101 protein-coding genes and 5 pseudogenes (1 of these 106 running past the window's edge) are annotated in these 113,831 nt (G+C 65.1%); 51 read left to right on the top strand and 55 right to left on the bottom strand.

The window, feature by feature from the left end:
- Window positions 1-1,506, top strand: partial view of an esterase EstP gene (estP, locus tag NJF35_RS15755; RefSeq protein ID WP_225786419.1) — the 3' portion only. 384 nt of this gene lie to the left of the window's left edge; the window shows 1,506 of its 1,890 coding nt (coding positions 385-1,890); the start codon falls outside the window, past its left edge; the stop codon is at window positions 1,504-1,506.
- Between the two features lie 78 nt (window positions 1,507-1,584).
- Here estP and trpE read toward each other — a convergent pair whose 3' ends face one another.
- The 9 genes from trpE to NJF35_RS15710 form a co-directional block, all read right to left on the bottom strand.
- The gene (trpE, locus tag NJF35_RS15750; protein ID WP_225786420.1) at window positions 1,585-3,066 is read right to left on the bottom strand and encodes an anthranilate synthase component I; all 1,482 of its coding nucleotides are present in this window, start codon (window positions 3,064-3,066) and stop codon (window positions 1,585-1,587) included.
- Between the two features lie 70 nt (window positions 3,067-3,136).
- Complete coding sequence (locus tag NJF35_RS15745; RefSeq protein WP_225786421.1) at window positions 3,137-3,955, bottom strand: phosphoglycolate phosphatase; 819 nt, start codon at window positions 3,953-3,955, stop codon at window positions 3,137-3,139.
- Window positions 3,952-4,626: a ribulose-phosphate 3-epimerase gene (gene rpe, locus NJF35_RS15740; protein WP_225786422.1), complete on the bottom strand. Its 675-nt coding sequence runs from the start codon at window positions 4,624-4,626 to the stop codon at window positions 3,952-3,954. Before rpe ends, NJF35_RS15745 begins: the two co-directional genes overlap by 4 nt.
- 181 nt (window positions 4,627-4,807) lie before the next feature.
- Window positions 4,808-5,635, bottom strand: coding sequence for an ABC transporter permease (locus tag NJF35_RS15735; protein ID WP_225786423.1), 828 nt, complete (start codon window positions 5,633-5,635; stop codon window positions 4,808-4,810).
- 11 nt (window positions 5,636-5,646) lie between these two features.
- Window positions 5,647-6,894 carry an ABC transporter permease gene (locus NJF35_RS15730; RefSeq protein WP_253091245.1) on the bottom strand — a complete coding sequence of 416 codons (1,248 nt, stop codon included), beginning with the start codon at window positions 6,892-6,894 and terminating at the stop codon, window positions 5,647-5,649.
- Between the two features lie 67 nt (window positions 6,895-6,961).
- Window positions 6,962-7,996, bottom strand: a complete 1,035-nt coding sequence (locus NJF35_RS15725; RefSeq protein ID WP_225786425.1) for an ABC transporter substrate-binding protein — start codon at window positions 7,994-7,996, stop codon at window positions 6,962-6,964.
- 40 nt (window positions 7,997-8,036) lie between these two features.
- Window positions 8,037-9,161, bottom strand: coding sequence for an ABC transporter ATP-binding protein (locus NJF35_RS15720; protein ID WP_225786426.1), 1,125 nt, complete (start codon window positions 9,159-9,161; stop codon window positions 8,037-8,039).
- Between the two features lie 281 nt (window positions 9,162-9,442).
- A complete protein-coding gene (locus NJF35_RS15715) occupies window positions 9,443-10,072 on the bottom strand; it encodes a response regulator transcription factor (RefSeq protein WP_225786427.1) in 630 nt (209 codons plus the stop codon).
- Between the two features lie 10 nt (window positions 10,073-10,082).
- Window positions 10,083-12,470, bottom strand: a complete 2,388-nt coding sequence (locus NJF35_RS15710; RefSeq protein ID WP_253091244.1) for a PAS domain S-box protein — start codon at window positions 12,468-12,470, stop codon at window positions 10,083-10,085.
- A 94-nt stretch (window positions 12,471-12,564) separates the two neighbouring features.
- Here NJF35_RS15710 and NJF35_RS15705 point away from each other — a divergent pair, with 94 nt between their 5' ends.
- Window positions 12,565-13,563, top strand: coding sequence for an alpha/beta hydrolase family protein (locus NJF35_RS15705; protein ID WP_253091243.1), 999 nt, complete (start codon window positions 12,565-12,567; stop codon window positions 13,561-13,563).
- A gap of 159 nt (window positions 13,564-13,722) precedes the next feature.
- Here NJF35_RS15705 and NJF35_RS15700 read toward each other — a convergent pair whose 3' ends face one another.
- The 3 genes from NJF35_RS15700 to NJF35_RS15690 are packed head-to-tail and all read right to left on the bottom strand — an operon-like array spanning window position 13,723 to window position 16,176.
- Entirely contained in the window at window positions 13,723-14,487 is a 765-nt protein-coding gene (locus tag NJF35_RS15700) for a TerB family tellurite resistance protein (RefSeq protein WP_225786430.1), read from the bottom strand.
- Window position 14,488: 1 nt separating this feature from the next.
- Complete coding sequence (gene murU / locus NJF35_RS15695; RefSeq protein ID WP_253091242.1) at window positions 14,489-15,160, bottom strand: N-acetylmuramate alpha-1-phosphate uridylyltransferase MurU; 672 nt, start codon at window positions 15,158-15,160, stop codon at window positions 14,489-14,491.
- Window positions 15,157-16,176, bottom strand: coding sequence for an aminoglycoside phosphotransferase family protein (locus tag NJF35_RS15690; RefSeq protein ID WP_253091241.1), 1,020 nt, complete (start codon window positions 16,174-16,176; stop codon window positions 15,157-15,159). The genes murU and NJF35_RS15690 overlap by 4 nt, the downstream gene beginning before the upstream one ends.
- A gap of 130 nt (window positions 16,177-16,306) precedes the next feature.
- Between NJF35_RS15690 and NJF35_RS15685 the strand changes: the two genes are divergently transcribed.
- From NJF35_RS15685 to NJF35_RS15635, 11 genes are all read left to right on the top strand, one after another.
- Window positions 16,307-19,135 carry an LPS-assembly protein LptD gene (locus NJF35_RS15685; protein WP_253091240.1) on the top strand — a complete coding sequence of 943 codons (2,829 nt, stop codon included), beginning with the start codon at window positions 16,307-16,309 and terminating at the stop codon, window positions 19,133-19,135.
- Window positions 19,116-20,432, top strand: coding sequence for a peptidylprolyl isomerase SurA (surA, locus tag NJF35_RS15680; protein ID WP_225786434.1), 1,317 nt, complete (start codon window positions 19,116-19,118; stop codon window positions 20,430-20,432). Before NJF35_RS15685 ends, surA begins: the two co-directional genes overlap by 20 nt.
- Entirely contained in the window at window positions 20,429-21,418 is a 990-nt protein-coding gene (pdxA, locus tag NJF35_RS15675) for a 4-hydroxythreonine-4-phosphate dehydrogenase PdxA (protein WP_253091239.1), read from the top strand. The genes surA and pdxA overlap by 4 nt, the downstream gene beginning before the upstream one ends.
- Entirely contained in the window at window positions 21,415-22,224 is an 810-nt protein-coding gene (gene rsmA, locus NJF35_RS15670) for a 16S rRNA (adenine(1518)-N(6)/adenine(1519)-N(6))-dimethyltransferase RsmA (RefSeq protein ID WP_253080182.1), read from the top strand. Before pdxA ends, rsmA begins: the two co-directional genes overlap by 4 nt.
- Window positions 22,225-22,437: 213 nt before the next feature.
- The gene (gene apaG / locus NJF35_RS15665; protein WP_225786437.1) at window positions 22,438-22,818 is read left to right on the top strand and encodes a Co2+/Mg2+ efflux protein ApaG; all 381 of its coding nucleotides are present in this window, start codon (window positions 22,438-22,440) and stop codon (window positions 22,816-22,818) included.
- Window positions 22,818-23,684, top strand: a complete 867-nt coding sequence (locus NJF35_RS15660) for a symmetrical bis(5'-nucleosyl)-tetraphosphatase (RefSeq protein ID WP_225786438.1) — start codon at window positions 22,818-22,820, stop codon at window positions 23,682-23,684. Before apaG ends, NJF35_RS15660 begins: the two co-directional genes overlap by 1 nt.
- 13 nt (window positions 23,685-23,697) lie before the next feature.
- Window positions 23,698-24,027 carry a thiosulfate sulfurtransferase GlpE gene (glpE, locus tag NJF35_RS15655; RefSeq protein ID WP_225786439.1) on the top strand — a complete coding sequence of 110 codons (330 nt, stop codon included), beginning with the start codon at window positions 23,698-23,700 and terminating at the stop codon, window positions 24,025-24,027.
- Between the two features lie 284 nt (window positions 24,028-24,311).
- The gene (locus NJF35_RS15650; protein ID WP_225786440.1) at window positions 24,312-26,234 is read left to right on the top strand and encodes a PrkA family serine protein kinase; all 1,923 of its coding nucleotides are present in this window, start codon (window positions 24,312-24,314) and stop codon (window positions 26,232-26,234) included.
- Between the two features lie 141 nt (window positions 26,235-26,375).
- The gene (locus NJF35_RS15645) at window positions 26,376-27,647 is read left to right on the top strand and encodes a YeaH/YhbH family protein (RefSeq protein ID WP_225786441.1); all 1,272 of its coding nucleotides are present in this window, start codon (window positions 26,376-26,378) and stop codon (window positions 27,645-27,647) included.
- The gene (locus NJF35_RS15640; RefSeq protein WP_253091238.1) at window positions 27,644-29,212 is read left to right on the top strand and encodes a SpoVR family protein; all 1,569 of its coding nucleotides are present in this window, start codon (window positions 27,644-27,646) and stop codon (window positions 29,210-29,212) included. Before NJF35_RS15645 ends, NJF35_RS15640 begins: the two co-directional genes overlap by 4 nt.
- A gap of 58 nt (window positions 29,213-29,270) precedes the next feature.
- Complete coding sequence (locus NJF35_RS15635) at window positions 29,271-30,425, top strand: multifunctional CCA addition/repair protein (RefSeq protein WP_253080183.1); 1,155 nt, start codon at window positions 29,271-29,273, stop codon at window positions 30,423-30,425.
- Between the two features lie 141 nt (window positions 30,426-30,566).
- Here the strand turns inward: NJF35_RS15635 and folK are convergent, their stop codons facing one another.
- Complete coding sequence (gene folK / locus NJF35_RS15630; protein WP_225786444.1) at window positions 30,567-31,076, bottom strand: 2-amino-4-hydroxy-6-hydroxymethyldihydropteridine diphosphokinase; 510 nt, start codon at window positions 31,074-31,076, stop codon at window positions 30,567-30,569.
- A complete protein-coding gene (gene folB / locus NJF35_RS15625; RefSeq protein WP_225786445.1) occupies window positions 31,067-31,423 on the bottom strand; it encodes a dihydroneopterin aldolase in 357 nt (118 codons plus the stop codon). The genes folK and folB overlap by 10 nt, the downstream gene beginning before the upstream one ends.
- A gap of 74 nt (window positions 31,424-31,497) precedes the next feature.
- Here folB and plsY point away from each other — a divergent pair, with 74 nt between their 5' ends.
- Window positions 31,498-32,067, top strand: coding sequence for a glycerol-3-phosphate 1-O-acyltransferase PlsY (gene plsY, locus NJF35_RS15620; protein ID WP_225786446.1), 570 nt, complete (start codon window positions 31,498-31,500; stop codon window positions 32,065-32,067).
- A 26-nt stretch (window positions 32,068-32,093) separates the two neighbouring features.
- On the opposite strand, the gene tsaD is transcribed toward plsY, so the two are convergent.
- A complete protein-coding gene (tsaD, locus tag NJF35_RS15615; protein ID WP_225786447.1) occupies window positions 32,094-33,119 on the bottom strand; it encodes a tRNA (adenosine(37)-N6)-threonylcarbamoyltransferase complex transferase subunit TsaD in 1,026 nt (341 codons plus the stop codon).
- 204 nt (window positions 33,120-33,323) lie between these two features.
- Between tsaD and rpsU the strand changes: the two genes are divergently transcribed.
- The 6 genes from rpsU (at window position 33,324) to NJF35_RS15585 (ending at window position 40,478) form a co-directional block, all read left to right on the top strand.
- Entirely contained in the window at window positions 33,324-33,539 is a 216-nt protein-coding gene (gene rpsU, locus NJF35_RS15610) for a 30S ribosomal protein S21 (RefSeq protein ID WP_003255575.1), read from the top strand.
- A 285-nt stretch (window positions 33,540-33,824) separates the two neighbouring features.
- On the top strand, window positions 33,825-35,810 hold the full coding sequence (gene dnaG, locus NJF35_RS15605) for a DNA primase (protein ID WP_253091237.1): 1,986 nt from the start codon (window positions 33,825-33,827) through the stop codon (window positions 35,808-35,810).
- 67 nt (window positions 35,811-35,877) lie between these two features.
- Window positions 35,878-37,731, top strand: coding sequence for an RNA polymerase sigma factor RpoD (rpoD, locus tag NJF35_RS15600; protein WP_253091236.1), 1,854 nt, complete (start codon window positions 35,878-35,880; stop codon window positions 37,729-37,731).
- A 412-nt stretch (window positions 37,732-38,143) separates the two neighbouring features.
- Entirely contained in the window at window positions 38,144-39,079 is a 936-nt protein-coding gene (locus tag NJF35_RS15595) for an aspartyl/asparaginyl beta-hydroxylase domain-containing protein (protein WP_225789828.1), read from the top strand.
- Window positions 39,080-39,306: 227 nt separating this feature from the next.
- On the top strand, window positions 39,307-39,468 hold the full coding sequence (locus NJF35_RS15590) for a hypothetical protein (RefSeq protein WP_225789827.1): 162 nt from the start codon (window positions 39,307-39,309) through the stop codon (window positions 39,466-39,468).
- Between the two features lie 116 nt (window positions 39,469-39,584).
- Window positions 39,585-40,478 (top strand): DMT family transporter, encoded by an 894-nt coding sequence (locus tag NJF35_RS15585; RefSeq protein ID WP_225789826.1) that lies wholly within the window; start codon window positions 39,585-39,587, stop codon window positions 40,476-40,478.
- A 103-nt stretch (window positions 40,479-40,581) separates the two neighbouring features.
- On the opposite strand, the gene NJF35_RS15580 is transcribed toward NJF35_RS15585, so the two are convergent.
- The 19 genes from NJF35_RS15580 to NJF35_RS15490 all read right to left on the bottom strand — a co-directional run bounded on the left by NJF35_RS15580 (window position 40,582) and on the right by NJF35_RS15490 (window position 58,143).
- Entirely contained in the window at window positions 40,582-41,811 is a 1,230-nt protein-coding gene (locus NJF35_RS15580; protein ID WP_253080889.1) for a hypothetical protein, read from the bottom strand.
- Window positions 41,812-42,296: 485 nt separating this feature from the next.
- Entirely contained in the window at window positions 42,297-43,256 is a 960-nt protein-coding gene (locus tag NJF35_RS15575) for a PDR/VanB family oxidoreductase (protein ID WP_225789824.1), read from the bottom strand.
- A 3-nt stretch (window positions 43,257-43,259) separates the two neighbouring features.
- On the bottom strand, window positions 43,260-43,697 hold the full coding sequence (locus NJF35_RS15570; protein ID WP_225789823.1) for a Rid family hydrolase: 438 nt from the start codon (window positions 43,695-43,697) through the stop codon (window positions 43,260-43,262).
- Entirely contained in the window at window positions 43,694-44,725 is a 1,032-nt protein-coding gene (locus tag NJF35_RS15565; RefSeq protein WP_253091235.1) for an aromatic ring-hydroxylating oxygenase subunit alpha, read from the bottom strand. Before NJF35_RS15565 ends, NJF35_RS15570 begins: the two co-directional genes overlap by 4 nt.
- Window positions 44,726-44,745: 20 nt before the next feature.
- Window positions 44,746-44,973 carry a recombinase-like helix-turn-helix domain-containing protein gene (locus NJF35_RS15560; protein ID WP_225789821.1) on the bottom strand — a complete coding sequence of 76 codons (228 nt, stop codon included), beginning with the start codon at window positions 44,971-44,973 and terminating at the stop codon, window positions 44,746-44,748.
- A gap of 1 nt (window position 44,974) precedes the next feature.
- Window positions 44,975-45,292, bottom strand: coding sequence for a hypothetical protein (locus tag NJF35_RS15555; RefSeq protein WP_225789820.1), 318 nt, complete (start codon window positions 45,290-45,292; stop codon window positions 44,975-44,977).
- Window positions 45,289-46,266, bottom strand: a complete 978-nt coding sequence (locus NJF35_RS15550; RefSeq protein WP_225789819.1) for a VOC family protein — start codon at window positions 46,264-46,266, stop codon at window positions 45,289-45,291. The genes NJF35_RS15555 and NJF35_RS15550 overlap by 4 nt, the downstream gene beginning before the upstream one ends.
- Entirely contained in the window at window positions 46,263-47,753 is a 1,491-nt protein-coding gene (locus NJF35_RS15545; protein ID WP_253080892.1) for an aldehyde dehydrogenase, read from the bottom strand. The genes NJF35_RS15550 and NJF35_RS15545 overlap by 4 nt, the downstream gene beginning before the upstream one ends.
- Window positions 47,754-47,763: 10 nt before the next feature.
- Window positions 47,764-48,567: an aspartate dehydrogenase gene (locus tag NJF35_RS15540; RefSeq protein WP_225789817.1), complete on the bottom strand. Its 804-nt coding sequence runs from the start codon at window positions 48,565-48,567 to the stop codon at window positions 47,764-47,766.
- A 10-nt stretch (window positions 48,568-48,577) separates the two neighbouring features.
- Window positions 48,578-50,260: a thiamine pyrophosphate-binding protein gene (locus tag NJF35_RS15535; protein WP_225789816.1), complete on the bottom strand. Its 1,683-nt coding sequence runs from the start codon at window positions 50,258-50,260 to the stop codon at window positions 48,578-48,580.
- Window positions 50,253-51,050: an SDR family oxidoreductase gene (locus NJF35_RS15530; protein ID WP_225789815.1), complete on the bottom strand. Its 798-nt coding sequence runs from the start codon at window positions 51,048-51,050 to the stop codon at window positions 50,253-50,255. The genes NJF35_RS15535 and NJF35_RS15530 overlap by 8 nt, the downstream gene beginning before the upstream one ends.
- Window position 51,051: 1 nt before the next feature.
- The gene (locus NJF35_RS15525) at window positions 51,052-51,879 is read right to left on the bottom strand and encodes an IclR family transcriptional regulator (RefSeq protein ID WP_225789814.1); all 828 of its coding nucleotides are present in this window, start codon (window positions 51,877-51,879) and stop codon (window positions 51,052-51,054) included.
- Window positions 51,876-52,745, bottom strand: coding sequence for an alpha/beta fold hydrolase (locus tag NJF35_RS15520; protein WP_225789813.1), 870 nt, complete (start codon window positions 52,743-52,745; stop codon window positions 51,876-51,878). The genes NJF35_RS15525 and NJF35_RS15520 overlap by 4 nt, the downstream gene beginning before the upstream one ends.
- A 3-nt stretch (window positions 52,746-52,748) precedes the next feature.
- The gene (locus NJF35_RS15515) at window positions 52,749-53,288 is read right to left on the bottom strand and encodes a cupin domain-containing protein (RefSeq protein ID WP_225789812.1); all 540 of its coding nucleotides are present in this window, start codon (window positions 53,286-53,288) and stop codon (window positions 52,749-52,751) included.
- Window positions 53,289-53,302: 14 nt separating this feature from the next.
- A complete protein-coding gene (locus NJF35_RS15510; protein ID WP_225789811.1) occupies window positions 53,303-54,070 on the bottom strand; it encodes an SDR family oxidoreductase in 768 nt (255 codons plus the stop codon).
- Window positions 54,067-54,843 carry an ABC transporter permease gene (locus tag NJF35_RS15505; RefSeq protein ID WP_225789810.1) on the bottom strand — a complete coding sequence of 259 codons (777 nt, stop codon included), beginning with the start codon at window positions 54,841-54,843 and terminating at the stop codon, window positions 54,067-54,069. The genes NJF35_RS15510 and NJF35_RS15505 overlap by 4 nt, the downstream gene beginning before the upstream one ends.
- A 28-nt stretch (window positions 54,844-54,871) precedes the next feature.
- Entirely contained in the window at window positions 54,872-55,873 is a 1,002-nt protein-coding gene (locus tag NJF35_RS15500; protein ID WP_225789809.1) for an ABC transporter substrate-binding protein, read from the bottom strand.
- 41 nt (window positions 55,874-55,914) lie between these two features.
- A complete protein-coding gene (locus tag NJF35_RS15495; RefSeq protein WP_225789852.1) occupies window positions 55,915-56,751 on the bottom strand; it encodes an ABC transporter ATP-binding protein in 837 nt (278 codons plus the stop codon).
- Between the two features lie 516 nt (window positions 56,752-57,267).
- Window positions 57,268-58,143, bottom strand: coding sequence for a DMT family transporter (locus NJF35_RS15490; protein ID WP_225789808.1), 876 nt, complete (start codon window positions 58,141-58,143; stop codon window positions 57,268-57,270).
- Between the two features lie 212 nt (window positions 58,144-58,355).
- Between NJF35_RS15490 and aceK the strand changes: the two genes are divergently transcribed.
- The gene (gene aceK / locus NJF35_RS15485; protein ID WP_225789807.1) at window positions 58,356-60,071 is read left to right on the top strand and encodes a bifunctional isocitrate dehydrogenase kinase/phosphatase; all 1,716 of its coding nucleotides are present in this window, start codon (window positions 58,356-58,358) and stop codon (window positions 60,069-60,071) included.
- 25 nt (window positions 60,072-60,096) lie between these two features.
- On the opposite strand, the gene NJF35_RS15480 is transcribed toward aceK, so the two are convergent.
- Window positions 60,097-60,966 carry a DUF6279 family lipoprotein gene (locus tag NJF35_RS15480; protein ID WP_225789806.1) on the bottom strand — a complete coding sequence of 290 codons (870 nt, stop codon included), beginning with the start codon at window positions 60,964-60,966 and terminating at the stop codon, window positions 60,097-60,099.
- Window positions 60,967-61,088: 122 nt separating this feature from the next.
- On the opposite strand from NJF35_RS15480, the gene NJF35_RS15475 reads away from it, so the two are divergent.
- Window positions 61,089-61,925 carry a S1 RNA-binding domain-containing protein gene (locus NJF35_RS15475; protein ID WP_225789805.1) on the top strand — a complete coding sequence of 279 codons (837 nt, stop codon included), beginning with the start codon at window positions 61,089-61,091 and terminating at the stop codon, window positions 61,923-61,925.
- Between the two features lie 5 nt (window positions 61,926-61,930).
- On the opposite strand, the pseudogene NJF35_RS15470 reads toward NJF35_RS15475, so the two are convergent.
- Window positions 61,931-62,311, bottom strand: a pseudogene (locus NJF35_RS15470) (hypothetical protein).
- 364 nt (window positions 62,312-62,675) lie between these two features.
- Between NJF35_RS15470 and NJF35_RS15465 the strand changes: the two are divergent.
- Both NJF35_RS15465 and def read left to right on the top strand, forming a co-directional pair.
- Window positions 62,676-63,650 carry a YihY/virulence factor BrkB family protein gene (locus NJF35_RS15465; protein WP_225789803.1) on the top strand — a complete coding sequence of 325 codons (975 nt, stop codon included), beginning with the start codon at window positions 62,676-62,678 and terminating at the stop codon, window positions 63,648-63,650.
- Entirely contained in the window at window positions 63,647-64,183 is a 537-nt protein-coding gene (def, locus tag NJF35_RS15460; RefSeq protein ID WP_225789802.1) for a peptide deformylase, read from the top strand. The genes NJF35_RS15465 and def overlap by 4 nt, the downstream gene beginning before the upstream one ends.
- Here def and NJF35_RS15455 read toward each other — a convergent pair.
- Complete coding sequence (locus tag NJF35_RS15455; protein WP_225789801.1) at window positions 64,138-64,587, bottom strand: GNAT family N-acetyltransferase; 450 nt, start codon at window positions 64,585-64,587, stop codon at window positions 64,138-64,140. The genes def and NJF35_RS15455 overlap by 46 nt on opposite strands.
- Before the next feature lie 275 nt (window positions 64,588-64,862).
- Here NJF35_RS15455 and NJF35_RS15450 point away from each other — a divergent pair, with 275 nt between their 5' ends.
- From NJF35_RS15450 to NJF35_RS15415, 8 genes are all read left to right on the top strand, one after another.
- Window positions 64,863-65,126 carry a DUF2790 domain-containing protein gene (locus NJF35_RS15450; RefSeq protein WP_225789800.1) on the top strand — a complete coding sequence of 88 codons (264 nt, stop codon included), beginning with the start codon at window positions 64,863-64,865 and terminating at the stop codon, window positions 65,124-65,126.
- A gap of 238 nt (window positions 65,127-65,364) precedes the next feature.
- The gene (locus NJF35_RS15445; protein ID WP_225789799.1) at window positions 65,365-66,321 is read left to right on the top strand and encodes a threonine dehydratase; all 957 of its coding nucleotides are present in this window, start codon (window positions 65,365-65,367) and stop codon (window positions 66,319-66,321) included.
- Window positions 66,322-66,431: 110 nt separating this feature from the next.
- The gene (locus tag NJF35_RS15440; RefSeq protein ID WP_253080905.1) at window positions 66,432-67,076 is read left to right on the top strand and encodes a LysE family translocator; all 645 of its coding nucleotides are present in this window, start codon (window positions 66,432-66,434) and stop codon (window positions 67,074-67,076) included.
- Window positions 67,077-67,137: 61 nt separating this feature from the next.
- Window positions 67,138-67,626, top strand: coding sequence for a GyrI-like domain-containing protein (locus NJF35_RS15435; protein WP_253080906.1), 489 nt, complete (start codon window positions 67,138-67,140; stop codon window positions 67,624-67,626).
- Between the two features lie 199 nt (window positions 67,627-67,825).
- Window positions 67,826-68,251, top strand: coding sequence for a YybH family protein (locus tag NJF35_RS15430; protein WP_253080907.1), 426 nt, complete (start codon window positions 67,826-67,828; stop codon window positions 68,249-68,251).
- A 50-nt stretch (window positions 68,252-68,301) separates the two neighbouring features.
- Window positions 68,302-68,646 (top strand): YciI family protein, encoded by a 345-nt coding sequence (locus tag NJF35_RS15425; RefSeq protein WP_225789795.1) that lies wholly within the window; start codon window positions 68,302-68,304, stop codon window positions 68,644-68,646.
- Between the two features lie 18 nt (window positions 68,647-68,664).
- The gene (locus NJF35_RS15420) at window positions 68,665-69,156 is read left to right on the top strand and encodes an SRPBCC family protein (RefSeq protein WP_225789794.1); all 492 of its coding nucleotides are present in this window, start codon (window positions 68,665-68,667) and stop codon (window positions 69,154-69,156) included.
- Entirely contained in the window at window positions 69,156-70,400 is a 1,245-nt protein-coding gene (locus NJF35_RS15415) for an RNA polymerase sigma factor (protein WP_253080908.1), read from the top strand. The genes NJF35_RS15420 and NJF35_RS15415 overlap by 1 nt, the downstream gene beginning before the upstream one ends.
- 18 nt (window positions 70,401-70,418) lie before the next feature.
- Here the strand turns inward: NJF35_RS15415 and NJF35_RS15410 are convergent, their stop codons facing one another.
- Together NJF35_RS15410 and NJF35_RS15405 are read right to left on the bottom strand one after the other, a co-directional pair.
- The gene (locus tag NJF35_RS15410) at window positions 70,419-70,889 is read right to left on the bottom strand and encodes a MaoC family dehydratase (protein WP_225789792.1); all 471 of its coding nucleotides are present in this window, start codon (window positions 70,887-70,889) and stop codon (window positions 70,419-70,421) included.
- A 42-nt stretch (window positions 70,890-70,931) separates the two neighbouring features.
- Window positions 70,932-71,876: an alpha/beta hydrolase gene (locus tag NJF35_RS15405; protein ID WP_225789791.1), complete on the bottom strand. Its 945-nt coding sequence runs from the start codon at window positions 71,874-71,876 to the stop codon at window positions 70,932-70,934.
- 199 nt (window positions 71,877-72,075) lie between these two features.
- Here NJF35_RS15405 and fadD2 point away from each other — a divergent pair, with 199 nt between their 5' ends.
- Window positions 72,076-73,764: a long-chain-fatty-acid--CoA ligase FadD2 gene (gene fadD2 / locus NJF35_RS15400; protein WP_225789790.1), complete on the top strand. Its 1,689-nt coding sequence runs from the start codon at window positions 72,076-72,078 to the stop codon at window positions 73,762-73,764.
- Between the two features lie 326 nt (window positions 73,765-74,090).
- Complete coding sequence (gene fadD1 / locus NJF35_RS15395) at window positions 74,091-75,788, top strand: long-chain-fatty-acid--CoA ligase FadD1 (RefSeq protein WP_225789789.1); 1,698 nt, start codon at window positions 74,091-74,093, stop codon at window positions 75,786-75,788.
- A gap of 38 nt (window positions 75,789-75,826) precedes the next feature.
- On the opposite strand, the gene NJF35_RS15390 is transcribed toward fadD1, so the two are convergent.
- Together NJF35_RS15390 and NJF35_RS15385 are read right to left on the bottom strand one after the other, a co-directional pair.
- Entirely contained in the window at window positions 75,827-77,134 is a 1,308-nt protein-coding gene (locus tag NJF35_RS15390; RefSeq protein WP_225789788.1) for an NAD(P)/FAD-dependent oxidoreductase, read from the bottom strand.
- Between the two features lie 31 nt (window positions 77,135-77,165).
- Window positions 77,166-78,530, bottom strand: coding sequence for a glutamine synthetase family protein (locus tag NJF35_RS15385; protein ID WP_225789787.1), 1,365 nt, complete (start codon window positions 78,528-78,530; stop codon window positions 77,166-77,168).
- Window positions 78,531-79,080: 550 nt separating this feature from the next.
- Between NJF35_RS15385 and hrpA the strand changes: the two genes are divergently transcribed.
- Window positions 79,081-82,989, top strand: a complete 3,909-nt coding sequence (gene hrpA / locus NJF35_RS15380; protein ID WP_253080910.1) for an ATP-dependent RNA helicase HrpA — start codon at window positions 79,081-79,083, stop codon at window positions 82,987-82,989.
- Between the two features lie 209 nt (window positions 82,990-83,198).
- A complete protein-coding gene (locus tag NJF35_RS15375; RefSeq protein ID WP_225789785.1) occupies window positions 83,199-84,320 on the top strand; it encodes a beta-ketoacyl-ACP synthase III in 1,122 nt (373 codons plus the stop codon).
- Window positions 84,321-84,453: 133 nt separating this feature from the next.
- Here NJF35_RS15375 and NJF35_RS15370 read toward each other — a convergent pair whose 3' ends face one another.
- Window positions 84,454-85,698, bottom strand: a complete 1,245-nt coding sequence (locus NJF35_RS15370; RefSeq protein WP_225789784.1) for a putative porin — start codon at window positions 85,696-85,698, stop codon at window positions 84,454-84,456.
- 243 nt (window positions 85,699-85,941) lie between these two features.
- Between NJF35_RS15370 and NJF35_RS15365 the strand changes: the two genes are divergently transcribed.
- Entirely contained in the window at window positions 85,942-87,072 is a 1,131-nt protein-coding gene (locus NJF35_RS15365) for a GNAT family N-acetyltransferase (RefSeq protein ID WP_225789783.1), read from the top strand.
- Between the two features lie 31 nt (window positions 87,073-87,103).
- On the opposite strand, the gene NJF35_RS15360 is transcribed toward NJF35_RS15365, so the two are convergent.
- From NJF35_RS15360 to NJF35_RS15345, 4 genes are all read right to left on the bottom strand, one after another.
- Window positions 87,104-88,936, bottom strand: a complete 1,833-nt coding sequence (locus NJF35_RS15360; RefSeq protein ID WP_253080911.1) for an ABC transporter ATP-binding protein — start codon at window positions 88,934-88,936, stop codon at window positions 87,104-87,106.
- 62 nt (window positions 88,937-88,998) lie between these two features.
- Window positions 88,999-89,556, bottom strand: a complete 558-nt coding sequence (locus tag NJF35_RS15355; RefSeq protein WP_225789781.1) for a peptidylprolyl isomerase — start codon at window positions 89,554-89,556, stop codon at window positions 88,999-89,001.
- The gene (locus NJF35_RS15350) at window positions 89,550-90,362 is read right to left on the bottom strand and encodes an alpha/beta fold hydrolase (protein ID WP_225789780.1); all 813 of its coding nucleotides are present in this window, start codon (window positions 90,360-90,362) and stop codon (window positions 89,550-89,552) included. Before NJF35_RS15350 ends, NJF35_RS15355 begins: the two co-directional genes overlap by 7 nt.
- 13 nt (window positions 90,363-90,375) lie before the next feature.
- A complete protein-coding gene (locus tag NJF35_RS15345; protein ID WP_225789779.1) occupies window positions 90,376-91,299 on the bottom strand; it encodes a LysR family transcriptional regulator in 924 nt (307 codons plus the stop codon).
- 47 nt (window positions 91,300-91,346) lie between these two features.
- Here NJF35_RS15345 and NJF35_RS15340 point away from each other — a divergent pair, with 47 nt between their 5' ends.
- The 5 genes and pseudogenes from NJF35_RS15340 to NJF35_RS15320 all read left to right on the top strand — a co-directional run bounded on the left by NJF35_RS15340 (window position 91,347) and on the right by NJF35_RS15320 (window position 93,913).
- On the top strand, window positions 91,347-91,661 hold the full coding sequence (locus tag NJF35_RS15340; protein ID WP_225789778.1) for a 3-phosphoglycerate kinase: 315 nt from the start codon (window positions 91,347-91,349) through the stop codon (window positions 91,659-91,661).
- Window positions 91,662-91,771: 110 nt separating this feature from the next.
- Window positions 91,772-92,371: an FMN-dependent NADH-azoreductase gene (locus NJF35_RS15335; RefSeq protein WP_225789777.1), complete on the top strand. Its 600-nt coding sequence runs from the start codon at window positions 91,772-91,774 to the stop codon at window positions 92,369-92,371.
- A 228-nt stretch (window positions 92,372-92,599) separates the two neighbouring features.
- Entirely contained in the window at window positions 92,600-93,475 is an 876-nt protein-coding gene (locus NJF35_RS15330; RefSeq protein WP_225789776.1) for a carboxylate/amino acid/amine transporter, read from the top strand.
- 34 nt (window positions 93,476-93,509) lie between these two features.
- A pseudogene (locus NJF35_RS15325) lies at window positions 93,510-93,704 on the top strand (helix-turn-helix domain-containing protein); the annotation flags it as partial.
- Entirely contained in the window at window positions 93,701-93,913 is a 213-nt protein-coding gene (locus NJF35_RS15320; RefSeq protein ID WP_225789775.1) for a hypothetical protein, read from the top strand. The pseudogene NJF35_RS15325 and the gene NJF35_RS15320, both read left to right, overlap by 4 nt.
- A 49-nt stretch (window positions 93,914-93,962) precedes the next feature.
- Here NJF35_RS15320 and NJF35_RS15315 read toward each other — a convergent pair whose 3' ends face one another.
- Window positions 93,963-95,264, bottom strand: coding sequence for a mechanosensitive ion channel family protein (locus NJF35_RS15315; RefSeq protein WP_225789774.1), 1,302 nt, complete (start codon window positions 95,262-95,264; stop codon window positions 93,963-93,965).
- Between the two features lie 143 nt (window positions 95,265-95,407).
- Between NJF35_RS15315 and NJF35_RS15310 the strand changes: the two genes are divergently transcribed.
- On the top strand, window positions 95,408-96,730 hold the full coding sequence (locus tag NJF35_RS15310; protein ID WP_253091234.1) for a DEAD/DEAH box helicase: 1,323 nt from the start codon (window positions 95,408-95,410) through the stop codon (window positions 96,728-96,730).
- 141 nt (window positions 96,731-96,871) lie between these two features.
- Here the strand turns inward: NJF35_RS15310 and NJF35_RS15305 are convergent, their stop codons facing one another.
- The 3 genes and pseudogenes from NJF35_RS15305 to NJF35_RS15295 form a co-directional block, all read right to left on the bottom strand.
- Complete coding sequence (locus NJF35_RS15305) at window positions 96,872-97,144, bottom strand: hypothetical protein (RefSeq protein WP_225789772.1); 273 nt, start codon at window positions 97,142-97,144, stop codon at window positions 96,872-96,874.
- Between the two features lie 230 nt (window positions 97,145-97,374).
- Entirely contained in the window at window positions 97,375-97,668 is a 294-nt protein-coding gene (locus tag NJF35_RS15300; RefSeq protein ID WP_253091233.1) for an addiction module antidote protein, read from the bottom strand.
- Window positions 97,661-98,001 (bottom strand): annotated as a pseudogene (locus NJF35_RS15295) (type II toxin-antitoxin system RelE/ParE family toxin). The gene NJF35_RS15300 and the pseudogene NJF35_RS15295 overlap by 8 nt, the downstream one beginning before the upstream one ends.
- Before the next feature lie 72 nt (window positions 98,002-98,073).
- Between NJF35_RS15295 and NJF35_RS15290 the strand changes: the two are divergent.
- From NJF35_RS15290 to NJF35_RS24730, 3 genes are all read left to right on the top strand, one after another.
- Window positions 98,074-98,466: a transcriptional regulator gene (locus NJF35_RS15290; protein WP_225789770.1), complete on the top strand. Its 393-nt coding sequence runs from the start codon at window positions 98,074-98,076 to the stop codon at window positions 98,464-98,466.
- Window positions 98,467-98,572: 106 nt separating this feature from the next.
- Window positions 98,573-99,499 carry a DMT family transporter gene (locus tag NJF35_RS15285; RefSeq protein WP_253091232.1) on the top strand — a complete coding sequence of 309 codons (927 nt, stop codon included), beginning with the start codon at window positions 98,573-98,575 and terminating at the stop codon, window positions 99,497-99,499.
- A gap of 242 nt (window positions 99,500-99,741) precedes the next feature.
- The gene (locus NJF35_RS24730) at window positions 99,742-99,870 is read left to right on the top strand and encodes a PA1414 family protein (RefSeq protein WP_256543834.1); all 129 of its coding nucleotides are present in this window, start codon (window positions 99,742-99,744) and stop codon (window positions 99,868-99,870) included.
- A 137-nt stretch (window positions 99,871-100,007) separates the two neighbouring features.
- Here NJF35_RS24730 and NJF35_RS15280 read toward each other — a convergent pair whose 3' ends face one another.
- Window positions 100,008-101,387, bottom strand: a complete 1,380-nt coding sequence (locus NJF35_RS15280; RefSeq protein WP_225789768.1) for a sodium:solute symporter — start codon at window positions 101,385-101,387, stop codon at window positions 100,008-100,010.
- A 165-nt stretch (window positions 101,388-101,552) separates the two neighbouring features.
- Complete coding sequence (speB, locus tag NJF35_RS15275; RefSeq protein ID WP_225789767.1) at window positions 101,553-102,503, bottom strand: agmatinase; 951 nt, start codon at window positions 102,501-102,503, stop codon at window positions 101,553-101,555.
- Window positions 102,504-102,728: 225 nt separating this feature from the next.
- Between speB and NJF35_RS15270 the strand changes: the two genes are divergently transcribed.
- The 4 genes and pseudogenes from NJF35_RS15270 (at window position 102,729) to NJF35_RS15260 (ending at window position 106,011) form a co-directional block, all read left to right on the top strand.
- A complete protein-coding gene (locus NJF35_RS15270; RefSeq protein WP_225789766.1) occupies window positions 102,729-103,622 on the top strand; it encodes a LysR family transcriptional regulator in 894 nt (297 codons plus the stop codon).
- A 136-nt stretch (window positions 103,623-103,758) separates the two neighbouring features.
- A pseudogene (locus NJF35_RS24900) lies at window positions 103,759-104,061 on the top strand (PAS domain-containing protein); the annotation flags it as partial.
- Between the two features lie 282 nt (window positions 104,062-104,343).
- A pseudogene (locus NJF35_RS24895) lies at window positions 104,344-105,324 on the top strand (methyl-accepting chemotaxis protein); the annotation flags it as partial.
- A 75-nt stretch (window positions 105,325-105,399) separates the two neighbouring features.
- The gene (locus NJF35_RS15260; RefSeq protein WP_225789764.1) at window positions 105,400-106,011 is read left to right on the top strand and encodes a tRNA-uridine aminocarboxypropyltransferase; all 612 of its coding nucleotides are present in this window, start codon (window positions 105,400-105,402) and stop codon (window positions 106,009-106,011) included.
- 21 nt (window positions 106,012-106,032) lie between these two features.
- Here the strand turns inward: NJF35_RS15260 and NJF35_RS15255 are convergent, their stop codons facing one another.
- The 3 genes from NJF35_RS15255 to NJF35_RS15245 all read right to left on the bottom strand — a co-directional run bounded on the left by NJF35_RS15255 (window position 106,033) and on the right by NJF35_RS15245 (window position 110,976).
- Window positions 106,033-107,388, bottom strand: a complete 1,356-nt coding sequence (locus tag NJF35_RS15255) for an HlyD family type I secretion periplasmic adaptor subunit (RefSeq protein WP_253091231.1) — start codon at window positions 107,386-107,388, stop codon at window positions 106,033-106,035.
- Window positions 107,389-107,399: 11 nt separating this feature from the next.
- Entirely contained in the window at window positions 107,400-109,535 is a 2,136-nt protein-coding gene (locus NJF35_RS15250; RefSeq protein WP_225789850.1) for a type I secretion system permease/ATPase, read from the bottom strand.
- Between the two features lie 67 nt (window positions 109,536-109,602).
- On the bottom strand, window positions 109,603-110,976 hold the full coding sequence (locus tag NJF35_RS15245) for a TolC family outer membrane protein (protein ID WP_253080915.1): 1,374 nt from the start codon (window positions 110,974-110,976) through the stop codon (window positions 109,603-109,605).
- Between the two features lie 482 nt (window positions 110,977-111,458).
- On the opposite strand from NJF35_RS15245, the gene NJF35_RS15240 reads away from it, so the two are divergent.
- On the top strand, window positions 111,459-113,831 hold a 2,373-nt coding region (locus NJF35_RS15240; RefSeq protein WP_253091230.1), incomplete at its 3' end, for a retention module-containing protein.

Below are 113,831 nucleotides of genomic sequence, written 5' to 3'. Positions count from 1 at the left end.
GGCGCCGTACTGCGCGAGCGCCCCGGCTACCTGGCCAGCGGCCTGGGCGCCGACCCGAACGCGCTCTACTACCTGACCGGTGGTGGCAACGATTTCCTCCAGGGCCTGGTCAACAGCCCCGCCGATGCCGCAGCCGCTGGCGCGCGCCTGGCGGCCAGCGCCCAGGCGCTGCAGCAGGGCGGCGCCCGCTACATCATGGTCTGGCTACTGCCCGACCTGGGCCAGACGCCGAACTTCAGCGGTACACCGCAGCAAGGCCCGCTCTCCCAGTTGTCCGGCGTATTCAACCAGTCCTTGGTGGAACAACTGGGCCACGTCGACGCCGAGATCATCCCGCTGAACATCCCCGTCCTGCTCCAGGAGGCCCTCGCCAGCCCGGCGCAGTTCGGCCTTGCGGCCGACCAGGACCTGGTCGGCACCTGCTACAGCGGCGGCAGTTGCGTGGAGAACCCGGTTTACGGCATCAATGGCCCCACACCGGACCCGAGCCGGCTGCTGTTCAACGACTCGGTGCACCCGACCATCGCCGGCCAGCGGCTGATCGCCGACTACGCCTACTCGATCATCGCCGCTCCCTGGGAGCTGACCTTGCTTCCAGAAATGGCCCACGCCAGCCTGCGCGCCCACCAGGACGAACTGCGCAACCAGTGGCAGACACCCTGGCAAGCCGTCGGCCAATGGCAGGCCATTCTCGCCACTGGCGCCCAGGACCTGGACTTCGACGACCAGCGCAGCGCCGCCAGTGGCGACGGGCGCGGCTACAACCTGACCCTCGGCGGCAGCTACCGGCTCGACGAGGCCTGGCGCATCGGCCTGGCCGCAGGCGTCTATCGGCAGAAACTGGAGGCCGGCGAACAGGACTCGGACTACAAGCTCGACAGTTACCTGGCCACGCTGTTCGCCCAGTTCCGCCAGCAGCGCTGGTGGGCGGACGCCGCCTTGACCGCGGGGCACCTGGATTACCACGACCTCGAGCGCACCTTCGCCCTGGGCGTGGGCGAGCGCAGCGAGAAAGGCGACACGGACGGCGAAACCTGGGCACTGTCGGGTCGCCTGGGTTACAACCTAGCGACAGAGGGCAGCGACTGGCAGTTGTCACCGTTCGTCAGCGCCGACTATGCCCGGGTCAAGGTGGATGGCTATGACGAGAAGAGCGGGCGCTCCACTGCGCTGGGCTTCGACGATCAGGACCGTACCTCGCGACGCCTGGGAGTGGGGCTGCAGGGCAGCTACCTATTCGCCCCGGGCACCCGGCTGTTCGCCGAGGTCGCCCGCGAGCATGAGTTCGAGGATGACCGCCAGGACCTGACGATGCGTCTGGCCACCCTGCCAGCCAATGATTTCACACTCACCGGCTATACCCCTCACAGCAACCTGACCCGTGCCAGCCTGGGGCTTACCCATGAACTGACGCCGGGGCTGCACGTGCGTGGCAACTACAACTGGCGCAAGAGCGATGAGCTGACCCAGCAGGGAGTGAGCCTGGCCCTGAGCCTGGACTTTTGAAGCCCCTGGGGTCGCTTTGCGTCCCCAACCGATACAAAAACGGCGCCCACCAGGGGCGCCGTTTCTTCATGCCAGCCATCAGGCCTTGGGCGTCTGCTCCGCCAGGCCCACCGCACGGAACATGGCGCGGCGCTTGTTGATGGTCTCTTCCCACTCCAGCGCCGGCACCGAGTCGGCGACGATACCGCCACCGGCCTGGACATGCAGCTCGCCATCCTTGATCACCGCAGTACGGATAGCAATGGCCGTGTCCATGTTGCCGTTCCAGGCGAAGTAGCCCACCGCCCCCCCATAGACACCGCGCTTGACCGGCTCCAGCTCGTCGATGATCTCCATCGCGCGGATCTTCGGCGCCCCCGACAGGGTGCCAGCCGGCAGGATGGCACGCAGCGCATCCATGGCAGTCAGGCCCTGGCGCAACTGCCCGGTGACGTTGGAGACGATGTGCATCACGTTGGAATAGCGCTCGATCACCATCTTCTCGGTCAGGCGTACGCTGCCCGTCGAGGACACCCGGCCCACGTCGTTGCGCCCCAGGTCGATGAGCATCAGGTGCTCGGCGATTTCCTTCTCGTCGGACAGCAGGTCGTCCTCCAGTGCCCGGTCGGCCTCCTCGGTGACGCCACGCGGGCGGGTGCCGGCGATCGGGCGCACGGTCACCAGGTTGTCTTCGACCCGCACCAGCACCTCGGGCGAACTGCCGACCACATGGAAATCGCCGAAGTTGAAGAAGTACATGTACGGCGTCGGGTTGAAGCAGCGCAGCGCCCGGTACAGGTCGATGGGCGCGGCCTTGAAGTCGATGGACATGCGCTGGGACGGCACCACCTGCATGCAATCCCCGGCCAGGATGTACTCCTTGATGCGGGCCACCGCGTTCTCGTAGTCCTCGCGGGTGTAGCTGGAGCGGAATTCCGGCTCGGCGGCGAGCGGGCCGCTCAGGTCCAGGCCGCGGCGCGGGGTGATCGGCTGGCGCAGCGTGTCCAGCAGGCCCTCGAGCCGTGCCTGCCCCTCTTCGTAGGCCTGCTCCTGAGCCGGGTCGACCAGCACGATCGCGTGCATCTTGCCCGCCAAGTTGTCGAACACCACCACGGCATCGGAGACCATCAACAGGATGTCCGGCACACCCAGCGGATCCGGGTTCGGGCAGGCGCCCAGGCGCTTTTCCACATAACGGACGCAGTCATAGCCGAAGTAGCCGACCAGGCCGCCATTGAAGCGCGGCAAACCCGGAATGTCGGCGACCTTGTAGCGATCCTTGAAGGCCTCGACGAACGCCAGCGGGTCCTCGACGTCATGGCTTTCCACTTCTTCGCCGTCCTGCAAGATGCTCACGTGGTAGCCATGTACCCGCAGCACAGTGCGCGAGGGCAAGCCGATCATCGAGTAGCGCCCCCACTTCTCGCCGCCCTGTACGGACTCGAGCAGGTAGGAGTTGGGTTGGTCGGCGAGCTTCAGGTAGATCGACAGCGGCGTGTCGAAGTCGGCCAGGGTTTCACAGGCCAGGGGAATGCGGTTGTAGCCGGCAGCGGCCAGGCGCAGGAATTCTTCGCGGGTCATGGGTAGCCTCGTGGCAAGCAGCAATGGGGTCGGGCAAGCGGACGGGCCGGCAAGCGCCGGCGGGCGGAAGTCAGGCGCGCCAGCGCCAACGGGCCAGGGCCTTGATGACTTTCATCCAGAATTTGCCGGTAACCGCCACGGTGGACTCTCTGTCTTGTGAGGCTTGAAGGTCCGCCAACGTTATCCCAGTGGCCGGGACTAAGCAACCGGGCAGCAGGGCGCGCAGGTCGTCGATGACCAGGCTGGGGGATTCCTCATCGATGGGCCGCCCATGGTTGTAGCCATAGGTCAGGCCGACGCATTGCACACCCGCCGCCCTGGCCGCCAGCACATCGCTGCGCGAATCGCCGACGAACAGCGACTCGGCGGGGGCGACGCCGGCCATCTTCATGACGAACAGCAAGGCCGCCGGGTCAGGCTTCTTCTGCGCCAGGGTGTCGCCGCCAATGATCCAGCGGAAGTAACGACCGATCTTCATCTGATCGAGCAGCGGGCCGACGAAACGCTCAGGCTTGTTGGTGATCAGCGCCATCTCCACGCCTTGCTTGCGCAGCCAGCGCAGGGTGTCGCGCACCCCGGGGTAGATCACCGTCAGGTCGTGGCTTTCGGCGTAGGCCTCCATGAACAGGGCCAGGCCCTGCTCGGCCAGTGCATCGTCGACGCCTGCGTGATCCAGGCCGCCGGCCAGGGCGCGGCGCACGAGGACCTGGGCACCATTGCCGACCCATTGGCGCACGGCCTCCAGGCCAGCGGGCGGGCGCCCCATCTGGAGCAGCATGCGATCCACGGCGGCAGCCAGGTCGGGGACCGAATCGATCAGGGTGCCATCCAGATCGAACATCACCAGCCTGGGCAGCGTCCCTGGGAACAGCTGCTCGAAGCCGCTCATGGGTGGGCCTGGGCCAGTTCGGCGCGCATGCTGGCGATGACGTCCTGGTAATCCGGCGCATTGAAGATCGCCGAGCCCGCCACGAAGGTGTCGGCACCTGCGGCCGCGATCTCGCGGATATTGCCGACGTTGACGCCGCCATCGATCTCCAGGCGGATGTCACGGCCGCTGGCATCGATCAAGGCGCGCGCCTCGCGCAGCTTGTCGAGGGTGCCGGGGATGAACTTCTGGCCACCGAAGCCTGGGTTGACGCTCATCAGCAGGACCATGTCGACCTTGTCCATCACGTACTTCAGCACGTCCAGGCCGGTGGCCGGGTTGAACACCAGGCCAGCCTTGCAGCCACCGTCGCGGATCAGTTGCAGGGAGCGGTCGATGTGCTGGGAGGCTTCCGGATGGAACGTGATGTAGGTGGCGCCGGCTTCGATGAAGTCGCCGATGATGCGGTCGACCGGGCTGACCATCAGGTGCACGTCGATCGGCGCGGTCACGCCATACTTGCGCAGGGCGCTGCAGACCATCGGGCCGATGGTCAGGTTGGGTACGTAGTGGTTGTCCATCACATCGAAGTGGACGATGTCGGCGCCAGCGGCGAGCACCTTGTCGACGTCCTCGCCCAGGCGGGCGAAATCGGCGGAGAGGATGGAGGGGGCAATAGCGTAGGGCTGCATGGCGCACCTGTTGGCAGAATCACGGTGGCGCGCATTGTAACCCAGGCGAGCGAATCGGGGCTGATTGGCGTCAAGCGGTGCCGATGGCGACACAAAATCATTCGGTTGGCAGCGCTTTGTCATCTTTGGGGCTGCCTTGCAGCCCCAAATACCCCTTGAAAGGGCCGGCACAACCTGCCAATCAGGTCGGCTGCTGGGTTCGCATCTTCTCGCTCCGCCCGCGCAACCACTCCAGGGTCAGCAGCAGAACCACCGAAAAGGCGATCAGCAAGGTCGCCGCCGCGGCAATGGTCGGGCTCAGGTTCTCGCGGATGCCGCTGAACATCTGTCGTGGCAACGTCGCCTGCTCGGGCCCGGCGAGGAACAGGGTCACCACCACCTCGTCGAACGACGTGGCGAAGGCGAACAACGCCCCGGAGATCACCCCGGGCGCGATCAGCGGCAAGGTCACCCGGCGGAAGGCCAACAGCGGCGAGGCTCCCAGGCTGGCCGCCGCCCGCACCAGGTTGTAGTTGAAGCCCTGCAAGGTCGCCGACACGGTGATGATGACGAACGGCACGCCCAGTACCGCATGCACCAGGATCAGCGAGATGAAGCTGTTGCCCAGGCCCAGCGGGGCGAAGAACAGATAGCTGGCCACGCCGATGATCACCACTGGCACCACCATCGGCGAAATCACCAGGGCCATCACCAGCGACTTGCCAGGAAAGTCGCTGCGGGTCAGGCCGATGGCGGCCAGGGTGCCGAACACCATGGCCAGCACGGTGGCCGCCGGGGCGACGATGATGCTGTTCTTCAACGAACGCATCCATTCAGCGGACGAAAAGAAGTCCTCGTACCACTGCAGCGAAAAACCCTGCAGCGGGTAGACCAGGAAACTGCCGCTGTTGAATGACAACGGCACGATCACCAGCACCGGCAATACCAGGAACAGCAGGATCAGGCCGCAGAGGATTCGCAGGCTGTAGAACCAGACCCGCTCCACGGGCGACATGTAAGGGCTCAGCATGGCAAGGCTCCTCAGCTCAGGCGCAGGCGGCTGGCGCCGACCAGCCAGCTATAGATCAGGTACAGCAACACGGTGGCCAGCAGCAGCAACCCGCCCAGCGCGGTGGCCATGCCCCAGTTGATGCTGGTGTTGGTGTAGAAGGCGACGAAGTAGCTGACCATCTGGTCGTTGGGGCTGCCGAGCAGCGCCGGGGTGATGTAGTAGCCGATGGAGATGATGAACACCAGCAGGCAACCGGCGCCGACACCGGCATAGGTCTGCGGGAAGTACACCCGCCAGAAACTGGCGAACGGATGGCAACCCAGGGAGATCGCCGCGCGCATGTAGCTGGGCGAGATGCCCTTCATCACGCTGTACAGCGGCAAGATCATGAACGGCAGGAGGATATGGACCATCGAGATGTACACGCCGGTGCGGTTGAACACCAACTCCAGCGGCTCATCGATGATGCCCACCGCCATCAGCGCACTGTTGATCAGGCCGCCCGACTGCAACAGCACGATCCAGGCCGCCACCCGCACCAGGATCGAGGTCCAGAACGGCAGCAGCACCAGGATCATCAGCAGGTTGCTCTGCCGGGTCGGCAGGTTGGCCAGCAGGTAGGCCAGCGGATAGGCCAGCAGCAGGCAGATCACGGTGATCACCACGCCCATCCACAGGGTGCGGGCGAAGATGTCCAGGTAGATCGCCTGGTCGGGCGTGGCCTTGGCCAGCTCGCCCAGGTCGTCGATGCGGTGGTCCAGTGCGGCCAGCAGGTAGAACGGCGTGACCGTGCTGGTGTTGCGGCGGATCGCCTGCCAATAGGCCGGATCGCCCCAACGCTCGTCGAGCGTCTGCAAGGCATCCTTGTAGGCGCTCGGCTCAGTCTTGAACGGCAGCGCCCTGGCGGTCTTGGCCAGCAGGCTGCGGTAGCCGGCCAGTTCCATGTTCAGGCGCTTGGAAAGGTCGCCCAAGGTCTGGTTGCGACGCGATTCGGCCAGGTCCTGACTGAGCGCCTTGTACACGTCTTCGCCCGGCAGGCCCTTGCCGTCCCACTGCGACACGGCCTCGACGGTACGTGGCAGGCCGGCGACCACCTCCGGGTTGCCGACGCTCTTGTACAGCAGTGCCGCGATCGGCACCAGGAACACCAGCAACAGGAACAGCGCCAGCGGCGCGATCAACGCCTGCGCTTTCCAGCGGTTGACCCGCTCGGCTTGCTTGAGACGCTGCTTGAGGCTTTTACCTGCGCCTTCGTTCAGGGGCACTGCAATGGCCATGGCGAACTCCGAAAAATCTGGGGAACGAGGAGCGCCGGGCCGTTCCCCGGCGCTCCTTCGGTGCGGCTTACTTCCTCGCCGCCCAAGCGTTGAAGCGTTGTTCCAGCTGCTCGCTGTTGTCGGCCCAGAAGGCCACGTCGATCTGCACCTGGTTGGCGATGTTCTCAGGCGTGGTCGGCATGTCCTTCTTCACCTCGTCCGAGAGCAGGCTGACCGCCTTGGCGTTGGCCGGGCCATAGGCGATGTTCTCGGAGTAGATCTTCTGCTGCTCGGGCTGCACGCTGAAGGCGATGAACTTCTTCGCTTCGTCGGTATCCTTGGCGCCCCTCGGAATGGCCCAGGCGTCGAAGTCGTAGATACCGCCGTTCCACACCACCTTGAGGTTGCTCTCCTTCTGCACCGCGGCGATGCGGCCGTTGTAGGCCGAGCTCATGACCACGTCACCCGAGGCCAGGTACTGGGGCGGCTGGGCACCGGCCTCCCACCACTGGATGCTCGGCTTGATCTCGTCGAGCTTCTTGAAGGCACGGTCCTGGCCTTCCTTGGTGGCCAGCACCTTGTACACATCCTTCGGCGCCACACCGTCGGCCATCAGGGCGAACTCCAGGGTGTACTTGGCCCCCTTGCGCAGGCCGCGCTTGCCCGGGAACTGCTTGGTGTCCCAGAAATCAGCCCAGCTGGTGGGCGCGGTCTTGAGCTTGTCGGCGTTGTAGGCCAGCACGGTGGACCAGACGAAGAAGCCCACGCCACAGGGTTGGATGGCGCCAGGCACGTAGTCGGCCTCATCGCCGAACAGGGCTGGGTCGAGCTCCTCGAACATGCCCTCGTCGCAACCACGGGCCAGCTCTGGCGACTCCACCTCCACCAGGTTCCAGGACACGCTCTTGGTGTCGACCATGGCCTTGACCTTGGCCATTTCGCCGTTGTACTCACCGGCGATGATCTTGCCCTTGCCCGCCTTCTCCCATGGCTCGTAGAACGCCTTGACCTGGGCGGCCTTGTTCGCACCGCCGAAAGACACCACGGTCAGGTCGGCGGCCAGGGCCTGGCCGGCGGCGAACAGGCCAAGGGCCAGGGCGGTCAGTTTCAACTGCTTGCGCATTATTATTCTCTCCACAGTACAGGGTTGGTGAAGCAAACCATCAGTGGGCTTCGGCAATCGGATCGAGCGCGCGGGCGTGCTCCACCTCCCAGCCAAGCGGTACCACATCGCCCACGGCCAGGGCCGGGTCAAGCTCGGCAATCGGCTGCTTCACGAAGAAGTCGGCCTTGCCGCAGACTTCCAGGCGCACCCGCACGTGGTCGCCCAGGTAGATGAACTCGGCCACCCGGCCGGAGAAACGGTTGACGCAGCGCTCGCTGTGGCCGTTGAGGCGCACCCGCTCCGGGCGGATCGACAGGGTCACCGGCTCGCCCGCCGCCCCCACGTTCACCGCCAGCGCCTCGACCCGCTCGCCGCGGGGCAGCTGCACCTGACAGCGGTCGCCATCGTGCGACAGCAAGGTGCCGTTGAGGCGGTTGTTCTCGCCGATGAAGTTGGCGACGAAGGTGTTGCGCGGCTCTTCATAGAGGGTGCGCGGGTCGGCGATCTGCTGGATCTCGCCCTGGTGGAACACCGCCACCCGGTCGGACATGGTCAGCGCCTCGCCCTGGTCGTGGGTCACGTAGACCACGGTCACGCCCAGGCGCTGGTGGATGTGCTTGATCTCCATCTGCATGTGCTCGCGCAACTGCTTGTCGAGCGCGCCGAGCGGCTCGTCCATCAGCACCAGCTGCGGCTCGAACACCAGGGCGCGGGCCAGGGCCACCCGCTGCTGCTGGCCACCGGAGAGCTGGCCCGGGTAGCGCTTGGCGAAGGCATCGAGCTGGACCATGGCCAGTACCCGCTTGACCCGCTCGCTGATGTCGGTCTTGCTCAGGTTGCGCACGCTCAAGGGGAAGGCCAGGTTCTCTTCCACGGTCATGTGCGGGAACAGCGCGTAGTTCTGGAACACCATGCCGATGTCGCGTTTGTGCGGCGGCACGTTGTTGATCGAACGCCCGGCCAGCTGGATCTCGCCGGCGGTGGGGGTCTCGAAGCCGGCCAGCATCATCAGGCTGGTGGTCTTGCCCGAGCCGGACGGGCCGAGCAAGGTGAGGAACTCGCCCTTGCGGATGTCCAGGTTGAGGTCCTTGACGATCAGCGATTCGCCGTCGTAGCTCTTCTGTACACCCCGGAAAGCTACCAGCGTCTCGCCACCGGCAGCGTTCGAATTCACCTCGCTCATGCCTGCACCTTCTTCTTGGAATGACTGCGTGAGCCAAGACTAGAGAAGCGGCAAGCCCCCGGAAATCGGGGGTGCTGAGAGAATGCCATCATCCGGATGGAAGATTTGCTGTAGGGATTGCCCTACAAGCGTGACGGTTTCAGACATTCCAGCGGCCCGCCCCCATAGGGCTTGCGCCAACCGAAGGTGCTCTGCGCCGCAGCCCAGCCCCAATCGAAGGCCGGGCTTGCTCGCACAGGCCGGGAGCCCCCCGGGCTCACCCCATGTCGCAAACGGGACACTCACACCAGCTTGTGCTCCATGGCGTACTTCACCAGTTCCGCCAGTGAGTTGACCTTGAGCTTCTGCATCAGGCGCGCCTTGTGGGTGCTGATGGTCTTGCTGGAGAGCGCCAGTTGCTGGGCGATGTCGTTGACGTTGGCGCCCTGGGCCAGGCGCTCGAACACCGAGAACTCACGCTCCGAGAGCAGGGTATGCAGGGGTCGGGTCTCGGTCAGGCCGACCTCGAAGACCATGCGGTCGGCCAGTGCCGGGTCGATGTAGCGCCCACCGCCTGCCACGCGGCGGATGGCCGTCAGCAGCAGGGCCGGATCACTGTCCTTGGTGGCGTAGCCAGCGGCGCCAGCCTTCAGGGCACGAGCGGCCATCTGCGCCTCGTCGTGCATCGACAGCACCAGGATTGCCGGCGGATTGCCCTGCGCCCGGATCCGCGCAATCGCCTCCAGGCCGTTCACCCCCGGCATGGAGATATCCAGCAACACCACCTCGCAGGGCGTATGGCGCAGGGTCTCGAGCAATTGCTCACCGTTGCCGGCCTCCCCCACCACCTGCATGTCCTTGGCCAGGCCGATCAACTGCTTGATGCCCTCGCGGACGATGGTGTGGTCTTCGGCCACCAGCACTCGAATCACGGTCGCTCTCCTAATCCAATGGTATGGCCACGCTCAGGCTGCTGCCCTCGCCCGGCTCGCTGTCCAGGGTCATGCTGCCGCCCAGCATCAGCACCCGCTCGCGTACGCCCACCAGGCCGAACGACGCCGGCCGGGACTGGTCGGTGCGAAACCCCACGCCATCATCGATGACGGTCATCCGCAGCGAGCCGTTTTCGCGCGCCAGCTCGATCTGCACGGTATGCGCCTGGGCATGGCGCATGACGTTGGTCAGCGCCTCCTGCAGGATGCGAAACAGCCCGGTGGCCTTGGCATCGCTCAATGGTGGCAGATTCTCCGGCACCTGTACCAGGCAGGGGATCTGCGTGCGTGCCTCGAAACGCCGGGCCTGCCATTCGACGGCCGAGGCAATGCCCGCATCGAGAATCGGCGGACGCAAGGCGCTCGCCACATCGCGCACCAGCTGGAACAACTGGGCGATCAGGCGTTTCATGCTGGCCAGGCGTTCGTTCAGGCCTGGGTCGAGTTCGGCGTAGGCCAGTTCGCACATGGAGACTTCGAGCTTGAGCACCGTGAGCATCTGCCCCAGTTCGTCATGCACCTCCCGGGCGATACGCGCCTTCTCTTCCTCGCGCACGCTTTCCAGGTGCGCCGACAGCTCGCGCAACTGTTCCTGCGAGCGCGCCAGAGCATGCTCGACCCGCTTGCTCTGGGTAATGTCCCAGACAATGCCATCCCACACCACTCGGCCATCGGGCAGGCGTCGGGTACTGGCCTTGATGTCGGCCCAGCGCTCCTCGCCCTGGCGCGTGAGGATGCGCCCTTGCCAGGACCAGTCCTGGTCGCTGGCCAGGGCCAAGTCCTGGACGCGATGGTAGTCGACGCGGTCCTGCGGGTGGACCAGATTGCGCAACCCCATGTCGGGGTGCTGGATGTCGGCGGGCGCGTAGCCGACCAACGCCTCGCTGCCTTCGCTGATGTAGGGGAACTCCAGGTCGCCCTCGGCGGGGTCGCGCTCCAGGCGGAACACCAGCCCCGGCACGTTGCCGGCGATCCCCTTGAGCCGCGCCTCGCTCTCGCGCAGAGCAGCCAGGGCGCGGCGGCGCTCGGTGACATCGGTGATGAACACCACCAGGTATTCGGCATCACGAAAGCGCAGGAAACTCAGCGACAGGTCCACCGGCAGCAGGTTGCCATCGGCACGCAGGCAATGGGTCTCGAACTGTTCGACGCCACCCTCGCCGGTGCGCACGCGCCTCCACAGCTCCAGCCAGCGGTCCATGTGCAAGGCCGGCTCGAAGTCGATCAGCGGCCGCTCCAGCAGCTCGCCCTCGCCACAGCCGAGCATGCGTTCGGCGGCATGGTTGGCGTAGCGGATATGGCTGTCCCAGTTGACCCAGAGGATACCCACGGTGCTCTGGTCGATGGAGAACTGGCTCAGGCGCAGCGCCTCTTCGCGCATCTGCCGTTCGGCCAGGTTTTCCCGTGCCGCCAGCAGATTGCGCTCCAGCTGACGCTGCTGGCGGCGCTGCCAGACCAGCGTGGCCATGGCACAGAGCAACAACAGACCGAACAGTAGGGCGAGGTTCTGCCAAAAACCAGTGGTCTCGCTCAGGCGCGGGTACTTGGGTTGCAGCCAGCGCTGGTGCAGCTGCTCCAACTCCTTGGCCGGCATGGCCTGCAGGCCGCGTTCCAGGACATCGGCCAGCAAGGGCCAGTCGCGCCGCGAGCCGACCCGCAGCAACTGTGGCAGGCCAATGTCGCCGACCACCGCCAGGTCACCGAACTCTCCCTCCCGGGACAGCCGGCTGAGCTGGGCTTCGTCGAGCACTGCGTAGCTTGCCTGCGCCCCCAACACCAGCTGCAAGGCCTCGCGCTCATCGGGAACGCCTTGCAGGTTCAGGTTGCCATAGTTGCTTCGCAGGTAATCGGCCAGGGCACTGGGCATGCGCACCGCGACCCGGTCATTGGCACCCAGTTTCTCCAACTCGACCGCCACCGCGCCGGTGCGGGCACCGACCACCAGCTGTGGTATGCGCATGTAGGGGTCGCTGAACAGCCACAGGCGCAGGCTGGCCGGCGTTTGCATCAGCCCTGGCGCGAAATCGATCTCGCCGGCCTGCAAGGCATGCTCGAGGGCCGCCTGATCGCTGAAGTTGCGCCAGGTGAGGTCCAGCCGGAGTGCCCTCGCCAGCCAGTTCACCAACTCGACGTTGGCGCCATACAACTGCTGCAGGCGGCGATCGAACTGGGCATAGGGCGCCTGCAGCACCACACCGACCCGCAGGCTGCGGTGGTCGTCCAGCCATTGCTGCTGGGCCGGCTCCAGCACCACCGACGGCGCAGGCTCAGGCCTGGCCAAGGCGATCAAGGGCAGCCACAAACAGCCGATAACCAACAGGCGACGCACTCGCTTCATCTATACGCTCGTCTTGGCAAGGACGGCCATCTGCTTGGTCGTCACGGACAAATACTATTAGGCTGCCGGTATCATTCTGGCCTTGGGTTGATTCATGTTCACACTTTATCGCACGACGCTGGCCCTGTTCTGCCTGGCTTCGATCCTACCGCTCGGCGCACAGGCCGCCGAGGCCGAGCAACCACAAGCTGCCGCCAAGACAGCAACCGCCCCCGCGCCACGCCCGCCCCTGGCCGAACGCAGCGAAGAAGACGCCCAGGCGCTCGAGCGCCTGGTGCCCAAAGCCGAACAGCAGACCTTGCAGGCCGGCGGCGAGAGCTTCCTGGCCTTGTGGAAACCGGCCAACGACAGTGACCCGAAGGGGGCGGTAATCATCGTCCCGGGTGCGGGAGAAAATGCTGACTGGCCCAAGGTGGTCGGCCCGCTGCGCCACAAGTTTCCCGATGTCGGCTGGCATAGCCTGAGCGTCAGCCTTCCCGACCTGGTCGTCGACAGCCCGCAGGCACGCGCCGAGCGCACGCCGGAAGCAGAGCCGACAGACAACCAGGGCGAGACCGCGCCAGCCCAGGACACCCCGGCCGACGCCAACGCCAACGTCGCCCAAGCCACCGCTGCCGAGGCCGACAGTGCACAAGGCACTGACGCCAGTGAAGCCGGGGAGCAAGGCGACCAAGCCGATGCCGAGCGCATCTTCGCCCGCCTCGACGCAGCGCTGGCCTATGCCCAGCGGCACAACCCTCGCAGCATCGTCCTGCTCGGCCATGGCAGCGGCGCCTACTGGGCAGCGCGCTACCTGGGTGAGCGGCAACCGCCCCAGGTACAGAAGCTGGTGATGATCGCGGCGCAGACGCCAGCACGGGTGGAGCACGACCTGCAGAGCCTGGCGCCGACCCTCAAGCTGCCCACCGCCGACCTCTACTACGCCACGCGCCCCCGCGACCGCCAGGCCGCCGAGCTGCGCCTGCAGGCCAGCAAGCGGCAGAAGGACAGCCAGTACCGGCAACTGTCGCTGATCGCCATGCCGGGTAACGCGGCGGCGGAGCAAGAGCAACTGTTCCGCCGGGTTCGAGGGTGGTTGATGCCGCAGGAGTGATTGCCGTTTCGAGTCGACCAGCAGGCTCATGGCGCTTGTCCCGTCAATAAGCCGCAAGCAGGTCCTGTGTAAAGGCGCCTACTTGCGGCTTTTCAGTCGTATGGAGTGGAGCTATCTACCCGGCTCATCTTGCAGCTTGCCGCTAAAGCTTGCAGCTGCTCAAAGCCCCCGCCGCTTGCGCACCAGGGCATAGGCTTGGTGCAACTCACGAGTACGCTCGGTCGCCTCACGCACCCGCGCTTCGCTCGCGCCACTACCGACCAGCTTGTCCGGGTGATGCCGGCTGAGCAGACGGCGGTAGGCCTGCTTCACCGCGTCGACATCGGTGTCGACCTCGACGCCAAGCAGGCGCAAGGCCGCCGCATAGGTCATCGCGCCACCTTCCGGTGCGCCCCTACGGGGTTCGTATTCAAGGGACAGGGCCTGCACCTGGGGTCGCGTCAGGCCCATCGCCCGCCCCCACTCCAGCAACAGCTCACGCTCGCGCAGGCCTGCCTTGCCGTCGGCCCAGACCATCCGCCAACAGGCGCGCACCGTCCCTTCCGCGGCATGGGGCTGCTGGCTGATCCGTTGCAGGTGACGCGCCAGAGAATCCTTGCCCGACTTGCCACGGTTGAAGGCGGCAATCGCCCGGAGCCGCGCAGGCTCGGCCATGTGCAGGCGCGCCATCTCTTGACGCGCCTGCTGGATATGCCCTTCGCCAACCCGGCCATCGCTCTTGGCCAAGCGCCCGAGCAACACGAACAGCAGTTCTTCGTCCCGCAGCGCCGGGCGCCCGCCCAGGCGCTCTCGCACATCCTCCCAGCCCTGCAGGCGCAGGCGACGGTCCATGGCCTGGCCTAGCAGGGCACCCAGCAGGGCACCTGGGATGCTGGCCAGGGCAAAGCCGGCGCCGGCGCCTATCACCGTGCTCGGCCACCACATGTCAGTCGCACCCGACGATCAGGCGCTCGGCCTCGGCCAGGCGCTCCAGGGTCCCGACATCGACCCAGCGGCCACGGTAGTGCTCGCCGCTCACCCGCCCCTCGCCGATGGCCTTGCGCAGCAGTGGCGCCAGCTTGAAGGCACCGGGCTGGCAGCCTTCGAACAGTGCCGGGGCGAGCACCGAGATGCCGCTGAACGTCAGGGTATCGGCGGCCTCGTCACCGTCGAGGACTCGCTCGCCTTCCAGGCGGAAGTCACCGCGCCCGTGATGCCCGGGGTTGTCCACCAGCACCAGGTGCGCGAGCCCCTCCAGCGGAGTGCGCAGGCGGGTGAAGTCGTAGTCGGTCCAGATATCGCCATTGACCAGCAGGAACGGCGCCGTGCCCAGCAACGGCAGCGCCTTGAAGATCCCGCCACCGGTCTCGAGCGGCTCGCCCTCGGGCGAATAACGGATGCTCAGGCCGAAGCGTGAACCATCGCCCAGGTGGTCCTCGATCTGCTGGCCGAGCCAGGCATGGTTGATCACCACCTCGGTGAAACCTGCCCTGGCCAGTGCGCGCAGGTGGTACTCGATCAAGGGCTGGCCAGCGACAGGCACCAGTGGCTTGGGGGTGTGCAGGGTCAGGGGGCGCATGCGCTCGCCCTTGCCCGCCGCCAGGATCATCGCCTTCATGGGCGCGCCCCGGTCTGCAGCTCAGCGATCAGTTGGCCCAACTCGGCCAGCTCGGGCCGACGACCGATGACCTCTACGATGTAGGCGAAGAAGCGTGGCACGTCGGCAAGGTAGCGGGGCTTGCCATCACGGTGGCAGATACGGGCGAAGATGCCGATCACCTTGAGGTGGCGCTGCACGCCCATCAGATCGCTGGCGCAGTGGAATGCCTCGAAGTCGTCCTGCACCGGGATACCCGCCTCGCGCGCCTTCTGCCAGTAGTCGCGCAGCCAGCCCTCGACACGGGTTTGGGGCCAACTGACGAAGGCATCCTTGAACAGGCAGGTGATGTCATAGGTCACCGGGCCGTAGACCGCGTCCTGGAAGTCCAGCACGCCTGGGTTGGGCTCGCTGCGCATCAGGTTGCGCGGCATATAGTCGCGGTGCACCAACACCTTGGGCTGGGCCAGGGCGCTGTCGATCAGCAGTTGGCTGACCCGCTCCCAGGCCGCCTGCTGGGCCTCGGAAAGCGCCAGGCCCAGGGCATGGCCGACGTACCACTGCGGGAACAGCTCCAGTTCGCGACGCAGCAAGGCAACATCGTAGCTCGGCAGCGGTGCTGTCATCGGCAGGCGCTGGAATGCCAGCAAGGCGTCGATGGCATCGGCGAACAGTGCATTGGCGTTGTCGGCGTCGATGATATCCAGGTAGGTCTGGCGGCCAAGATCCCCCAGCAGCAGGAAGCCACGCTCCAGGTCCTGGGCATGGATGATCGGCACGTGCACACCGGCGCTGGCCAGCAGGTGGTCGATATCGACGAAGGGGCGGCAGTTCTCCTGAGGTGGAGGCGCGTCCATGATCACGAAGCTATGATCGCCGCCCTGCCAGCGGAAATAGCGACGGAAACTCGCATCGCTACTGGCAGCGGTCAAGGTGCCTTCGGGCACTTCGCCCCAGGCGTTGTCATGGAAAAGAGGGTGGAGCTGCTCATCGAGCCAGGCGGTCAGTTGCTGCAGGCGTACATCGTGATCGGGCATTACAAGGGTCTCCGACGGCCCTAGCCGTCAAGCGGGTCATGCTTTATTATCCAGCATCTTTTCCAGACCATCGAGAGGCGTGCGGCCCCACACGCGGGCAGATGGCACGAAGGAAGCCCGGACTAATAAGATGGCATTGAAATCCCCCGCGTTTCGTAGAAAGTTCCCGCTGCTGGTGACTGGCGGCTTGCTGGCCCTGCAACCTCTGGCCACCCCCTATGTGGTGGCAGCCGAGCAGTTCGACTGCCAAGTGTCCGCCTCCGGTGGCTGGGACTGCAAGCCCAAGACCGCTGCCAGCAACCTGCCACCGCGTCCGGTGCACGAAGGCGCCGCCCCCAGCTCCAGCAGCGAGGGTACCGAGGCGCAGGTCGCCGAGGCCAGCGCCGAACCCAAGCCGGTCCTGGTCACCGAGAGCAAGGGCCGTGGCCTGAAGTCGCGCAGCGAAGACTACAGCCACCTGGACTGGGTCCCGCGCGAGAAGCTCACCCCTGCCCAGTTGGCCGAGACCGGCCCGTACTGCGCCGGTGCGTACATCGAGCCGGAACGCCCGGGCATGAACGACACCACGCCCAAGGACGAGTCGCCGACCTACCTGAACGCCAAGGTGTCCCGCTACCAGCAGGAACAGCAGATCGCCACGCTCGCCGGCGACGTGGTCATGCGCCAGGGCAGCATGCAGGTCGAGGCCGACGAGGCCAACCTGTACCAGGCCGAAAACCGGGGCGAGCTCAAGGGTAACGTCAAGCTGCGCGACAACGGCTCGCTGGTCGTTGGCGACCAGGCAGAAATCCAGCTGGACACCGGCGAAGCCCAGGTCGACAACGCCGAGTACGTGATGCACAAATCGCGCATCCGCGGTAATGCCCTGTACGCCAAGCGTGGCGAGAATGCCATCATTCGCCTCAAGGACGGCACCTACACCACCTGTGAGCCGAACAGCAACGCCTGGCAGCTCAAGGGCAACAACATCACCCTGAACCCGGCCACCGGCTTCGGTACCGCGACCAACGTCACCCTGCGGGTCAAGGATTTCCCGGTGTTCTATACACCGTACATCTATTTCCCGATCGACGACCGTCGCCAGTCCGGCTTCCTGCCACCGTCGTTCAGCACCAGCAGCGACACCGGCTTCATGCTGGTCACACCGTACTACTTCAACCTGGCGCCGAACTACGACGCCACGTTGTACCCACGCTACATGACCAAGCGTGGCCTGCTGATGGAAGGCGAGTTCCGCTACCTGACCAAGTCCAGCGAAGGCCAGTTCGGCGGCGCGTACCTGAACGACCAGGACGATGACCGCAAGGACCAGACCGACTACAAGGACCAGCGCTGGATGGTCAACTGGCAGCATAAGGGCGGCCTGGATTCGCGGTTGATGACCGAGGTGGACTACACCGACATCAGCGATCCGTTCTACTTCCAGGACCTGGAGTCGGATCAGATTGGGGTCGAGAGTAAGGATGTCGTCGACCAGCAGGGTGCCCTGACCTACCGTGGCGACAGTTATACCGCACGGCTGAACGTGCATGCCTACGAGATGGCGACCATTTCCCGCATCACGCCGTACGACAAACTGCCGCAGATTACCTTCAATGGCATGCTGCCTTATCATCCGGGCGGGTTCGACTTCAGCTATCAGACCGAAGCAGTTCGCTTCGATCGTGACCTGAAGGACGACTTCGTCCGCGACGAGGATGGCAACCCGGACTTTTCCGCCGGCGCAGCAGGACGGCGACTGGATGAAAACGTCTTCGGCCTAGCACGTGCCAACGGCACCCGCCTGAACGTGGCCCCGGCAATCAGCCTGCCCATGGAGGCCAGCTACGGCTTCATCAAGCCGAAGCTTAAGTACGTATACACTCACTACGACCTGGATCTGGACAGCAAAGGCAAAAATGACATTGCAACGCTTGCAGTCAGAGACCCTGCACAACTTGACCTGCGCGGTGATTTCTCCAGTAACCAGAACCGCAGCGTTCCAGTCTTCAGCGTCGACAGTGGCCTGTATTTCGACCGCAACACTCAATGGTTCGGCAAGAACTATCGCCAAACCCTGGAGCCCCGGCTGTTCTACCTCTATGTACCGTATGAGGACCAGAAGGACATCCCGGTCTTCGACACCAGCGAGAGCTACTTCAGCTACTCCTCACTGTTCCGCGACAACCGCTTCAGTGGTTCCGACCGCATCGGCGACGAGAACAAACTGTCGCTGGGCGTGACCAGTCGTTGGATCGAGGAAAACGGTTTCGAACGTCAACGCATCAGCATCGGCCAGGCGCTTTACTTCAAGGACCGCAAGGTACAGATGCCAGGCATCGACTGGCGTACCCGCGACGACTCGCAATCGGACGTGTCACCTTACGCCCTGGAGTACCAGTACGCCTTCAACCGCGACTGGCGCTTCAACTCCGACTACAACTGGGACCCGGACAGCCGCAGCCCTCGCTCGGGCAGCGCCATGTTCCACTACCAGCCTGAGGACAATCCGAACAAGATCGTCAACCTGGGCTACCGCTACCGCAACGACCTGGTCCGCTACGACTCGCTGACCGGACGTTGGCAGGTGGGCGGCGGCGACTACGGCACTCCAGGCAGCCCGAACTACATCAAGGACTACTACAAGATCGAGCAACACGACTTCTCGGTCATCTGGCCAATCGTGCCGCAGTGGAGCGTGATCGGTCGCTGGCAGCACGATTACAACCGCAACCGTACCCTGGAAGCCATGGGTGGCTTCGAGTACGACAACTGCTGCTGGAAACTGCGCTTGATCAACCGCTACTGGCTCGACTACGACGACTTCAGCCAGGCCGTTCCGCAGAATGAAAAAGGCGACCACGGCGTCTTCCTGCAAATCGTGCTCAAAGGCCTCGGTGGCGTAGTGGGCAACAAGGTCGAGTCGTTCCTCGACGAAGGCATTCAAGGTTACCGTACACGTGAAGAGCAAGCTTATTGATCGACTGCGCCCGCTGATGCTGGGCGCTGTATTGCTGAGTGGCGCGGTGCATGCCGCGGTGCAACCCCTGGACCGGGTCGTGGCTATCGTCGACAACGACGTAGTCATGCAGAGCCAGCTGGACCAGCGTATCCGTGAAGTGCAGCAGACCATCGCCAAGCGCGGCGGTGGCACGCCACCGCCCGGAGCCCTGGAGCAGCAGGTCCTGGAGCGCCTGATCGTCGAGAACCTGCAACTGCAGATCGGCGAACGCTCGGGCATCCGCATCACCGACGAGGAACTCAACCAGGCCATCGCCACCATTGCCCAGCGCAACGGCATGACCCTGGAGCAGTTCCGCGCCGCCCTGGCCCAGGACGGCCTGTCGTTCGACGACGCCCGCGACCAGGTCAAGCGCGAGATGATCATCAGCCGCGTGCGCCAGCGCCGCGTGGCCGAGCGCATCCAGGTCTCGGAGCAGGAAGTGAAGAACTTCCTCAACTCCGACCTGGGCAAGATGCAGTTGTCCGAGGAATACCGCCTGGCCAACATCCTCATCCCCACCCCGGAAAGCGCCAATTCCAGCGCCATCCAGGCGGCTGCCCAGCAGGCTGGCGAGGTCTACCAGCAGCTCAAGCAGGGCGCCGACTTCGGCCAGATGGCCATCGCCCGCTCGGCCAGCGAGAACGCCCTGGAAGGCGGCGAGATGGGCTGGCGCAAGGCCGGCCAGTTGCCGCCAGACTTCGCCGGCCTGCTCAGCAGCATGGCCGTGGGTGACATCACCCAGCCGATCCGCATCCCCAACGGCTTCATCATCCTCAAGCTCGAGGAGAAGCGTGGCGGTGGCAACGTCCTGCGTGACGAGGTGCATGTCCGTCACATCCTGATCAAGCCCAGTGAGATCCGTAGCGAAGCGGCTACCCAACAGCTGGCCGAACGCCTGTACGAGCGCATCAGGAACGGCGAAGACTTCGCCGAGCTGGCGAAGAGCTTCTCGGAAGACCCGGGTTCGGCGCTCAACGGCGGCGACCTCAACTGGGTCGACCCCAACAGCCTGGTGCCGGAGTTCCGCGAAGTGATGACCAGCGCCCCCCAGGGCGAGGTGTCCCGTCCGTTCCGCAGCCAATACGGCTGGCATGTGCTCGAAGTACTGGGCCGCCGCGCCACCGACAGCACCGAACAGGCCCGCGAGCAGCAGGCCATGAACGTCCTGCGCAACCGCAAGTACGACGAAGAGCTGCAGACCTGGCTGCGCCAGATCCGCGACGAAGCCTACGTTGAAATCAAGCTGCCTGGCGCCGACCAGGCCGCCCAGTGAAGCCCCTGCGCTTCGCCGTCACGCCCGGCGAGCCGGCCGGCATAGGTCCCGACCTGTGCCTGCTGCTCGCCGCCGAGGCCCAGCCCCACCCCCTGATCGCCATCACCAGCCGTGACCTGCTCGCCGAGCGGGCCACGCAACTGGGGCTGGCCGTCAACCTGCTGCCCGTCTCGGTAGACGCCTGGCCCGACCAGCCGGCTCCCGCCGGCAGCCTGTACGTCTGGGATACGCCGCTGGCCGCAAAGGTGGTGCCGGGGCAACTGGACAAGGCCAACGCTGCCTTCGTCCTGGAAACCCTGACCCGGGCCGGCCTAAGCTGCCTCGACGGGCATTTCGCCGGCATGATCACCGCCCCCGTGCACAAGGGCGTGATCAACGAAAGCGGCATCGCCTTCTCCGGCCACACCGAGTTCCTTGCCGACCTGACCCACACCGCCCAAGTGGTGATGATGCTCGCCACCCACGGCTTGCGCGTGGCCCTGGTGACCACCCACCTGCCCCTGCGCGAGATCGCCGACGCCATCAGCGCCGAGCGCCTGGAGCGTGTCACGCGCATCCTGCATGCCGACCTGCGCGACAAGTTCGGCATCGCCAATCCGCGCATCCTGGTCTGCGGCCTCAACCCGCATGCCGGTGAGGGCGGCCATCTGGGCCGCGAAGAAATCGACATCATCGAGCCCACACTGCAGCGCCTGCGCAACGAAGGCATGGACCTGCGCGGCCCGCTGCCGGCCGATACCCTGTTCACCCCCAAATACCTGGAGCACTGCGACGCAGTGCTGGCGATGTACCACGACCAGGGCCTGCCCGTACTCAAGTACAAAGGCTTCGGCGCCGCCGTCAACGTAACCCTGGGCCTGCCGATCATCCGCACGTCGGTCGATCACGGCACCGCCCTGGACCTGGCCGGCACCGGCAAGGTCGACACCGGCAGCCTGCGCGTCGCCCTGGAAACCGCCTACCAGATGGCCGAGAACCGACCATGAACGAGCAATACCAACACCGGGCGCGCAAGCGCTTCGGCCAGAACTTCCTGCATGACGCCGGGATCATCGACCGCATCCTGCGGGCGATCAACGCCAAGGCCGGCGAGCACCTGCTGGAGATCGGCCCAGGCCAGGGCGCCCTCACCGAGGGCCTGCTGGGCAGCGGCGCACAGCTGGACGTCGTGGAGCTGGACAAGGACTTGGTGCCGATCCTCCAGCACAAGTTCGCAGGCAACCCCAACTTCCGCCTGCACCAGGGCGACGCCCTGAAGTTCGACTTCAACCAGTTGGGCGTGCCGCCACGCAGCCTCAAGGTCGTGGGCAACCTGCCCTACAACATCTCCACGCCGCTGATCTTCCACTTGCTGGAGCATGCCGGGCTGATCCGCGACATGCATTTCATGCTGCAGAAGGAAGTGGTCGAGCGCCTGGCTGCGGGCCCCGGCGGTGGAGACTGGGGCCGCCTGTCGATCATGGTGCAGTACCACTGCCGGGTCGAGCACCTGTTCAATGTCGGCCCGGGCGCCTTCAACCCGCCGCCGAAGGTGGATTCGGCCATCGTGCGCCTGGTCCCCCACGAGACCCTGCCCCATCCGGCCAAGGACCCGCGCCTGCTCGAGCGTATCGTCCGCGAAGCCTTCAACCAGCGCCGCAAGACGCTGCGCAATACCCTCAAGGGGCTGCTCGACAGCCAGGCCATCGAAGCGGCGGGCGTCGATGGCAGCCTGCGACCGGAGCAACTCGACTTGGCCGCCTTCGTGCGCCTGGCTGACCAGTTGGCAGAGCAGCAGGGCAGCGCCTTGTAATCATGGGGCTGCGTTGCAGCCCATCGCCGGCAAGCCCCACAGGGGCCCTGCACGGCACATGACGCGTCAACACCGCTGCCACCTGTGAGAGCGGGCTTGCCTGCAAATGGGCCCCGGCGGTCACCGACCGCCCGCACAACTGGCCTACACCCCCGCCAATGGCCTAGACTGCACCCATTGCCGTATTTGCGTCCGTTCGTCCAAGGCCTTTGCATGTCCGACCCCCGCTACCAGATCGACGTCAGCGTCGTCACCCGCTATCTCACAGAACAATCCGACCCCGACAACGACCGTTTCGCCTTCGCCTACACCATCACGGTGCAGAACAACGGCTCGGTCAAAGCCCGATTGATGTCACGCCATTGGCTGATCACCAACGGCGACGGCGAGGTCGAGGAAGTACGCGGCGCCGGCGTGGTCGGCCAGCAGCCACTCATCGAGCCGGGCCAGAGCCACACCTACAGCAGCGGCGCGGTGATCACCACCCGCGTCGGCACCATGCAGGGCAGCTACCAGATGCTCGCCGAGGACGGTCAGCACTTCGATGCCCTCATCGCCCCCTTCCGCCTGGCCGTACCGGGAGCCTTGCACTGATGGCGGTGTATGCGGTCGGCGACCTGCAAGGCTGCCTGCAGCCACTGAAGTGCCTGCTCGAACGGGTACGCTTCGACCCAACGGTCGATCGTCTCTGGCTGGTCGGCGACCTGGTCAACCGTGGCCCCGAGTCGCTGGAAACCTTGCGCTTTCTCTATGGCATCCGCGATTCGCTGGTCTGCGTGCTCGGCAACCATGACCTGCACCTGCTGGCCGCCTGGCACAACGTCGAACGCCTGAAGAAAAGCGATACCCTGCGCGAAATCATCGAGGCACCGGACGCCGACCAATTGTTCGACTGGCTGCGCCGGCAGAAACTGCTGCACTACGACGAGCCCCGAGGCATCGCCATGGTTCATGCCGGCATCCCGCCCCAGTGGACCTTGGGCAAGGCGCTGGAGCTGGCCGCCGAGGTGGAGGAAGTCCTGCGCGACGACAGCCGCCTGAAACTGTACCTGGATGGCATGTACGGCAACGAGCCGAACAAGTGGAGCAAGAGCCTGACCGGCATAGAACGCCTGCGGGTCATCACCAACTACTTCACCCGCATGCGCTTCTGCACCGCCGAAGGCAAGCTCGACCTCAAGAGCAAGGAAGGCCCAGGCAGCGCGCCCAAGGGCTACAAGCCCTGGTTCGCCCACAAGGATCGCCGTTCACGCCACGTGAAGATCATCTTCGGCCATTGGGCCGCCCTCGAGGGGCGTGTCGACGTGCCCGACGTCATCGGCCTGGACACCGGCTGCGTGTGGGGCGGCGCGATGACCCTGTACAACGTCGACAGCGGCGAATTCCACCGCTGCGACTGCGCCGACGACGGCACCCCGCGCCCGCCGGCACAACCGGCTAGAATCAATGACCAGTCCTGAAGGAAACCGTCCCATGAGCGAATTCAAGCGCATCCCTCCCGAGCAGGCCCAGGCCCTGCGTGAGCAAGGTGCGGTGGTCGTCGACATCCGCGACCCGCAGTCTTTCGCCGCCGGGCACATCGCCGGCGCCACACATCTGGATAACCATTCGGTCGCCGAGTTCATTCGCAATGCCGACCTCGATGCACCGACCCTGGTGGTCTGCTACCACGGCAATTCCAGCCAGAGCGCCGCCGCCTATCTGGTCGGCCAGGGCTTCTCCGATGTCTACAGCCTCGATGGCGGCTTCGAGCTGTGGCGCAGCACCTACCCGGCCGAAACGGCCCAGGGCACTGCCGAATAATTTTTTTATTTTTCCTGCAGCCCGCGCCCCATGCGGGCTCGGGCATCAGCTGACGAACGGTCGTGGGCATCTTCTCGACCTCGTGCCCTTGACCTTGCGTATAACCAACTATCCTTAAGCCCAGGCCATCCAAAAAAGGGGAGAGCCGGTACACCGGCGTGCGGGTCATCGGTAGCGTTTCTACGGGTGTTCTGGGGGGTATACAGCAATCGGCCAGCCCGGTTGCATGCCAGCATCAGCTGACTGATCCGGCGTCGGCTCCACGTATCGAGCGAGGTGACGTCATGAGCATTTTTAGCCACTTCCAACAACGTTTCGAGTCAACCCGCCAGGAAGAACTCTCGCTGCAGGAGTACCTCGAGCTGTGCAAAGAGGATCGCAGCGCCTACGCTTCGGCGGCCGAACGGCTGTTGCTGGCCATCGGCGAACCGGAGCTGGTCGATACCTCAACGAACTCCAGGCTGTCGAGAATCTTCTCCAACAAGGTGATCCGTCGCTATCCGGCCTTTGCCGACTTCCATGGCATGGAAGAGTGCATCGACCAGATCGTGTCCTACTTCCGCCACGCCGCACAGGGCCTGGAGGAGAAGAAACAGATCCTGTACCTGCTGGGCCCGGTGGGTGGCGGTAAATCGTCCCTGGCCGAGAAGCTCAAGCAACTGATGGAAAAGGTGCCCTTCTATGCCATCAAGGGCTCGCCGGTGTTCGAATCCCCCCTGGGCCTGTTCAATGCGGCCGAAGACGGCGCCATTCTCGAGGAAGAGTTCGGCATCCCACGGCGCTACCTGAATACCATCATGTCGCCTTGGGCCACCAAGCGCCTGCAGGAGTTCGGCGGTGACATCTCCAAGTTCCGGGTGGTCAAGCTCTACCCTTCCATCCTTAACCAGATCGCCATCGCCAAGACCGAACCAGGCGACGAGAACAACCAGGACATCTCCGCGCTGGTGGGCAAGGTGGATATCCGCAAGCTCGAGGAATTCCCGCAGAACGACGCCGACGCCTACAGCTATTCGGGCGCCCTGTGCCGGGCCAACCAGGGCCTGATGGAATTCGTCGAGATGTTCAAGGCGCCGATCAAGGTCCTGCACCCGCTGCTGACCGCCACGCAAGAGGGCAACTACAACAGCACCGAAGGCCTGGGCGCGATCCCCTACTCCGGGATCCTGCTGGCCCACTCCAACGAGTCGGAGTGGCACACCTTCCGGAACAACAAGAACAACGAGGCATTCATCGACCGGATCTACATCGTCAAGGTGCCGTACTGCCTGCGCGTCAGCGACGAGGTCAAGATCTACGACAAACTGCTGGTCAACAGCTCGCTGGCCAAGGCCCACTGCGCACCGGACACCCTCAAGATGCTCGCCCAGTTCACCGTGCTGTCGCGCCTCAAGGAGCCGGAGAACTCCAACATCTACTCGAAGATGCGCGTGTACGACGGCGAGAACCTCAAGGACACCGATCCGAAGGCCAAGTCGATCCAGGAATACCGCGATGCCGCGGGCGTCGACGAAGGCATGAACGGCCTGTCGACCCGTTTCGCCTTCAAGATCCTCTCCAAGGTCTTCAACTTCGACCCCCACGAAGTGGCAGCCAACCCGGTGCACTTGCTCTACGTGCTGGAACAGCAGATCGAACAGGAGCAGTTCCCTGCCGAAGTGCGTGAGCGCTACCTGCGCTATCTCAAGGAATACCTGGCACCGCGCTACATCGAGTTCATCGGCAAGGAGATCCAGACCGCCTACCTGGAGTCCTACAGCGAATACGGCCAGAACATCTTCGACCGCTACGTGCTGTACGCCGACTTCTGGATCCAGGACCAGGAATACCGCGACCCGGAAACCGGCGAGATCCTCAACCGCATCGCCCTCAACGAGGAGCTGGAGAAGATCGAGAAACCAGCCGGCATCAGCAACCCGAAGGATTTCCGCAACGAGATCGTCAACTTCGTGCTGCGTGCCCGTGCCAACAACAATGGCAAGAACCCGAGCTGGCTGAGCTATGAGAAGCTGCGGGTGGTGATCGAGAAGAAAATGTTCTCCAACACCGAGGACCTGCTGCCGGTCATCAGCTTCAACGCCAAGGCCAGCAAGGAGGACCAACAGAAACACAACGACTTCGTCACCCGGATGGTGGAGCGTGGCTACACCGACAAACAGGTACGCCTGCTGTCGGAATGGTATCTGCGGGTCAGGAAATCGCAATAAAGCGGCAAGCTACAAGCCGCGGGCTGCAAGCTGTCCAGCGCCGAACCTGCTACAGGCGCGACAGCTTGCGGCAGCGGGGGCTGCTTTGTCTTGCAGCTTGTCGCTTGAAGCTCGCAGCTGCTTCCAGCTACCGGAGGGCCCATGAGCTACGTAATCGACCGACGCCTGAACGGCAAGAACAAGAGCACGGTCAACCGCCAGCGTTTCCTGCGGCGTTACCGTGAGCACATCAAGAAAGCCGTCGAAGAGGCCGTAAGCCGCCGTTCCATCATGGACATGGAGCATGGCGAGCAGATCAGCATCCCGGCGCGGGATATCGACGAGCCGGTGCTGCACCATGGTCGTGGCGGCAAGCAGACCATCGTCCACCCGGGCAACAAGGAATTCACCGCCGGCGAACACATCCCGCGCCCCCAGGGTGGCGGAGGTGGCGGCGGGCGTGGCAAGGCCGGCAACTCCGGCGAAGGCATGGACGACTTCGTCTTCCAGATCACCCAGGAGGAATTCCTCGAGTTCATGTTCGAGGACCTGGAGCTGCCCAACCTGGTCAAGCGCCACCTGACCGGCGCCGACACCTTCAAGACCGTGCGCGCAGGCATCGCCAACGAAGGCAACCCGTCGCGCATCAACATCGTGCGCACCCTGCGCTCGGCCCATGCCCGGCGCATCGCCCTGACCGGCAGCAGCCGCGCCCTGTTGCGCGAGGCCCAGGCCGAGCTGGCCCGCCTGAAGGTCGAGGAGCCCGACAACTTCACCGATATCCAGGCAACCGAAGCGGAAATCGAACGCCTCAAGGCGCGCATCAACCGCCTGCCCTTTCTCGACACCTTCGACCTCAAGTACAACCTGCTGGTCAAGCAGCCCAACCCCAGCTCCAAGGCGGTGATGTTCTGCCTGATGGACGTCTCCGGCTCCATGACCCAGGCCACCAAGGACATCGCCAAGCGCTTCTTCATCCTGCTCTACCTGTTCCTCAAGCGAAACTACGATCGCATCGAGGTGGTATTCATCCGCCACCACACCAGCGCCCGCGAGGTCGACGAGGAAGAATTCTTCTACTCCCGGGAGACCGGCGGCACCATCGTTTCCAGCGCGCTCAAGCTGATGCAGGAAATCATGGCCGACCGCTACCCGGCCAATGAATGGAACATCTATGCCGCCCAGGCCTCGGACGGCGATAACTGGAACGATGACTCGCCGATCTGCCGCGACATCCTCGCCAACCAGATCATGCCGCATGTGCAGTACTACACTTATGTCGAGATCACCCCTCGCGAGCATCAGGCGCTATGGTACGAATACGAGCGCATCGGCGAGGCCTATCCCGACACGTTCGCCCAGCAGCAGTTGGTATCGGCCGGCGACATCTACCCGGTCTTCCGTGAACTCTTCCAGCGCAGGTTAGCCACATGACCGCCAGAGCACAGAGACGCCAACCCATTTCCACCGGCTCGGAGTGGACGTTCGAGCTGATCCAGGCCTACGACCGGGAAATCAGCCGCCTGGCCGAGCGTTACGCCCTGGACACCTACCCCAACCAGATCGAGGTGATCACCGCCGAGCAGATGATGGACGCCTATGCCTCCGTCGGCATGCCCCTCGGTTATCACCATTGGTCCTATGGCAAGCAGTTCCTCAGCACGGAAAAGTCCTATAGCCGCGGCCAGATGGGCCTGGCGTACGAGATCGTGATCAACTCCGACCCCTGCATCGCCTACCTCATGGAAGAGAACACCATGTGCATGCAGGCGCTGGTGATCGCCCATGCCTGCTATGGCCACAACAGTTTCTTCAAGGGCAACTACCTGTTCCGCACCTGGACCGACGCCAGCTCGATCATCGATTACCTGGTCTTCGCCAAGCAGTACATCGCCCAATGCGAGGAGCGCCACGGCATCGATGCCGTCGAGGACCTGATCGACTCCTGCCATGCCCTGATGAACTACGGGGTCGACCGCTACAAGCGCCCCTACCCGATCTCGGCCGAGGAAGAGCGCCGTCGGCAGAAAGAGCGTGAGGAACATCTGCAACGGCAGATCAATGACCTGTGGCGCACCATTCCCAAGGGTGCGGAAAAGGGCGGCGAACGGGATGACGTACGCTTCCCCGCCGAACCACAGGAAAACATCCTCTACTTCATCGAAAAGCACGCCCCGCTGCTCGAACCCTGGCAACGTGAAGTGGTGCGCATCGTGCGCAAGATCGCCCAGTACTTCTACCCACAGCGCCAGACCCAGGTGATGAACGAAGGCTGGGCCACGTTCTGGCACTACACCCTGATGAACGACCTGTACGACGAAGGGCTGGTGACCGAAGGGTTCATCATGGAGTTCCTGCAGTCACACACCAGCGTGGTGTTCCAGCCAGGCTTCGACAGCCCCTACTACAGCGGTATCAACCCTTATGCCCTGGGTTTTGCCATGTACACCGACATCCGTCGCATGTGCGAGAACCCCACCGAGGAAGATCGCCGCTGGTTCCCCGACATTGCCGGCAGCGATTGGCTTTCTACCCTCAAGTTCGCCATGAGCAGCTTCAAGGACGAGAGCTTCATCCTGCAATACCTGTCACCCAAGGTGATCCGCGACCTCAAGCTGTTCAGCATCCTCGACGACGACCAACGCGACGACCTGCTGGTTCCGGCGATCCACGACGAGGCCGGCTACCGGCTGATCCGCGAACAACTGGCCGCCCAGTACAACCTGGGCAACCGCGAGCCCAACGTGCAGATCTGGAGCATCGACCGTCGCGGCGACCGCTCCCTGACCCTGCGCCATCAACAGCACAACCGCAAGCCGCTGGGCGACTCCACCGAGGAAGTGCTCAAGCACCTGCATCGCCTCTGGGGCTTCGACATCCACCTGGAAACCGTTCAGGGCGACCAGGTGATGAAGACCCACCACATGCCGCCGCGTGGCGAACAAGGCGAAGCGAGCGAATACGGCCGCATGGACCTGGCCGTGGTGCATCACCTCTAGCAGGCGCACCTCCATTGCTGTCGACAGGGTATCCTGTGGGCAGTAATGGAGGTTTCTCATGCAGATCTACAAAGTCGGTGGCGCGGTGCGCGACCGCTTGCTCGGGCGCCCGGTCAGCGATATCGACTGGCTGGTGGTCGGCGCCACGGTCGAACAGATGCAGGCCCAGGGATTTCGCCCGGTCGGTGCTGATTTCCCGGTATTCATCCATCCCAGGACCGGCGAGGAGTACGCCCTGGCGCGCACCGAACGCAAGAGCGGACGTGGCTATGGCGGATTCACCTTCCATGCCAGCCCCGAGGTGACTCTCGAAGAGGACCTGATCCGCCGCGACCTGACCATCAACGCCATGGCCGAGGACGAGCAGGGCACGCTGTGCGACCCCTACCATGGTAAGGAAGACCTGGAACGGCGCATATTACGCCACGTTTCCCCGGCGTTCGCCGAAGATCCCTTGCGCGTTTTGCGGGTGGCCCGCTTTGCCGCGCGCTATGCCTCGCTGGGTTTTCGCGTGGCCGAGGAAACCCTCGAGCTGATGCGCCAGATCAGCGCCTCGGGCGAGCTGCAGGCGCTGACCGCCGAGCGTAGCTGGAAGGAAATCGAGCGAGCGCTGATGGAAGACCAGCCACAGGTGTTCATCCAGGTATTGCGTGCGTGTGGCGCCCTGGCGGAACTGATGCCCGAGGTCGATACGCTGTTCGAACAGCCAACCGGGCTCGACAGCGGCAGCCATACCCTCGCGGTCCTGCAACAGGCCGCTCGGCACCGGCAACCGCTGAATGTACGCTGGGCTTGCCTGTTGCACGCTCTGGGCCTGGCGCAGATCAAAGCGATGAATCAGCGCTTCAAGGCCCCCCGGGAATGCCAGGAACTGGCGCAGTTGGTTGGCAAGTGCCACACCTCTTTCCAACGAGCCCTTGAATTACCCGCTGGGGCGCTGTTGGAACTGCTGCACACGTTCGACGTATACCGCCGCCCGCAACGCTTCGAGGACTTCATCGCGGCCTGCGAGATGGATGCAGGTGCACGCCTGGGGCTGGAAAGCGGGGATTATCCACAGGCCGGTTACCTGCGTGGCGCCGCGGCGGTGGCCAAGGAGGTCGATGTGAAGTGCCTGGTGGAGCGAGGCCTGACCGGGCAAGCGCTGGGCGAGGCGCTCAAGGGAGAGCGACTGAAGGCGCTGGAAGCCTACAAACGACAATACGAAGCGTAGAAACCCTAGGCACTCATGCTTGCCCATGCACGGGCAAGCCCGCTGCCACAGGGCCCTGCACGCCTTGTGGGACGTGCCTCGATGCCAGCCTGCATTGGGCCGCTCAATGCCTTGACTGACCAGCACCGAGGCTCTCCCGCCTCACATCCGGGTCAGCTGCAACCCACGCCACTCGAACGACACCGGCGCCAGCACCTGCTCGATATCCGCCTCCTGCCACAGTTGCGCCATGCGCTTGCCCACGCCCGGATGCACCAGCTCCGGCGCCAGCAACGACAAGGGCCAGAGCACGAACGCATTCTTCAGGATTTCCGCCCGCGGCAGCACCAGGCCATTGAAGGTGCCCAGCAAGTCATCGAACATCAGCACATCGATGTCCAGCGGCAACCCCTTGCGCTCAGGGGCATAACGGCCATTGTCCGCCTCGATGAACTTCAGCCGGCGATCCAGCTCGAGCAGCGGCAGATCGGTCTGCCCGGTCACCACCAGGTTGAAGAAAGGCCCGCTCTTGATGCCCACCGCCTGGCTCTCGAACACCGGCGAACAACGCATGTCGCGCAGAAAGCCGGCCAGGGCGTCGAGCCCGGCGCACAGGTGCGCCTCGCGCTCGATGTTGCTGCCCAGCCCCAGGTATACCGTGCTCAGAGACATCCGCGCTCGATCTCCACGCCAACGCCGCCACGGGCCGCTGGTACGGCGCCCGGTTTGGTCAGTTTCAGACGCATCCAGGGAATGCCGAACGTCTCCATCAGCTCCGCCACCAGGCGCTCGGCAAAGGTTTCGACCAATTCGAAGCGGGCCTGCTCGGCGAACGCCTGGACACGCGCCGAAACGCTGGCGTAATCCAGCGCCAGGCGCAGATCGTCACCGGCGGCGGCCGGACGGTTGTCCCAGGCGAAACTCAGGTCCAGGCGCAGGCACTGGCGAATATCCCGCTCCCAGTCATAGGCACCGATGACGGTATCGACTTCCAGGCCTTCGATGAACACTCTGTCCAAGCACTTCTCTCCACAGCACGACAAGGGCGACTGGCGCCGTTAGAATCAGGGCATCCCCGCCCGGAATAGTTAGCATGTTTTGGTTATTGGCGCTGCTCGCCTACCTGCTTGGCTCTCTGTCCTTCGCCATCGTCCTCAGCCGCCTCAGCGGCAGCCCCGACCCGCGCTCCAGTGGCTCGGGCAACGCCGGCGCCACCAACATGCTGCGCCTGGCGGGCCGCAAGCTGGCGATCCTGACCCTCCTGGGCGACCTGTGCAAGGGCCTGTTGCCCGTGCTGCTGGCCCAACTGCTCGGGCTCGGCCTGCAGGAGCAGGCCTGGATCGGCCTCTGTGCGGTGGTCGGCCATATGTTCCCCCTGTACTTCCGCTTCCAGGGTGGCAAAGGCGTGGCGACGGCCGCCGGCATGCTCATGGGCCTGTACCTGCCGGCCGCGCTGCTGGCCATCGTCGCCTGGCTGCTGACCTTCTACCTCACCCGCACCAGCTCCCTGGCGGCGCTGATCGCCACACCGCTGACCCTGCCATTGCTGGCCTGGCGCGAGCCCGAGGCACTGCTGCCGATGGCCGCGCTCACCCTGCTGATCGTCTGGCGCCACCGCAGCAATCTACGCGACCTGTTCGCCGGGCGCGAACGACATTTCTGAATCGCCAGCCTGAACGGCATTCACCTTCATACCGCCGGTAGCTGCTCCATCGGCCAGCGTGCCTGCACGCTGATCGCCAGGTCCTGGCGCTGCCCGGCGAGCAGGCGCTGGCAGCCGGCATAGGCGATCATGGCGCCGTTGTCGGTGCAGAACCGGGGCCGGGCGTAATACACATTGCCCTTGATGCTGGACAGCATGGCCTCCAGCGAGGCCCGCAGGGCCTTGTTGGCGCTCACCCCCCCGGCGATCACCAGGCGCTTGAGCCCGGTCTGCTTGAGGGCACGCTTGCACTTGATGGTCAAAGTCTCCACCACCGCCTGCTGGAATGCCAGGGACAGGTCGCACCGGGTCTGCTCGCTGTCGTCCCCGGCATCGCGGCATTGCTGCCAGGTATTCAGGGCGAACGTCTTGAGGCCGCTGAAGCTGAACTCCAGGCCAGGCCGATCGGTCATCGGCCGGGGGAAGACGAAGCGCCCGGGTACACCGCGCTCGGCCAGGCGGGCGATTTCAGGCCCGCCGGGATAATTCAGGCCAATCAGCTTGGCGGTCTTGTCGAAGGCCTCACCCGCCGCGTCGTCCAGGCTCTCGCCAAGCAACTGGTACTGGCCGACGCCATCGACCCGCACCAACTGGGTATGGCCACCGGAGACCAGCAGGGCGACGAACGGAAACTCAGGGGGCTGTTCTTCGAGCATGGGCGCCAGCAGGTGGCCCTCCATGTGGTGCACGCCGATCGCCGGAATGTCCCAGGCGAACGCCAGTGCCTGGGCGCACGAGGCACCGACCAGCAGGGCCCCCACCAGGCCGGGGCCGGCGGTATAGGCGATCGCATCGATCTCGGTGGCGACGCAGCCGGCTTCGCCCAGCACCTGGCGGATCAGCGGCAGCATGCGCTTGACGTGGTCACGCGAAGCCAGCTCCGGTACCACCCCGCCATAGATGCGGTGCAGGTCGATCTGGCTGAACAGGGCATCGGCCAGCAGGCCGCGCTCGCTGTCGTATAATGCGACGCCAGTTTCGTCGCAGGATGTTTCCAATCCCAGTACTAGCATGGGTCTGTGCCTTGTCGAGGCTGAATTCGAAGGCGCGCATGATAGTCCCCGTACCCGATGCCGACCAGCGGTTTTCGATCAGAGGCTTTGCATTCCGGCCGTCTAAGGGTTAACATCCGCAGCCCTTGAAAACCGACGTTCTCCAGCACACCCTTGTTTTGCCAGGAGCGCGTCCACCCCGGTAATGAATGAAGGTAGCCCTGGATGCCAGCCGTCAAAGTTAAAGAGAACGAACCCTTCGACGTAGCTCTGCGTCGTTTCAAGCGCTCCTGCGAAAAAGCCGGTGTACTGGCTGAAGTTCGTAGCCGCGAGTTTTACGAGAAGCCGACTGCCGAGCGCAAGCGCAAGGCCGCTGCCGCTGTCAAGCGTCACGCCAAGAAGGTCCAGCGCGAACAGCGCCGCGCCGTTCGTCTGTACTGATACAGGCGTTCTACGCAAAGCTTCTGCCCCGCCCGGCCTTGTGCCGGGCTGATGGCAGCGGTAGCTTCAAACCTTTGGCGCCAAGCCTGAGGTGCCCCTTGCAGCAGCTTGCGGGCAATCCGCCTGAACACGTCAGAGCTGGTCAATGGCCAGTCGTGCACGTCGTGACTGACGAGCCCTCCGTGGCTGACGAGCACATTTTTCCTCGCACCCTCCAATAGCACCACTCGCCCCGAACCCGCGCGTAGCGATTAGACTTGCCAGTTGCCAGATGACGAGACTGCCATGGCCGGGCTGATTCCCCAGAGCTTCATCGACGACCTTCTCAACCGCACCGACATCGTCGACGTGGTGAGTTCGCGCGTCCAGCTGAAGAAGACCGGCAAGAACCTCTCTGCCTGCTGCCCGTTCCACAAGGAAAAGACCCCGTCCTTCACCGTCAGCCCCGACAAGCAGTTCTACTACTGCTTCGGCTGTGGCGCCGGTGGCAACGCGCTCGGCTTCATCATGGACCACGACAACCTGGACTTCCCCCAGGCCGTCGAAGAGCTGGCCAGGGCCGCAGGCATGGAAGTCCCGCGGGAGGAGGGCCGGCGCGGGCAGAAACCTCGCCAGCCCACCGACTCGCCGCTCTACCCGCTGCTCGAAGCCGCCGCCGAGTTCTACCGCCAGGCCCTGCGCAGCCACCCGACCCGCAAGGCGGCGGTGGGCTACCTCAAGGGCCGCGGGCTGTCCGGCGAGATCGCCCGCGATTTCGGCCTGGGTTTCGCCCCGCCGGGCTGGGACAACCTGCTCAAGCACCTGGGCGCCGACACCCTGCAGCAGAAGGTCATGATCGACGCAGGCCTGCTGATCGAGAACGCCGAGACCGGCAAGCGCTACGACCGCTTCCGCGACCGGGTGATGTTCCCGATCCGCGACAGCCGTGGCCGGGTCATCGCCTTCGGCGGACGAGTCCTGGGCGACGACAAGCCCAAGTACCTGAACTCCCCGGAAACCCCGGTGTTCCACAAGGGCCAGGAGCTCTACGGCCTGTTCGAGGCGCGCAAGCACAACCGCAACCTCGACGAGATCATCGTCGTCGAGGGCTACATGGACGTCATCGCCCTGGCCCAGCAGGGCCTGCGCAATGCGGTGGCGACCCTGGGCACGGCCACCAGCGAGGAGCACCTCAAGCGCCTGTTCCGCGTAGTCCCCAGCGTGCTGTTCTGCTTCGACGGCGACCAGGCCGGCCGCAAGGCCGCCTGGCGCGCCCTGGAGTCGACGTTGGCGAGCCTGCAGGACGGCCGCCGCGCGCGCTTCCTGTTCCTGCCCGAAGGCGAAGACCCGGACAGCCTGGTCCGCGCCGAGGGCACCGACGCTTTCCTGGCGCGCATCAATCAGCACGCCCAGCCCCTGGCCGACTATTTCTTCGAGCAACTGGGCAACGAGGCCGATCCACGCTCGCTGGAAGGCAAGGCGCACATGGCGACCCTGGCCGCGCCGTTGATCGAAAAGATCCCCGGCGCCAACCTTCGTCAGCTGATGCGCAATCGCCTGAAGGAAATCACCGGACTGGCCCCCCAGCAGGTGGAACAACTGGCACAGAGCGCGCCCGCGACCAGCACGCCAGACTACGACCCTGGCTACGACTACGACGCCATGGCCAGCTACACGCCCGACTATGGCGATACGCACCAGCCCGACTACGCCCCCGTCCACCAGGAACAGCGCCCTTGGACGCAAAACAAAGGCGGCGGCAAGAAGCAATGGGACGGCAAGCCCTGGGACAAGAAAGGCGGCAAGCCCTGGCAGCGCGACGGCCAGCGCGGCGAAGCGCCACCCCGCGTGCCGGCCCCGGTGGAGCCGCCGACGCTGTCGGCCTTGCGCACCCTGCTGCACCACCCCTTGCTGGCCGGCAAGGTCGAGGACGCCAGCCACTTCGCCGACGAAGAGCATCTCTACAGCCAACTGCTGGTGGCCCTGATCGAGGCCGCACAGAAGAATCCTGGGCTAAGCTCAATGCAGTTGATCGCACGCTGGCACGGCACTGAACAAGGCCGCCTGCTGCGCGCCCTGGCGGAAAAGGAATGGTTGATCGATGCCGACAACCTTGAACAACAGTTTTTCGACACTATAACTAGCTTGTCCGCCCGCCAACGCGAGCGCAGCCTGGAACATCTGCTCAGGAAAGCACGTCAAAGTGAGTTGAGCGCCGAGGAAAAATCTCAGCTGCTCGCACTGCTGAGCCGCAATGTTCCCGCACAAACCCCGACCTCATCTGGCGCGTGAGGTCCATGCTCGGGTATAATCCTCGGCTTGTTTTTTGCCCGCCAAGACCTTCAGTGGATAGGGTGTTATGTCCGGAAAAGCGCAACAGCAGTCTCGTATCAAAGAGTTGATCACCCGCGGTCGTGAGCAGGGCTACCTGACTTACGCGGAGGTCAACGACCACCTGCCTGAGGATATTTCAGATCCTGAACAGGTGGAAGACATCATCCGCATGATCAACGACATGGGGATCAACGTATTCGAGAGTGCTCCGGATGCGGATGCCCTGCTGTTGGCGGAAGCCGACACCGACGAAGCCGCAGCCGAAGAAGCCGCCGCCGCGTTGGCGGCGGTTGAAACCGATATCGGCCGCACGACCGACCCGGTGCGCATGTACATGCGTGAGATGGGTACCGTCGAGCTGCTGACCCGCGAAGGCGAGATCGAAATCGCCAAGCGCATCGAGGAAGGCATTCGTGAAGTGATGGGCGCCATCGCCCACTTCCCGGGTACCGTCGACTACATCCTCGGCGAATACGACCGCGTCACCACCGAAGGTGGCCGCCTGTCCGACGTCCTCAGCGGCTACATCGACCCCGATGACAGCATCGCCACGCCTTCCGAGGAAACCCCTCAGCTCGGCGCCAAGGCCGCGGCCGCCAAGGAAGAGGAAGAAGAGGACGAAGAAAGCGAAGAAAACGCTGACGACAGCGAGGACGAAGGCGAAAGCGGCCCGGATCCGGAAGTCGCTCGCCAGCGTTTCGGCGCGGTGTCCGACCAGCTGGACGTCACCGTCAAGGCGCTGAAGAAGCACGGTCGCGGCAGCGATGAAGGGATCGCCGCCCTGCAGGCCCTGGCCGACCTGTTCATGCCGATCAAGCTGGTGCCTAAGCAGTTCGACGTCCTGGTCGAGCGCGTACGCAGCGCCCTGGAGCGTCTGCGCGCCCAGGAGCGGGCCATCATGCAGCTGTGCGTACGTGATGCGCGCATGCCACGTGCCGACTTCCTGCGCCTGTTCCCAAGCAACGAAACCGACCAGACCTGGAGCGGCGACCTGTCCAAGCGCAACACCAAGTGGGCTGCCGCCCTGGGTGAGAAGAACGCTGCCATCGTCGCCTGCCAGCAGAAACTGATCGACCTCGAGAACGAGACCGGCCTGACCGTCGCCGAGATCAAGGAAATCAACCGCCGCATGTCCATTGGCGAGGCCAAGGCCCGCCGTGCCAAGAAGGAAATGGTCGAGGCGAACCTGCGTCTGGTGATTTCCATCGCCAAGAAGTACACCAACCGCGGCCTGCAGTTCCTCGACCTGATCCAGGAAGGCAACATCGGCCTGATGAAGGCGGTGGACAAGTTCGAATACCGTCGCGGCTACAAGTTCTCGACCTATGCCACCTGGTGGATTCGCCAGGCGATCACCCGCTCGATCGCCGACCAGGCGCGCACCATCCGTATTCCGGTGCACATGATCGAGACGATCAACAAGCTCAACCGTATTTCCCGGCAGATGCTGCAGGAGATGGGTCGCGAACCGACGCCGGAAGAGCTCGGCGAGCGCATGGAGATGCCAGAGGACAAGATCCGCAAGGTGCTGAAGATCGCCAAGGAACCGATCTCCATGGAGACCCCGATCGGTGACGACGAAGATTCGCACCTGGGCGACTTCATCGAGGACTCGACCATGCAGTCCCCGATCGACGTAGCCACGGTCGAAAGCCTGAAGGAAGCCACCCGCGACGTGCTCTCGGGCCTGACCGCACGCGAAGCCAAGGTGCTGCGCATGCGTTTCGGCATCGACATGAACACCGACCACACCCTCGAAGAAGTGGGCAAGCAGTTCGACGTGACCCGCGAGCGGATCCGTCAGATCGAAGCCAAGGCGCTGCGCAAGCTGCGCCACCCGACTCGCAGCGAACACCTGCGATCGTTCCTCGACGAGTGATGACGAACCCCGGCCCAGGCCCAATGTCAGTCAGTTAAGCGGCGCTTTGTCATTTTTTGGGCTACCTTGCAGCCCATCGCCGGCAAGCCGGCTCCCACAGGGACCGCGGCGGCCCCACATGATGCGGTTTGCACGGACAATGTGGGAGCCGGCTTGCCGGCGATGGGGCGCGAAGCGGCCCCAAATGACAACTGAAAGTCTTAACTGACCGGCATTGGGCGCAGGGCCTGCTTTTTCTTGTAGCTTGCCGCTTGAAAGCCCCGCCACTGATCCGGCGCAATGCCCGGCAGCCTCGTTTGTTGCAAAATGCTCAACACTGCGCTCCGGCCTCGGTTGTTTTTACCGGGGCCGGATGGGTTTATGATGTCCGGCTATCCGGGGATGGCCAGATTTCCCCTGCAAGGAGTGTTGCATGACCTTTTCCTTTGTCGCCAAGGCAGGTGTCCTGCTGGTGTTCTTCGGCAGCGTCCTGTTCGTGCACCTGCGCGGCAAGGCGCGACTGCCCGTGCTGCGTCAGTTCGTCAACCATTCGGCGCTGTTCGCCCCCTACAACAGCCTGATGTACCTGTTTTCCGGCGTGCCCTCCAAGCCCTACCTGGACCGCCAGCGCTTCCCCGAGCTGGACGTGCTCAAGGACAACTGGGAAGTGATCCGCGCGGAGGCCATGCGCCTGTTCGACGAGGGCTACATCCGTGCCGCCGAGAAGGATAACGACGCCGGCTTCGGCTCGTTCTTCAAGAAAGGCTGGAAGCGCTTCTACCTGAAGTGGTACGACAAGCCGCTGCCCTCGGCCGAAGTCCTGTGCCCCAGGACCGTCGAGCTGGTCAGCCGCATCCCCAACGTCAAGGGCGCCATGTTCGCCCTGCTGCCCGGCGGCAGCCACCTGAACCCGCACCGCGACCCGTTCGCCGGCTCCCTGCGCTATCACCTGGGGCTGTCCACGCCGAACTCGGACAACTGCCGCATCTACGTCGATGGCCAGCCCTACGCCTGGCGCGACGGTGAGGACGTGATGTTCGACGAGACCTACGTGCACTGGGTCAAGAACGAGACCGACGTGACCCGCGTGATCCTGTTCTGCGATGTCGAGCGCCCGCTCAGCAGCCCGCTGATGACCCGCATCAACCGCAAGGTCAGCGCCTTCCTCGGCCGTGCCACCGCGCCGCAGAACACCGATGACGAGCGCGTGGGCGGGATCAACCAGGCGTACGCCTGGAGCAAGCGCTTCAGCAACAAGATCAGTGGCCGCGTGAAGCAGTTCAAGCGGGCCAACCCCAAGGCCTATCGCGTGCTGCGGCCGGTGTTGGCGGTGGTGGTGGCGTACCTGCTGTATCGCTGGTTGTTCTGAGGTCATCGTCATATGGGGCCGCTTCGCGCCCCATCGCCGGCAAGCCGGCTCCCACAAGGTGGTCGAGTCGATCACAAATGAGGTGGTTCGCAGGATCGTGTGGGAGCCGGCTTGCCGGCGATGGAGCACGAAGCGGTCCCAAGAATGACGAATCACCGCGATCCTGCTTGTCCGGCAATGATTCCATCGCTATAGTTGGATCCATTCACTTCTCCGAAGACCTGTTCATGCCAGCCATCCCTTCCACCACCGCCGTCGTCCTCGCGCCTGTCGCGGGCATGGTCGTGCGTGGTAGCCAGCAGCCGGTCATGATCAGTCACTACCCACCACCTGTCAGTGGCGTCGTAGGCGGCGTAGCTCCGCCTCCTCGCGCAGTGGTGCTGGGCTGAGCGGCTTCTGGCCGTCTGCCCGCGCACGCGCAACCTACTGAACACGGTCGGCTACTTCCCTCGCTAACGCGACAGCCCGCCGTTCGGCTCATTTGCCCGACTACAGGTGGCAATACATGTCTGTCTTTTCCAAAGCATCCGTGGCCTCGGCGGCCACCACCAGCCTGTTCGTCCTGCTGTGGAGCAGCGGGGCGATCGTCTCCAAGCTCGGCCTGGCCCAGGCCAGCCCCTTCGCCTTCCTCCTGCTGCGCGCAGCCCTGGCGCTCGCCGGCCTGCTGCTGATCGGCCCCTTGCTCGGGCTGCGTTGGCCGCGTGGTCGGGGCGCGATCCTGCGCGCCCTGGGCACCGGCTGCGTGCTGCTCGGCGCCTACCAGATCTTCTACCTGCTGGCGCTCGACACCCACGTCACCCCTGGCGTCATGGCCACGGTCATGGGCGTGCAACCGATCCTCACCGTGGTGCTGATGGAGCGCCAGCGTTCCTGGAGCCGGCTGTTCGGCCTGGGGCTGGGGCTCGCCGGGCTGGTGATGGTGGTCTACCAGGGCATCAACCTGGGCGGGGTATCCCTGGCCGGGATGCTGTTCGCTTTGCTGGCGCTGGCCTGCATGACCTTTGGCTCGATCCTGCAGAAGCGCATCACCGATAACCCGATGGGTACCCTGCCGCTGCAATACCTGGCCGGGTTCGCCCTGTGCGCAGTGTTCGCGCCGTTCCAGGCGCTGCACGTGCAATGGAGCACCAGCTTCGTCGGTGCGCTGTTGTGGATGGGGCTGGTGGTATCGCTGCTGGCGACCCTGCTGCTGTACCGGTTGATCGCGCGGGGCAACCTGGTCAACGTCACCAGCCTGTTCTACCTGGTGCCGGCGGTGACCGCGGTGATGGACTACCTGATCTTCGGCAACCGCCTGGCGCCGCTCAGCCTGCTGGGGATGGGGCTGATCGTGGTGGGCTTGCTGTTCGTGTTCCGCAAGCCGGCGCAGCGGCTTGGCGAGGTGGAGCAGGCGGGATAGGCCCCTTGGCGGGCAACTCGTCGAGCTAGCTCAAGGCCCTGTGGGAGCGGGCAAACCTGCTCCCACAGGGCCGAGGCGATCACTGAGGGTGCGATTGGCGGCCTCAGAAGTAATAGCCAATGTTGATGTTGGTCCGGTAGTACCAGTCGTTGCTGCCGATGGAGTCGGTACTGGTCCAGCCGGTGCCGTTCTCCGCGCCGCCGAAGGGGTTGGCGTTCCTGGCCCAGGTCAGGTCGACCCAGGCCATGATCGGCATGGCGAGGAACTGCGCACCGACGGTGATCATCTGCGAGTCGTCCCAGCCGCTCTTGTCCTTCATCATCCGGCTGTAGTCGGTATACACCTTGATTTTCTTCAACTGGCCCAACCTGGGGGTGAAGATGTCGTAGCCGACGTTGAGCGAGCCGAGGGTGGCCTTGGAGGCGATCAGGTAGGCCGGGGTCAGGCCGTTGCCGCCCATCAGCACCGCATCGTCGCTGACCCCCTCGGGGTTTTTCGGATCGTATTCGTAGCGGATGGCCTGGCCGGTCACGGTCCAGGGGCCGGCGTTGACGATCGCATGCACGCCGCCGGCCCAGTAGTCGCCATCGTCGTGGGTGGTGGCGTTGTAGAGTTCGGCGGCGGCCAGCGATGCGCCGATCTCGGTTTTCCAGCCCTCGCCAGTGAAGGTCCTGGCTACACGGGCATTGACCTGGTTACGTTTCTCGTTGTCCTGGCGTGAATGGATGAAAGGCACGGCATTGTCGTCGAGGTCGGCATAGCGGCCCACTTCCGGCGAGTAGCGGATGCCCGACGGCAGCATGCGTGGGAAGTAGCCCAGTTGCAGGTCCCAGTCGCTGTCCTTGTAGCTGTACTTCAGGCCCGTACCGGCACTGACGCCATAGCCCATGAAGAACGGAATGTGATAACTCCAACCGAACTGTGGGTAGGGTTCCAGGCCGAACGGCTTGAACGGTGCGCCCAGTTGCAGGTTCGAACGGGCATCGAAGCGATAGCCGATGTAGCCACGGTCGATGGAGCGCTTGCCATCGTCCTGGAACCAGTAGCCGACATCGCTGAACAGGCGCTTGTGGCTGGCCTGGACATCCAGGCGGAAGGTGTCGAAGAGAAAGCGCCCGTTGTTCTCGGTGGTGTCCCAGTGTTCGTCCCGGTAGTTCACCCGCAGGGCGCCGCCGATATCCAACGAGCTCTCGCCGTCGTCGCTGCGCCAGGCGATGTGCGGGAACGGCTTTTTCACCGCAGGTGGTTGGTCTGGCGCCGCGGGGCCAGGCTCGGAGGCGAACGTGGCGCAACTGCCGATGATCAGGCCCAGGCTTATCACATACTTGTTCATATCGATGCCCCACAAGGTTGAGCAGTTTCCGCTGGCGACACCGATCCCTGCCTTGAATCAGGCATTCAATGGGAAGTTGGCGTGGCAGGCGGCGGACTGGAAGGGTTGGGTTTTTATTGTTTTATATATGACACGCTGTTTGAACTATGAATTCGGGAAAGAAATAGCAGAAACCGTGCCAGTGGGGTGGTGTGTTCTGTTTTCTGAAAAACCAATATAAATCAGTTATTTATATTTGGAACGTGCTGGTTCGTGCCGTATTTGGAACGCTTGGAAAGAACGTAACAAGGCGGTGCCGTTGTTGTGCATCCAAAGTGCACAATGAACGCTAATGGGGCACTTGGTGTTTTGCCGGCGAATAAATAGCAGGCTCTTCAAGTCATTGGATGGGCAAAAAAAGGCCGACACTTTCTGGTCGGCCGAATGATGCGCTTTGAGCTTATTCAAAGGCTGGCGTTTTCTTGAGACTCCGGCACCCCGATCGATTAAAGGTCGAGCACCAGCCGTCGGCTCTTGCAGCCGGACACGCACACCATCATCGAGGTGTTCGCAGCCCGTTCGGCCTTGGTCAGCACCCCGTCGCGATGGTCGATGTCACCTTCCAGCACCCGGGTCTCGCAGGAGCCGCAGACGCCTTCGCGGCAGCTGTACTCGACATCGCACCCCGCCTCGAGCAGCACATCGAGCAGGTTCAGCCCAGGTTCCACGGCGAGGGTCTTGCCAGACTTCTTCAGTTCGACGCTGTAGCTGTCCTGGGCATCTTCCGAGGGCGGCAGTTCGGCGGCGGTGAAGCGTTCGATGTGGGCATGCGGGTAGCCGAGGCTTTCGCAGGTGCTTTCGAAGGCGTCAAGCATCGGCGTCGGGCCGCAGCAGTAGAAATGCGTGTCGCTCGGCTGGCCGGCCAGGTAGCTGGCCAGGTTTGGCACGGCGTCCTTCTCGTCGTTGAAGTGGTAGACCACCTTGGCGTCGAGGCCGCTGAGTTCCTCCAGCAGCGCTGCTTCCTTGCGCGAGCGGGCGCAGTAGATCAGCTCGGCGGATTTCCCCAGGGCCAGCAACTGGCGGAACATGCAGTAGATCGGCGTGATGCCGATACCGCCGGCCACCAGCACGCTGTGGCTGGCCTGTGGATCGAGGGGGAAGTTGTTGCGTGGTGGCGAGATGTTCAACTGGGTGCCGACCCGCAGTTGCTCGTGGACGAACTTCGAGCCACCGCGGCTGTTGCGGTCGCGCAGGATGCCGACCACATAGCGGCCCTTGTCGCTCGGCGAGTTGAGCAGCGAGTAGCTGCGCACCAGGCCATTGGGCAGGTGCAGGTCGATGTGCGAGCCGGCTTCGAACGGTGGGAACACGGTATCGCCCCAGGGACGCAGTTCGACGCTGAGGATGCCTTCGGCTTCATGGCGCAGGGTGTGGACCAGCGCGGTGAGGGTAGGGGTGTTGGACATCGGTCACCTCGATGGCGCAGTGCGCAAGTCAATGTCGAGCCGGGCGCTGGCTTCGATTTCCACCAGCAGTTCTGGAAACACCAGGGCACTCACTTCGACGAGGGTGGAGGTGGGGTAGCAGGCGAACCCCTCGAAGAAGTCGCGGCGGGCACGGCCAACGGCGTCCTTGTCGGCGATCCGGGTGACGTACACCGTCAACCGGTACAGGTTGCCGACATGCCCGCCGGCGGCCTCCACCAGCGCCTTGGCCTTGCCCAGCACCTGCAGGGTCTGGGCGTAGGCATCCAGCGGCGCGCCGGCTTCGGCGGCCTGGCGTGTCGCCGGGTGGGCGGTCATGCCGGACATCACCAGCTCGTTGCCGATCAGCAGGGCGTTGGACCAGCTGGCCGTGGCCAGCTCGTCCAGGCCCGGGGCCTGGATTCGCTGTACGGCCTGGTTCATAGCTGTTTCGCTTCGATCAGGGCCAGTTGCTCCTTGGCCTTGCCCTTGAGATAGCGGCGCAGGCGCACCACGCCCAGGTCATGCTGGTAGAGGTTCTCGCGCTGGTTGGCGTCGGGCTCCATGAATTCCAGCAACACCCGGTCCTGCTCCAGCACCGCCCAGTGGCGGGCTTCCAGGCGGTTCTTGTAGAGGAAGCGCCAGGTGTCGCGCTGCCAGCCGGTCAGCGGCCGCGCGCGCCAGTGGAACACGGCGGACAGGGCGCGGCTGCTGGGGGTGTAGCTGCCGATGATGGTGAAGTTGCCGCCGGGGCCACCGGTCTTGGGGTAGGGGATCTCCAGGCGCAGCCAGTGGCAGCCGTTGTCGAGGAATTCGGTCCAGTCGAAGTTGACCCCGCGCTGGCCTTCCTTTTCGAAGAAGAAGCCCTGCTCGGTGTCGCGGGTGACGAACTTGGCGGTGGCTTCGCCTTCGCTCATGGAGTGCGACATCTTGTGCAGGTAGGTCCCGTGCATCGGGTCCATGACGTTGTCCAGCACGTAGCGGTAGTCGCCCTTCCACTCGGTGTAGCAGAGGAAGCTGCTCCATTCGGGGGAGGTCAGTTGCTCGGGCAGCACCAGCTCTGGCGGTGTTTCCAGGTGTGGGTCGGTGGCGTTGAACAGGAAGATCGCCCCCGCTGCCTCGCGGGTATGGAACATCCGCGTCGAGCGGCTGCCTTCGAGCTTGCAGCCGGGGCTGCCAGGCACCTTGACGACGGTGCCGTCGCAGCGCACTTCGACGCCGTGATACGGGCATTGCAGGCGGTCGCCCAACACCGGCCCCTGGGACAGCGGCGCGCCACGGTGGGGGCAGTGGTCCTCGAGGGCATGGACACTGCCGTCGTTGTCGCGCCACAGGGCGATCTTGTAGCCCAAGCGGCGGATCGAGACGGGCTTTTCGCCCAGCAGTTCCGACGGCAGGACCGGGAACCAGAGATCTTTCAGGCCATTGGCCAGGTGTTGCTCAACAGGGTCGACGGTTACGTGCATGTTCATCTTGTTCTACCTCCGGTGGGTCATTCGCCCAGCCGAGCCATCAGGGTTTTATAGGCGTCCTCGGTCCACTCTCCGGTGGTCAGCGGGCAGGGCGGGCCGGCCAGGTTCAGGTGCGCCAGCAGCTCGCCCAGCTCGGTCACGCCACTGCCGTAGGCGCGCTCGATGGAATCGCCGAGCAGGTCTTCGAATGGGGTGTTGGGCCGTTTGCGGGCCTGATGGGGTTGCAGGTAACGCTCGGTATCGCTCATGTCATTGGCCTCCATTGCGGACCCGTTCGCGGATCGTTTCGCGGACCGGGACAAAGTCGTACGTCGGGTAGCATTCGGTGCGGAACACGCCCCAGGCGGCGCGTTCCAGTTCCACATTGACCTTGCTCAGCAGGCTCGGTGGCAGGCGCAGGGTGACGATCTGGCCCAGGCCCATGGCCACGGTCCAGGACACCACCTCCACGCCCTCGGGCGGAAAGCTGTCCCACCAGCCCACCTGCTTCATGTGGCCCTGGATCTGTTCCAGGTTCTTCGACTGGTCGTGCCGCAGCACCACCGTCAGCAGCATCGATTCGCTCATGGCTTGCCCTGCTCCTTGGCCTTGTCGGTGAGGAACTTGCCTTGCGGCGCCTCGACATGCTGCTGGCGCCGGGTATGGCCATCGATGCCGCCGGCGATTGCCCATTCGGCGAACACCGTCGGCCCTGGCTCGAATTCCCGGGGTTGCCAGTCGCCGGTCAGTTGATCCTCGTCGGCGTAGTACTCGACCAGCGCACCGGCCGGGTTCTTGAAGTACCAGAAGAACGCCGAGGACACCGGGTGGCGGCCTGGGCCGATCTCGGTGCTCCAGCCGCAGCGGGAGATGTGCATGCCGCCGCCGAACACCTCGTGCAGGTCGCGCACGGTGAAGGCCACATGGTTGAGCCCGGCGCGTGGCGCCGGCAACTGCAGCATGAACAGGTCGTGGTGGCCGCCTTGCTCGGCGGTGCGCAGGAAGGCGCCGCGATTGGGGTAGCGGTCCGAGGCCTGGAAGCCGAAGCGCTCGTGGTAGAAGGCCTCGCAGGCATTGACGTCCTTGACGAAGAACACCACGTGGCCGACTTCGATGGGCGTGGCACGCTCGTAGACCGGCGCGGGCTTGTTGATCCGGCCCTTGACCTGCCAAGTGTTGTGGCCGCTGCACTCGATGTCCAGCGGGCGTTTGCGGGTGACCTGCAGGCGGATCGCCAGGCCGTTGGGGTCGGTGCAGCCGATGCGGCCGTCGCCCTCGACGAAGCCCGGGTCATTGGCGATGCGCTGGCTGTACAGCGCCAGGTCTGCCTCGCTCTCCACGCCCCAGACCACCTCGCGCACGGTCGAGCCCGGCTCGATGGCCGGCGGCAGGCCGGGCTTGTCGAGGTGGGCGAGCACCACCCGGCAGCCGTTGAGGGTTTCGAAGATCACTTCGTCGGCTTGCTCGCTGACCTGGGTCAGGCCCCAGTCGGCGAAGAAGCGCACGCAGGTGTCCAGGTCTTCCACACCGTAGGTGACTTCGTCGATGCCCAGTACGCTCATGGCCTTGCCTCCACACCGGCCCAGGCCAGTGGTTGTTGGTTCATGCCCCAGTAGAGGCTTTTCTGTTCCATGTACTGCAGGATGCCGAGCCGGCCCTTTTCCCGGCCCAGGCCGCTGTCGCGCCAGCCGCCGAACGGGGTCGAGATGGAGAACTGCTTGTAGGTGTTGATCCACACCGTGCCGGCCTGCAGCTTGCGACCCAGGGCCCAGGCGCGCTTGTAGTCGCGGCTCCAGATCCCGGCGGCGAGGGCGTACAGGCTGTCGTTGGCCTGCTCGACCAGTTCGGCCTCGCTGTCGAAGGGCATGGCCACCAGCACCGGGCCGAAGATTTCCTCCTGGCAGACCTGCTGGTGGTTACCCAGGCCTTCGAGGATGGTCGGTGGGTAGAAGTAGCCCTGGTCGAAGAGGCCGCCGCTGGGGCGTTCGCCACCCAGGCGCAGGCGGCCGCCTTCGGCCAGGCCGAGGGCGACGTAGCGCTCCACGGATTCACGGTGCGCGGCACTGATCAGCGGGCCCATCTGCGTACCTTCGTCGGCCGGGTCGCCCAGGCGCAGTTGCGCAGCGGCGGCGACCAGGCGCTGCATGAAGGGTTCGTACAGGGAACGGGCGACGAACAAGCGCGAGCCGGCGATGCAGGCTTCGCCGGAGGAGCTGAAGATGCCGTACAGCACACCAGCCACGGCGTGGTCCAGGTCGGCGTCGTCGAGGACGATGGTCGGTGACTTGCCGCCCAGCTCCAGGGACACCGGCATCATCTTGTCCGCGGCGATATGGGCGATGTGCTTGCCGGTGCGGGTACCGCCGGTGAACGATACACGCTTGACCAGCGGATGCCGGGTCAGCGCGTCGCCGAGCAGCGAGCCCTTGCCTGGCAGCACGCTGACCAGGCCCTTGGGCAGGCCGGCGTCCTCGCAGATGCGCGCCAGTTGCAGGGCCAGCAGCGGGGTGATCTCGGCCGGCTTGATCACCACGGCGTTGCCGGCGGCCAGGGCCGGGGCGACTTTCTGCGCTTCGCTGGCGATCGGCGAGTTCCACGGGGTGATCGCCGCGACCACGCCCATCGGTTCGTACACGCTCATGCTGACGAAGTCGCCGCGCGACGGGGTGATGGTTTCCTCCAGGGTTTCGCAGGCGGCGGCGAAGAACTGGAAGGTGCCGGCGGCGCTGGCCACCAAGGCACGGGTTTCATTGATCGGCTTGCCGTTGTCCTGGCGTTGCAGCTGGGCCAGTTCCTCGCTGCGCTGGCGGATCGCCTCGGCGATGCGGTAGAGCACGGCGGCGCGTTCGTGGGGCTTGCGCTGGGCCCAGCCACTGTTGAGAAAGGCCTGGTGGGCGCCTTGTACGGCGAGCTCGACATCCTCGAGGCTGGCGGCGTTGAGCCAGGCCACCGGCTCGCCGGTGGCCGGGTAGCAGGTGGCGTAGCGCTCGCCGCCGCCCAGGCGCCAGGTACCGGCGACGCAGATGGGTAAGGTCTGTTCCAGAGTCATTGGCAGTCCCCTAGATGGAAATGGCGTGGGCATGGTTGCCCAGGGCCCGGACCACGCTGTAGACGGTCAGGGCCGAGGTTTTCGGGTTGGCCTGCAGCGGCTTGCCGCGCAGGCTCATCTCGAAGCCGCCGAAGGCGCCACGGGCTTCGAAGTGATGGACGTTGTCCTCGCTGTGCGGGTCGGCGACCAGCGTCACCCGGGTACGGTCCAGGCCCAGGCCGGCCAGCGACAGGGTGGCGGCGACGTTGGCGTTCTTCGGGTACAGGCGCGCCGCTTCGCGGGCGCTGCCTTCGAAGATCACCGTGGCCTCGCGCAGGCTGTCCAGGTCGCAGACCTGCTCGGCCGGGGTGTTCTTCCAGGCCCGCGCCGGCTTGCGCCCGGTGTAGTCGACCGAGTCCAGGCCGCCGACCTTGGCCGCCGACAGGGCGTCGATGCCGCCGATGGCGCCGGGCAACAGCTCGATCCGCGTGTTGCCACGGGCCGCCGCCGCTTCCAGGCGTTCGACCAGGCCGACCTGCGACAGTGCGCCGACCGAGACGATCAGGCAGGCGATGCCGCGCTCCAGGGCCGGCAGCACGTGTTCCTCGATGGCCCGGTGCCCGGCGCACTCGACCAGCAGGTCGGGGCGGGCGTCAGCCGGCAAGGCGGTGAGCACTTCGGGCGGCTGGCGGAAGCTGCCCAGGCGCTGGCGTACCAGGTCTTCGGAACCGGCCGAGGCGATGACCGCATCGACGCACAGTTGCGGGTCCTGCTCCAGCAGTTCGAGCACGCCAACGCCGATGGCGCCGCAGCCGATCATGGTGATATGCAACATGGCAGGTTCCTCAGGCCGTAGCCTTCTGGGCCTTGGTTTCGCTGTTGGGCGGGCCGGCGAACTGGGTGGCGAAGCTGCCGACGCTGAGCATGTCCACTTCCAGCAGGAAGGGGCCGCTTTCGCCCAGGGCACCTTCGAGCACCGGGCCGAAGTCCTTCAGGTCGCGGACCAGGCCATGGCGCAGGCCGATGGACTCGGCGAGCTTGGCGTAGTCCGGGGTGTGCAGCTCGACATAGGCATGGCGGGCACCGTAGATGGCGTCCTGGATGTTGCGGATCACCCCGTAGCGTTGGTCGTTCATCAGCAGGATCACCACGTTGGCGTTTTCCTGCACCAGGGTCGCCAGTTCGCCCAGGTTGAGAATGAAGCCGCCGTCGCCGGCCAGGGCGAAGACCTTGCGCCCGGGCGCTGTTTCCGCCGCCGCCACCGCCGCGCCGATGCCCATCGCCAGCCCCTGGCCGATACCGCCGCCCAAGGCATGCACGCCGGCCAGCGGGTGGTAGAGGTTGAGCAGGCGGTTGCCCCAGATGCTGTTGGACAGGGTCACGTCGCGCACCCAGGAGAAGTTGCGCCCGGTCAGGCCCTGCAACTGTTCGACCATGGCCGAGTAGGGGCCGAGGTCGGCGACCAGTTGCGCCCGCGCCTGTTCGCGCACCGCCTTGAGCTCGGGCAGGAAGTTCGGGTCGATGCGCAGACGGCCTTGCAGGCGGTCGGCCAGGCCGTCGAGGGCCAGCGCCGAATCGCCGCAGATGAACAGGTCGCTGGGGTAGCTGCGGCCTTCGATGGCTGGGTTGGCGTCGATGCGCAGGGTGGTGCGCGGCAGCTTCAGGGCGTACTTGAAGGTCTCGTTGCTGCGCAGGCGTGAGCCGGCCACCACCAGGGCGTCGCAGGTCTGCATGAAGCCTTCGACCAGTTTGTTCTGCGAGAAGGCGCCCAGGCAGCGCTCGTCGTCTTCGTTGACCACGCCACGGCCCTGGGTCGAGGTGATCACGCCCACGCCCATGTCCAGCAGGCGCTTGACCTGTGGCCCGGCGTGGCGGGCGCCGCCGCCGAGCCAGAGCAGCGGGCGAGTGGCCCCGGCCAGGCGCTCGGCGACCAGGTCCAGGGCTTCGGCGGCGGGCACCGCCACCGGCACCGGCAGCGGCGACAGGTCGCTGGGCATGGGGATGAGGGTGGACTGGATGTCGATCGGGATTTCCACGCTGACCGGGCCGGTGGGCGCGGTCAGGGCGGTCTGCACCGCCAGCTTCAGGGTGCTCAGTGCGGTCTCCACGCTGCGCACGCGGAAGGCGGCCTTGGACACGGCCTTGAGCATGGTGAGCTGGTCGCGGGCCTCGTGGATGTAGGCCAGCTCCTGGTCCAGGTAGGGTGTCTCGATCTGCCCGGTGATGTGCAGCAGCGGGGTGCCGGCGGTCAGCGCCTCGACCATGGCCCCGGCAGCGTTGCCGGCGGCCGTGCCGGTGGAGGTCAGGCACACGCCCAGGCCGCCGGTGGTGCGGGCATAGGCATCGGCCATGTTGGTGGCGCCGGCTTCGCCGCGGGCCATGACGAAGCGGATGTTGCCGCGCACGGCGAAGGCATCGAGGATCGGCATGTTGTGGATCGAGATCACACCGAACGCGGCCTTGACCTCGCATTGCTCGAGAAAGGCGGTGATGACGGCGCCGACGGTGACAGTGTTTTCATTACGCATGGCGGGACAGGCCTCCGGATACATCGATATGGCTGCCAGTGGTGTAGGCCGACAGGGGCGAAGCCAGGAACAGGATGGCTTGGGCCGCCTCTTTGGGCAGGCCCAGGCGACCCAGGGGAATGTGTTTGCGTTGGGCCAGGCGGGCGGTCCATTGGGCCCAGTCCAGCTCGCGTTCTTCGCGGGCCTCGAAGCGTCGGCGCCATTGCCCCGACTCGACCAGGCCGATGAGGATGCCGTTGACACGGATATCGTGTTCGGCGAATTCGAAGGCCATCGAGCGCACCAGGTTCTTCAGCCCCGCACGGGCGGCGGAGGTGGCGACCATGTGCGGCTCCGGCTGGCTGGCCAGCAGCGAGTTGACGCAGACGATGGAGGCGCCGGCCTGGCCCTGCAGCTGGGTCATGAAGGCACGTACCGGATGGATCACCGAGAAGAACTTCAGGTGCAGCTCGTCGTTCCACGCCTCGTCGCTGGTGTCGGCGAAGGTCGAGACCCGGCCTTGCCCGGCGTTGTTGATCAGCACCTGGGCCGGGCCGAGCGCGGCCAGGCTGGCTGCGGCGAAGGCCTGCACCGAGGCGGGGTCGAGCACATCGCAGACCTGGGCCAGCAGGCGGGCTTCGGGGAAGCGTTCGCGCAGGCTGGCCTCGGCGCTGCGCAGGCGCTCGGCGTTGCGCCCGCAGAAGGCCACCCGGGCGCCAGCCTCGAGCAGCAGCTCGACGCAGGCAAGGCCGATGCCGGAAGAGCCGCCGGTGACGATGGCGGTGCGCTCATGCAGTTGGTAGAGGTTCATTTCAGTCCCTCATCAACGCGGTGACACGGCCTTGGCCGCTGTGGGGCGTGTAGTTGAGCAGCCTGGACAACTCGTCGGCGCTGCCACGGACCTGGCCGAGCAGGTTGTCGAAGTTGATGTGGTTGACCTGCACGGTGGGGATGGTCACCCCCAGGGCGGCGACCACTCGGCCACTGGCGTCGCGCACGGGGGCGGCGACGGTGGAGATGGTCGACTCGAAGAAACCTTCGCCGCTGACATAGCCGCGCAGGCGATCGGCCTGCACCAGGTCGAACAGCTCCAGCACGGTTTTCGGGGTGCACGGCGAGTGCTGCTCCAGGTGTTCTTCCGGGTACAGCTCGCGCAGCTCGGCCAGACTCAGGTCGGCCAGGAGGATACGCCCGAGCACCGTGGCATGGGCGGGCAGGCGGGTGCCGACGGTGACGGCGGTGGAGAACACCGAGGGCGGCGAAACCTTGGCCACGTAAACGATCGAGCGACCGTCGCGCACCACCAGGTTGCTCGGGTAGTTCAGGCGGTCGCACAGGTGGGCCAGCAGCGGCTGGCCCAGTTCGGTCAGCTCCAGCGACGCCAGGTATTCGAAGCCCAGGCGCAGCACCGACATGCCCAGGCGGTACTCGTTGCCGCTGCGGGTGACGAAGCCCATGGTCTCCAGGGTGGTCAGCAGGCGGAAGATGGTCGAGCGGGGCAGCGCCAGGCGCCGGGCCAGCTCCGGGGCGGTCAGGGTACGGTTCTGCCGGCTGAATTCGCACAGCAGCAGCAAGCCGCGCTCGAGGCCAGGGACGATGTACTTGTCCTGGTTGTCTTTCAACGAATCCGTATCGTTCATAGCACAGTACCTGTGGGGGAAGCGTCCAGTGCCAGGGCCAGGCGCCCGGTCACCGCATCGGGTTGTTCGATGGCGCAGGCATGGCCGGCACCGGCAATCAGGGTGAAGGGCGCGGCGAAGGCGTCAGCCACGGCCTGGCAGTCTTCGGGCCGGGTGATGCCGTCGGCGCTGCCGCAGTGCACTTCGCAGGGTACGGCCTGGCGGCTGTAGCGCAGCAGATGGTCGCCGCACAGCAGCTCGACCGCCTGGCGGTAGCCGTGCGCGTGCAGGCGCGCCATGTTCCACTGCACCCAGGCCTGGGCCGTGGCGCTGGCCGTCGCCGAGAGCATGTGCGCGCTGCGTGCCTGGGCCATGCGGGCGATGCCCAGGCGCTGCAGGTTGTCCAGCCGCTTGGCGCGTACCGCCCGGCCTTGCTCGGCCAGTTCAGGCGCGCCGTAGCCACGGGCCGGGCTGAGCAGCACCAGGCGGCTGACCCGGCCAGGCTGGGCCTGGGCGAAGGCCGCCGCGGTCAGTGCGCCCAGGGAGTGCCCGACCAGCACGCAACGCTCGATGTCCAGGGCGTCGAGCAACTGCGCCAGGCGCCGGGCGTAGTCGCAGGCTTTCGGTGCGGCCATCGGCAAGGGCGCGGACTGGCCATAGCCGGGGGCGTCCCAGGCGATGACCCGCGCCCGCTGGCCCAGCGCCAGGGCCACCTGCAGCCACGACGCGGCGCCCGAGCCGATGCCGTGCAGCAGCACGATGGCCGCGCCGCTGCCCGCCTCGCGCACGGCCTGCGGGCCGTCGTCCAGGCCCAGCACGCGCTCGGCGAAGCTGTGCTGCAGTTGCCGCAGCAACGGCGCGACGGGGTTGTCGATGACCGGGTCCATGGCTCAGCCGCGCTTGATCGAGGCCAGCGGGTGGGCTGGCGGATAGGTCGGGGTCACGGGTTTCTTGGCGCCGAGCATCACGCACATCAGGGCGTCTTCGTCGCCGATGTTGATCTCCTCGCGGTAGACCCCTGGCGGTACCGAGATCAGGTCGCGGTCGGTGAGCACGGTCTCGAAGCGTTCGCCGTCCTTCTCGATGATCACCTTGAGCTTGCCGCGCAGCACGAAGAACACTTCCTCGACGTCGGTGTGCAGGTGGGGCGGGCCTTCATGGCCGGCTGGGATGACCATGGTGGAGAAGGTGAAGTGCTCGGAAGGGATGGTGTTCATGTCGCTGCTGACACCGGTGCCGCCGGTGCCCACGTAGCGCATCTGCGCACGGCGGAACTTGGGGTCGTAGTCGGCCTGGAACTTCAGCGCATCCCAGTCGTAGCGGCGGGTCTCGTAGCGGGCGATGCGCGTCTGCATCCAGCCGGCCAGGTCGGTCCCGGCGGGTTGTTCCCAGGACTTGGGGGCGTCGTGTTGGGCAGAAAGGTCGGTCATGGTCTTCTCCTTGCTCAGGGCATGACGAACCCGCCGTTGACCGGCAGGGTTTGTCCAGTGATGAAGCGCGACAGGTCGGACAGGGCGAACAGCACGGCGCCACTGACGTCGTCGGGCAGTTGCGGGCGCTGGATGGCCCGTTGTTCGGTGTACAGGCGGTGACGGGCCTCGGGCACGTAGGCGGTGGCCTCGACCAGCACCAGGCCGGGGGCGATGGCATTGACGGTGATGTTGTCGTTGCCCAGCTCGCGGGCCAGGCTGCGGGTCATGGCGATGACCGCGCCCTTGCTGGCGACGTAGGCCAGCAGGTTCGGCGCGCCCCACAGCGGGGTGTCGGAGGCCAGGTTGATCACCGCCCCGCGACCGCTGGCACGCAGGGCCGGCAGGCAGGCACGGGTCATCAGCCAGGTACCGCGGACGTTGACCTGCATGACCTGGTCCCAGGTCTCGATGTCCAGCTCCTCGCAGCTCTTGCCGCCGGAATTGGTGATCGAGGCGTTGTTGACCAGGCCGTCGAGGCCACCCAGGCGCTTGACCGTGCGCTCGACGCAGGCGTCGATGGATGCGGGGCTGGCCAGGTCCAGGGTCACGCCGCTGACGTCCAGGCCCTGGGCCGACAGGTCGCAGGCGGCCTGTTGCACACGCCCGGCGAGCACATCGGCGATCACCACGCGGGCTCCGGCCTGGGCGATGGCCTGGGCGAAGGCGTAGCCCAGGCCCCTGGCGCCGCCGGTGACCAGCACCCGGCGGCCTGCGAGCAGGTTGTTGAAGGTACTCATCATTGGCTACTCAGCATGGCTTTGGGGAGGTAGTGCAGGACGCGCTTCTCGGCCCAGACCACCGCGCCGTAGGCGAGCACGCCGATCAGGGTGAGCATGACGATGGCGACGAACACCCCGGCGGTGTTGCCCTGGCCTTCGGCGTCCACCAGCAGGAAGCCCAGACCCTGGTTGCCGCCGACCAGTTCGCCGACGGTCACCCCGATCACGGCCAGGGTCGAGGCGATGCGCAGCCCGGAGAACAGCGCGGCCATGGCCGAGGGGAACTCCACCAGGCGGAAGATCTGCCAGCGGCTGGCGTTCATGGTGCGCACCAGGTTGATCATGTCCGGGTCGACCGTGCGGATGGCCGAGAGCACGTTGATCATCACCGGGAAGAACACGATCAGGATGGCGATCAGGATCTTCGGGTAGATGGTGTAGCCCAGCCACATCACGAACAGCGGGGCGAAGGCCACCTTGGGGGCGATCTGCAGGGCCAGGATGTACGGCGAGAGCATGGCCTCGGCCGAGGGCGAGAGGCCCAGCGACACCCCGATCATCACGCCCAGCAGGGCGCCCAGGGCGAAGCCGACGATGATCTCGAAGGCGGTGATCAGGGTGTGCTGCAGCAGGTTGCCGGTCTGCCACATCAGCTGGCTTTCCTGGGCGACGCGGCTGAGCTGCGGCATGACGAACTCGGGCATGCCGAGCAGCCCCGGACCCCACTGCCAGACCACGAGGAAGAGGACCAGCAGGGCGACGCTGCCGAGCACGGAGGTGTTGAGGTTTCTCATCGGGCGATTACCTTGGTTGCGTTGGCCGTCACTTGGCCGCGGTATTGGTTTCGATGAACTGGTTGCTGTAGAGCTCGTCGAGCGCTGGCGCCTTGGTCACGATGCCTTCGCTGACATAGAACTTGCGCACCGTGTCCAGGCGTGCCGGGTCGATACGGCCGAGCACCGGCTGATCGGCGTAGACGTGCTGCACATAGAGGCGCAGGGTCTTCTCCAGCGAGGCTTCCTTGCCGGCGTAGGCCGGTACGGCGCGGGCGAAGGTGGCGGCGGCGGCCTTCGGGTCCTGAATGATGTCGCGCATGCCCTGCAGGGTGGCCTGGACCACGCCACGGACCACGTCGGGGTGCTCGGCGATGGCGTCGTCGGAGGCGAGGATGGCCTGGGCCATGCTCTCGAAGATCTGCTCGCGGGGGATCAGTTCGAGCTTGACCCCGGCCTCCTCGGCGTTGACCACCCAGTCCGGCACGGCGGCCATGGCCTGGGACTTGTTCGCCGAGAACAGTTGCCAGACACCGGACGGGCCGGCGGCCTGGATGTCCACATCGTTCTTGCCCAGGCCGGCCTTGCGCAGCGAGGCGAGCAGGGCGTAGTAGGTGGTGTCGGAATAGGACATCACGGTCAGGGTCTTGCCTTTGAGCTGGCTCACCGAGCGGATGTGTTCGTCGGCGTTGGTGGCGATCATGGTGACCCCACCGCCCCCGAGCACGGCCACGGCGCGCACCGGGATGCCATTGGCGCGCACGATGATCGGGGTATCGCCGATGGCACCGCCGACCATGGCATTGCCGGCGCCGATCTGCTTGGCCACATCGACGCCGCCCTTGGCGGCGATGAAGGTGACGTCCAGCTCGCGGTCGCTGTAGTAGCCCTTTTCCTTGGCGATGATCCAGGGGGCGAAGGCCGGCGAGCTGGGCGGTGCCGGCAGCAGGTAGGTGACCTTGGTCGGCTCGGCGCTGGCCTGCAGGGCCAGGCCCAGGCCGAGGGCCAGCAGGGAGGTTGGTGCCAGGCGCTTGAAGAATGACGTGAACATGCGTACTCCTGAGTCGGTGGATGGGCCGTTGGGTGCGTTGCTCAATGCAGCTCGGTGTCTTCGCCGACTTTCAGCAGCTCCATCAGGCGCCCGGCCAGGGGGCCGATCTCGGGCAGCTTGCGGCGCTCCAGCGGGTTCTCGCGAAACGGCAGGTCGATTTCGATTTCTTCGATGATGGTGCCGGGGCGCGCGCTCATGACCAGCAGGCGGTCGGACAGGGCGATCGCCTCGACCAGGTCGTGGGTGATGAACAGCGCGGTCTTCTTCTCTTCGAACAGCATCCGTGCCAGGTCCTGCTGCAGGATCATCTTGGTCTGGGCGTCGAGGGCCGAGAACGGCTCGTCGAGGAACAGCACCTGCGGGTCGATGGCCAGGGTGCGGGCCAGGGCGGCGCGCTGGCGCATGCCACCCGACAGCTGGAACGGGTAGTGGTCGGCAAAGCCTTGAAGGTGGCAGCGTTTGAGCAGATCCTCGGCGATCGGCTGGCGCTTGGCGGCGGGCATGCCCTGGATCTCCAGGCCCAGTTCGACATTGCGGCGGATGCTGCGCCAGGGCATCAAGAGGTCTTTCTGCAGCATGAAGGCGACCTTGGACACCGGGCCGTTCACCACCTCGCCACCGACTCGCACCTCGCCCTCGCTGGGGCGGTACAGGCCCGAGCCCATGTTGAGGATGGTGCTCTTGCCGCAGCCGGATGGGCCGATGATCGACACCACTTCGCCACGGCGGATCTTGAAGTTCACGCCACGGATGGCGAAAGGCGCTTCGGGCTGGCCTTTGGCCTTGAAGCATTTGCCGACGTTGTGAAACTCGATTTCCGTCGGTGCCGGGGCGTCCTGGGGGGATGGGGTATCCCAGCGCTGGGCAATTGCGTACATCTCTTTCACAGCCATTGGGGAGCTCTCTGGTCTGTTTTATAGGTGGTACGCCGTTTAGTGCATGAACAATGCCAGGTGGCTGAATGCGCCTGTTTAATTGAAAAAATGCTTGTTTATTAATGGCTTGAAGGAATTTGGCAAAAAACGCTGCGTTTTATATATGAAGCGTGGTTTTTTATATGGCACGAAATTGCACAGCGGCAGGGCACTGCAAAATGAAGGTGCGAAGAAGAAGGGCGTTTCTGGTAACGGTGTAGGAAACAACGTTACGTAATTGTTTCAGGGGTGAAACCGGGGCGCTGCGGTGTGGCCTCTTTGGGGCCGCTTTGCAGCCCATCGCCGGCAAGCCGGCTCCCACAGGGGACTGCGGTGTTCACGCATCATGTGTCATGCAGAGGATCGTGAGAGCGGCCGGCATTGGGACAGGCCTGCGCTGCTCTTGAGAACAGCGCAGGCCTGTGGGAGCTGGCTTGCCAGCGATGGGCCGCGAAGCGGCCCCGCTGCCAGCAGCCGACGTCAAGCCCGCGAGGGCCTCAGCACCAGCCACAACGCCAGGCCAATCAGCACGCCACCATACAGGTGCGCCATCGACAGCGGCTCGTCCAGCAGCCATGCCCCCCACAGCACGCCGAACACCGGGATCAGGAAGGTCACGGTACTGGCCTTGACCGGCCCGATCTCGCCCAGCAAGCGGAAGTACAAAATGTAGGCGAACGCCGTGCACAGCAGCCCCAGGCCCAGCAGCGACGACCACACCTCCCAGCCGCCCCAACTGGTCGGCGGCTGGCTCAGGGCGCTCCAGGCGAACAGCGGGGTCAGCAGCAGGGTGGCGCCGAGCATGCTGCCCAGGGCCGACAGGCGGCTGTCCAGGCCGCTGACCCAGCGCCTGGCCAGGTACCCGGCGAAGCCGTAGCAGGTGGTCGCTGCCAGGCAGGCCATGGCCCCTTGCAGCAAGGCCAGGTCCAGGGCGACCGGGCCGGCGCCGCTGAGGATGCCGACGCCGAACAGGCCGAGGAAGATGCCGCAGAGCTTGGCCAGGGTCATCGGCTCGCGGAAGAACAGCGTGCCGATCAGCACGCCCATCAGGGGCGTGGTGGCATTGAAGATCGCCGAGTAGCCGGCCGGCAGCACCTGGGCCGCCACCGAATAGAAGGTGGCGGGGATGCCCGAGTTGATCATGCCCAGCACCAGGCAGGCGCCGAGCTTACCGTCGAAGTGCCAGGGAAGGCGCGCGGCGGCGAGGATGGCCATCAGCCCCAGGCAGGCGATCGACACCCGGAAGAATGCGGTCGGCAACGTGCCGAGCTCCGGGGCGATGATGCGCATGAACAGGAAGCTCGCGCCCCAGACGGCGGCAAGGGTCAGCAGGCGGGCGAGGGCGATGGGGCTCACAGCGGTCTCCGGTGGCAAGGCAGGGGCGCGAGTGTACGCCACGGTGGAGGGGCGTTTCTTGTCCTTTCTTGCTATGCAATCCTGTCGGACGGCCTGGGGCCTGCGGGAGAGGCGATTCGATCGCTCGATCTATTGGGGCCGCGAAAGGCCCCCTCGAACACTGCAAAAGGACCTAAGCTCACCCCTTGAACCCCAGCACAGAGGTCCCCTGCATGTCCCAGTCATGGCCGGCGGCCGAGATCGCCCGGATGATCCTCGATGGCTTCGACGACTACCGCGAGCATTTCCGCCGTATCACCCTCGGCGCCCGCGAGCGCTTCGAGCAGGCGCTCTGGCAGGAGATCCAGCGGTCGGCGGCCGCGCGCATCAACCTGTACGAAGAGAAGGTCGGCGAGGTCAACGGCTGGCTGCGCCAGGGGTTCGCCGAGGACGTGCTGCTGGACGTGGAGCAGTGGCCGCTGGTCAAGAGCGCCTACATCCGCCTGATCGACCCTCGCCTGGACGACGAACTCTCCGAGACCTGGTACAACTCGATCTTCTGCAGCCTGTTCAGCCATGACCTGATCAACGATGGCTGCATGTTCATCCATACCACCCGCCCGTCGATACGCGGCCACGAGCGCGCCGCCCAGACCCGCACCTACCAGCCTGACGGCAGCCTCAAGGGGCTGTTGCGGGCGATCTTCGCCGATTACCCGTTCAGCGTGCCCTACGGCGACCTGGAGGGCGACGTGGCACGCCTGGAAGAGCAACTGCGCGAGTGCCTGCCGGACTGGGTGTGCAAGGACCCGGCGCTGGCCGTGGAGCTGTTTTGCCCGGTGCTCTACCGCAACAAGGGCGCCTACCTGGTCGGGCGGCTCTACACCCCGGACGAGCAGTGGCCACTGGTGATCCCGCTGCTGCATCGCGAGGGGCACGGCATCGAGGCCGACGCGTTGATCACCGATGAAGCCGAGGTGTCGATCATCTTCTCCTTCACCCGCTCGTACTTCATGGTCGACGTGCCGGTGCCGGCGGAGTTCGTCAATTTCCTCAAGCGCATCCTGCCGGGCAAGCACATCGCCGAGCTGTACACCTCGATCGGTTTCTACAAGCACGGCAAGTCGGAGTTCTACCGGGCGCTGATCAACCACCTGGCCGCGACCGACGACCGTTTCGTCATGGCGCCCGGGGTGCGGGGCATGGTGATGAGCGTGTTCACCCTGACGGGCTTCAACACCGTGTTCAAGATCATCAAGGACCGCTTCTCGCCATCCAAGACCGTCGACCGGGCCACGGTGATCGACAAGTACCGCCTGGTGAAGAGCGTCGATCGCGTCGGGCGCATGGCCGATACCCAGGAGTTCGCCGATTTCCGCTTCCCCAGGAGCAAGTTCGAACCGCAGTGCCTGGCCGAATTGCTGGAAGTGGCGCCGTCGACCGTGGTCGAGGAGGGCGACACGGTGCTGATTCGCCACTGCTGGACCGAACGGCGCATGACGCCGCTCAACCTCTACCTGGAGCAGGCCAGCGAGGCCCAGGTACTGGAGGCGCTGGAGGACTACGGCCTGGCCATCAAGCAACTGGCGGCGGCGAACATCTTCCCAGGCGACATGCTGCTGAAGAACTTCGGCGTCACCCGCCATGGCCGGGTGGTGTTCTACGACTACGACGAGATCAGTTTCCTGACCGAGGTGAACTTCCGCCACATCCCGCCGCCACGCTATCCGGAGGACGAGATGTCTGGCGAGCCGTGGTACTCGATCGGGCCCCACGATGTGTTTCCCGAGGAGTTCCCGCCGTTCCTGTTCGCCGATATCGGCCAGCGGCGGCTGTTCAGCCGCTTGCATGGGGAGCTGTACGACGCCGACTACTGGAAGGGGTTGCAGGCGGCGATCCGCGAAGGGAAGGTGATCGATGTGTTTCCATACCGGCGCAAGGGGCGTTGAGCGAAGGTCGGTGCCAGGGGCAGCTTCACCCCTGCATGCACTTGAGCCCGCTGAAATCGCTGCGCACCTTGGCCAGCCGCTCCTGCAGGAACTGGCGCTGGCCCGGGGTGCTCTGTTTCATCAGGTCCACCAGCAGGTGGCGGGTCTGCTGTTCGCTGTTCTGGAAGGCGATGCGGTATTCCGGCGTCCACAGGCTTTCCTTGCGCTGCAGCAACTGCGCCAGGCGTGGCTCGAAGCTTGGGGTGTCACGCTGGTTCATCACCAGCAGCAGTTGCTGCTGCCAATGGGCGCGGTTGGCGATCCACTGGCGGTTCTGGTCGCCCAGGGCCTGGGCCCAGGTCAATACCCGTAGGCGCTGTGTGGCATTGAGCTCGCCCAGCCAGGGTTTGAGGCGCTTCTCCATGCGCTCGGCGCGTGCCTCGATCTGCCGGGACAGCGGCGTCTCGACGTAGCGGGTCTGGCGCTTGCGGATGTCGTCGCGAAAGGCCTGGCGCATCTCGCCGACCTGCTCGTCGCTCATGCCGCGCAGCAGTTCGGTCGCCGAAGGGGTGATCGCCTCGGCAACCCGGCCGATGGCCTGGCGCGCCTCGACGATGCGCTGTTGCAGGGCCTGGTCGGTGACCTGGTCGGTGGCGATCATCCGGCGGATCTGCTCGAGCCAGTCCAGGTAGCCAGGCAACTCGGTCTGGCAGTGCCAGGCCAAGTGCTGCTCGAGGCGTTGGTCGAGCCAGGCCTTCTGCTGGCGGTTCATGTTCAGGTAGTCGCCCAGCGACCAGGGCACCAGCACGTCGAGGTTGCGGTAGGCCAGGTCGATGCGGCTGCAGGCCACCACGGCCAGGGCCAAGACCAGGACGATCAGGGCGGTGCGCAGCGTGCGGGGCGGGTGTGCAGGCATGGGCGAATCCTTGCTGAAACGGGCCGGGCGCTGGACGCATGGGCGAGGCCTGCGTACCTACGGCCAGGCGGCCGGGCGGGTTCAGGTGTAGAATAGCCGTCTTGTCTTGAGGATCTTCGGAAATGGCTTTGCTTGGGCGTTACAACAGTTTGCAAATCGTGAAACATGTGGACTTCGGCCTGTACCTGGACGGCGGCGCCGACGGCGAGATCCTCCTGCCCAGGCGCTACATCCCCAAGGACACGCCCACCGAGTTGGATGACTGGCTCAACGTGTTCGTCTACCTCGACAGCGAAGACCAGTTGATCGCCACCACCGAGCAACCCAGGATCCAGGTCGGCGAGTTCGCCAGCCTCAAGGTCAAGGACATCAACAATGCCGGTATCTTCCTCGACTGGGGCCTGTCCAAGGACCTGCTGATGCCCTACTCGGAGGAATCGCGCCCGCTGAAGATCGGCGACTATTGCGTGGTGCACGCCTACCTCGACAAACGCACCCGGCGTATCACCGCCACGGCGCGCCTGGACCGCTACCTGGACCGGACCCCGGCCGACTATCAGGTCGGGCAGCCGGTGGAGCTGCTGGTGGCCGGGCAGACGCCCATGGGCTTCAAGGCCATCATCAACAACCGCCACTGGGGCCTGATCCACAAGAACGAGGTGTTCAAGTTCCTGCGTTCGGGCATGCACGAGAAAGGGTTCATCAAGGAAGTGCGCCACGACGGCAAGATCGCCCTGAGCCTGCAACCGGTTGGCGCTGCCCTGGCCGACAGCCTGCAGGAGCAGATCATGGCGCGCCTGGAGGCCGAAGGCGGGGTGCTGGGGGTGTGCGACAAGAGCGACCCGGTGCTGATCAGCAAGCTGTTCAACGTCAGCAAGGGCAACTTCAAGAAGGCCATTGGCGGATTGTTCAAGCAGGGGCGCATCGTCATCCATGACGATCGCATCGAAAAGGCCTGATCGAGTCAGGCCTGCACGAAGGCACGAAAATCCAGTTGCTCGCCGCCCGGGCGGGTATCGCGCAGCAGCGAGTCGCGGTCGGCGCTCAGCGCCAGGCTGATGGTCGAGCGGCGCTTGCCGGGGTGGCGGACTTCCATTTGCTCCTGGTGGGCGCGCAGGTAGCTGGTCGGCACCTTCAGGTGCTGCAGCTCGTCGGTCTCGGGGGTGTGCAGCAGCAGGTTGACTCAGTCGGGCTGGCCCTTGCGCAGCAGCGCCACCGGCACGTCGAACCACCACAGGTTGCGTTTCTTGTCGAGGATGGCGAGCAGGGTGTTGTCGCGGTTGAGCACCGGCCGGGCCAGCGCCTGGTTGCGTCGGGCGATGGCGGTGGGTTTGTCGAGTTTCATGCAGGTTCCTGCGGGTTGACGCGTGAAAGGCCTGACATTGTGCGGGGTAGCGGTTGGTGGGGCAAGGCGGCTGCTATGGGCACGGCGTGATCCGGAGGTTCGGCGCTGGCTCCATTCGCGGGCAAGCCCGCTCCCACATGGCCCTGCAAGTCGCATCATGTGTGAACGGCTCGGCCTTTGTGGGAGGGGCTTGCCCGCGAATGGGCTGTCCGGTGCAGTCACCAGGGCAAGCGCCGTTTTCTTTTTGTCCGGTCAATGAGCAGCAACGGCACTTGCGTGGTCTATTAGACTTGCATGCACTGTAAGGAGGCCTGCCGAGCTCAGCCGGCGGCCTGAAGACGATAGAGCGGCGAAAGGAGACGCTATGATTTTTCCCGACCTGCGCGGCCTGCCCCTGCACCGCGTGCTGGTGCGCACCGTCAGCGAATTTCTCGATGACGAGATGTCCACCTATGCTTCCGCGCTGGCCTACCAGATGCTGTTTTCGCTGTTCCCGTTCCTGCTGTTCCTCATCGCCCTGATCGGTTTCCTGCACCTGCCGGACTTCTTCTCCTGGCTGCGCCTGCAGTCCGAACTGGTGCTGCCGCCCCAGGCCCTGGAGCAGGTCAACCCGGTGATCGACCAATTGCAGCAGTCCAAGGGCGGGCTGCTCTCGGTGGGTATCGTCATCGCCCTGTGGACCGCCTCGGCCGGTGTGCGCCTGATGATGAGCGCGATGAACGCCGCTTACGATGTGCCGGAGGGGCGTCCGGTGTGGAAGCGCGTCCCGCTGTCGATCATCTACACCATCGGCATCGCCGGCATGCTGCTGGTGGCGGCGGCGTTGATGGTCCTGGGGCCCCAGGTGATGGAGTGGATCGCCGCGCAGATCGGCATGCAGGAGGTGATCGTCACGGTGTGGACCATCCTGCGCTGGCCGGCGATCATCATCCTGATGATGGTGGCCGTGGCGTTGATCTACTATGTCATGCCCGATGTGAAGCAGAAGTTTCGCTTCATCACTCCAGGCTCGGTGTTGGCGGTGGTGGTGTGGATCGTCGCCTCGCTGGCCTTCGGCTATTACGTGAAGACCTTCGCCGACTACAACGCCATGTATGGCAGCATCGGTGCGATCATCGTGCTGTTGCTGTATTTCTACATTTCCGCCGCCGTGCTGCTGCTCGGCGCCGAGATGAACGCGGTGATCGAGCACATGTCGGCCGAAGGCAAGAACCCCGGCGACAAGGACTTCCAAGGCAGCACACCCAAGCAGACCCTGACCGTGCTCGGTCATGAGCATCCGCAGGCGGCCGGATCCAAGACCTCCGAACCCAAGACCCCGGAGTCGAACCCCCGATGATCCGAGACATCCTCAAGATGGGCGACGAGCGCTTGCTGCGCATCGCCCCGCCGGTGCCGGCGCAGATGATCGGCAGCGCCGAGCTGCAGCAACTGATCGACGACATGTTCGAGACCATGCGCCATGTCGGCGGCGTGGGCCTGGCCGCACCGCAGATCGGTGTCGACCTGCAACTGGTGATCTTCGGCTTCGAGCGCAGCGAACGCTACCCGGACGCCGAGCCTGTGCCGCAGACCATCCTGCTCAACCCGCTGATCGAGCCACAGTCCCCCGAGGTGGAGGACGGGTGGGAGGGCTGCCTGTCGGTGCCCGGCCTGCGGGGCGTGGTGCCGCGCTTCAAGCACATCCGCTACGAGGGCATCGACCCCCAGGGCAACCCGATCAATCGCTTTGCCGATGGTTTCCATGCCCGGGTGGTGCAGCACGAGTGCGACCACCTGATCGGCCGTCTGTACCCCTCGCGGATCCAGGACTTCAGCCGGTTCGGCTACACCGAGGTGCTGTTCCCCGGGCTGGAGGGCGGCGACGACTGATCGCGCACCAGCGCCACCAGGCGCTTGCTGCGCTGGTAGCGCGCCAGCCGGGCGGCCAGGGCCTCGGGCAGGTCGTAGGCCGCTGTGAAGCCCAGGCGCTGATAGAAGGGCTGCAGGTCTGGGTGGCAGAACAGCCAGGTGGGCCCGCCCGTTTCTGCCAGCGCCGTATCGATGAGCTGCCTGGCCACCCCGTGGCCGCGCCACTGGGGCGCCACGAACAGGCCGGTGAGCCATTGCCCGCCGTCGACCGCGCCGAGGTTCAATCCCGCGATGATGCCACCTTCCCGCGCCACCCACTGCTGGCCGTCGGCGACCGCGCGCATGCGTGCGCCGTGCTGGCGGTAGAAGTGCTCGAGCAGGCGGCGTTCGGGGCCGATCAGGGGGCGGCAATGGAATGCAGGCATGGGCGGTTCGATATGGGGGCTGGGTCGATGCTGTCGCTGCTGGGAGCGCGTGCCGGGCATTTTGTCGCAGATTGTTGCAAATCCCGCAAGGGTGAATGTCCGAGTACGGGGTTCAAGTATTTCAGGCGGGGAGTAAACTTTCACTCATCCCCCCAGGCAGTACGAAGCGGGATCGGTACTTCGTGTCATCTTCGCAGTCGATGACAACTTCATCCGCGCCGTGACGGCATATGAAGTCAATCGATCAGCTTGATTGCTTTTCAAGGTCAACGCCCATGAAACCATTACTGATTCTTGCATTGGTCGGTATGTCCTCGTTCGCCCTCGCAGACGAGGCCCAGACCCAGACCACCTCCACCCAACCTGTGGTCCAGCAGTACGACTATTCCACCCACCTGGACATCAAACGGGTGATCAGCCTGTCGACCATCCCCAATGTTTGCGAAGTGGTACCGGCCACCATGACCTACGAGGATCACCAGGGCCAGATCCATATCCTCCAGTACCGGGCCATGGGCGAGGGCTGCAGCCAGGGTTGAGGCAGTGGACCATTCGCGGGCGTGCCCCAATGCCAGTCGGTCAAGCGGCATTGGGGCCGCCTTGCAGCCCATCGCCGGCAAGCCGGCTCCCAATTCTCTGTATGACACGTGATTCGTGAGTACCGCTGGCCCCTATGGCAGGCGGCTTCATGGCAGTGCCCCGCGCATATAAAGTTTTACCCCTAAGCCGGGACGGGCTTAGGATCGGGTCTTTCTTGCCCGATGAAGGATGATCGCCATGTTCGACCTGCCCGCCCTGCGCGAAGCCGCCACTTTCGTTCGCCAGCACGTTCCCCCTACTGCACAGCACGCCTGGCCGTTGCTGGCCGAGCGGTTGGGCTGCCAGGTGTGGGTCAAGCACGAGAACCATGCGCCCACCGGTGCCTTCAAGGTACGCGGCGGGCTGGTCTACGTGCGCTCGCGGCTGGCCAGCGGCAAGCCGCCACGTGGGCTGGTCACGGCCACTCGCGGCAACCACGGCCAGAGCATGGCCCTGGCCGCGCGCCAGGCCGGCTTGCCACTGGTGATCGTGGTGCCGCAGGGCAATTCGCCGGAGAAGAACGCCGCCATGCGCGCCCTGGGTGCCGAGCTGGTGGAGCATGGCGTCGACTTCGACGTGGCTCGTGAGGAGGCCGCCAGGCTGGCCGAGACGCTGGGTTACGAGAGGGTGCCGTCGTTCCACCCGGAACTGGTGCGCGGCGTGGCTACCTACGCGCTGGAGCTGTTCGAGGCGGTTGGCGAGCTGGACTGCGTCTATGTGCCGATCGGCATGGGTTCGGGGATCTGTGGGCTGATCCAGGCGCGCAACCTGCTGGGGCTGCGCACGCAGATCGTTGGCGTGGTCTCCAGCGCCGCCGACGCCTACGCCCAGAGCATCGAGCAGGGCCGCATCGTCACCACCGCCACCGCCGACACCTTCGCCGATGGCATGGCCTGCCGCGTGCCCCATCCTGATGCCTTCGCCCTGGTCCAGGCGCATGCCGCGCGCATCGTCCGCGTCGACGACCGCGAGATCGCCGCGGCCATGCGCCTCTACCACGAAGCCACCCACAACACCGCCGAAGGCGCTGGCGCCGCAGCCCTGGCGGCGCTGATCCAGGAGCGCGAGCGCCAGGCTGGCAAGCGGGTGGCGGTAGTGCTCAGCGGGGCGAATGTGGACCGGGAGCGCTATGCACGGGTCTTGCTTGGGGACTGAGGGCGTGTTTTTGCGATTTACCTCGTCTGGAAGGCGAATGTAAGCGCCAGTTGCATCGCTCAGGCACAATGGCGCCTGCCTCAGATCTTCGTCCCGCAAACGAGTGCCGCATGCCTTTTTCCAACGGTTTTCTTCTCAGCCTGTCCCTGTGCCTGGACATCGGTGTCGCCAATATCGCCATGATCACCCTGGCCATGCGCCGGGGTTTCCTCCAGGGCTTCTGGCTGGGCCTGGGAACCTGCGTCGGTGACCTGCTGTACGCCGTCGCGGCGCTGGCGGGGATGACCGTGCTGTTGCAGTTCGAGGCGGTGCGCTGGGGGCTCTGGCTGGGCGGCTCGGTGCTGTTGGCCTGGTTCGCCGTGAAGATGTTGCTGGCGGCCTGGCGCGGTGGCCACCTGGAGGCCCGTGGGCAGGTGGTGCTGGAGTCGGGCTGGCGGGAGTTCCTGCGTGGGATCTTCCTGGCCATGTCCTCGCCCAGTGCGATCCTCTGGTTCGCCGCCGTGGGCGGGGTGCTGATCTCTCGCTCCGGTGGCGGCAGCCTGCTGGAGGCCGGGTTGTTCCTCGGCGGCTTCTTCGCCGCCGGGCTGGTCTGGTGCCTGGGCCTGTGTGGCATCGCCAGTCATGGTGGACGCCTTCTGGGGGACCGCTTGCTGACCTGGTCCTACCTGCTATCGGCAGCGATTTTCTGTTATTTCGCCGTCTACGTGATCGTTTCTGGCTATCGCGAGTTCATCCTGGCCAGCCCGGCCCTATAGCCCGGCGGGGCGTATCCGCGCTACGCTGGCGCATTCGTGTGGGCTCACAGAGGCAATGGACATGACCGCGACACCCATCACCCCTTCCCGTTACGAAGATGGCAGGGCACTGCTCCTCGCCGGCTTCGCCGAGCGCTTCGACATGCGCGACATCAGTGGGCTGCCACGCCTGTGGCAGCGTTTCGGCCCGCATATCGGCTGCGTGCCGGGCCAGCATGGCCTGGACAGCTATGGCGTGTGCTACCACCCGGACGGGCTGGGCGGGTTCGACTACCTGGCAGGCGTCGAAGTGACCGAGGCCGGCGGCCTGCCCGAGGGCTTCAGTACGTTGACGCTCGCCCCTCAGCGCTATGCCGTGTTCGAGCATCGTGGCAGCTTGCAAGGCATCAAGGATACCTTCGATGCCATCTTCGAGCAGTGGCTGCCGGCCTCGGGCGAGCGTTCGGCCAATGCGGCGGTGTTCGAGCGCTATCCGGCGGGGTTCGATCCTACCGACCCTGGTGCGGTGATGGAGGTCTGGATTCCGCTTGAGCGGGTCATGGGGGGCTAGCAGGTCCGCCAGGGCCCATCTGGGCTGCAAGGCAGCCCTAAAATGACAAAGTGCCGCCAAGCCCCGGCCTCACCTTCCCGGCCTGGTGCGAAAATTTTTTTCCATGTCCTGTCGATTTCCCCGATCACCGTTCGACCAGGAGTGAAGGCGCCGGATGTTCCCGGCGTCACCCGCTCATGACCGATCGGAGGAAACACCGATGAACACCGCAGCCGAAACCGAGATCCGCCAACTGATCGAGCGCTGGATGCAGGCCGTGCGCGACCGCGACCTGGAGGCGATCGCCGCGCCCTATGCCGACGACATCGTGGCGTTCGATGCCATCCAGGCCTTGCAGTTCAAGAACAAGGCCGACTACCAGGCCCACTGGGAAATGTGCATGAGCCACTGCACCGGCCCCATGGTCTTCGAACTGACGCAACTGACCGTCTATGCCGACGGCGACCTGGGCCTGGCCCACTGGCTCAACCGCTGCGGCCCGGCGGACGACGAAAGCCAGTGCGGCTTCATGCGCGCCACCGTCGGCTATCGTCGTAGGGGCGGGCAGTGGCAGGTCATCCACGAGCACTGGTCGGCACCGTTCGACATGGAAACCCAGAAAGCCATGTTCGACCTCAAGCCCTGATCGCGGCCGCTCATCGGCAAACCCACCCCTGCGTAGCGTTGGAGACGACCATGAAATACCTGTGCCTGGTCTATTGTGACGAAGGGCTGCTGCACAGCCTGCCCGACAGCCCCGAAGACGCCGAGTGCATGGCCTATGCCGAGTCCTTGCAAAATGGCGGGCGCATGCTCGCGGCCGAGGCGCTCAAGTCGGTGCAGACCGCCACCACGGTGCGCATGCGCGGTGGACGCATGAGCTTGACCGACGGTCCCTTCGCCGAGACCAAGGAACAGTTGGCCGGTTTCTATCTGGTCGATGCCCGCGACCTCAACGAGGCGCTGAACATCGCCAAGGGGATTCCGGCGGCGCGGGTCGGCAGCGTCGAGGTGCGGCCGGTGCGCGAGTTGCAACCCTGACAACGGAGAACGACACGCATGAGCCTTGCACAACCAGGCCTGGGACAGGCGCAGCATGAACTGTCCATCAGCCGCTTGATCGATGCACCGCCGGCCAAGGTGTTCCGCGCCTGGACCGACCCCCAGTGGCTGACGCAATGGTGGGGCCCCCATGGCATGACCACCCCGGAATGCGAGCTGCAGCTGTGGGTCGGCGGGGTGCTGCGTACCCTGATGCGCGCCCCCGATGGGACCGAGTATCCCAACCAGGGGGTGTTCCTCGAGATCGTCGCGCCGCAGCGGCTGGTGTTCACGGATGCCTTCGGGCCGGGTTGGGTACCCTCCGACAAGGCGTTCATGACCGCGGTGGTGACCTTCGACGAGGAGCAGGGCAAGACCCGCTACACCGCCCGCGCCTGGCACTGGAATGCCGCTGACTGCCGCGCCCATGAAGAAATGGGCTTCCACGAGGGCTGGGGGGAGAGCCTGGACCGTCTGGTCGAGGTGGTGACCCAGCGGATGCCGGATTGATGGCCGACGCGCAGCAGGTGCGCGCCCAGGTCGAGGCGGTCTACCGCCGCGATTCCCGGCGCGTCCTGGCGACCCTGATCCGCCTGCTGGGCGACTTCGACCTGGCCGAGGAGGCCATGCATGATGCCTTCTTCATTGCCGTCGAGCGCTGGCAGCGCGACGGCATTCCGGACAACCCTCGGGCCTGGCTGGTGTCCACTGGCCGTTTCAAGGCGATCGACGCACTGCGCAGGCGCGCCCGTTTCGACCGTTCCCAGGCGGAGCTGATCCTGCTCCTGGAGGGGCAGGCGCAGGATCCTGGCGACGAGGAATTGCTGGTGGACGACCGCCTGAGACTGATCTTCACCTGCTGTCACCCGGCCCTGGCCGCCGACGCCCAGGTACCGCTGACCCTGCGCGAAGTCTGCGACCTGACCACCGAGCAGATCGCCCGTGCCTTCCTGCAGAGCCCGGCGACCATCGCCCAGCGTATCGTCCGTGCCAAGGCCAAGATCCGTGACGCGCGCATCCCCTATCAGGTACCGGCGCTGGCCGAACTGCCCGAGCGCCTGGAAAGCGTGTTGCGGGTGATCTACCTGGTGTTCAACGAGGGCTATTCGGCGTCTGTGGGTGAAGACCTGGTGCAGCGTGAGCTGTGCGACGAGGCGATCCGCCTTGGCCGCCTGCTGGCCCAGTTGCTGCCGGATGCGGAAGTGCTCGGCCTGCTGGCGCTGATGCTGTTGCAGGCCTCGCGGCTGCGCGCGCGCAGCGATGCCGACGGTGAACTGGTGCTGCTCGACCAGCAGGATCGCAGCCTGTGGGACCGGGAGCGGATCGACGAAGGTTGCCGCCTGGTACGCCAGGCGTTGCGTAGCCGGGAGTATGGCGCCTATAGCCTGCAGGCGGCGATCGCCGCGGTGCATGCCGAGGCCGCCAGTGCCGAGGAAACGGATTGGGACGAGATCGTCGGGCTGTACGATGTGCTGCAGCGCCATTGGCCGTCGCCGGTGGTGGAGCTGAACCGGGCGGCGGCGCTGGCCAGGCGGGACGGGGCGCGGGCCGGGCTGGCGGCGGTCGAGGCGATCCTGGCCCGTGGCGAACTGCTCGACTATCACCTGGCCCATGCCGCCCGGGCCGAGCTGCATCACCAGTTGGGCCAGGCCGAGCAGGCGCGGGATGCCTGGCGCCAAGCCCTGGCGCTTACCCGCCAGGGGCCGGAGCGGCGGCATATCGAACGCCGCCTGAAAACGTTGGGTACCTCTTGAGCGAGGCCGTGCCCAGGATCAGCTGGCGACGAAGTTCGGCGGGCTGACCAGCTCGACGGTCTGCTGCTTGCGCGGGGCGAGGATCTCGGCCACGCCTTCGACCACCAGCTCGTCGTGCTGGTTGTACACGTTGGTGGCGATACGCACCTTGAACTTGGGCAGTTTCTCGAGGATTTCCAGGCGCACGGTGAGGGTATCGCCGATCTTCACCGGCTTCTGGAAACTCATCTGCTGGCCCAGGTAGATGGTGCCGGGGCCGGGCAGGGTGCAGGCGACCGCGGCGCTGATCAGCGCACCGCTGAACATGCCGTGGGCGATCCGCTCGCGGAACATGCTCTTGGCGGCGAACTCGGCATCCAGGTGTACCGGGTTGTGGTCACCGGACATCGCGGCGAACAGCTGGATATCGCGTTCTTCGACGGACTTCTCGTAGCTGGCTTTCTGACCGATTTCGAGGGCTTCGTAGGGCGTATTGGTGACCTGGGTCATCGGGGCGGGGTTTCCTTGAGAGGGCGGACGGGGGAGTGTACATCATTCGCTGCGGGCAGGTCGGCCCAGGGCCAGCGCCTGCTCCAGCCAGCCGAGGATATCGGCGGTGACCTCGTCGCGATTGGTCTCGTTGAGCAGTTCGTGCCGTGCCTGGGGGTAGAGACGCAGCTGTACATGCCGGTTGCCGGTGGCACGCAGGGCGCCGGCCAGGCCCTTCAGGCGCTTGCCGGCGCTGACCGGGTCACAGTCGCCACCGAGCACCAGGATCGGCAGGTTCGGGTCGATCTGCGCCAGGTTCTTCGGCTGGCTGATCTGCGCCAGGCCATGGAGCAGGTCGAGCCACAGCTGGTTGCAGCAGCGAAAGCCGCACAGCGGGTCGGCGAGGTAGCGGTCGACCTCGGCGGCGTCGCGGCTGAGCCAGTCGAAGGCGGTGCGATTGGGCTTGAAGGCCTTGTTGAACGCGCCGAACGACAGCCACTCGATCAGCGCGCTCTTGCCCTGCGGCCCCTGGCGCCAGGCTTCGAGCCGGGCGATCAGGCCAGCAGCGCGGTACAGCGCCGCCGGTTGGTAGTTGGAGCCGCTGAGGATCGCCCCCTGCAGGCTGGCGCTGTGGTGCAACAGGTAGGCCTGGGCGATGTAGCTGCCCATGCTGTGGCCGAACAGGAACAGCGGGGTGCCGGGAAACTGCTGGCCGATGTGCTGGGCGAGCAGGCCCAGGTCGTTGACCACGGCCTCCCAACCGTGCCGGCGGGCGAACAGGCCCAGGCTGCCCAGCTCGGCGGTGCGGCCGTGGCCGCGCAGGTCCGGGGCGAGCAGGGCGAAGCCGGCGTCGCTCAGGGCATGGCCCAGGCGCTGGTAGCGCCCGGCGTGCTCGGCCATGCCATGGGCCAGCAGCACCACGGCCTTGACCGGCGAGCTCGGCAGCCACTGGTGGACATACAGGCTGCAATGCTCGCTGGCCGGCAGCCAGAAGGCGTCATGGGGCATGGCGGATCCTTTGCTCCTGGGTTCGAGACAGTGTATGCGCAACGGGCAGGATTGCAGGAAGGGCACAAATAAGATTCACAATGTTAATGGCAGCACTTGGCGTATTTGCCACCTCCGGGTTACCTGCTAACGTCGGCTCAACGCCTTTTTGCATCAGGCAATCAGGTCAGGGACGGTCCAGGCAGAGGAACAACAATAAATGCAAGCCGACTTCTGGAATGACAAACGCCCGGCGGGCGTGCCTTCCACCATTGACATCAACGCCTACACATCCGTCGTCGAGGTCTTCGAACGCTCCTGCAAGCGCTTCGCCGACCGTCCGGCGTTCAGCAACCTCGGCGTGACCCTCACCTACGCCGAACTGGAGCGCCATTCCGCGGCCTTCGCCGCCTGGCTCCAACAGCACACCGACCTGGCCCCGGGCGATCGCATCGCGGTGCAGATGCCCAACGTCCTGCAGTACCCCATCGCCGTGTTCGGCGCGATGCGTGCCGGCCTGGTCGTGGTCAACACCAACCCGCTCTACACCGAGCGCGAGATGCGCCACCAGTTCAAGGACTCCGGCGCCCGCGCCCTGGTCTACCTGAACATGTTCGGCAAGCGTGTGCAGGAAGTGCTGGGCGATACCGGCATCGAGTACCTGATCGAGGCGAAGATGGGCGACCTGCTGCCGACCGCCAAGGGATGGCTGGTCAATACCGTGGTCGACAAGCTGAAGAAGATGGTCCCGGCCTACCACTTGCCCCAGGCCGTGTCGTTCAAGCAGGTGCTACGCCAGGGCCGGGCGCAAGTCCACAAGCCGGTGGCGCTGACCCTCGACGACATCGCCGTGCTGCAGTACACCGGTGGCACCACGGGCTTGGCCAAGGGCGCCATGCTCACCCACGGCAACCTGGTGGCCAACATGCTGCAGGTGCTGGCTTGTTTCTCCCAGCACGGCCCGGACGGGCAGCCGCTGATCAAGGAGGGCCAGGAGGTCATGATCGCGCCGCTGCCGCTGTACCACATCTATGCGTTCACGGGGAACTGCATGTGCATGATGGTCACCGGCAACCACAACGTGCTGATCACCAATCCCCGCGACATCCCTGGGTTCATCAAGGAACTGGGCAAGTGGCGTTTCTCGGCGTTGCTGGGCCTGAACACGTTGTTCGTCGCGCTGATGGACCATCCCGGCTTCAAGTCCCTGGACTTTTCCGCGCTCAAGGTCACCAACTCCGGCGGCACTGCGCTGGTCAAGGCCACCGCCGAGCGCTGGGAGCAACTGACGGGCTGCCGTATCGTCGAAGGCTACGGCCTGACCGAGACCTCGCCGGTGGCCAGCACCAACCCCTATGGTGAACTGGCGCGCCTGGGCACCGTGGGCATCCCGGTGCCGGGCACGGCGTTCAAGGTCATCGACGACGACGGCAACGAACTGCCCCTGGGCGAGCGCGGCGAGCTGTGCATCAAGGGGCCGCAGGTGATGAAGGGCTACTGGGGCCAACCCGAGGCCACCGCACAGACCCTCGATGCCGAGGGCTGGCTGAAGACCGGCGACATCGCGGTGATCGATCCGGACGGCTTCACCCGCATCGTCGACCGCAAGAAGGACATGATCATCGTCTCGGGTTTCAACGTGTACCCCAACGAGATCGAGGATGTGGTCATGGCCCACCCGCAGGTGGCCAACTGTGCGGCCATCGGCGTGCCGGACGAGCGCTCCGGCGAGGCGGTCAAGCTGTTCGTGGTGCCGCGCGAGGCGGGGCTGAGCATCGAGGAACTCAAGGCCTTCTGCAAGGCCAACTTCACCGGCTACAAGGTGCCCAAGCATATCGTCCTGCGTGAATCCCTGCCCATGACCCCGGTGGGCAAGATCCTGCGCCGCGAGCTGCGCGATATCGCCTGAGTTGTCTTCGAGCTGCAAGAAAAAGCGTTCCGCATCGCCCGACACTCCAAGCTTCGAGCCGCGAGATAGAGCGTTCGGCGTCGCTCTTTCTTGCAGCTTGAGGCTGATAGCTTGCAGCTTTCAAGTTAATACTCTAAAAATGACCTGCATCATTCTTTGAGTCATTTTGTGACCAGTCGGGCCATTTTGGCCTCTAGGCGACCCCCGGCAAAGCTGTTACTCTCGGCGCGCTTCCAGAGGATCCGGTTGCAATGAGCCGTCATCCCATATCAATAATAAACGCACAACGCGTGACGAATTCGCTGTTGCTGAAGGAGTGGGCTTCCATGATCGAAAATTTTTGGAAGGATAAGTACCCCGCCGGGATTACGGCACAAATCAATCCTGACGAATTCCCCAACATCCAGGCGGTGCTTCGGCAGTCCTGCCAACGCTTTGCCGACAAGCCGGCCTTTAGCAACCTGGGCAAGACCATCACCTACGGCGAGCTGTATGCCCTGTCGGGGGCCTTCGCCGCCTGGCTGCAACAGCATACCGACCTCAAGCCCGGCGACCGGATCGCCGTGCAACTGCCCAATGTCCTGCAATACCCAGTGGCCGTGTTCGGCGCCATGCGCGCCGGCCTGATCGTGGTCAACACCAACCCGCTGTACACCGCGCGGGAGATGGAGCACCAGTTCAACGACTCGGGTGCCAAGGCCCTGGTCTGCCTGGCCAACATGGCGCACCTGGCCGAGAAGGTCGTGCCCAAGACCCAGGTCAAGCATGTCATCGTCACCGAGGTGGCTGACCTGCTGCCCCCGCTCAAGCGCGTGCTGATCAACAGTGTGATCAAGTACGTGAAGAAGATGGTGCCGGCCTACAGCCTGCCTGGCGCCATACGCTTCAACGATGCCCTGGCCCTGGGCAAGGGCGGGCCGGTGACCGAGGCCAATCCGCAGCTCAACGACGTTGCCGTGCTGCAGTATACCGGTGGCACCACCGGCGTTGCCAAGGGCGCCATGCTGACCCACCGCAACCTGGTGGCCAACATGCTGCAGTGCCGGGCGCTGATGGGGTCGAACCTGCAGGAAGGGTGCGAGATCCTCATCACCCCGCTGCCGCTGTACCACATCTATGCCTTCACCTTCCATTGCATGGCCATGATGCTGATCGGCAACCACAACGTGCTCATCAGCAACCCGCGCGACTTGCCGGCCATGGTCAAGGAGCTGGGCAAGTGGCGGTTCAGCGGCTTCGTCGGGCTCAATACCCTCTTCGTCGCCCTGTGCAACAACGACGCCTTCCGCGCCCTGGACTTCTCGGCGCTGAAGATCACCTTGTCGGGTGGCATGGCCCTGCAACTGAGCGTGGCCGAGCGCTGGAAGGCCGTGACTGGCTGCGCCATCTGCGAAGGCTACGGCATGACCGAGACCAGCCCGGTAGCGGCGGTCAACCCGGCAGAGGCCAACCAGATCGGTACCATCGGCATCCCGGTGCCTTCGACGCTGTGCAAGGTCATCGACGACAGCGGCCGCGAGCTGGCCTTGGGCGAGGTGGGCGAGCTGTGCGTCAAGGGCCCGCAGGTGATGAAGGGCTACTGGCAGCGCGAAGAAGCCACCGCCGAGATCCTCGACCAGGACGGCTGGCTGAAGACCGGCGACATCGCCGTGATCCAGCCGGACGGCTACATGCGCATCGTCGACCGCAAGAAGGACATGATCCTGGTGTCGGGTTTCAACGTCTACCCGAACGAGCTGGAAGACGTGCTCGCCGGCCTGCCGGGCGTGCTGCAATGCGCGGCGATCGGCGTGCCGGACGAGAAGTCCGGCGAGGTGATCAAGGTGTTCATCGTGGTCAAGCCGGGCATGACCCTGACCAAGGAGCAGGTGATGGAGCACATGCGTGCCAACGTCACCGGCTACAAGGTGCCACGCTATATCGAGTTCCGCGATGTCTTGCCGACCACCAACGTCGGCAAGATCCTGCGCCGCGAACTGCGCGACGAAGAGCTGAAGAAACAGGGCCTGAAGAAGATCGCCTGATTGGCTATCGGGGCCGTGAGGCGGCCCCAAGCTCCAGGTCAGCGCAGCTTCTCCAGCATCTGGTAGTACCACATCCCCGCCGCCAGCAGCGGGTTGCCCAACAGATCCCCCATCGGCACCTTGATGTGCTTGCACCCCGCGAAGGTGTCGAACTTTTCCAGCGTACCGGTCAGGGCCTCGGCCATGATTTCGCCCATGATGTGGCTGGTGGCGATGCCGTGCCCGGAGTAGCCCTGGCAGTACCAGACGTTGTCCGAGAGCTTGCCCAACTGCGGGATGCGGTTGACCACGATGCCCATGGCGCAGCTCCACTGGAACTCGATCGGCACGCCCTTGAGCGCCGGGAAGGTGCGTTCGATGCACGGGCGCAGCTCGCCTTCGATGTCCCGCGAATCCTTGCCCGAGTAGTTGGCGCCACCGCCGAACAGCAGGCGCTTGTCGGCGGTCAGGCGGTAGTAGTCGAGGACGAAGCGGCAGTCGTAGACCGCCAGGTCCTGGGGATTGATCTGCTCGGCCAGCTCGCCCAGTGGCGCGGTGGTGACGATGCCACCCATGGCGGGGAAGATCTTGCCCTTGAGCTGGCGTTTTTCCAGGCGGTGGTAGACATCGCCAGCCAGCAGCACCTGGCGCGCCTCGATGCGGCCCTGGGCGGTGACCACCGCCGGGCGCGGGCCATGGACGATCTCCAGCACCTCGGAGTTTTCGAACACCTGCGCGCCCAGCGCGTGGGCGGCACGGGCTTCGCCCATGCACAGGTTCAGCGGGTGCAGGTGCAGGTTGCGGCGGTTCTTCAACGCGCCCAGGTACAGCGGGCTCTGCAGGTGTTCGGCCACGGCGGTGCGGTCGAGCAACTGCACCTGCTCGCCCATGCCCCGGCGCTGGGCTTCGGCCTCGAAGGCGCGCAGCTCGTCCATGTGCGAGGGTTTCATCGCCGCGTGCAGGTGGCCGCGCTTGAGGTCGCAGGCGATGCCATAGCGCTCAACCCTTTGCTCGATGATCTGGTGGCCACGCCAGCGCAGGTGCCAGATGAAGTCGTCGACCTCGCTGCCCAGGCGCTGGCGCATCTGCGTGCGCATGGCCTCGTCGCCCGACAGGCTGCCGGTGACCTGGCCGCCATTGCGGCCGCTGGCGCCCCAGCCGATGCGGTTGGTCTCGACGATGGCCACCTTCAGGCCGCGCTCGGCCAGTTCCACCGCCGTGGCCACGCCGGTGAAACCGCCGCCGATGATCGCCACGTCCACCTGCTCGGTACCTTGCAGGGTCGGGTACTGGGTCAGGTCGTTGAGGGTGGCGCTGTAGTAGGACGGCGCGCGCTGGGCCGTCCCGTTCTTCACTGCTGCATTCATGATCGTTCCTTCACGGGAATGGAGTAGGGGCTCAGGCCTGGTGCAGGTACCAGCGCCAGTCCTGTTCGCCGACTTCGGCCATGAACTGGCGGTATTCGGCGCGCTTGACCTTGAGGTAGACGCCGAGGAAGCCCTCGCCCAGGGCTTGCCTGGCCCAGCCCGAGCGCTCCAGGGCGTCGAGGGCGGTCAGCCAGTCGGTCGGCAGGTATTCGGTGGCCTGGGCGTAGCCATTGCCCTGTACCGGGGCGCCAGGGTCCAGTTGCTCGCGGATGCCTTGGTGGGCAGCGGCGAGGATTGCCGCCGCTGCCAGATAGGGATTGGCGTCGGCACCGCAGATACGGTGCTCCACATGCCGGCTGTTGGCCGGCCCGCCTGGCACGCGCAGGCTGACGGTACGGTTGTCGACACCCCAGGTCGGCGCCAGCGGTGCATAGCTGTTGGCTTGGAAACGCCGGTAGGAGTTGGCATTGGGGCAGAACAGCAACAGCGATTCATGCAGGTGGCGCAGCATGCCGCCGACCGCCTGGCGCAGCAGCGGGGTGCCGGCCGGGTCGTCGCTGGCGAACAGGTTGCGACCCTCGGCATCGGCCAGGCTCAGGTGCATGTGCATGCCGGTGCCGGCCAGGTGGTCGAACGGCTTGGCCATGAAGCAGGCCTGCATGCCATGGGCGTTGGCCACGCCCTTGACCAGGCGCTTGTAGCGCACGGCCTGGTCCATGGCGGCCAGCGCATCGCCATGCTCCAGGGTGATTTCCACCTGGCCGGGGGCGTATTCGGAGATCGCCGTGCGCGCCGGGATGCCTTGGGCCTTGCACGCGGCATAGAGGTCGGCGAGGAACGGCTCGATCTGCTCCAACTCGCGCAGGCCATAGACCTGGGTGGTGCGCGGCCGGCCGCCGTCCTGGTCCAGTGCCGGCTGCGGACGCCCCTGGGCGTCGCGCTGCTGGTCGAGCAGGTAGAACTCCAGCTCGCAGGCCATCACCGGGTGATAGCCGTCGGCCTCGAGTGCCTCGATGGTGCGCAGCAGCACATGGCGTGGGTCGGCCACGCTGGCTGGCAGCCCTTCGCTGGGGTGCATGCTGACCTGCAGCGCGGCGGTCGGTACACGGCGCCAGGGCAGGCGCACCAGGCTGCCGTCCACGGGGTAGGCGCGGCAATCGATATCGCCTACATCCCAGACCAGGCCGGAGTCCTCCACGTCGTCGCCGTTGAGGGTCAGGCCGAGGATGGTGCTGGGCAGTGGCCGGCCGGTCTCGTAGACCGCCAGCAGTTCCTCGCGGTGCAGCAGCTTGCCGCGCGGTACGCCGTTGGCGTCGAGGATGAACAGTTCGAACAGGTCGATATCGGGGTTGTCGGCCAGAAAGCGCCTGGCGTGTTCCGGGTTGTCAAAGTGCATGATGCTGTCGCTCGCGCCCGCAGGCGCACGGGACCACCGTATGCATACGGTCGGTCGGGCTGAAGACGCCGGCCAAGGGCGGCCGGGGTGGGTCAGGCAAGCCGGGGCGACGTATCCGGTGGGCGAGCGTGGCGGCAGTGCCAGAGGGCCCAGAAGGCGAGGATGACATGTACCAGCGGGTTTTCGCCGGCGCGGGCCCGGGCCTTCGGTAGGGAAGGGCGTGACAGCGAGCGCGCGATGATCGGGAGGCGGGTCATGGATCGATACTCACACGAGGCGTAAGGTTGATTAAAGCAGTGAATGGCAACCTTCAGTCCAGGGATGGCTAAACATTGTGGGCGCCCTGGCAACGCTCGCGCCTGTAGATTTCTCTGCCTGGCACGTGATTCGGTAACACCATTGGAGCCCGTGGGAGCCGGCTTGCCGGCGAAGCGGCCTCGATGGCAACGGGAATGCGCCGGTACAGACGGCCCGGAAATCTGCGACAATCCCGCCTCTTCGAAAGCCGATCATGAAAAAAGCAGGGCCGCCTGCCTCATTAGAAAGCCCCATGACAGACCACCACGCCATCGACCAACTGCTGAAGAACCTCGACCACGCCATGATCGCCGACCGCCATCGCCTGCGGCGGCAACTGCACGAGCTGCGCAAGCGTCCCGACGAGGCGCGCCTGGCCCAGTGGGTGGAGAAGGTCCAGGCGTCCTGCGCCCAGGTCAGCGCGCGCCAGCAGCGCGTGCCACACATCCGCTACGACGACAGCCTGCCGATCGCCGCCAAGCGCGACGAGATCAAGAAGGCCCTGGCCGAGCACCAGGTGCTGGTGATCGCCGGCGAGACCGGCTCGGGCAAGACCACCCAGTTGCCGAAGATCTGCCTGGAGATGGGCCGTGGCCGCCACGGCCTGATCGCCCACACCCAGCCGCGCCGGATCGCCGCGCGCAGCGTGGCGGCGCGGGTGGCCGAGGAGCTGGGCACGCCGTTGGGTGGGTTGGTCGGCTACCAGGTGCGTTTCGAGGACCAGAGCGATGCCAATACCTTGGTCAAGCTGATGACCGACGGCATCCTGCTGGCCGAGACCCAGCACGACCGCTTCCTCGAGCGCTACGATACGATCATCGTCGACGAGGCCCACGAGCGCAGCCTGAACATCGACTTCCTGCTCGGCTACCTCAAGACCCTGCTGCACCGCCGTCCGGAGCTCAAGCTGATCATCACCTCGGCGACCATCGACCTGGAGCGTTTCTCCAAGCATTTCGATGGTGCACCGATCATCGAGGTGTCCGGGCGAACCTACCCGGTCGAAACCTGGTACCGCCCGCTGACCAGCGAGCAGGACGAAGAAGGCAACCCGGTCGAGGACGACCTCACCGTCGACCAGGCGATCCTCGCCACCCTGGATGAGCTGGCACAGCACGAGCGCAGCGAAGGCAAGGGGCCGGGCGACGTGCTGGTGTTCCTGCCGGGCGAGCGGGAGATCCGCGATGCCGCGGAGATCCTGCGCAAGGCCCAGTTGCGTCACACCGAGATCCTGCCGCTGTATGCGCGCCTGTCACCGGCCGAGCAACAGCGGATCTTCCAGCCCCATGCCGGGCGCCGCGTGGTGCTGGCCACCAACGTCGCCGAGACCTCGCTGACCGTGCCGGGCATTCGCTACGTGATCGACACCGGCACCGCGCGCATCAGCCGCTACAGCTACCGTGCCAAGGTCCAGCGCCTGCCGATCGAGGCGGTGTCCCAGGCCAGCGCCAACCAGCGCAAGGGCCGCTGCGGCCGGGTCGAACCGGGCATCTGCGTGCGCCTGTACAGCGAAGAGGATTTCAACAGCCGGCCGGCCTTCACCGACCCGGAGATCCTGCGCACCAACCTGGCGGCGGTGATCCTGCAGATGCTGCACCTGCGCCTCGGCGCGATCGATGCCTTCCCGTTCATCGAACCGCCGGATGGCAAGGCCATCAGCGACGGCTTCAACCTGTTGCAGGAGCTGTCGGCAGTCAACCGCGAGAATCAGCTGACGCCACTGGGTCGCCAGCTGGCGCGCCTGCCGATCGACCCTCGGTTGGGCCGCATGCTGCTCGAAGGCGCGCGCCTGGGCAGCCTGCAGGAGGTGCTGATCGTCGCCAGTGCCCTGTCGGTGCAGGACCCACGCGAACGCCCGCCGGAGCGCCAGCAGGCCGCTGACCAGGCGCATGCCCAGTGGAAGGATGTCGACTCCGACTTCGCCGCGCTGGTCAACCTGTGGCGCGGTTTCGAGGAGCAGCGTCAGGCGCTGACCGCCAACCCGCTGCGCAACTGGTGCCGCAAGCAGTTCCTCAACTACCTTCGCCTTCGCGAGTGGCGGGATGCCCATCGCCAGTTGGCGCTGATCTGCCGTGACCTGCAGTTGGCGGTGAACAAGGAGCCGTCCGACTACCAGAAGGTGCACAAGGCGATCCTCAGCGGCTTGCTCAGCCAGGTCGGCCACAAGACCGAGGAGGGCGACTACCAGGGGGCCCGCCAGCGTCGCTTCTGGGTTCACCCGTCCTCGGGCCTGGGCCGCAAGCGCCCACAGTGGGTGATGGCCGCCGAACTGGTGGAGACGACCAAGCTGTACGCGCGCATGGTGGCCAGGATCGAGCCGGACTGGATCGAGCCGCTGGCGACCCACCTGGTGAAGAAGAACCACTTCGAGCCGCACTGGGAGAAGAAGCGGGGGCAGGTGGTGGCCTACGAGCAGATCACCTTGTACGGGTTGATCCTGGTCGGGCGCCGGCCGGTGCACTTCGGCCCGATCGACCCGGTGGTGTCGCGTGAGCTGTTCATCCGCGAGGGGTTGGTCGGCGGCCAGATCCAGTCGCGGGCCAAGTGCCTGTCGGCCAACAAGCGCCTGCTCGAGCAACTTGACGAGCTGGAGGCCAAGGCCCGTCGTCGCGACATCCTTGCCGATGAAGAAACCCTCTACGCCTTCTACGAGGCACGCCTGCCGGCGGAGATCCACCAGACCGCGACTTTCGACAGCTGGTACCGGATCAACAGTCAGAAGGACCCGAACCTTCTGATCATGCGCGAGGAAGACGTGCTGGCCCGCGAGGCCAGCGAAGTCACCGCGGCGCAGTATCCAGACCATCTGCAGATCGGCGAACTGCGCCTGCCGCTGACCTATCACTTCGAGCCGGGCCACCCGCGTGACGGCGTGACCGTGCGGGTACCGGCGCCATTGTTGCCGAACCTGCCGGGCGAGCGCCTGGAGTGGTTGGTGCCGGGCCTGCTGGAAGCCAAGTGCGTGGCCCTGGTGCGCAACCTGCCCAAGGCCCTGCGCAAGAACTTCGTGCCGGTGCCGGACTTCGTCAAGGCTGCGTTGTCGCGCATGGCCTTCGGCCAGGGCGCCCTGGCGCAATCGCTGGGCCAGGAGTTGCTGCGCATGACGGGCGCACGGGTGTCCGATGAGGCCTGGGCGGAAGCGGCAAGCCTGGTGGAAGGGCACCTGCGCATGAACATCGAGGTGGTCGACGGCCAGGGCAAGTTCCTCGGCGAAGGCCGCGACCTGGCCGAGCTGACCGCGCGCTTCGCCGCCGCCAGCCAGGCCGCGCTGGCCCTGCCGCGCAACGAGAAGGCCGAGCAGCCGGTGCAAGCCAAGGCCTTCGCCGAGGTGGCGCAGACCGCCCAGCAGAAGATCGCCGGCCTGTCGCTGACGGTCTACCCGGCGCTGGTGGAAGAAAACGGCACGGTGCGCGAGGGGCGCTTCTCGACCCAGGCCGAGGCCGAGTTCCAGCACCGTCGTGCCCTGCAGCGCCTGTTGCTGCAGCAACTGGCCGAGCCTGCCAAGTTCCTGCGCGGCAAGCTGCCGGGGCTGACCGAGCTGGGCCTGCTGTACCGCGAACTGGGGCGGGTCGAGGCGTTGGTGGAGGACATCCTGCTGGCCAGCCTCGACAGTTGCATCCTCGAAGGCGAGGCGCAACTGCCACGGGACGGTGCGGCGCTGGCCGGGCTTGCCGAGCGCAAGCGTGGCAGTTGGGCCGAGCACGCCGAACGCCTGGCCCGCCAGACGCTGGAGGTGCTCAAGCTGTGGCACGGCCTGCAGAAGCGCTTCAAGGGCAAGATCGACCTGAGCCAGGCGGTGGCGCTCAACGACATCAAGCAGCAACTTGCCAACCTGGTCTACCCGGGCTTCGTCCGCGAGACGCCGGCGGCCTGGTTCAAGGAGCTGCCGCGTTACCTCAAGGCGGTGGAACTGCGCCTGGAGAAGCTCGGCGCCCAGGTGCAGAAGGACCGGGTCTGGAGTGGCGAGCTGAGCAACCTGTGGGCCCAGTACAAGGCCCGCGCCGACAAGCATGCCCAGGAAGGCAAGCGTGACGAGCAACTGACCCTGTACCGCTGGTTGCTGGAGGAATACCGGGTGTCGTTGTTCGCCCAGCAACTGGGTACCAAGGTGCCGGTTTCCGACAAACGTTTGGGCAAGCAGTGGAGCCAGGTGGAGGGATAAACTTCCACACTTGTGGCACTATTGGTGCAATTTGGGGCCGCGGTGCGGCCCTTGGCGGGCAAGCCCGCTGCCACAGGTCATGCGCTCTCGCGCTGTGGAGGCGGGCTTGCCGACGAACGAACGCGAAGCGCTTGTCTTAAAGTTGGCACTAAGGTGCCATTATTCCAGCCAGCGCCACATGGCGATGGCCTTTGACCAGAGGAACGACCGTGCATAACGTCGTGATCAGCGGCACCGGCCTGTATACCCCGGCCCAGAGCATTTCCAACGAAGAGCTGGTGGATTCCTTCAATACCTGGGTGCACCAGTACAACCACGACAACGCCGCCGCCATCGAGCGTGGCGAGCTCGAAGCCCTGGCCGAGTCCAGCGCCGCCTTCATCGAGAAAGCCTCGGGGATCAAGAGCCGCTTCGTCATGGACAAGGCCGGCATCCTCGATCCGCAACGCATGAAGCCACGCCTGCCGGAGCGCTCCAACGACGAGCCGTCGATCCTCTGCGAGATGGCCGTCGCTGCCGCCCGCCAGGCCCTGGAGCGCGCCGGCCGCAGCGCCGCCGACGTCGATGGGGTGATCGTCGCCTGCTCCAACCTGCAGCGCCCGTACCCGGCCATCGCCATCGAGGTGCAGCAGGCGCTGGGCATCCAGGGGTTCGCCTTCGACATGAACGTGGCCTGTTCCTCGGCTACCTTCGGCATCCAGACCGCCGCCAACAGCGTGCAGTTGGGGCAGGCCCGCGCGGTGCTGATGGTCAACCCGGAGATCTGCACCGGCCACCTGAACTTCCGTGACCGCGACAGCCACTTCATCTTCGGCGATGCCGCCACCGCGGTGCTGATCGAGCGTGCCGACCGGGCCACTTCGGCCCACCAGTTCGAGATCGTCAGCAGCAAGTTGCTGACCCAGTTCTCCAACAACATCCGCAACAACTTCGGCTTTCTCAACCGCGCGGCGGAGGAGGGCATCGGCGCGCCGGACAAGTTGTTCGTCCAGGAAGGCCGCAAGGTGTTCCGCGAGGTCTGCCCGATGGTCGCCGAGTTGATTGGCCAGCACCTGGCGGAGAACGACCTGCAACCTGGCGATGTCAAGCGATTCTGGCTGCACCAGGCGAACCTGAGCATGAACCACCTGATCGTCAAGAAACTGGTTGGCCGCGACGTGGCTGAGGAAGATGCGCCGGTGATCCTCGACCGTTATGCCAATACCAGCTCGGCGGGGTCGGTGATTGCCTTCCACCTGTACCAGGATGACTTGGCGAAAGGTTCGCTGGGGGTGCTGAGTTCGTTTGGCGCGGGGTATTCGATTGGCAGCGTGATTCTGCGCAAGCGCTGATCGGTACCGGCTTGCCGGTCAATTGAAACGCTCAGTCGCTTTGGGCGCGAAGCGGCCTCGGCATTAGACAAAAAAGCGGGAAGTACCGGATGGGGTCGGTACTTCCCGCTTGGGTGACGCAGGTAGCCCGCGCTTAGAACTTGGCTTCCAGGTCGACCTGCAGGGTGTCGACATCAGCATTGCTGTTGGGCAATTGCGACAGGTCGGTCTTGGCCATCAGGTAGGCCGCGCCCAAGGAGAAGTTCTTGTCGATCTCGTAGCCGACCTTGAACTTGTGCCCACGCGAACCGGTGAAGCCGGCACCGAAGTCGGAGTCGGTGAACAGGCTGACCACGGCATTGCGCTGTACGTCGCGGTAGTTGTAGTCGAGGCTCCAGGAACCGACCTTGGTCTTCAGGCCCGCCAGCCAGGCCTTGTCCGCACCATCGGTGCTGTCTGTGTTCTTGACGAACTGGCCATAGGCCGACAACGGGATGGCGAAGCCGGTGAAGTCCAGTTGCCCGAAACCTTCCACCAGGTTGAACTCGTTGGTGGTGTTGCCGAAGTTCTGCAGGGCGGTCGAGCTCTTGTCGTTGTCATAGCCGTAGATGCTGCCGCCCACGGTGACCTTGACGGTGTCGGCAAGACCGAAGCGCGTGCCCAACTGGCCGTGGTAGAGCTGCGCGTCGTGCTTGAACTGCACGCCGTCGCCGTCGACGTTGTCCTTCAGGTTGTAGTGGCCGGCGCTGGCGAACAGCTCGGCACCGCCCAGGTCGGTCTTGTAGGTGACGGCGATACCTTCCGGGTTGATGTCGCTGTCCCAGATGATGTCGCCCATGCTCACCCAGGGCTGGTTCATCTTGCCGCCGATCAGGTGCAGGCCCGGCAGGGCGGTCGGGTGCCAGTCGAGGTAGGCCAGGTCGACCCACAGCGATTTCTTGTCGAAGTAGTTGTCCAGGCTCTGGTTGGTGGATCGGGCATCGGAACTGCTGCCGGTGGCCACGCGCACACCGGCGTCCACCTGCGGGTTGATCTCGCTGTAGAAGCCGACCCGGGCGCGGACCCGTTCACGGTCCTGGTTGTTGCTGCGGCTGTTGGGGTTGTCGACGTTGACGTCTTCGTAGCGCAGGCGCACGTCACCCTTGATCTGGGTCTTGGCGGCCCAGGCCACTTTCTGCTCAAAGGAGCTCAGACGATCGGCCTGTGCCTTCTGGTCTGCCTTTTCCTTGGTTTCCTGAGCCAGATCGGCCTGCAGTTCGTTGTACTGCGCCTCGTTGATCGAGCCATTGGCGCGGAGCATCTCGAGCAGCTTGGCGTCAACTGCAGCACTGGCCGGAGCGCTCAGGGCCAGCATCATGCCGGTGAGGCTTGCTCCGGTAAGTGTAGAAACAAGACGCATAAGGTTCTCCCTGTTGAAAAAAAAGTGGGGAGGCTCTTGGCGCCCGCCCCGAGTTGGCATGTCTTCGGAAAAGCCCTGGCTAGACGGGTTGCCGGGGCTTCGAAAAACAGGCGCAAGTATTGCGAGGGGGAGTGACAGAATGATGTCTATTTGATGGCGCTGCGGTTAAGTGAGCACGTCATGATTTGAGTGTCATGGCACTCTTCCGGGATACTGGCGGCTCTTTCGCAGCGAGTCGAAATCGTGACCAGCCTGTACAGCCTTGCCCATCTGCGCGATCTTCCGGCGGCGACCTGGGATGCCCTGGTGCCTGCTGGCCAGCCGTTCCTGCGCCATGCATTCCTCAGTGCGCTGGAAGACAGCGCCAGTGTCGCGCCGTCGACCGGTTGGGCGGCCGAACACCTGGTGCTGGAGCGCGAGGGGCAGGTGCGGGCGTTACTGCCGGCCTATCGCAAGTGGCATTCGTTCGGGGAGTACGTGTTCGACCATGGCTGGGCCGATGCCTGCGAGCGGGCCGGGATCGCCTACTACCCGAAGCTGCTCGGCGCGGTGCCGTTCAGCCCGGTGAGCGGGCCGCGCCTGCTGGCCGCCGACGCGGCCGATGGCCTGCTTCTGCTGCAGGCGATACCCGAGTACCTGGGCAAGGGCGAGTTGAGTGGCGCGCATATCAATTTCACCGACAAGGCCGTGGACGATCAGCTCGCTGGCCTGCCGGGCTGGCTGGAGCGCCTGGGTTGCCAGTTTCACTGGCGCAATCGCGGTTACCGGGACTTTCAGGATTTCCTCGACACCCTCAGCTCGCGCAAGCGCAAGCAGTTGCGCAAGGAGCGCGAGCAGGTGGCCGGGCAGGGCATCGACTTCCACGGGTACCGTGGCGATGAGTTGACGCAGGTGCAGTGGGACTTCGTCTACCTGTGCTACGCCAACACCTATGCGGTGCGCCGTCGCACGCCGTACCTGACCCGGAGCTTCTTCAGCCTGCTGGCCGAGCGCATGCCCGAGGCGGTCCGCGTGGTGATGGCCCGCCAGGGCGGGCGTGACGTGGCCATGGCCTTGAGCCTGGTCGGTGGCGACAGCCTGTATGGGCGCTATTGGGGCTGCCTGGACGAATTCGACCGGCTGCACTTCGAGACCTGCTTCTACCAGGGCATGGATTTCGCCATTGGCGAGGGGCTGCAGCGTTTCGACGCTGGCGCCCAGGGGGAGCACAAGCTGATCCGTGGTTTCGAGCCGGTGCTCACGCGGTCATGGCATTACCTGCGCCACCCGGGGTTGCGCCGGGCGGTGGAGGACTTCCTCGCCCAGGAGCGGGTGGGGGTGAAGGCCTACGCCGAGGAGGCCCGGCGGCTGTTGCCCTATCGCCGTGGGGGATGACGGGATTCGAGCTGCAAGCTTGCAGCCACCGTCAGTCCACGCCAACGAACCCGCCGGTCTGGTGGTGCCATAGGCGTGCATAGAGCCCCTGCTGGGCCAGCAGCTCGGCATGGCTGCCGCTTTCGACGATGTGCCCCTTGTCCAGTACCACCAGGCGGTCCATGCGGGCGATGGTGGACAGGCGGTGAGCGATGGCGATCACCGTCTTGCCCTGCATCAGGGTTTCCAGGCTCTCCTGGATCGCCGCCTCGACTTCCGAGTCCAGTGCCGAAGTGGCCTCGTCCATGATCAGGATCGGCGCATTCTTCAGCAGCACCCGGGCAATGGCGATGCGTTGGCGCTGGCCACCCGAGAGCTTGACCCCGCGCTCGCCCACGTGGGCATCGAAGCCCGTGCGCCCCTGGGCGTCGGACAACTGTGGAATGAACTCGTCGGCCCGGGCCCGGCGTACCGCTTCCCAGACCTCTGCCTCGCTGGCGTCCGGCCGGCCGTACAGCAGGTTGTCGCGGATCGAGCGGTGCAGCAGCGAGGTGTCCTGGGTGATCATGCCGATCTGCGCGCGCAGGCTGGCCTGGTTGACCTCGGCGATGTCCTGGCCGTCGATGAGGATACGCCCGCTTTCCACGTCGTACAGGCGCAGCAGCAAGTTGACCAGGGTCGACTTGCCGGCCCCGGAGGGGCCTATCAGGCCGATCTTCTCGCCCGGGCGGATATCCAGGTTCAACCCGTCGATGACCTTGCCGCCCTTGCCGTAGTGGAAGCCCACGTCGTCGAAGCGCACGGCGCCGCGGCTGACCTTGAGCGCGGGGGCATCGGGCCTGTCGGTGACGCTGACCGGCTGGGCGATGGTCTGCAGGCCGTCCTGGACCATGCCGATGTTCTCGAAGATGCCGTTGACCACCCACATGATCCAGCCGGACATGTTGACGATGCGGATCACCAGGCCGGTGGCCAGGGCGATGGCACCGACGGTGATCAGCGACTGGCTCCACAACCACAGGGCCAGTGCCGTGGTGCCGGCCACCAGCAGGCCGTTGAGGCTGGTGATGACCACATCCATGCTGGTGATGACCCGTGAGGCCAGCTGGGTCTTCTCGGTCTGTTCGCTGATCGCCTCGCGGGCGTACTGTTGTTCGAAGTCGGTATGGGCGAACAGCTTGAGGGTGGCGATGTTGGTATAGCCGTCGACGATCCGCCCCATCAGCTTGGAGCGGGCGTCGGAGCTGATCACCGAGCGCTCCTTGACCCGTGGCACGAAGTAGCAGAGCGCACCGATGTAGCAGGCGATCCAGGCCAGCAGCGGCAGCATCAGGCGCCAGTCGGCCTCGGCGAACAGCACCAGCGAGCTGATCGCGTAGATCAGCACGTGCCACAGGGCATCCACCGCCTGCACTGCCGAATCGCGCAGGGAGTTGCCGGTCTGCATGATGCGCTGGGCGATGCGCCCGGCGAAGTCGCTCTGGAAGAAGTTCAGGCTCTGCTTGAGCACGTAGGTGTGGTTCTGCCAGCGGATCAGGCTGGTCATGCCCGGGCTGATGGTCTGGTGTACCAGCAGGTCGTGCAGGCCGAAGAACAGCGGGCGCAGCACGAGGATCACCACCAGCATCCAGATCAGCTCGCCGCCGTGCCGGCTGAAGAACTCGGCGCCCGGGGTGACCTGGGCCAGGTCGATGATCCGGCTCAGGTAGCCGAACATGGCCACCTCGATCAACGCGGCGACCAGGCCGACCACCAGCAGGGCGACGAAGCTCGGCCAGACCTGGCGCAGGTAGTACAGGTAGAACGGCAGCACCTTGCTCGGCGGCGCTTCGCTTGGCGCTTCGCGGAAGATATCGATCAGTTGCTCGAAGCGGCGGTACAGCATGGATGAAATGGCTCCTGTTCCCTCGGCCGTCAGGCGGTGTCACGTCCCTGTGAACCGCTCGGTCAGTCGATGCGTTTGGCGGACTTGATGTACACCGGGTCGGCCGGTACATCGCGCATGCCCTTCTTGATGGTGGTCGGCGAATTGACGATCTGGTCGACCACTTCCATGCCCTTGGTCACCTTGCCGAACACCGCGTAGCCACGGTCGCGCCCCGGATTGAGGAAGGCGTTGTCGGCGACGTTGATGAAGAACTGGCTGGTGGCCGAGTTCGGGTCGGAGGTGCGGGCCATGGCGATGGTGCCGCGGGTGTTCTCCAGACCGTTGCTGGCCTCGTTGCGGATCGGATCGCGGGTGGGCTTTTGCACCATGGCGTCGGTGAAGCCGCCACCCTGGGCCATGAAGCCTGGGATCACGCGGTGGAAGATGGTGTTGTTGTAGAAGCCGCTGTCGACGTATTCGAGGAAGTTCTTCGTGCTGATCGGGGCCTTTTCGGCGTTCAGCTCGATTTCGACCTGGCCGAAACTGGTGTCCAGCACTACGTGCGGGGTCTTGTCGGAAGCCATGACGCTGGTGGCGAAGGCAACCGAGCAGGCGGCGAGCAGGAGTTTTTTCAGCATGGGCTCAAAGATCCTTGAGAGGTGGAAGCGGCTGCAAGGAATTGCAGCAGGGTCTGGTTGAAGACCTCGGGTTGGTCCAGGGGCGTAGCGTGCCGGGAATCGTCGATGACCGCCAGCCTTGCCAGGGGCATCAAGGCGACGTAGCGCTCCTTCAGTTGTATCGGCGTGTAATCGTGGTCGGCGCTGATCACCAGGGTGGGACAGTGGATCTGGCCGATGCGTTCCACCACGCCCCAGTCGACGATGGCATCGAAGCTCTTGAGGTAGGCCCGCTTGTCGTTGCGCGCCCAGCGCTGCGCCATCTTCTGCCGCAGTTCGCCCTGCTCGGGCTTGGGGAACAGGCGTTCGGCCAGGCCCTTGCCGATGGTCTCGACGCTCAGCAGGCGTGCCAGGCCCCAGCGCTTGGCCCACCAGATCCAGTCGGCGCGGGTGCGTCGTCTGACCTCCGGGGCGCTGTTGACGATGCACAGGCTGCGTAGCCAGCCGGGGTGGTCGACGGCGAACTGGAAGCCCACCATGCCCCCCATGGACAGGCCGACGAGATGCACCGGGCCTGTCTGCAGGTGTTCCAGCAGGGCCAGCAGGTCTTCGCTGAAGGTGGCGATCTCATAGCCGTCGCGGGGCTTGTCGGAGCGGCCGTGGCCACGGATGTCCATGAGGATGAGGCGGTAGTGCTGGCTCAGCACGGGGACCTGCAGTTCCCAGTCCTGGCAGCTGGAACCCAGGCCGTGCAGCAGTACCAGGGGTTCGCCCTGGCCATATTCCTCGTAGTGCAGCGTGCATCCTTCGTGTTCGAAATAGGCCATGGGCGCGGTCCTCTCAGGCTTGCGGGGGGGCTGCGAAGGGCACGTCCAGTGGCGCGGTGTCGAAATTGCGCAGCAGTTCGATGAGGATCTGCGTGGCCGGACCCAAGGTCTTGTCCTTGTTCGAGTAAAGGTAGAACAGCGGATGGCGGCTGCCACCCTGGTCCAGCGGCAAGGGCTTGAGCACGCCGTCGCGCAGCTCGCGCTCGATCATGTGCCGAGGCAGCCAGGCGAACCCCAGGCCGCTGCTGACGAAGGTGGCGGCGGTGCCCAGGCTGCCGACCGTCCAGCGCTGTTCGGCGCCGAGCCAGCCGACGTCGCGCGGCTGGGCACGGCCGGAGTCGCGGATCACCACCTGCAACTGGCTTTCCAGGTCCTGGAAGGTGATTTCCCGGCCCAGGCGGTGCAGGCTGTGCTCGGGGTGGGCGACGGCGATGAACTCCACGGCACTGAGCTCGGCGCCCAGGTAGCCGCCGATGTTGTAGCTGCTGATGGCCAGGTCGGCGATGCCTTCGTGCAGCACCTCCTCGACCCCGGACAACACCTCCTCGCGCAGGCGTACCCGGCACCCGCGGCTCTGCGGCATGAAGGCGCTCAGGGCGCGCACCAGGCGGGTGCTGGGGTAGGCGGCATCGACCACCACGCGCACTTCGGCCTCCCAGCCTTGTTCCATGTGGTGGGCCAGGTCCTCGAGTTGGCTGGCTTGCTTGACCAGATGGCGCGAGCGGCGCAGCAGCACGTTGCCGGCTTCGGTCAGTACCGCCTTGCGCCCGTCTATCCGTAGCAACGGCACGCCCAGTTGCTCCTGCATGCGCGCCACGGTGTAGCTCACCGAGGATTGCGAGCGGTGCAGGGCCTCGGCGGCCTGGGCGAACCCACCGTGATCGACCACTGCCTGCAGGGTTCGCCACTGATCCAGGGTTACGCGCGGCGCTTTCATCTTCGGCTCCTGTTGTCCTAAGCTGCGCTCTTTCAAGGAGAGCGCCCATGAAGAAATGTTGTGCGGCATTGCTGATGTGCCTGCCCCTCGGGGCCATGGCTTACCCCATCGACGTGGAGAAGCAACTGGACGGGGTCAAGCTCGACTACACGGCCTACGACACCGCCTACGACATCGGTGCGATCACCCTGAACAACTATGGTCAGGTGCCTGCGGCATGCCGGGTGATCTTGCGCAACGGCCCAGAGGCGCCGCGGGTGCGGCGGGTGAACGTGCCCGCCGGCAAAAGCGTGGACGTTACCGCCAAGTTCAACCGGCAGATCATCAGGCTGCGGATCGCAGTGAACTGCAAAGCGGAATAAACGGATTAGTCGATAGATTGAACCCACTTTTTACGCTTTTTTATCGATAGGTCAAGCCTTAATCTCACCTCCATCGAATCGCAACCCTTTGTTCGCCGATGGAGGCTTCCATGTCCCGCGTATTGATCATCGAAAGCAGCGCCCGCCAGCAGGATTCCGTTTCCCGTCAACTGACCCGTGATTTCATCCAGCAGTGGCAGGCGGCCCACCCGGGCGACGAGATCACCGTGCGTGACCTGGCGGTGACGCCGGTGCCGCACCTGGATGCCGACCTGCTCGGTGGCTGGACGAAGCCCGAGGAGCAGCGCAGCGCTGCTGAACTGGAGGCCCTGGCGCGTTCCAACGCGCTCACCGACGAGCTGCTGGCCGCCGACGTGCTGGTGATGGCCGCGCCGATGTACAACTTCACCATCCCCAGTACCCTCAAGGCCTGGCTGGACCATGTGCTGCGCGCCGGCATCACCTTCAAGTACACCCCCACCGGCCCGCAGGGGCTGCTGGTCGGCAAGCGCGCCATCGTCCTGACCGCCCGTGGCGGCCTGCATGCCGGTGCCGCCAGCGATCACCAGGAACCCTACCTGCGCCAGGTCATGGCCTTCATCGGCATCCACGACGTGACCTTCATCCATGCCGAAGGCCTGAACATGAGCGGCGACTTCCACGAGAAGGGCCTGAACCAGGCCAAGGCCAGGCTGGCGGCGGTGGCCTGAGCCGCGACGAATTCCCAACCCCCTGACACCCGTTGCTCCTTGGGTGTGCCTGCCCGGCCATGACATGGCCGGGCTTTTTTATGAGCGGAACTCATGTCGCCTGTTCGGGCCCATTGGCGGGCTTGTCCACGAATGGGACAGCGCGAATACTGCCGATTCCAGGGCTCCGTGTTGCCGTAAGGTATCTCGACCCGCTAAGGTCGCCGCCTTGATGGGGAAGAGGCAACCATGGGCTACCTGATTATCGTCGCGCTGATCCAAGCGTTTTCCTTCAGCCTGATCGGCGAATACCTGGCCGGGCATGTGGACAGCTACTTCGCCGTGCTGGCCCGGGTGGTGCTGGCTGGGCTGGTGTTCTTGCCGCTGACCCGCTGGCGCCGGGTCGAGCCAGGTTTCATGCGCGGGATGCTGCTGATCGGCGCGTTGCAGTACGGCATCACCTACGTCTGCCTGTACCTGAGCTTCCGTGTGCTGACGGTGCCGGAGGTATTGCTGTTCACCATCCTCACACCGTTGCACGTGACCCTGATCGAGGACGCCCTGAACCGCCGTTTCAACCCGTGGGCACTGCTCGCCGCCCTGGTGGCCGTGGCCGGTGCGGGCGTGATCCGCATGGACAGCATCAGCGGCGACTTCTTCATGGGCTTCCTGCTGCTGCAACTGGCCAACTTCACCTATGCCGCCGGGCAGGTGCTGTACCGGCATCTGGTGGCCCGTCACCCCAGCGACCTGCCGCACTACAAGCGTTTCGGTTACTTCTACCTGGGAGCGCTGGCCGTCGTGCTGCCGGCTTTCCTGCTGTTCGGCAACGCCCAGCAGTTGCCGAGTACCGACGTGCAGTGGCTGGTGCTGTTGTTCCTCGGCCTGTGCCCGACCGCTCTGGGCCTGTACTGGTGGAACAAGGGCGCCTGCCTGGTTTCCGGGGCGACGCTGGCGGTGATGAACAACCTGCACGTACCGGTGGGGTTGCTGCTGAACCTGTTGATCTGGAACCAGGACGAACCGCTGGGGCGGTTGTTCATTGGCGGTGCGGTGATCCTGGCGTCGGTGTGGATGAGCCGGTTGGGGAGCCGCGTATCGTTACCGTTGGGCGGTAAGGTTTGAGCGGCCTTGCCGGGAGCAACGTACCGGTCGAAAACATCGCGGCCTGACCAAAATCCAGCTTGCCCAGCGTATTGGTATCACCCGGCAGAAACTGAGCGAGATCGAAAGGGGGTCGCTGACCGTGGCGATGTCCTACTACTGTCGAGCGCTGAGTGCCTTGGGGTGTGAACTCGAGGTGGTACCAAGGCGAATGCCTACGCTGGATGAATTGGGTTGGCGCTTGCCTTGAGCAACCAGAAGTCGATTTTCGCATCGCGGCTGTACCTGCTCGAGTTTGGCAGGCGTTGCCGTGTCGAGGATCCGCGGGAGCGGATACGCGAAATTTTGCAGGCGCTGGAGGGCACGTTGCTCCACCGGCGGGAGCTGGTGGAGCGGGCGCCTTTGATTGCCAAGGCCATCAGCAAGAGCGCGGAGCCCTTCGAGATGACCTTCGGTTGAGCGGGGCTGGTCGCTCGAATACGAGCATGAGTATCAGCCCTACAGGCCATTAGGCCTCGGCCAGCTCGTCCAGCCGCTGCGCCTGCGCGCTCGCCTGCGGCCTGGCGGCCAATCCGACGCGCATGTCGTTGCCGCTCGGCTGCTGGTACAGGCTCAAGCCGAATTCCGGCAACACCGCCAGCAGGTAGTCGAAGATATCCCCCTGGATACGCTCGTACTCGGCCCACACCGTGGTCCTGGTAAAGCAGTAGATCTCCAGCGGCACGCCTTCGGCGGTGGCCTGCATCTGGCGGACCATGCAGGTCATGTTCGGGTGCACGTCGGGGTGGTTCTTCAGGTAGGCCAGGGCAAAGGCGCGGAAGGTGCCGATGTTGGTCAGCTTGCGGCGGTTGGCGGCGAGCTCGGCCACCGGCCCCAGGGCCTCGTTCCAGCTCTGCAGTTCCTCGCGCTTGCCGGCCAGGTAGTCGCCCAGCAGGCGTACCTGGGTCAGGCGCTGTTCTTCCTCGCCGGTCAGGAAGCGCACGCCCGCGGCGTCGATGAACAGGCTGCGCTTGATGCGGCGCCCGCCGGACTGCTGCATGCCGCGGTAATTCCGGAACGACTCGGACATCAGGCGCCAGGTGGGGATCGAGACGATGGTCTTGTCGAAGTTCTGCACCTTGACCGTGTGCAGGGTGATGTCCACCACGTCGCCGTCGGCGCCGACCTGGGGCATCTCGATCCAGTCGCCGACATGGAGCATGTCGTTGCTGGTCAACTGCACGCTGGCGACGAACGACAGCAGGGTGTCCTTGTACACCAACAGCAGCACCGCCGACATGGCGCCAAGGCCGGACAGCAGCAACAGCGGCGAGCGGTCGATCAGGGTGGCGACGATGACGATGGAGGCGAACACCCACAGCATGAGCTTGGCCAGTTGCACGTAGCCCTTGATCGAGCGGGTACGGGCGTGTTCGGTGCGCGCGTAGATGTCCAGCAGGGCATCGAGCAGGCACGACAGGGCCAGGCTCAGGAACAGCAGGGTGAAGGCCAGGGCGAGGTTGCCGAGGAAGTGCTGGGCAGTGTCGTTGAGTTCCGGCACCAGCTTCAGGCCGAACTGCACCACCAGCGATGGCGTGGTCTGGGCCAGGCGATGGAGCACCTTGTTATGGCGCAGGTCGTCGAGCCACTTGAGGGCCGGCTGGCGGGCCAGCAGGCGGCTGGCGTGCAACACCAGGAAACGTGCCAGGCGGCCGATCAGTATGGAGATCAGCAGCAGTACCGCGAGGCCGAGGGCGGCATGCAGCATGGGGTGTTGGTCGAGGGTGCCCCAGAGATCCAGGGTGTCGTGCCAGAGTCGTTGGATATCCATGAGGATCTAGACAGTCCATAGTTGCGAAACGAAGCATTATTAGAACGCGGACCGATGCAAAGGTGCCAAAAGAAATTCGGCTCCGACCGCGGAAAACGTTACCCTATGCAACCGAATTGTCCGCATCTGCCCGAGGTACACCCGTGTTTTCCCAATTCGCCCTGCACGAACGCCTGCTCAAAGCCGTGGCCGAGCTGAACTTTGTCGAGCCGACCCCGGTGCAGGCGGCGGCCATTCCCCTGGCCCTGCAAGGGCGTGACCTGCGGGTGACCGCGCAGACCGGCAGCGGCAAGACCGCAGCCTTCGTCCTGCCGGTGCTCGATCGCCTGGTCGACCTGCGCGAGCGCCGTGTGGAGATCCGTGCGCTGATCCTGCTGCCGACCCGCGAGTTGGCCCAGCAGACCCTCAAGCAAGTGCAGCGCTTCTCCCAGTTCACCTACGTCAAGTCGGGCCTGGTCACCGGGGGCGAGGACTTCAAGGAGCAGGCCGCGTTGCTGCGCAAGGTGCCGGACGTGCTGATCGGCACCCCCGGCCGCCTGCTCGAGCACCTCAATGCCGGCAACCTCGACCTGTCCCACGTCCAGGTGCTGGTGCTGGACGAGGCCGACCGCATGCTCGACATGGGCTTCGCCGAAGACATGGAGCGCCTGTGCCAGGAATGCGCCAATCGCGAGCAGACCCTGCTGTTCTCCGCCACCACCGGCGGTGCGGCCTTGCGCGACATCATCGGCAAGGTCCTCAAGAACCCTGAGCACCTGATGCTCAACAGCGTCTCGCAACTGGCCGAGGGCACCCGCCAGCAGATCATCACGGCCGACCACGACCAGCACAAGGAACAGATCGTCCAGTGGCTGCTGGAGAACGAGAGCTACCAGAAGGCGATCGTCTTCACCAATACCCGGGCCTGGGCCGACCGCCTGTATGGGCACCTGGTGGCCAAGGAGGTCAAGGCGTTCGTGCTGCATGGCGAGAAGGACCAGAAGGACCGCAAGCTGGCCATGGAACGCTTCAAGCAGGGCGGCTCCAAGGTGCTGGTGGCCACCGACGTGGCGGCCCGCGGCCTGGACATCGACGGCCTGGACCTGGTGATCAACTTCGACATGCCGCGCAGTGGCGATGAGTACGTGCACCGCGTCGGTCGTACCGGCCGGGCAGGGGGCGAGGGGCTGGCGATCTCGCTGATCTGCCATAACGACTGGAACCTGATGTCGAGCATCGAGCGCTACCTCAAGCAGCAGTTCGAGCGGCGGGTCATCAAGGAGGTCAAGGGCACCTACAGCGGGCCGAAGAAGGTCAAGGCCTCGGGCAAGGCCGCGGGCAGCAAGAAGAAAAAGGTCGAGAAGAAAGCCGCCGAGAAGAAGGGCGCGGCCAAGCGCAAGCCTGCGGCGAAGCCGAAGGCCAAGGCACCGCTGGCCAGCGCCGATGGCATGGCGCCGCTGAAGAAGCGCAAGCCAGCGGCTGAATAAAAGCCTCGGCTTTTGCAGGTAATGCCGTTCACTTGAGCGTCCCGGGGCTGCGAAGCAGCCCCAATGCCAGTCGGTTAAGCGGCGCTTCGTAGTCTAGGGCCTGGCAGCCCATTCGCGGGCAAGCCGGCTTCCCACGTTCTTTCAGCCAGCCTTCTGCTCGGCTTCCTTCAGTTCCTGGATCCGCCTGTCGATCAGTTGGCACTTGCCTGGCAGGTCCTTGCTCTGCGTATCCAGGTCCATGCCCTGCAACTCGTCGTTGATGTCCTTGGCTTTCTGCGGGTCTTGTTCGGTCAGTTGGGTGACGAGCTTGGCCAGCTCCTCGCGCTTTTCCGTCGCCTCTTCCGGCGTACAGGCCCAGGCGGGCAGGGCGCAGAGCAGGGTGGTCGCACACAGGATGCGCAGCAGTGGTTTCATCCCTCTTACCTCCGGCGTTGGCTATGCCCGGTGGAGGCGCGTGGATACGAGGAAGTTCAGCCCCAGCGACCAGCGGAGCGCTGTTTCGGGCGCGGCCGTCGATGTGGCGCTCGGGGCCGTGGTCGACTTCGACATGAGCTGCGCCACATCTGGCAGCGCCTGGGGATCGCCGGTAATGCGGAGCTGTTCAGGTTGTTCATCAACTATCTGGTCAAGAACAGTTGACCTGTTCAGTGACCAAGGTGAGGTTTGGCGGTCATGTCTATTCCCAATGCCTTCATCACGGCCAGGAACGACTTCAGCGTTGGATTGCCGTGTTCGCTGAAGGAGCGGTAGAGCTGTTCGCGAGACAAGCCGGTCTCTTTAGCCAGTTCGCTCATCCCCTTCGCCCGCGCCACAACGCCAACGGCCTTGGCAACATAGCTGGCATCCCCGGTTTCCAACGCGTCGGTCATGAATTGCGCAATGGCTTCCGGTGTCGTCAGGTAATCGGCCGCATCGAATTCAAAGAACGTTTCAGTCATTTTGCATCCTCCACCAACGCAGGATTTGATGGGCTGCCTTGATGTCGCGACGTTGGCTGTTCTTGTCACCACCGCAGAGCAGGATCACCAAGGTATCGCCGGTTTGGTGAAAATACACCCGGTAACCGGGGCCATAATGAACTCTGAGTTCACTTACACCATGGCCAACCGGGAAACGTCGCCAGGCAGGCCTTCCATCAGCCGGTTGATACGGGCAATGATCCGGACTGGGCGACGAGTTCCTCCCTCAGGCCGGACCGCGCGTGCCTGCCAAGCAAGCCATGAGCACTGCTCTCGATTCCGACGTGCTGGCTCAGCGCCAGCGCTGAGCATCCCGCGGAACGCCCCCGGCGCCTTTCCGGTCCCATGCTGTATACCCACCGTCCACAGCAGGAGGCCACCTCCATGAGCACCTACGACTGGGACCTGATCGAACGCTTGCTGCACGAGGTGCAAAACGGCGCCGGTCACAGTTTCACTCCTCGCCCCTATGCCGAGCAGCACGCCGCGGCGCTGGCTGCCAAAGGCCAGCCGGTGGGCGACCTGGATCAGTTGAAGACCCGTGCCTGCGAGTACGAGAAGATCCTCTTCGAGCGTGGTTTCATCGAGAGCCGGCCGGAGGAGGATGGGGGCAATGGCGAGAATTTCGTGCTCACCGAGCGTGGATCGCGCCTGCTCAGCCTGATCGACAGCAGCATCCCGGGTTTCGAGCACCCGCGCCAGGTACTCGACGAGCAGGACGACCCGCTGGACGAGATCACCTTCGAGCAGGTGTCGGCGAAGGCGCAGATCGCTTGAGGTCGTTTTGAGACTGGCAAGGGCCGTGGTGGAAACCCGATAATCGGGATCCATTTCGCTACTGCCGAGCCCTTGCCATGTCACCGAACCGCCACGGGGGCCGCCCATGAGTGCGGCCCGCAAGACCACCGACGCCTTCGCCCTGCAAGTGATGCTGGGGCTTTGCCTGATCTGGGGCAGCCAGCAGGTGATGATCAAGTGGGCCGCCAGCGACATCGCCCCGGTGATGCAGGCGGCCTTTCGTTCCGGGATCGCCGCGGTGCTGGTCGGCCTGCTGGTCTGCTGGCGGGGCGGCTGGGGACAGGTGGGCAGCACCTGGCGCGCCGGGTTGCTGGCCGGTGCGCTGTTCGGCCTGGAGTTTTTGTTCATCGCCGAGGGGCTGAAGCTGACCTCGGCGGCGCACATGTCGGTGTTCCTCTATACCGCACCGGTATTCACCGCCCTGGGCCTGCATTTCATGTTGCCGAGCGAGCGCCTGCGGTCGCTGCAGTGGCTGGGTATCCTGCTGTCCTTCGCCGGGATCGCCACGGCATTCGCCGGCGGGCTTTCGCTGGATGAGCTCGATGGCCGGGTCTTGCTCGGCGATGCCCTGGGGGTTCTGGCCGGCCTGGCCTGGGGCGCTACCACCGTGGTGGTGCGTGGCTCGCGGTTGTCGGAGGCACCGGCCGACCTGACCCTGTTCTACCAGTTGCTGGTGGGGTTCGTCGGGTTGCTGCTGATCGCCCTGGTCAGCGGACAGGTCGGCATGGTCGCGCTGACCCCGGTGGCCGTGGGTAGCGTGCTGTTCCAGGCGGTGGTGGTGTCGTTCGTCAGCTACCTCACCTGGTTCTGGCTGTTGCGCAAGTACCTGGCCTCGAACCTGGCTGTGTTTTCGTTCATCACGCCGCTGTTCGGGGTGACCTTTGGCGTGCTGTTGCTGGGCGAGCCGTTGAGCGTGAACTTCGTGCTGGGGGCGGTGATGGTGCTGCTTGGGGTCATATTGGTCAGTGCAGAGCCTTGGGTACGGCAGCAGTTGCGCAGGCTTGTCGGGTAGCAGGGGGAGTGCTGGCCCGCTAAAGGGCCTGTGCTGTCAGCACAATTGCGCAGGCCTGGATCCACCTGCAATAAGGAGAAACACTTGACCGACCGTCGAGGCCTGCCGTTTCCGCTTGATCCGCGTCAAACTCACCCCTATCTATGGGATTAGAGACATGCGTAATGCAGGACATCGGGCTATGATCTGTATGAAGCATCGCAGGATTGATTTACCTGAGGCTGACCCGTGAAGGGGGCGTTATGAACAATCGAATGTATAACTGGCTCCACGACCTCGCAGTCGCCCTGGGCTTGCTCCCACCACCGCTGCAGCCGGTACCGATCCCCACTGATGAGGAACAGCGCAAGCGCCAGCCGCGCCGCCGCTGAAATAAAAAGGCCGCCGCATCCTTCGATGCGGCGGCCTTTGGGTTTCATGGGCCTGTGTGAGGCAAGCCCGCATGTCGGTCAAGCGGCAGTGGGGCTGCTTTGCAGCCCATCGCCGGCGAACCGGCTCCTGCGAGGGGTTACGCCAGGTTCGCCGTCGCCACCGGGCGACGCGACAGCAGGCTGATCAGCACGAAGCTCACCAGGCCGATCGCCAGGCTGTAGTAGATCGGCGAGTTGGCATCCAACCCATCCTTGAACATGAAGAACAGCGCGGTGGTGAAACCCAGCGACATGCTGGCGATAGCCCCCGCGGTGGTCGCGCGTTTCCAGAAGATCGCGCCGATCAGCGGGATCAGCATGCCGCCCACCAGCAGGTTGTAGGCCAGGGTCAGGGCGCTGATCACGTCGTTCACCGCCAGGGCGATACCCAGTACCACCAGGCCGGTGATCAGGGTGAACAGGCGGTTCACGCCCAGGCTCGACTGCTTGCCGCCGCGCAGGCGGGGCAGCAGGTCCTCGGTCAGCGTGGTCGAGGCGGCGAGCAGGCCGGCGCTGGCGGTCGACATCATGGCCGCCAGGGCCGCCGCCATCAGCAGGCCACGGATACCATCGGGCAGGGTGGTCTTGATCATCGCCGCGAAGGCGTTGTTGGGGTTGGCCAGGTCCGGCATCAACACGTGGGCGGCCATGCCGATCAGGGCGCAGGCCAGGCCGTACAGCACGCAATAGATGCCGGCGGTGGTGCCGGCGCGCTGGCAGACCTTCTCGTCACGGGCGGTGAACACCCGCTGCCAGATGTCCTGGCCGATGAGAATGCCGAAGAAGTAGATCAGGAAGTAGGTGACGATGGTGTCCCAGCCGATGGTGGTCCAGTTGAAGCTGGCCGCCGGCAACTGCGCGACCAGTTGGTCCCAGCCGCCGACCTTGTACAGGCACACCGGCAGCAGGATGAACATCAGGCCGACGGTCTTGATGACGAATTGCACGATGTCGGTCAAGGTCAGTGACCACATGCCGCCGATGGTCGAGTAGACCACCACCACGCCACCGCCGAACAGCAGCGCCATCCAGAACGGTACGTCGAGCAGCACTTGCAGCACGGTGCCCATGGCCAGGGTCGAGGTCACGGCGATCATCAGCGCGTAGGCCAGCATGATCGCGGCGCTGGCCTGGCGTGCCATGGGGTTGTAGCGCCGCTCCAGGACCTGGGTCACGGTGAAGATGCGTAGGCGCAGCAAGGGCTTGGCCAGGAACAGGTTGAGGGCGATGATCCCCAGGCCCAGCGCGGCGCACAGCCAGAAGCCGGAGATGCCGTGGACGTAGCCCAGGCGCACGGTGCCGACGGTGGAGGCGCCGCCCAGCACGGTGGTGGCCATGGTGCCCATGTACAGGGTCGGGCCGAGGTTGCGCCCGGCCACCAGGTAGTCTTCGTGGGTCTTCGCCCGCCGCATGCCGTACCAGCCAAGCCCGAGCATGCCGGCGGCATAGATCAGTACAACGATGATGTCCAAGGCCATTGGGGGTCTCCCGATTATCTTTATTATGGCGAGATCGACCACCCGGGCGGGTTCACGGCGCCCGGAGGTCTCGTCTTGTGTTGGCGGGCCTCTATGGCCCTCCCGGATGGCTCCTGCCGGGGTCCAGCAAGCCAGCATCGCGCCCTTGTGCAGGGGCGGCCTGGATCAGCGACGTACGACGCCCGGCAGCACGCAGAGCATCTCGAACAGCAGGTTGGCCCCCAGCAGCGAGGTGTTGCCGGTGGTGTCGTAGGGCGGGGAGACTTCGACCAGGTCACAGCCGATCAGGTCCAGGCCGTGGCAGCCGCGAATGATCTCCATCGCCTGGATGGTGGTCAAGCCGCCGATTTCCGGGGTGCCGGTGCCCGGCGCCCAGGCCGGGTCGATGCCGTCGATGTCGAACGACAGGTACACCGGGCCGCCGCCGACTTTCTCGCGCACCTCGGCCATCAGCGGCTCCAGCGATTTGTGCCAGCACTCTTCGGCCTGGACCACGCGGAAACCCTGGCGGCGGCTCCAGTTGAAGTCGTCGGCGGTGTAGCCCTGGGCACGCAGGCCGATCTGCACCACGCGCTGGCAATCGAGCAGGCCTTCTTCCACGGCGCGGCGGAAGGTGGTGCCGTGGGCGATCTTCTCGCCGAACATGTGGTCGTTGACGTCGGCGTGGGCGTCGATGTGCACCAGGCCGATCTTGCCGTGCTTCTTGTGCAGGGCGCGCAGGATCGGCAGGGTGATGGTGTGGTCGCCACCCAGGGTGAGGGGGATGATGTTGTGTTCGAGGATCTCATCGTAGGCCTGCTCAATGATGCGCACCGCATCGAGCAGGTTGAAAGTGTTGATCGCCACGTCGCCGATGTCGGCTACCGACAGCGAATCGAACGGTGCGGCACCGGTGGCCATGTTGTACGGGCGGATCATCACCGACTCGGCGCGGATCTGCCGCGGACCGAAACGGGTACCCGAGCGCAGCGAGGTGCCGATGTCCAGCGGCACGCCGATGAACGCGGCGTCCAGGCCTTCGGCGCTTTGCAGGTGGGGAAGACGGAGCATGGTGGCGATGCCGCCGAAACGCGGCATTTCGTTGCCGCCCAGTGGTTGGTGGAGAATCTTTTCCACGATGGGCCTCATCAGTCGGTCGATTGTTCTGTTTGTTCGAACCTGTGCCGTGGCACGCCTGGCTGGCGCTTGGGGCCGACGGGCAGGGACATTGCGGCCAAGTCTGCGCAAGGTAGTGGGCGAGAAGAATCGCTACAGGCAAAAACTTACTTCAGAAATTTCTGAACTAACGGCGCTGGGCCGGGTTAGACTCTGGCCATTTCCACCCTGCGGAACCGTTGCACCATGGCCTCGACCCTGCCCGATCTGAAACTGCTGCGTATCTTCGTCAGCGTGGTGCGCCATCAGGGCTTCGCCAACGCCCAGCGCGAGCTGAACCTGTCCACCTCGGCCATCAGTACTTACATGAGCCAGCTGGAAAGCACCCTGGGCATCGTCCTCTGTCACCGTGGCCGCGGTGGTTTCAGCCTGACCAGCAAGGGCGAGCTGTTCCACCAGGAGACCCTGCGCCTGCTGGCGGAGCTGGACGGCTTCGAGCAGTACGCCGCAGCGCTCAAGGGCGAGCTGCGCGGCACCCTCAATCTCGGGGTCATCGACTCCACCGTCGGTGACCGCGCCTTGCCCCTGGCCGAGGCCATCGGCGCCTACAGCCAAGAGCACCCGGCGGTGCATTTGCACCTGTCGGTCTCCAGCCCCTACGAGCTGCAACTGGGGGTGCAGGACAATCGCCTGGACCTGGCCATCGGCGCCTTCTCTTCGCGCATGAGCGGGCTGGTCTACCAACCCCTTTACCGTGAACAGCACTGGCTGTATTGCAGCAGCCGCCACCCGTTGTTCGGCGAGCGGCGCATCCCCGAGCAGGTGATCACCCAGCAGCGCATGGTCGGCCGAGGCTACTGGAGCCAGGCGGAGCTGGCCCGGCATGGCTTCAAGCACAGCGCGGCGACGGTGGAGAGCATGGAGGCACAGTTGATCCTGATCCTGTCCGGCGCCTACATCGGCTACCTGCCCGAGCACTATGCCCAGGCCTGGGTCGACAAGGGCGACTTGCGGGTATTGTCCCCGGCCACCTTCGGTTACCAGGCACCGTTTTCCCTCATCATCCGCCGTGGACGCAGCCGGGAACCCTTGATCCAGACATTCCGCGACCTGCTCAAGTCGCAGTTGAACGTCAACTGACGCAGGTCGTGTTCAAGACACTTCGTCATGCCGTAAAAATTTCCTACAAACTCGGCCCCAGGGGTAGTGGCATTCTGCTAAACATCTAGGTGTCCTGATAAAATTTCCCACCTCCAATGAAGCAAGGACCGCCCAGATGCGCATGAACTTGCCCGTCACTGAGCACGAAAGAACCTTCCCCACCGACCAGCGGCTGATCTCCACCACCGACCTGAACAGCCGCATCACCTACTGCAATGATGCATTCGTGGCGATCAGCGGCTTCACCTACGACGAGCTGGTCGGCCAGACGCACAACCTGGTGCGCCATCCCGACATGCCGCCCGCGGTATTTGGTCACATGTGGGAGACCATCAAGCAGGGCAAACCGTGGATGGGGGTGATCAAGAACCGCGCCAAGAACGGTGATTTCTACTGGGTCAGCGCCTATGTCACGGCGATCTACGAGAATGGCCGCATCAGTGGCTACGAGTCGGTGCGCTCGGTGCCGACCCGCGAGCAGATTCGCCGGGCCGAGGCGCTCTATGCCCGCCTGCGGGCCGGGCGCTCGCCGGTGCCCTGGGCCGCACGCCTGGGACACGGGTTGAGGCATGGCCTGCCGCTGATCGGCGCGGGACTGGTGTCGGCCGCCGGCTACCTCTGGCTGCCGCAGTACGCGGCGCTGGCGCTGCTGATGGCAAGTTTGCTGGGCGCCTGGTACTGGGTCGAGCATCGGCAGAACCAGGCTATCCGGCGCACCCTCGACGAGCATCCCAAGGCCTTCACCAGCCCGCTGGTGGCCCTGACCTACAGCGATAACCCGGGGCTGCAGGGGCAGTTGGACCTGGCCATCATCAGCGAGGAGGCCCGGTTGCAGACGGCGCTCACCCGTCTGGTGGATGCGGGCGTGGGGGTCAAGTCGCGGGCCGCGCAGTCGGCCGATCTGTCCGATGCGCAGGCGCAGATGCTCGATCGCCAGCGCAGCGAGACCGACCAGTCGGCCACCGCCATCGCACAGATGGCGGCGACGATCCAGGAGGTCACCCACAACGTGCAGAACACCGCCCATGCCGCGAGCGACGCCGACCAGCTGGCCCAGCAGGGCAGCGAACTGGCGCAGCAGAGCCTGCAGGCGATGGGCAGCATGAGCGATGCGGTCAACGACATCGGCCAGGCGGTCAATGCCCTGGCCGAGCAGACCCAGTCGATCGGCAGCGTGGTGGACGTGATCACCTCCATCGCCGAGCAGACCAACCTGCTGGCGCTCAATGCCGCGATCGAGGCGGCGCGTGCCGGCGAGCAGGGGCGGGGGTTCGCCGTGGTGGCCGATGAGGTGCGTTCCCTGGCCCAGCGGACCCGCGCCTCCACCGAGGAAATCCACCAGATCATCGCGTCCCTGCGCAGCGGTGCCGAGCGGGCGGTGACCACGGCCAGCCGTGGCGAGCAGATCTCCCGCGATAGCGTGCACAGCGTCGAGGCGGTGCAGCAGGCATTGGCCGGTATCGTCCAGGCGGTCAGCCGCATCACCGGCATGAGCCAGCAGATGGCCACGGCTTCGGAACAGCAGAGCCATGTCGCCGAGGACATCAACCAGCAGATCGTGCGGATCGCTCATCTGTGCGACGAGAGCGCGGGGCAGGCCAAGCAGGGGGCCGAGATCAGCCAGGACCTCGAGCGCATGGCCGAGTACCTGCACAGCCTGGCCGAACGTTTCAACCGTTGAGGTTTCGTCTCCCCCACAGGGAAGTGGGGCTTTTGCGCTGGGCTGTGGCACACTGCGCTCGGTAAGGAGAAGCCGATGTCCAGACCCCGCTGCGAACGCTGCCTGCGTCCGCTCGACCACTGCCTTTGCCCGCTGATTCCCCGCCTCGACAGCCGCACCCGTGTGCTTTTGTTGCAGCACCCGAGTGAACGTTCGCATGCCTTGAATACCGCCCGATTGGCTGCCCTTGGCCTGGTCAATGCCGAGTTGCGCGTGGGTGAGGTGTTCGACGACCTGGACGCGCTGCTGGCCGCTTCGGGGTATCGGCCGGTATTGCTGTTCCCCGGAGAATCGGCGCAGGGGCTGACGGCCTGCACCGACGCCGACGACAGGCCGTTGCTGCTGGTCGTACCCGATGGCACCTGGCGCAAGGCACGCAAGCTGCTGTACCTGAACCCGCTGCTGGAGGCCCTGCCGCGCGTGACCTTGGAGCAGGCCGAGCCTTCACGCTACCGGCTGCGCAAGGCGCCTGGGCCGGGGGCGTTGTCGACCATCGAGGCGCTGGTGCAGGCGTTGAACGTGCTGGAGGGGGAGGGGCGCTTCGATGCGTTGCTGCGGCCGTTCGATGCGTTGATCGAGGGGCAGATCAGGGCCATGGGCGACGAGACGTTCGGGCGCAATCATGGGGCTGCGAAGCAGCCCCAATAGGCGCACTGCTCCAAACCGCGATCACCGCTCACGCAACGCCTCGGTCCGGGCCTTGAGCACCGGCTTCAACAGGTAGTCGAGCACGCTCTTGCGCCCGGTGATGATATCCACCGTGGCCACCATCCCCGGAATGATCAGCAGTGGCTTGTCATCCCCGCCGAGGTGGTTCTTCTCGGTCCGCACCTGGATCAGGTAGAACGCATTGCCCTTGTCATCGGTGACGGTATCGGCACCGATCAACTCCAGCGTGGCCTTCAACCCGCCGTAGATGGTGTAGTCGTAGGCGCTGAACTTGACCATCGCCGTCTGCCCCGGATGCAGGAAGGCCACGTCCTGTGGCCGGACCTTGGCCTCGATCAGCAGGTTGTCCTCGATCGGCACGATCTCCACCAGGTCGCTGCCCGGCTGCACCACGCCGCCGATGGTGTTGACCTTGAGCAGCTTGACGATGCCGCGCACCGGCGACACCACGGAGGTGCGCTTGACCCGGTCGTCGATGGCGATGCTGGAGGCGGTGATCTTCGACAGCTCCGTGCGTTTGTCGTTGAGTTCCTTGGCCGCCTCGGAGCGGAAGGTGGCCTCGGACTCCTGGATCTTGCTCTTGATCTCCGCCACCGCCGCTTCGGCCCGGGGGATCGCCAGGTTGGTGGCGTTGAGCTGGCCGCGGGCCTCGACCGTGCGCTGCTTCAGGCGCAGGATCTCCACCGGCGAGATGGCGCCGGTCCCCACCAGCGGCGTCGACATGTTCAACTCCTGCTGCAGCAACGACAGTGCCGAGCGGTACTGCTCGACCTTGGAGCGGAACTCGGCCAGCTCCTGGGTCTTCTGCCGCAGTTGCTCGTTGAGGGTCTGCTTCTCGCTGGCCAGGCGGCGCTGGCGCGACGTGTACAAGGCCATCTCGTCCTCGGCCACCTGCGGGGCCTTGCTGCGAACCTCTTCCGAGAGCTCGAGTGGACGCCCTTCGGACTCGGCCGACAGACGCTCGACCTGCGCGGTCAGGGCATAGCGGTCGGCCTCGCTCTCGCCCTTGTTGGACAAAAAGCGCGTGTCGTCCAGGCGCAGCAGGGTGGCGCCCTTGTCGACCATCTGCCCCTCGCGGGCGAAGATCTCGGTGACGATCCCGCCTTCGAGGTTCTGCACCACCTGCACCTTGCTCGACGGGATGGCCTTGCCCTCGCCCACGGTCACTTCGTCGAGCACGGCGAAGTGGGCCCAGACCAGGGCCACCAGCAACAGCAGGGCGGCCAGCCACACGGTCAGGCGCGACAGGCGCGGCGAATCCTGCAAGGTGGCGCCGGCCAGTTCCGGCATGTAGTCGCGTTCGGCAGCCTTGGACGAGCCCGGCAGGGCGCTGCGTACGTTGTGGCCGAGGGACATGGACATACCTCCTAGAGGGCCGTGCCGATGCGGCCCTTGCGCAGGGCGTCGATGACCGCGTCCTTCGGCCCGTCGGCGACGATCTTGCCGTTGTCCAGCACCAGCAGCCGGTCCACCAGGCTGAGCATCGAGGTGCGGTGGGTGACCAGCAACACCGTCTTGCCCGGTACCCAGGCCTGCAGGCGCTGGCGCAGTTGCTCCTCGCTGCTGTTGTCCATGTGGCTGGTGGGTTCGTCGAGGATCAGGATCGGTGGCTCCAGCAGCAGTGCCCGAGCCAGCAGCACGGCCTGGCGCTGGCCGCCGGAAAGCAACTGGCCGCGCTCACCCACTGGTCGGTCGAAACCTTGCGGGTGCTGGCGGGCCAGTTCGCTGACGCCGGTCAGCTCGGCCACCTCGAGCATGCGTGCGTCGCTGACGTGGCGGGCGCCGAGGGTGAGGTTGTCGCGCAGGCTGCCAGCCAGCAGCGGCAGGTCATGGGCGACATAGCCCAACTGGGCGCGCAGGTCGGCGACATCCAGCTGGCGCAGGTCCAGGTTGTCCAGCAGGACCTGGCCTTCGTCCGGGTGGTGAAAGCCCATCAGCAGGCGGGCCAGGGTGCTCTTGCCCGAGCCGCTGCGGCCGATGATGCCGATGCGCTCGCCAGGTTGGACGCTCAGCCTCACGTCCTGCAGGGCAGGGGCGGCCTGGCCCGGGTAGCGGAAGGTGACATGGCTCAGGGCCAGGCCGCCCTTGAGCGTGGTATGGGCCAGGGCCTGCTGTTCGGGCTGACGTTCCTGGGGCAGGGCCATCAACGCATCGGTGCTGCGCATGGTCAATTGGGCCTGCTGGTAGCGGGTGATCAGCCCGGCGATCTGGCCCAGCGGCGCCAGCACCCGACTGCCGAGCATGTAGGTGGCGACCAGGGCGCCGACGCTGAGGTTGCCGGCAATGATGCTGTAGACCCCGGCGACGATGGTCGCCATGCCGCAGAACTGCTGGATGAACAGCGTGCCATTGCTGGCCAGGGACGACAGGTTGCGGGCATGGGCATCGAGCCGGGCCATGGCGCCGTTGGTGTGCTCCCACTGGTACTGGCGCTCGCTCTCGGCGCCGCAGGCCTTGAGGGTTTCCAGCCCGCCCAGGGTCTCGATCAGCAGGGCCTGGCGGACCGCGCCCAGGCTCAGGCTCTTTTGCACCGTGTCGCGCAGGCGCACCTGGATGAACAAGGCAAAGCCCACGGCCACGGGGAAGGCCACCAGCGGGATCAGCACCAGCCAGCCGCCGAGCAGGCCGATCACCAGCAGCATCAAGGCCACGAAGGGCAGGTCGATGATGCTGGTCAGGGTCACCGCAGTGAGGAATTCGCGCAGGCCCTGGAAGTCGTGGATGCTTTGGGCGAACCCCCCGATGGTGGCGGGCCGGGCTTTCATCGCCATGCCGGTGATGCGTTCGAAAAGGGTGGCGGAGAGGATCAGGTCGGTCTTCTTGCCGGCCTGGTCCAGCAAGTGGGCGCGCACCGTGCGCAACACCAGCTCGAAGGCGGTGCCGATGAACAGGCCAGCGACCAGTACCCAGAGGGTCGACAGAGCCTGGTTGGGGACCACCCGATCATAGGTCTGCATGACGAACAGCGGCACCATCAAGCCCAGCAGGTTGATCAGCAGGCTGGCCAGCAGGGCGTCGCCATACAGCCAGCGGGAGTGCTTCAAGGTGTCGCGGAACCAGGCCTCGACCCTCGGCAGCAGGGGGCTGCGCAGGTTCTCCAGGGTATGCCGGGGGCGGGCGAACAGGGCTTGGCCAGCGTAGGCCTGTTCCAGTGCCTGGCGCTCGACCCACTGCTCGCCGCCTTCGGCCTCGCACGGCAGGATCAGCGCCCGGCCGTCATCGCCCCAGCGCTGCAGCACGGCGCTGCGGCCCTCGTCGAGCAGTAGCAGCACCGGCAGGTTGAGCGGCGAGATGGCGGCCAGCTCCCGGCGCAACAGACGGGCCTGCAGGCCGGCACGGGCGGCGGCGCGGGGCAGCAGGTCCTGGGCCAGCCGTTGCTCGGCCAGGGGCAGCCCGCTGCACAGGCTGGCGCGGCTGGCCGTGCAGCCGTGCAGCCGGCACAGGATCAGCAGGCCATCGAGCAGCGGATCATCAACATCCAGGCGCGGCTGCGCGCTTTGCATACTGGTCACGATGGCCTACTCCTGCCGCGGTGGGGGCCCGATCCGAACGATCCAGTTTCGTGCCGGCTCAACGCATCTCGGGCAACCTGGCCTGGTTGCGTACTTCGCTCTTGGCGATGGCTTCCGGTGGCAGCGAGATACGCTGCTTGCCCAGCAACTGGCCCATGGTCGCCAGGACCCGGTACATGGAGAACTCCTCGGTGTAGCGCACCTCGGTGTAGCGACGGTTGGCGTTGTACAGCTCGTTCTCGCTGTCGAGCAGGTCGAGCAAGGTGCGCTGGCCGAGGCCGAACTGGTCCTGGTAGGCCGCGCGTACCCGTTGGGTGGTCTCGGCGTACTCGCGGGCGGTCGGGGTCTGCTTGCGGGCGTTGTTCATGGCGTTCCAGGCCAGGCTCAGGTTCTCGTTGAGCTCGCGCAGGGCATTGTTGCGAATGTCCATGGCCTGGTTGATCTTGTGGGCGTCCGATTGCAGGCGCGCCTTGTCGCTGCCGCCACGGAACAGGTTGTAACTGAGCTCGACGCCAGCCTGCCAGTCGTTGTTGTCGTGGCCGCGCTGGCCGGCGATGTTGTTGTTGGCACCGGTGGCCAGCACGGCGTCCAGGCGTGGGTAGAACGGCGACTTGGCCACTTCGTACTGCTGCTCGGCAGCGTTCACGTCGGCCTGGGCCGATTTCAGGTAGGGGTTGTTCTCCAGCATGCCCTGGCGCGCCTGCTCCAGGGAGGAGGGCACCTCGCCCTTGATGGTCACCGGCGTTTCCAGCTCGTCGGGCAGGCGCCCGACCACGCTGTAGAAGTTGGCTTCGGCGTCGGCCAGGTCGACTTCGGCGGTGTCCAGGTTGTTCTCTGCCAGGGCCCGGCGGGCGCGGGACTGGTCGAGGTCGGCGGTGCTGCCCACGCCACGTTCGCTGCGCAGGCCGATCTGGTCGTTGACCCGCAGGTGGGCCTGCAGGTTGTTCTTGGCCAGGGTCACCAGTTCACGGCGCTTGAGCACTTCGAGGTAGACCTCGACGGCGCGCAGGGCCACGGTCTCGGCCGTGGCCTGGGTGAAGTAGGCACGCGAGTTGGCCACCGCCTCGGTGCGGCCCACTTCGTTGGCGGTGTTGAAGCCGTCGAACAGCATCTGCCGCAGGCGCAGTTCCGACTGGGTGTAGCTGAGGGTTTCCTTGTTGTGGTTGCGCGTCCCGTCTGGGTTGAAGCCGCGGGTATTGGTGTTGTCCGAGCGCTGGCGGCCGTAGCCGCCGACCAGGTCGACGCTTGGGTAGTAACCCCCGCGGGCGAACTTCACATCCTCGTCGGCGGAAAGCCGGCTGTTGCGGCTGGCACTGATCTCCGGATGCTGGTCCACGGCGCTCTGGACGGCCTCCGTGATCGACATCGCCTGAACGTTGGCACACGCCATGGCCAACAGAATTGCACTGGTGATGGGGGTCAGAACGCGCATGGGGTACATCTCCCTGGTCTCGAATGAGGTCCTGCGATCGCCAAAAAAATGACGAAAAAAGCAGGGTGAAACCGTTTCAGGTTTGTAACAACAGAGCTAAGAACATTTATCGGGCCAGCTAAGAAGAATTTTTCATAAACGCTATGCGAAAAAAAACTTATGCGGTCCAGGAAATACCGGACATTGTTCTAGTCATGGACCGGTAAAACCCACTGCATTCGGCGTTTTTCGGGCGTCAGAAAAAGTTCCAGATTTTTTGCAGCTAAGGACACAGGCGACAACGGCAAAGATGGAATTTGGCGACAAAAAATTGTCATTAAATAGTGGCCATTTTCCATCAGTCTATCGTCGGATCCGTCCCGGCAGGGGGCGTTCGTCGTCCTCGTGACCACAGTGGCCCGAGGTGTACGAGACGGGCCGCTGGCCGCTTGGGCAGGCCTATCCGTCGCTGCGAAAAGCCTATCGGCAGGGGAGGCATGCGCATGGCTAAGTCAGTCGGTGTGGTCAGCAAGGTAGTCGGCCAGGTATTGGCGGTAGGTAGCGACGGTGGCCGTCGCCTGCTGGTGGAGGGCGACCGCCTGTTCGCCGGCGAACAGCTGGTAACCGGCGCCGCCGGTGCCGTGGCGGTGCGTTTGCACAACGGCGCCGAGCTCACCTTGGGCCGCGACAGTAGCCTGGAGATGACCACGGACCTGCTGGCCAACCGCGCCCCTCCTGTACAGACCCACGACACGCCGCCCAGCCAGGCCCAGCTCAGCGATGTCGAGCGCTTGCAACAGGCCATCGCCGCGGGCGCCGACCCGACCGAAGAAGCCGAGGCCCCCGCCGCGGGCAACAATGCCAATGGTGCCCCAGGCGCCCTGGGCGGCGGTCACACATTCGTGATGCTGACCGAGGTCGCCGGGCGGGTCGATCCGCAGATCGGCTTCCCCACGGCGGGCTTCAATGGCATTCCGGAGCTTGCCAACCGCTACCTGGGCGAGCGTAGCGTGGACGGCGACGGCAACCGGGGTGCACCGCTGCAGCCACCGCCGGTGAACCCGCCGGAGGATCACCCGGTGAGCCTGGAGGGGCTGGACGTCAAGCCTGGCGAGTTGCTGCTGGACGAGGCCCACCTGCCCGAGGGCTCGGCCGCCGACCCGTCGGCGCTGACCCAGCATGGCAGTTTCACGGTGGTGGCGCCCGATGGTGTGTTCAACCTCAGTGTCGGTGGTATCAGTGTGGTCACCGGTGGGGTGGTGACGGGCGTCGGCCAATCCATCACCACGCCCTTGGGCAATGTGCTCACCATCACCGGCTACGACTCGGCCACTGGCGTGGTGAGCTACAGCTACACCCTCAGCGGTGCCGAGCAGCACCCGAACGGGGCGGGGAGCAACACGCTGGGCGAGCACTTCCCGGTGCTGGTCAGCGACAGCGATGGCGATGTCGCCACTGGTTCGCTGGATGTGATCATCCGCGACGACGTGCCCAAGGCACGGGATGACACCAACGCCGTCACCGCCACCGAGCAGCACACCGAACTGACCGGCAATGTCCTGGCCAACGACCTGCAGGGCGCCGACCGTGTGCCGAGCGGCCCGGTGGTGGCCGGTACCTTCACCGGTACCTACGGCACCCTGGTGCTGGCTGCCGATGGTTCCTACACCTACACGCTCAACACCAACGATCCGGACTTCAAGAACCTGCCCGGTGGCGGCAAGGGGGTGGAAACCTTCACCTACACCCTTCGCGATGCCGATGGCGATACCAGCACCGCAACCCTGACCCTGAACGTCAGCAACCTGGACGACCCGGTGACCTTGGGCGGCCTGGACGTGAAAGGTGGCGAACTGACCGTGCACGAGAAGCACCTGGCCGATGGCAGCGCACCGAACCCGAGCGCCCTGACCCAGGCCAGCACCTTCACCGTGAGTGCGCCGGACGGCCTGCAGAGCCTGAACGTCGGCGGCATCAGCGTGGTCAGCGGCGGCACCGTGGCGGGCTTCCCACAGTCGATCACCACGCCCTTGGGCAATACCCTGACCATCACCGGCTACGACCCTGCCACCGGGGTGGTGAGCTACAGCTATACCCTGCTCGACAACGAGGGGCATCCCAACGGCGGCGGCAACAACAGCCTGCAGGAGCAGTTCACCGTCATAGCCAAGGATACCGATGGCAGTACCGCCACCGGCAGCCTGGACGTGAACATCGTCGATGACGTGCCTACGGCCGAAGCCGACACCGCCAGCGTGGTCGAGGGCGGCACCGTCAGCGGCAATGTCCTGCACAACGATCAGTTGGGGGCCGACCAGGCAGGCACCGGCAATGTGGTGGTGGGGGCACGGGCCGGCGCCGACACCTCGACGTCGGCGATCGGCAACCTGAACACTGCCATCGTCGGCCAGTACGGCACGTTGACCATCGATGCGGCGGGCAACGCGGTCTACCAGGCCAACCCGAACGCAGTTGCCCCGCCCGGCGCCAGCGATGTGTTCGTCTATACCATTCGCGATACGGATGGCGATGAGAGCACCACGACCATCACCATCAACGTGAACGACTGTTCACTGATCGCCGCTTCGGATAGCGAAGTGACCGTTTATGAGAAAGCCCTTGATCTGCTCAAAGACGGCAATGACCTGGCGGCCGGTACTGTCGAGGGTAGCGATCCGAATTCGACAGGCGAGACTGCCTCTGGGTCTTTGGCCGGTTCCGTCAGTGGCGGTGTGGGTGCGCTGACGTTCAGTCTGGTGGGTAATGCCGTCGGTCAATACGGCCAGATTCAGCTGAACAGCGATGGCACCTACACCTATACGCTGACCTCGGCGCCGCAGTCGCCGAACCCTGGCAACGACGGTCCGAATACCGTC

Source organism: Pseudomonas guariconensis, assembly GCF_024127895.1.
Classification (GTDB): domain Bacteria; phylum Pseudomonadota; class Gammaproteobacteria; order Pseudomonadales; family Pseudomonadaceae; genus Aquipseudomonas; species Aquipseudomonas guariconensis_B.
This window is presented reverse-complemented; position numbering and strand designations above follow the sequence as displayed.

Coding starts and splice junctions, on each gene's coding strand:
- trpE (WP_225786420.1), bottom strand. CDS start 3,066: ATGACCCGCGAAGAATTCCTGCGCCTGGCCGCTGCCGGCTACAACCGC.
- NJF35_RS15745 (WP_225786421.1), bottom strand. CDS start 3,955: ATGAGCGGCTTCGAGCAGCTGTTCCCAGGGACGCTGCCCAGGCTGGTG.
- rpe (WP_225786422.1), bottom strand. CDS start 4,626: ATGCAGCCCTACGCTATTGCCCCCTCCATCCTCTCCGCCGATTTCGCC.
- NJF35_RS15735 (WP_225786423.1), bottom strand. CDS start 5,635: ATGCTGAGCCCTTACATGTCGCCCGTGGAGCGGGTCTGGTTCTACAGC.
- NJF35_RS15730 (WP_253091245.1), bottom strand. CDS start 6,894: ATGGCCATTGCAGTGCCCCTGAACGAAGGCGCAGGTAAAAGCCTCAAG.
- NJF35_RS15725 (WP_225786425.1), bottom strand. CDS start 7,996: ATGCGCAAGCAGTTGAAACTGACCGCCCTGGCCCTTGGCCTGTTCGCC.
- NJF35_RS15720 (WP_225786426.1), bottom strand. CDS start 9,161: ATGAGCGAGGTGAATTCGAACGCTGCCGGTGGCGAGACGCTGGTAGCT.
- NJF35_RS15710 (WP_253091244.1), bottom strand. CDS start 12,470: ATGAAGCGAGTGCGTCGCCTGTTGGTTATCGGCTGTTTGTGGCTGCCC.
- NJF35_RS15705 (WP_253091243.1), top strand. CDS start 12,565: ATGTTCACACTTTATCGCACGACGCTGGCCCTGTTCTGCCTGGCTTCG.
- NJF35_RS15700 (WP_225786430.1), bottom strand. CDS start 14,487: ATGTGGTGGCCGAGCACGGTGATAGGCGCCGGCGCCGGCTTTGCCCTG.
- murU (WP_253091242.1), bottom strand. CDS start 15,160: ATGAAGGCGATGATCCTGGCGGCGGGCAAGGGCGAGCGCATGCGCCCC.
- NJF35_RS15690 (WP_253091241.1), bottom strand. CDS start 16,176: ATGCCCGATCACGATGTACGCCTGCAGCAACTGACCGCCTGGCTCGAT.
- NJF35_RS15685 (WP_253091240.1), top strand. CDS start 16,307: ATGGCATTGAAATCCCCCGCGTTTCGTAGAAAGTTCCCGCTGCTGGTG.
- rsmA (WP_253080182.1), top strand. CDS start 21,415: ATGAACGAGCAATACCAACACCGGGCGCGCAAGCGCTTCGGCCAGAAC.
- apaG (WP_225786437.1), top strand. CDS start 22,438: ATGTCCGACCCCCGCTACCAGATCGACGTCAGCGTCGTCACCCGCTAT.
- NJF35_RS15660 (WP_225786438.1), top strand. CDS start 22,818: ATGGCGGTGTATGCGGTCGGCGACCTGCAAGGCTGCCTGCAGCCACTG.
- glpE (WP_225786439.1), top strand. CDS start 23,698: ATGAGCGAATTCAAGCGCATCCCTCCCGAGCAGGCCCAGGCCCTGCGT.
- NJF35_RS15650 (WP_225786440.1), top strand. CDS start 24,312: ATGAGCATTTTTAGCCACTTCCAACAACGTTTCGAGTCAACCCGCCAG.
- NJF35_RS15645 (WP_225786441.1), top strand. CDS start 26,376: ATGAGCTACGTAATCGACCGACGCCTGAACGGCAAGAACAAGAGCACG.
- NJF35_RS15640 (WP_253091238.1), top strand. CDS start 27,644: ATGACCGCCAGAGCACAGAGACGCCAACCCATTTCCACCGGCTCGGAG.
- NJF35_RS15635 (WP_253080183.1), top strand. CDS start 29,271: ATGCAGATCTACAAAGTCGGTGGCGCGGTGCGCGACCGCTTGCTCGGG.
- folK (WP_225786444.1), bottom strand. CDS start 31,076: ATGTCTCTGAGCACGGTATACCTGGGGCTGGGCAGCAACATCGAGCGC.
- plsY (WP_225786446.1), top strand. CDS start 31,498: ATGTTTTGGTTATTGGCGCTGCTCGCCTACCTGCTTGGCTCTCTGTCC.
- tsaD (WP_225786447.1), bottom strand. CDS start 33,119: ATGCTAGTACTGGGATTGGAAACATCCTGCGACGAAACTGGCGTCGCA.
- rpsU (WP_003255575.1), top strand. CDS start 33,324: ATGCCAGCCGTCAAAGTTAAAGAGAACGAACCCTTCGACGTAGCTCTG.
- dnaG (WP_253091237.1), top strand. CDS start 33,825: ATGGCCGGGCTGATTCCCCAGAGCTTCATCGACGACCTTCTCAACCGC.
- rpoD (WP_253091236.1), top strand. CDS start 35,878: ATGTCCGGAAAAGCGCAACAGCAGTCTCGTATCAAAGAGTTGATCACC.
- NJF35_RS15595 (WP_225789828.1), top strand. CDS start 38,144: ATGACCTTTTCCTTTGTCGCCAAGGCAGGTGTCCTGCTGGTGTTCTTC.
- NJF35_RS15590 (WP_225789827.1), top strand. CDS start 39,307: ATGCCAGCCATCCCTTCCACCACCGCCGTCGTCCTCGCGCCTGTCGCG.
- NJF35_RS15585 (WP_225789826.1), top strand. CDS start 39,585: ATGTCTGTCTTTTCCAAAGCATCCGTGGCCTCGGCGGCCACCACCAGC.
- NJF35_RS15580 (WP_253080889.1), bottom strand. CDS start 41,811: ATGAACAAGTATGTGATAAGCCTGGGCCTGATCATCGGCAGTTGCGCC.
- NJF35_RS15575 (WP_225789824.1), bottom strand. CDS start 43,256: ATGTCCAACACCCCTACCCTCACCGCGCTGGTCCACACCCTGCGCCAT.
- NJF35_RS15570 (WP_225789823.1), bottom strand. CDS start 43,697: ATGAACCAGGCCGTACAGCGAATCCAGGCCCCGGGCCTGGACGAGCTG.
- NJF35_RS15565 (WP_253091235.1), bottom strand. CDS start 44,725: ATGAACATGCACGTAACCGTCGACCCTGTTGAGCAACACCTGGCCAAT.
- NJF35_RS15560 (WP_225789821.1), bottom strand. CDS start 44,973: ATGAGCGATACCGAGCGTTACCTGCAACCCCATCAGGCCCGCAAACGG.
- NJF35_RS15555 (WP_225789820.1), bottom strand. CDS start 45,292: ATGAGCGAATCGATGCTGCTGACGGTGGTGCTGCGGCACGACCAGTCG.
- NJF35_RS15550 (WP_225789819.1), bottom strand. CDS start 46,266: ATGAGCGTACTGGGCATCGACGAAGTCACCTACGGTGTGGAAGACCTG.
- NJF35_RS15545 (WP_253080892.1), bottom strand. CDS start 47,753: ATGACTCTGGAACAGACCTTACCCATCTGCGTCGCCGGTACCTGGCGC.
- NJF35_RS15540 (WP_225789817.1), bottom strand. CDS start 48,567: ATGTTGCATATCACCATGATCGGCTGCGGCGCCATCGGCGTTGGCGTG.
- NJF35_RS15535 (WP_225789816.1), bottom strand. CDS start 50,260: ATGCGTAATGAAAACACTGTCACCGTCGGCGCCGTCATCACCGCCTTT.
- NJF35_RS15530 (WP_225789815.1), bottom strand. CDS start 51,050: ATGAACCTCTACCAACTGCATGAGCGCACCGCCATCGTCACCGGCGGC.
- NJF35_RS15525 (WP_225789814.1), bottom strand. CDS start 51,879: ATGAACGATACGGATTCGTTGAAAGACAACCAGGACAAGTACATCGTC.
- NJF35_RS15520 (WP_225789813.1), bottom strand. CDS start 52,745: ATGGACCCGGTCATCGACAACCCCGTCGCGCCGTTGCTGCGGCAACTG.
- NJF35_RS15515 (WP_225789812.1), bottom strand. CDS start 53,288: ATGACCGACCTTTCTGCCCAACACGACGCCCCCAAGTCCTGGGAACAA.
- NJF35_RS15510 (WP_225789811.1), bottom strand. CDS start 54,070: ATGATGAGTACCTTCAACAACCTGCTCGCAGGCCGCCGGGTGCTGGTC.
- NJF35_RS15505 (WP_225789810.1), bottom strand. CDS start 54,843: ATGAGAAACCTCAACACCTCCGTGCTCGGCAGCGTCGCCCTGCTGGTC.
- NJF35_RS15500 (WP_225789809.1), bottom strand. CDS start 55,873: ATGTTCACGTCATTCTTCAAGCGCCTGGCACCAACCTCCCTGCTGGCC.
- NJF35_RS15495 (WP_225789852.1), bottom strand. CDS start 56,751: ATGTACGCAATTGCCCAGCGCTGGGATACCCCATCCCCCCAGGACGCC.
- aceK (WP_225789807.1), top strand. CDS start 58,356: ATGTCCCAGTCATGGCCGGCGGCCGAGATCGCCCGGATGATCCTCGAT.
- NJF35_RS15480 (WP_225789806.1), bottom strand. CDS start 60,966: ATGCCTGCACACCCGCCCCGCACGCTGCGCACCGCCCTGATCGTCCTG.
- NJF35_RS15475 (WP_225789805.1), top strand. CDS start 61,089: ATGGCTTTGCTTGGGCGTTACAACAGTTTGCAAATCGTGAAACATGTG.
- NJF35_RS15465 (WP_225789803.1), top strand. CDS start 62,676: ATGATTTTTCCCGACCTGCGCGGCCTGCCCCTGCACCGCGTGCTGGTG.
- def (WP_225789802.1), top strand. CDS start 63,647: ATGATCCGAGACATCCTCAAGATGGGCGACGAGCGCTTGCTGCGCATC.
- NJF35_RS15455 (WP_225789801.1), bottom strand. CDS start 64,587: ATGCCTGCATTCCATTGCCGCCCCCTGATCGGCCCCGAACGCCGCCTG.
- NJF35_RS15450 (WP_225789800.1), top strand. CDS start 64,863: ATGAAACCATTACTGATTCTTGCATTGGTCGGTATGTCCTCGTTCGCC.
- NJF35_RS15445 (WP_225789799.1), top strand. CDS start 65,365: ATGTTCGACCTGCCCGCCCTGCGCGAAGCCGCCACTTTCGTTCGCCAG.
- NJF35_RS15440 (WP_253080905.1), top strand. CDS start 66,432: ATGCCTTTTTCCAACGGTTTTCTTCTCAGCCTGTCCCTGTGCCTGGAC.
- NJF35_RS15435 (WP_253080906.1), top strand. CDS start 67,138: ATGACCGCGACACCCATCACCCCTTCCCGTTACGAAGATGGCAGGGCA.
- NJF35_RS15430 (WP_253080907.1), top strand. CDS start 67,826: ATGAACACCGCAGCCGAAACCGAGATCCGCCAACTGATCGAGCGCTGG.
- NJF35_RS15425 (WP_225789795.1), top strand. CDS start 68,302: ATGAAATACCTGTGCCTGGTCTATTGTGACGAAGGGCTGCTGCACAGC.
- NJF35_RS15420 (WP_225789794.1), top strand. CDS start 68,665: ATGAGCCTTGCACAACCAGGCCTGGGACAGGCGCAGCATGAACTGTCC.
- NJF35_RS15415 (WP_253080908.1), top strand. CDS start 69,156: ATGGCCGACGCGCAGCAGGTGCGCGCCCAGGTCGAGGCGGTCTACCGC.
- NJF35_RS15410 (WP_225789792.1), bottom strand. CDS start 70,889: ATGACCCAGGTCACCAATACGCCCTACGAAGCCCTCGAAATCGGTCAG.
- NJF35_RS15405 (WP_225789791.1), bottom strand. CDS start 71,876: ATGCCCCATGACGCCTTCTGGCTGCCGGCCAGCGAGCATTGCAGCCTG.
- fadD2 (WP_225789790.1), top strand. CDS start 72,076: ATGCAAGCCGACTTCTGGAATGACAAACGCCCGGCGGGCGTGCCTTCC.
- fadD1 (WP_225789789.1), top strand. CDS start 74,091: ATGATCGAAAATTTTTGGAAGGATAAGTACCCCGCCGGGATTACGGCA.
- NJF35_RS15390 (WP_225789788.1), bottom strand. CDS start 77,134: ATGAATGCAGCAGTGAAGAACGGGACGGCCCAGCGCGCGCCGTCCTAC.
- NJF35_RS15385 (WP_225789787.1), bottom strand. CDS start 78,530: ATGCACTTTGACAACCCGGAACACGCCAGGCGCTTTCTGGCCGACAAC.
- hrpA (WP_253080910.1), top strand. CDS start 79,081: ATGACAGACCACCACGCCATCGACCAACTGCTGAAGAACCTCGACCAC.
- NJF35_RS15370 (WP_225789784.1), bottom strand. CDS start 85,698: ATGCGTCTTGTTTCTACACTTACCGGAGCAAGCCTCACCGGCATGATG.
- NJF35_RS15360 (WP_253080911.1), bottom strand. CDS start 88,936: ATGCTGTACCGCCGCTTCGAGCAACTGATCGATATCTTCCGCGAAGCG.
- NJF35_RS15355 (WP_225789781.1), bottom strand. CDS start 89,556: ATGCTGAAAAAACTCCTGCTCGCCGCCTGCTCGGTTGCCTTCGCCACC.
- NJF35_RS15350 (WP_225789780.1), bottom strand. CDS start 90,362: ATGGCCTATTTCGAACACGAAGGATGCACGCTGCACTACGAGGAATAT.
- NJF35_RS15345 (WP_225789779.1), bottom strand. CDS start 91,299: ATGAAAGCGCCGCGCGTAACCCTGGATCAGTGGCGAACCCTGCAGGCA.
- NJF35_RS15340 (WP_225789778.1), top strand. CDS start 91,347: ATGAAGAAATGTTGTGCGGCATTGCTGATGTGCCTGCCCCTCGGGGCC.
- NJF35_RS15335 (WP_225789777.1), top strand. CDS start 91,772: ATGTCCCGCGTATTGATCATCGAAAGCAGCGCCCGCCAGCAGGATTCC.
- NJF35_RS15330 (WP_225789776.1), top strand. CDS start 92,600: ATGGGCTACCTGATTATCGTCGCGCTGATCCAAGCGTTTTCCTTCAGC.
- NJF35_RS15315 (WP_225789774.1), bottom strand. CDS start 95,264: ATGGATATCCAACGACTCTGGCACGACACCCTGGATCTCTGGGGCACC.
- NJF35_RS15305 (WP_225789772.1), bottom strand. CDS start 97,144: ATGAAACCACTGCTGCGCATCCTGTGTGCGACCACCCTGCTCTGCGCC.
- NJF35_RS15300 (WP_253091233.1), bottom strand. CDS start 97,668: ATGACTGAAACGTTCTTTGAATTCGATGCGGCCGATTACCTGACGACA.
- NJF35_RS15290 (WP_225789770.1), top strand. CDS start 98,074: ATGAGCACCTACGACTGGGACCTGATCGAACGCTTGCTGCACGAGGTG.
- NJF35_RS15285 (WP_253091232.1), top strand. CDS start 98,573: ATGAGTGCGGCCCGCAAGACCACCGACGCCTTCGCCCTGCAAGTGATG.
- NJF35_RS24730 (WP_256543834.1), top strand. CDS start 99,742: ATGAACAATCGAATGTATAACTGGCTCCACGACCTCGCAGTCGCCCTG.
- NJF35_RS15280 (WP_225789768.1), bottom strand. CDS start 101,387: ATGGCCTTGGACATCATCGTTGTACTGATCTATGCCGCCGGCATGCTC.
- NJF35_RS15270 (WP_225789766.1), top strand. CDS start 102,729: ATGGCCTCGACCCTGCCCGATCTGAAACTGCTGCGTATCTTCGTCAGC.
- NJF35_RS15260 (WP_225789764.1), top strand. CDS start 105,400: ATGTCCAGACCCCGCTGCGAACGCTGCCTGCGTCCGCTCGACCACTGC.
- NJF35_RS15255 (WP_253091231.1), bottom strand. CDS start 107,388: ATGTCCCTCGGCCACAACGTACGCAGCGCCCTGCCGGGCTCGTCCAAG.
- NJF35_RS15250 (WP_225789850.1), bottom strand. CDS start 109,535: ATGCAAAGCGCGCAGCCGCGCCTGGATGTTGATGATCCGCTGCTCGAT.
- NJF35_RS15245 (WP_253080915.1), bottom strand. CDS start 110,976: ATGCGCGTTCTGACCCCCATCACCAGTGCAATTCTGTTGGCCATGGCG.